This is a genomic window from Actinomyces sp. zg296, from assembly GCF_009829695.1.
In the GTDB taxonomy this organism is placed as follows: Bacteria; Actinomycetota; Actinomycetes; order Actinomycetales; family Actinomycetaceae; genus Actinomyces; species Actinomyces marmotae.
On sequence record NZ_VWPG01000004.1, the window covers coordinates 173015 to 288357 of the forward strand.

89 protein-coding genes and 6 tRNA genes (2 of these 95 running past the window's edge) are annotated in these 115343 nt (G+C 72.2%); 21 read left to right on the forward strand and 74 right to left on the reverse strand.

The window, feature by feature from the left end:
* The 23 genes from pgi to GVV76_RS04755 form a co-directional block, all read right to left on the reverse strand.
* On the reverse strand, positions 1–1489 hold the 5' portion of the coding sequence (pgi, locus tag GVV76_RS04645; RefSeq protein ID WP_159625339.1) for a glucose-6-phosphate isomerase. The gene continues 167 nt to the left of window position 1, outside the view; the window shows 1489 of its 1656 coding nt (coding positions 1–1489); it begins with the start codon at positions 1487–1489; its stop codon lies off the left edge, out of view.
* Positions 1490–1584: 95 nt separating this feature from the next.
* On the reverse strand, positions 1585–1983 hold the full coding sequence (locus tag GVV76_RS04650; RefSeq protein WP_159625341.1) for a VOC family protein: 399 nt from the start codon (positions 1981–1983) through the stop codon (positions 1585–1587).
* Positions 1984–2071: 88 nt separating this feature from the next.
* On the reverse strand, positions 2072–4258 hold the full coding sequence (gene der, locus GVV76_RS04655) for a bifunctional cytidylate kinase/GTPase Der (RefSeq protein WP_159625343.1): 2187 nt from the start codon (positions 4256–4258) through the stop codon (positions 2072–2074).
* A 473-nt stretch (positions 4259–4731) separates the two neighbouring features.
* A complete protein-coding gene (locus GVV76_RS04660; protein ID WP_235925146.1) occupies positions 4732–5967 on the reverse strand; it encodes a prephenate dehydrogenase in 1236 nt (411 codons plus the stop codon).
* Positions 5964–6989 carry a pseudouridine synthase gene (locus GVV76_RS04665; RefSeq protein ID WP_159522974.1) on the reverse strand — a complete coding sequence of 342 codons (1026 nt, stop codon included), beginning with the start codon at positions 6987–6989 and terminating at the stop codon, positions 5964–5966. Before GVV76_RS04665 ends, GVV76_RS04660 begins: the two co-directional genes overlap by 4 nt.
* Positions 6986–7564 (reverse strand): SMC-Scp complex subunit ScpB, encoded by a 579-nt coding sequence (gene scpB / locus GVV76_RS04670; RefSeq protein ID WP_236263229.1) that lies wholly within the window; start codon positions 7562–7564, stop codon positions 6986–6988. The genes GVV76_RS04665 and scpB overlap by 4 nt, the downstream gene beginning before the upstream one ends.
* Positions 7565–7635: 71 nt before the next feature.
* Positions 7636–8460 carry a segregation and condensation protein A gene (locus GVV76_RS04675; protein WP_159625564.1) on the reverse strand — a complete coding sequence of 275 codons (825 nt, stop codon included), beginning with the start codon at positions 8458–8460 and terminating at the stop codon, positions 7636–7638.
* A gap of 91 nt (positions 8461–8551) precedes the next feature.
* A complete protein-coding gene (locus tag GVV76_RS04680; protein WP_159625347.1) occupies positions 8552–9415 on the reverse strand; it encodes a ParA family protein in 864 nt (287 codons plus the stop codon).
* 44 nt (positions 9416–9459) lie between these two features.
* Positions 9460–10431 carry a site-specific tyrosine recombinase XerD gene (locus GVV76_RS04685; protein ID WP_159625566.1) on the reverse strand — a complete coding sequence of 324 codons (972 nt, stop codon included), beginning with the start codon at positions 10429–10431 and terminating at the stop codon, positions 9460–9462.
* Between the two features lie 53 nt (positions 10432–10484).
* Positions 10485–10727: a preprotein translocase subunit SecG gene (gene secG, locus GVV76_RS04690; protein ID WP_159522980.1), complete on the reverse strand. Its 243-nt coding sequence runs from the start codon at positions 10725–10727 to the stop codon at positions 10485–10487.
* A gap of 224 nt (positions 10728–10951) precedes the next feature.
* Entirely contained in the window at positions 10952–11734 is a 783-nt protein-coding gene (gene tpiA, locus GVV76_RS04695; RefSeq protein ID WP_159625349.1) for a triose-phosphate isomerase, read from the reverse strand.
* Positions 11735–11783: 49 nt separating this feature from the next.
* The gene (locus GVV76_RS04700) at positions 11784–12977 is read right to left on the reverse strand and encodes a phosphoglycerate kinase (RefSeq protein ID WP_159522984.1); all 1194 of its coding nucleotides are present in this window, start codon (positions 12975–12977) and stop codon (positions 11784–11786) included.
* Positions 12978–13138: 161 nt separating this feature from the next.
* On the reverse strand, positions 13139–14146 hold the full coding sequence (gene gap / locus GVV76_RS04705; RefSeq protein WP_159522986.1) for a type I glyceraldehyde-3-phosphate dehydrogenase: 1008 nt from the start codon (positions 14144–14146) through the stop codon (positions 13139–13141).
* Positions 14147–14415: 269 nt separating this feature from the next.
* Positions 14416–15396, reverse strand: a complete 981-nt coding sequence (gene whiA / locus GVV76_RS04710) for a DNA-binding protein WhiA (protein WP_159522988.1) — start codon at positions 15394–15396, stop codon at positions 14416–14418.
* 53 nt (positions 15397–15449) lie between these two features.
* Positions 15450–16457 (reverse strand): gluconeogenesis factor YvcK family protein, encoded by a 1008-nt coding sequence (locus GVV76_RS04715; protein ID WP_159522990.1) that lies wholly within the window; start codon positions 16455–16457, stop codon positions 15450–15452.
* 3 nt (positions 16458–16460) lie between these two features.
* Positions 16461–17465 (reverse strand): RNase adapter RapZ, encoded by a 1005-nt coding sequence (rapZ, locus tag GVV76_RS04720; protein ID WP_236263213.1) that lies wholly within the window; start codon positions 17463–17465, stop codon positions 16461–16463.
* A gap of 180 nt (positions 17466–17645) precedes the next feature.
* Positions 17646–18494, reverse strand: a complete 849-nt coding sequence (locus GVV76_RS04725; RefSeq protein ID WP_159625351.1) for a PRD domain-containing protein — start codon at positions 18492–18494, stop codon at positions 17646–17648.
* Positions 18495–18659: 165 nt separating this feature from the next.
* Positions 18660–20099 carry a glycoside hydrolase family 1 protein gene (locus GVV76_RS04730; RefSeq protein WP_159625353.1) on the reverse strand — a complete coding sequence of 480 codons (1440 nt, stop codon included), beginning with the start codon at positions 20097–20099 and terminating at the stop codon, positions 18660–18662.
* Between the two features lie 50 nt (positions 20100–20149).
* A complete protein-coding gene (locus tag GVV76_RS04735) occupies positions 20150–22051 on the reverse strand; it encodes a beta-glucoside-specific PTS transporter subunit IIABC (RefSeq protein WP_159625356.1) in 1902 nt (633 codons plus the stop codon).
* Between the two features lie 266 nt (positions 22052–22317).
* Positions 22318–24504: an excinuclease ABC subunit UvrC gene (gene uvrC, locus GVV76_RS04740; RefSeq protein WP_159625358.1), complete on the reverse strand. Its 2187-nt coding sequence runs from the start codon at positions 24502–24504 to the stop codon at positions 22318–22320.
* A 78-nt stretch (positions 24505–24582) separates the two neighbouring features.
* A tRNA-Val gene (locus GVV76_RS04745) sits at positions 24583–24654 on the reverse strand.
* A 1-nt stretch (position 24655) separates the two neighbouring features.
* Positions 24656–24726, reverse strand: a tRNA-Cys gene (locus GVV76_RS04750).
* A 40-nt stretch (positions 24727–24766) separates the two neighbouring features.
* Positions 24767–24839, reverse strand: a tRNA-Gly gene (locus GVV76_RS04755).
* A 157-nt stretch (positions 24840–24996) separates the two neighbouring features.
* Between GVV76_RS04755 and GVV76_RS04760 the strand changes: the two genes are divergently transcribed.
* Positions 24997–25072 (forward strand) — tRNA-Val (locus GVV76_RS04760).
* Positions 25073–25191: 119 nt separating this feature from the next.
* Here GVV76_RS04760 and GVV76_RS04765 read toward each other — a convergent pair.
* The 3 genes from GVV76_RS04765 to pdxS form a co-directional block, all read right to left on the reverse strand.
* Positions 25192–26568 (reverse strand): UTP--glucose-1-phosphate uridylyltransferase, encoded by a 1377-nt coding sequence (locus tag GVV76_RS04765; protein WP_159625360.1) that lies wholly within the window; start codon positions 26566–26568, stop codon positions 25192–25194.
* 103 nt (positions 26569–26671) lie between these two features.
* The gene (pdxT, locus tag GVV76_RS04770; RefSeq protein ID WP_236263214.1) at positions 26672–27232 is read right to left on the reverse strand and encodes a pyridoxal 5'-phosphate synthase glutaminase subunit PdxT; all 561 of its coding nucleotides are present in this window, start codon (positions 27230–27232) and stop codon (positions 26672–26674) included.
* A complete protein-coding gene (gene pdxS / locus GVV76_RS04775) occupies positions 27229–28161 on the reverse strand; it encodes a pyridoxal 5'-phosphate synthase lyase subunit PdxS (protein WP_159523002.1) in 933 nt (310 codons plus the stop codon). Before pdxS ends, pdxT begins: the two co-directional genes overlap by 4 nt.
* A gap of 82 nt (positions 28162–28243) precedes the next feature.
* Between pdxS and pdxR the strand changes: the two genes are divergently transcribed.
* The gene (pdxR, locus tag GVV76_RS04780; protein ID WP_159625362.1) at positions 28244–29644 is read left to right on the forward strand and encodes a MocR-like pyridoxine biosynthesis transcription factor PdxR; all 1401 of its coding nucleotides are present in this window, start codon (positions 28244–28246) and stop codon (positions 29642–29644) included.
* A gap of 88 nt (positions 29645–29732) precedes the next feature.
* Here the strand turns inward: pdxR and uvrA are convergent, their stop codons facing one another.
* Positions 29733–32579: an excinuclease ABC subunit UvrA gene (gene uvrA / locus GVV76_RS04785; protein ID WP_159625364.1), complete on the reverse strand. Its 2847-nt coding sequence runs from the start codon at positions 32577–32579 to the stop codon at positions 29733–29735.
* Positions 32580–32689: 110 nt separating this feature from the next.
* On the opposite strand from uvrA, the gene GVV76_RS04790 reads away from it, so the two are divergent.
* Complete coding sequence (locus GVV76_RS04790) at positions 32690–32974, forward strand: YciI family protein (protein ID WP_159625366.1); 285 nt, start codon at positions 32690–32692, stop codon at positions 32972–32974.
* Complete coding sequence (locus GVV76_RS04795) at positions 32971–33582, forward strand: class I SAM-dependent methyltransferase (protein WP_159625368.1); 612 nt, start codon at positions 32971–32973, stop codon at positions 33580–33582. The genes GVV76_RS04790 and GVV76_RS04795 overlap by 4 nt, the downstream gene beginning before the upstream one ends.
* Before the next feature lie 9 nt (positions 33583–33591).
* Here the strand turns inward: GVV76_RS04795 and GVV76_RS04800 are convergent, their stop codons facing one another.
* From GVV76_RS04800 to polA, 10 genes are all read right to left on the reverse strand, one after another.
* Positions 33592–36033 carry an HAD-IC family P-type ATPase gene (locus GVV76_RS04800; protein ID WP_159625370.1) on the reverse strand — a complete coding sequence of 814 codons (2442 nt, stop codon included), beginning with the start codon at positions 36031–36033 and terminating at the stop codon, positions 33592–33594.
* Positions 36030–37061 (reverse strand): TerC/Alx family metal homeostasis membrane protein, encoded by a 1032-nt coding sequence (locus tag GVV76_RS04805; protein ID WP_159523014.1) that lies wholly within the window; start codon positions 37059–37061, stop codon positions 36030–36032. The genes GVV76_RS04800 and GVV76_RS04805 overlap by 4 nt, the downstream gene beginning before the upstream one ends.
* Before the next feature lie 287 nt (positions 37062–37348).
* The gene (locus tag GVV76_RS04810; protein WP_159625372.1) at positions 37349–38953 is read right to left on the reverse strand and encodes an ABC transporter; all 1605 of its coding nucleotides are present in this window, start codon (positions 38951–38953) and stop codon (positions 37349–37351) included.
* Complete coding sequence (locus tag GVV76_RS04815; protein WP_159625375.1) at positions 38950–40470, reverse strand: glycosyltransferase family 2 protein; 1521 nt, start codon at positions 40468–40470, stop codon at positions 38950–38952. The genes GVV76_RS04810 and GVV76_RS04815 overlap by 4 nt, the downstream gene beginning before the upstream one ends.
* Complete coding sequence (locus GVV76_RS04820; protein ID WP_235905158.1) at positions 40467–41078, reverse strand: hypothetical protein; 612 nt, start codon at positions 41076–41078, stop codon at positions 40467–40469. The genes GVV76_RS04815 and GVV76_RS04820 overlap by 4 nt, the downstream gene beginning before the upstream one ends.
* A 216-nt stretch (positions 41079–41294) precedes the next feature.
* Positions 41295–43391, reverse strand: coding sequence for an excinuclease ABC subunit UvrB (gene uvrB / locus GVV76_RS04825; protein WP_159625377.1), 2097 nt, complete (start codon positions 43389–43391; stop codon positions 41295–41297).
* A gap of 102 nt (positions 43392–43493) precedes the next feature.
* A complete protein-coding gene (gene coaE / locus GVV76_RS04830) occupies positions 43494–44372 on the reverse strand; it encodes a dephospho-CoA kinase (protein ID WP_236263215.1) in 879 nt (292 codons plus the stop codon).
* Positions 44356–46098, reverse strand: a complete 1743-nt coding sequence (locus GVV76_RS04835; protein WP_159625379.1) for a hypothetical protein — start codon at positions 46096–46098, stop codon at positions 44356–44358. The genes coaE and GVV76_RS04835 overlap by 17 nt, the downstream gene beginning before the upstream one ends.
* 177 nt (positions 46099–46275) lie before the next feature.
* Positions 46276–47727 (reverse strand): 30S ribosomal protein S1, encoded by a 1452-nt coding sequence (rpsA, locus tag GVV76_RS04840; protein WP_159523024.1) that lies wholly within the window; start codon positions 47725–47727, stop codon positions 46276–46278.
* A 241-nt stretch (positions 47728–47968) separates the two neighbouring features.
* On the reverse strand, positions 47969–50755 hold the full coding sequence (polA, locus tag GVV76_RS04845; RefSeq protein WP_159625381.1) for a DNA polymerase I: 2787 nt from the start codon (positions 50753–50755) through the stop codon (positions 47969–47971).
* 204 nt (positions 50756–50959) lie between these two features.
* On the opposite strand from polA, the gene GVV76_RS04850 reads away from it, so the two are divergent.
* Positions 50960–51388 carry a PaaI family thioesterase gene (locus tag GVV76_RS04850; RefSeq protein WP_328703562.1) on the forward strand — a complete coding sequence of 143 codons (429 nt, stop codon included), beginning with the start codon at positions 50960–50962 and terminating at the stop codon, positions 51386–51388.
* Between the two features lie 123 nt (positions 51389–51511).
* Here GVV76_RS04850 and GVV76_RS04855 read toward each other — a convergent pair whose 3' ends face one another.
* A complete protein-coding gene (locus GVV76_RS04855) occupies positions 51512–52156 on the reverse strand; it encodes an ANTAR domain-containing response regulator (RefSeq protein ID WP_159523028.1) in 645 nt (214 codons plus the stop codon).
* A gap of 111 nt (positions 52157–52267) precedes the next feature.
* Between GVV76_RS04855 and GVV76_RS04860 the strand changes: the two genes are divergently transcribed.
* Positions 52268–52344, forward strand: a tRNA-Leu gene (locus GVV76_RS04860).
* Between the two features lie 171 nt (positions 52345–52515).
* Here GVV76_RS04860 and pyk read toward each other — a convergent pair.
* From pyk to fxsT, 17 genes are all read right to left on the reverse strand, one after another.
* Complete coding sequence (gene pyk, locus GVV76_RS04865) at positions 52516–53946, reverse strand: pyruvate kinase (RefSeq protein WP_159625383.1); 1431 nt, start codon at positions 53944–53946, stop codon at positions 52516–52518.
* A 63-nt stretch (positions 53947–54009) separates the two neighbouring features.
* A complete protein-coding gene (lgt, locus tag GVV76_RS04870) occupies positions 54010–54933 on the reverse strand; it encodes a prolipoprotein diacylglyceryl transferase (protein WP_236263216.1) in 924 nt (307 codons plus the stop codon).
* A complete protein-coding gene (locus tag GVV76_RS04875) occupies positions 54934–55758 on the reverse strand; it encodes an indole-3-glycerol phosphate synthase TrpC (RefSeq protein WP_159523032.1) in 825 nt (274 codons plus the stop codon).
* Positions 55759–55910: 152 nt separating this feature from the next.
* On the reverse strand, positions 55911–57902 hold the full coding sequence (locus GVV76_RS04880; RefSeq protein WP_159625385.1) for an OPT family oligopeptide transporter: 1992 nt from the start codon (positions 57900–57902) through the stop codon (positions 55911–55913).
* Positions 57903–58016: 114 nt separating this feature from the next.
* The gene (gene hisI / locus GVV76_RS04885; protein WP_159625387.1) at positions 58017–58412 is read right to left on the reverse strand and encodes a phosphoribosyl-AMP cyclohydrolase; all 396 of its coding nucleotides are present in this window, start codon (positions 58410–58412) and stop codon (positions 58017–58019) included.
* 153 nt (positions 58413–58565) lie between these two features.
* Positions 58566–59042, reverse strand: coding sequence for a DUF2752 domain-containing protein (locus tag GVV76_RS04890; RefSeq protein WP_236263217.1), 477 nt, complete (start codon positions 59040–59042; stop codon positions 58566–58568).
* A complete protein-coding gene (locus GVV76_RS04895; protein ID WP_159625389.1) occupies positions 59017–59457 on the reverse strand; it encodes a DUF4190 domain-containing protein in 441 nt (146 codons plus the stop codon). The genes GVV76_RS04890 and GVV76_RS04895 overlap by 26 nt, the downstream gene beginning before the upstream one ends.
* Before the next feature lie 149 nt (positions 59458–59606).
* Positions 59607–60377 carry an imidazole glycerol phosphate synthase subunit HisF gene (hisF, locus tag GVV76_RS04900; RefSeq protein WP_159625391.1) on the reverse strand — a complete coding sequence of 257 codons (771 nt, stop codon included), beginning with the start codon at positions 60375–60377 and terminating at the stop codon, positions 59607–59609.
* A 40-nt stretch (positions 60378–60417) separates the two neighbouring features.
* Positions 60418–62160, reverse strand: coding sequence for a hypothetical protein (locus tag GVV76_RS04905; RefSeq protein ID WP_159625393.1), 1743 nt, complete (start codon positions 62158–62160; stop codon positions 60418–60420).
* On the reverse strand, positions 62157–63641 hold the full coding sequence (gene pafA, locus GVV76_RS04910; protein WP_159625396.1) for a Pup--protein ligase: 1485 nt from the start codon (positions 63639–63641) through the stop codon (positions 62157–62159). Before pafA ends, GVV76_RS04905 begins: the two co-directional genes overlap by 4 nt.
* Positions 63642–63830 (reverse strand): ubiquitin-like protein Pup, encoded by a 189-nt coding sequence (locus GVV76_RS04915; RefSeq protein ID WP_159625398.1) that lies wholly within the window; start codon positions 63828–63830, stop codon positions 63642–63644. It lies immediately after the preceding gene.
* Between the two features lie 58 nt (positions 63831–63888).
* Positions 63889–65613 carry a proteasome accessory factor PafA2 family protein gene (locus GVV76_RS04920; RefSeq protein ID WP_159625579.1) on the reverse strand — a complete coding sequence of 575 codons (1725 nt, stop codon included), beginning with the start codon at positions 65611–65613 and terminating at the stop codon, positions 63889–63891.
* Positions 65614–65657: 44 nt separating this feature from the next.
* A complete protein-coding gene (arc, locus tag GVV76_RS04925; RefSeq protein ID WP_159625400.1) occupies positions 65658–67385 on the reverse strand; it encodes a proteasome ATPase in 1728 nt (575 codons plus the stop codon).
* Positions 67378–68481 carry a tRNA (adenine-N1)-methyltransferase gene (locus GVV76_RS04930; RefSeq protein WP_159625402.1) on the reverse strand — a complete coding sequence of 368 codons (1104 nt, stop codon included), beginning with the start codon at positions 68479–68481 and terminating at the stop codon, positions 67378–67380. The genes arc and GVV76_RS04930 overlap by 8 nt, the downstream gene beginning before the upstream one ends.
* A gap of 147 nt (positions 68482–68628) precedes the next feature.
* Positions 68629–69882 (reverse strand): multidrug effflux MFS transporter, encoded by a 1254-nt coding sequence (locus GVV76_RS04935; RefSeq protein WP_159523054.1) that lies wholly within the window; start codon positions 69880–69882, stop codon positions 68629–68631.
* 33 nt (positions 69883–69915) lie between these two features.
* Positions 69916–71025 carry a site-2 protease family protein gene (locus GVV76_RS04940; protein ID WP_201292199.1) on the reverse strand — a complete coding sequence of 370 codons (1110 nt, stop codon included), beginning with the start codon at positions 71023–71025 and terminating at the stop codon, positions 69916–69918.
* A 26-nt stretch (positions 71026–71051) separates the two neighbouring features.
* Positions 71052–73988, reverse strand: coding sequence for an FxSxx-COOH system tetratricopeptide repeat protein (gene fxsT / locus GVV76_RS04945; RefSeq protein ID WP_159625404.1), 2937 nt, complete (start codon positions 73986–73988; stop codon positions 71052–71054).
* A 159-nt stretch (positions 73989–74147) separates the two neighbouring features.
* Between fxsT and GVV76_RS04950 the strand changes: the two genes are divergently transcribed.
* From GVV76_RS04950 to GVV76_RS04965, 4 genes are all read left to right on the forward strand, one after another.
* Positions 74148–75104 carry a RecB family exonuclease gene (locus GVV76_RS04950; RefSeq protein WP_159625406.1) on the forward strand — a complete coding sequence of 319 codons (957 nt, stop codon included), beginning with the start codon at positions 74148–74150 and terminating at the stop codon, positions 75102–75104.
* A 464-nt stretch (positions 75105–75568) separates the two neighbouring features.
* The gene (locus GVV76_RS04955; RefSeq protein WP_159625408.1) at positions 75569–76684 is read left to right on the forward strand and encodes a YeeE/YedE family protein; all 1116 of its coding nucleotides are present in this window, start codon (positions 75569–75571) and stop codon (positions 76682–76684) included.
* A 68-nt stretch (positions 76685–76752) separates the two neighbouring features.
* Positions 76753–76974 carry a sulfurtransferase TusA family protein gene (locus tag GVV76_RS04960; RefSeq protein ID WP_159523060.1) on the forward strand — a complete coding sequence of 74 codons (222 nt, stop codon included), beginning with the start codon at positions 76753–76755 and terminating at the stop codon, positions 76972–76974.
* 69 nt (positions 76975–77043) lie between these two features.
* Positions 77044–78024, forward strand: a complete 981-nt coding sequence (locus tag GVV76_RS04965; protein ID WP_159625410.1) for an aldo/keto reductase — start codon at positions 77044–77046, stop codon at positions 78022–78024.
* A 32-nt stretch (positions 78025–78056) separates the two neighbouring features.
* Here GVV76_RS04965 and GVV76_RS04970 read toward each other — a convergent pair whose 3' ends face one another.
* From GVV76_RS04970 to GVV76_RS04980, 3 genes are all read right to left on the reverse strand, one after another.
* A complete protein-coding gene (locus GVV76_RS04970; RefSeq protein WP_159523064.1) occupies positions 78057–78356 on the reverse strand; it encodes a DNA primase in 300 nt (99 codons plus the stop codon).
* Positions 78357–78460: 104 nt separating this feature from the next.
* Complete coding sequence (locus tag GVV76_RS04975; RefSeq protein ID WP_159523066.1) at positions 78461–79555, reverse strand: NAD(P)/FAD-dependent oxidoreductase; 1095 nt, start codon at positions 79553–79555, stop codon at positions 78461–78463.
* A 138-nt stretch (positions 79556–79693) separates the two neighbouring features.
* Positions 79694–80839: a GNAT family N-acetyltransferase gene (locus GVV76_RS04980; RefSeq protein WP_159625412.1), complete on the reverse strand. Its 1146-nt coding sequence runs from the start codon at positions 80837–80839 to the stop codon at positions 79694–79696.
* Between the two features lie 287 nt (positions 80840–81126).
* Here GVV76_RS04980 and GVV76_RS04985 point away from each other — a divergent pair, with 287 nt between their 5' ends.
* Positions 81127–81594 (forward strand): DUF805 domain-containing protein, encoded by a 468-nt coding sequence (locus GVV76_RS04985; RefSeq protein ID WP_159625415.1) that lies wholly within the window; start codon positions 81127–81129, stop codon positions 81592–81594.
* 91 nt (positions 81595–81685) lie between these two features.
* Here the strand turns inward: GVV76_RS04985 and GVV76_RS04990 are convergent.
* Positions 81686–81773 (reverse strand) — tRNA-Leu (locus GVV76_RS04990).
* Positions 81774–81909: 136 nt separating this feature from the next.
* On the reverse strand, positions 81910–82791 hold the full coding sequence (locus GVV76_RS04995) for a D-hexose-6-phosphate mutarotase (RefSeq protein WP_159625417.1): 882 nt from the start codon (positions 82789–82791) through the stop codon (positions 81910–81912).
* A gap of 56 nt (positions 82792–82847) precedes the next feature.
* Here GVV76_RS04995 and GVV76_RS05000 point away from each other — a divergent pair, with 56 nt between their 5' ends.
* Complete coding sequence (locus tag GVV76_RS05000; RefSeq protein ID WP_159625419.1) at positions 82848–84221, forward strand: AI-2E family transporter; 1374 nt, start codon at positions 82848–82850, stop codon at positions 84219–84221.
* 56 nt (positions 84222–84277) lie between these two features.
* Here the strand turns inward: GVV76_RS05000 and GVV76_RS05005 are convergent, their stop codons facing one another.
* Positions 84278–87601 (reverse strand): error-prone DNA polymerase, encoded by a 3324-nt coding sequence (locus GVV76_RS05005; protein WP_159625421.1) that lies wholly within the window; start codon positions 87599–87601, stop codon positions 84278–84280.
* 197 nt (positions 87602–87798) lie between these two features.
* On the opposite strand from GVV76_RS05005, the gene GVV76_RS05010 reads away from it, so the two are divergent.
* Both GVV76_RS05010 and GVV76_RS05015 read left to right on the forward strand, forming a co-directional pair.
* Positions 87799–89280 carry an amino acid permease gene (locus GVV76_RS05010; RefSeq protein ID WP_159523076.1) on the forward strand — a complete coding sequence of 494 codons (1482 nt, stop codon included), beginning with the start codon at positions 87799–87801 and terminating at the stop codon, positions 89278–89280.
* Between the two features lie 101 nt (positions 89281–89381).
* Complete coding sequence (locus GVV76_RS05015; RefSeq protein WP_159625423.1) at positions 89382–90116, forward strand: phosphatase PAP2 family protein; 735 nt, start codon at positions 89382–89384, stop codon at positions 90114–90116.
* 31 nt (positions 90117–90147) lie between these two features.
* Here the strand turns inward: GVV76_RS05015 and GVV76_RS05020 are convergent, their stop codons facing one another.
* Together GVV76_RS05020 and GVV76_RS05025 are read right to left on the reverse strand one after the other, a co-directional pair.
* A complete protein-coding gene (locus GVV76_RS05020; protein ID WP_159625425.1) occupies positions 90148–91836 on the reverse strand; it encodes a DNA polymerase Y family protein in 1689 nt (562 codons plus the stop codon).
* Complete coding sequence (locus GVV76_RS05025; protein WP_159625427.1) at positions 91833–92612, reverse strand: hypothetical protein; 780 nt, start codon at positions 92610–92612, stop codon at positions 91833–91835. The genes GVV76_RS05020 and GVV76_RS05025 overlap by 4 nt, the downstream gene beginning before the upstream one ends.
* Before the next feature lie 161 nt (positions 92613–92773).
* Here GVV76_RS05025 and GVV76_RS05030 point away from each other — a divergent pair, with 161 nt between their 5' ends.
* Together GVV76_RS05030 and GVV76_RS05035 are read left to right on the forward strand one after the other, a co-directional pair.
* Positions 92774–93349, forward strand: a complete 576-nt coding sequence (locus GVV76_RS05030) for a YbhB/YbcL family Raf kinase inhibitor-like protein (protein ID WP_159625429.1) — start codon at positions 92774–92776, stop codon at positions 93347–93349.
* Entirely contained in the window at positions 93346–94233 is an 888-nt protein-coding gene (locus GVV76_RS05035) for an SDR family oxidoreductase (protein ID WP_175994029.1), read from the forward strand. The genes GVV76_RS05030 and GVV76_RS05035 overlap by 4 nt, the downstream gene beginning before the upstream one ends.
* 21 nt (positions 94234–94254) lie before the next feature.
* Here GVV76_RS05035 and GVV76_RS05040 read toward each other — a convergent pair whose 3' ends face one another.
* From GVV76_RS05040 to GVV76_RS05055, 4 genes are all read right to left on the reverse strand, one after another.
* Positions 94255–94713, reverse strand: a complete 459-nt coding sequence (locus GVV76_RS05040) for a tRNA (cytidine(34)-2'-O)-methyltransferase (protein WP_159523086.1) — start codon at positions 94711–94713, stop codon at positions 94255–94257.
* 91 nt (positions 94714–94804) lie between these two features.
* Positions 94805–97489 (reverse strand): aconitate hydratase AcnA, encoded by a 2685-nt coding sequence (acnA, locus tag GVV76_RS05045; protein ID WP_159625431.1) that lies wholly within the window; start codon positions 97487–97489, stop codon positions 94805–94807.
* A gap of 227 nt (positions 97490–97716) precedes the next feature.
* Positions 97717–99144, reverse strand: a complete 1428-nt coding sequence (locus tag GVV76_RS05050) for a class I SAM-dependent RNA methyltransferase (protein WP_236263218.1) — start codon at positions 99142–99144, stop codon at positions 97717–97719.
* Positions 99141–101237: an APC family permease gene (locus tag GVV76_RS05055; RefSeq protein ID WP_159523092.1), complete on the reverse strand. Its 2097-nt coding sequence runs from the start codon at positions 101235–101237 to the stop codon at positions 99141–99143. Before GVV76_RS05055 ends, GVV76_RS05050 begins: the two co-directional genes overlap by 4 nt.
* A gap of 58 nt (positions 101238–101295) precedes the next feature.
* Between GVV76_RS05055 and GVV76_RS05060 the strand changes: the two genes are divergently transcribed.
* Both GVV76_RS05060 and GVV76_RS05065 read left to right on the forward strand, forming a co-directional pair.
* Positions 101296–101961, forward strand: a complete 666-nt coding sequence (locus GVV76_RS05060; protein ID WP_159523094.1) for a potassium channel family protein — start codon at positions 101296–101298, stop codon at positions 101959–101961.
* Positions 101962–101964: 3 nt separating this feature from the next.
* A complete protein-coding gene (locus GVV76_RS05065) occupies positions 101965–102630 on the forward strand; it encodes a potassium channel family protein (RefSeq protein ID WP_159523096.1) in 666 nt (221 codons plus the stop codon).
* Between the two features lie 35 nt (positions 102631–102665).
* Here the strand turns inward: GVV76_RS05065 and GVV76_RS05070 are convergent, their stop codons facing one another.
* From GVV76_RS05070 to GVV76_RS05085, 4 genes are all read right to left on the reverse strand, one after another.
* Complete coding sequence (locus GVV76_RS05070; protein ID WP_159625433.1) at positions 102666–103373, reverse strand: DUF3159 domain-containing protein; 708 nt, start codon at positions 103371–103373, stop codon at positions 102666–102668.
* Entirely contained in the window at positions 103370–103756 is a 387-nt protein-coding gene (locus GVV76_RS05075) for an OB-fold nucleic acid binding domain-containing protein (protein WP_159523100.1), read from the reverse strand. The genes GVV76_RS05070 and GVV76_RS05075 overlap by 4 nt, the downstream gene beginning before the upstream one ends.
* Entirely contained in the window at positions 103753–104490 is a 738-nt protein-coding gene (locus GVV76_RS05080) for a DUF3710 domain-containing protein (protein ID WP_159625436.1), read from the reverse strand. The genes GVV76_RS05075 and GVV76_RS05080 overlap by 4 nt, the downstream gene beginning before the upstream one ends.
* 62 nt (positions 104491–104552) lie before the next feature.
* Positions 104553–104861 carry a DUF4193 domain-containing protein gene (locus GVV76_RS05085; RefSeq protein ID WP_159523104.1) on the reverse strand — a complete coding sequence of 103 codons (309 nt, stop codon included), beginning with the start codon at positions 104859–104861 and terminating at the stop codon, positions 104553–104555.
* Positions 104862–105129: 268 nt separating this feature from the next.
* Between GVV76_RS05085 and sepH the strand changes: the two genes are divergently transcribed.
* Positions 105130–106335: a septation protein SepH gene (gene sepH, locus GVV76_RS05090; protein WP_159625438.1), complete on the forward strand. Its 1206-nt coding sequence runs from the start codon at positions 105130–105132 to the stop codon at positions 106333–106335.
* A gap of 28 nt (positions 106336–106363) precedes the next feature.
* Here the strand turns inward: sepH and GVV76_RS05095 are convergent, their stop codons facing one another.
* Complete coding sequence (locus GVV76_RS05095; protein WP_159625440.1) at positions 106364–107668, reverse strand: alkaline phosphatase family protein; 1305 nt, start codon at positions 107666–107668, stop codon at positions 106364–106366.
* Positions 107669–107738: 70 nt separating this feature from the next.
* Between GVV76_RS05095 and GVV76_RS05100 the strand changes: the two genes are divergently transcribed.
* Positions 107739–110246 carry a DNA gyrase/topoisomerase IV subunit A gene (locus GVV76_RS05100; protein WP_159625442.1) on the forward strand — a complete coding sequence of 836 codons (2508 nt, stop codon included), beginning with the start codon at positions 107739–107741 and terminating at the stop codon, positions 110244–110246.
* A gap of 29 nt (positions 110247–110275) precedes the next feature.
* Positions 110276–111898, forward strand: coding sequence for an amidohydrolase (locus tag GVV76_RS05105; protein WP_159625444.1), 1623 nt, complete (start codon positions 110276–110278; stop codon positions 111896–111898).
* A 15-nt stretch (positions 111899–111913) separates the two neighbouring features.
* Here the strand turns inward: GVV76_RS05105 and GVV76_RS05110 are convergent, their stop codons facing one another.
* Both GVV76_RS05110 and GVV76_RS05115 read right to left on the reverse strand, forming a co-directional pair.
* Positions 111914–112957 carry a GNAT family N-acetyltransferase gene (locus GVV76_RS05110; protein ID WP_159523114.1) on the reverse strand — a complete coding sequence of 348 codons (1044 nt, stop codon included), beginning with the start codon at positions 112955–112957 and terminating at the stop codon, positions 111914–111916.
* Between the two features lie 253 nt (positions 112958–113210).
* Positions 113211–115343, reverse strand: the 3' portion of a protein-coding gene (locus GVV76_RS05115) for a DNA gyrase/topoisomerase IV subunit B (RefSeq protein ID WP_159625446.1). 120 nt of this gene lie beyond the right edge of the window; 2133 of the gene's 2253 nt are visible here — the last part of the coding sequence; its start codon lies off the right edge, out of view; its stop codon occupies positions 113211–113213.

The following is a 115343-nucleotide window of genomic DNA, read 5'->3' on the forward strand; positions in this document are numbered from 1 at the left end:
GGGTGAAGGTGATGTGCTCGTACAGGGCGATGAGCTGGCCCACGACGCTCGGGGTGAGCGCGGGGGCGAGGATCGACGTCGTCGGCTTGTTGCCGGCGAAGACCCGGGCGGGGACGATCGGCTCCGGCGTTCCCTCGGCGCGCACCTCCTCGGCGGTCTTGCCGAAGGCGAGCGCGGCCGTCTGGGCGAGGTAGTTGGACAGGAACAACTCGTGGACGTCGACGCCGCCGTCGGTCACCGGGTGGGCGGGGTTGGCCACGGCGATGAAGTCAGCGGGGATGAGCTGGGTGCCCTGGTGGATGAGCTGGTAGAAGGCGTGCTGCCCGTTGGTGCCGGCCTCGCCCCAGAAGATCTCACCGGTCTCGGTGGTGACCGAGGATCCGTCCCAGCGCACGGACTTGCCGTTGGACTCCATGGTGAGCTGCTGGAGGTAGGCGGGGAAGCGATGCAGGTACTGCGAGTAGGGCAGCACCGCGTGGCTGGCGGCGTGGAAGAAGTTGACGTACCAGACGTTGAGCAGGCCCATGAGCATGGGCGCGTTCTCCGCCGGGTCCTTGGTGGCGAAGTGCTCGTCGACGGCGTGGAAGCCGGCCAGGAAGTCCGCGAAGTTCTCCGGGCCGATGGCGACGGCGAGCACGGTGCCGACGGCGGAGTCCACGGAGTAGCGCCCGCCGACCCAGTTCCAGAAGCCGAAGGCGTTGTCGGGGTCGATGCCGAACTCGGCGACCTTGTCCAGGGCGGTGGAGACGGCCACGAAGTGCTTGGCGATGGCGCCCTCGGCGCTGATGCCGCGCTCAGCCAGCGCGGAGAGGAACCAGTCGCGGGCCATGCGCGCGTTGGTGAGGGTCTCCAGGGTGGTGAAGGTCTTGGAGGCGATGATGAACAAGGTGGTCTCGGGGTTGAGGCCCTTGACCTTCTCCGCGCAGTCGTTGGGGTCGATATTGGAGATGAAGCGGCACTCCAGGCCGTCCTGGACGTAGGGCTTGAGGGCCTCGTAGACCATGACGGGGCCGAGGTCGGACCCGCCGATGCCGATGTTGACGACGGTCTCGATGCGCTTGCCGGTCACGCCGACCCACTGGCCGGAGCGCACGCGGCGCGCGAAGTCGTAGACGCGGTCGAGGACCTTGTGGACGTCGCCGACGACGTCCTGGCCATCGACCATGAGCGCGTCGTCGGCCGGGCGGCGCAGGGCGGTGTGGAGGACGGCGCGGTCCTCGGTGACGTTGATGCGCTCACCGGCGTACATGGCGTCGCGGCGCCCGGGCACGTCCACCTCGATGGCCAGGGAGGCCAGGACGTCGCGGACGTCGTCGGTCAGGAGGTTCTTGGACAGGTCGATGGTCAGGTCCCCGACCTGGTAGGTGAAGCGCTCGGCGCGCTCGGGATCCTGGGCGAACCAGGCGCGCAGGTCAGGGCGCATCCCGATACGCAACTCGGTGAGGCGGGTCCAGGCGGGCGTGGTGGTGGGGTCAACCGGATTCAGCATGGACCCAGCCTAGTCGCTCGCCCTCCCCAGCCGCTTGGGACCCGGACTCCGGTCCCCTGCCTAAGACGAGCGTTGGGCGCCGCCCGTCAGGAGTGTCAGGCCGGCACCGGCTCCACGGGTCCGTTGTGGCAGACGACCTCAAGGTTGTGCCCGTCGGGGTCCAGGACGAAGGCGGCGTAGTAGCCAGGGTGGTAGTGGGCGCGCTCCCCAGGGGCGCCGTTGTCCCGCCCGCCCGCCGCCAGTGCTGCCGCGTGGAAGGCGTCCACCTGCTGCGGACTCGCGGCCGCCAGCGCCAGGTGGATCGTCGTGGGATGCTGCTCAGGCACAAGCCACAGCTCGGGGGCAGCCTTCCTGCCCTCCTCCCCCGCAGCTCCCAGGGCGCGCACGGGCCCCATCTCCATGACGACGGCGTAGCCGAGCGGGGCAAGGGCCTTGGCGTAGAAGTCGGTTGAGACGTCGGGCACTGTGACGGCCAGCGAGATGTGGTCAATCATCCGCCCATCGTAGGGCCTGCCGCCGCGCGAGGTCCGGGATTCCAGCCCTGGGCCCGCCGCTTCCCGCGAGTCTGGGAGCGCCTTCGTCTCAGCGCCTGCGCTCGCGCTTCTCGCGCACCCGCACGCCGATCTGGATGGGCGAGCCGACGAAGCCGAACTCCTCGCGCAGGCGGCGCTCGATGAAGCGCCGGTAGCCGGCGTCAAGGAAACCGGTGGTGAAAATGACGATGCGCGGCGGGCGCACCTGCGCCTGAGTGGCGAAAAGGATACGGGGCTGCTTTCCGCCTCGCAACGGGTGCGGGTTGGCGGCCTGGAGCTCGCCGAAAAAAGAGTTGAGGCGGCCGGTAGGCACGCGGGTGCCCCACCCCTCCAGGGCCGCGTCGAGAGCGCGCACGAGCCTGTTCGTGTGCCAGCCGGTGGCGGCGGCGAGGTTGATGTGCGGAGCCCAGGAGACATGCGCGAGGTCGTGCTCGATCTCCCACCGGAGCATCTTCTGGCGGTCCTCGTCCACGAGGTCCCACTTGTTATTGACCAGCACGAGCGCGCGCCCCGCGTCAACCGCCTGCTGGATGACGCGCACGTCCTGCTCGGTGATCGGCTCGGAGGCGTCCAGGAGGACGACGGCGACCTCCGCCTTCTCAATGGCCCCCTGGGTTCGCAGGACGGCGTAGTAGTCGGCACCCCGCGACTGGCGCACCCGGCGGCGGATGCCCGCGGTGTCGACGAACACCCACTGGCGCCCGTCGAGCTCGATGATCTCATCCACGGGGTCCCGGGTGGTGCCGGCCAGCTCATTGACGACGACGCGGTCCTGCCCGGCGATGGAATTCAGCAGTGAGGACTTGCCGACGTTCGGGCGCCCCACGAGGGCGATGCGGTGCATCCGCCCCTCGGGGGCGGCGGGGGCGACGGCCGAGACCTCTGGTAGCACCTCCATGCAGGCGTCAAGAACCTCACCGCTGCCGCGCCCGTGGAGGGCCGAGACGGGGTAGGGCTCGCCCAGGCCCAGGTTCCACAGGGCCGCGGCGTCACCCTCCTGGGCCGGGGAGTCCACCTTGTTGGCGGCCAGCACAACCGGCTTGCCGCTGCGCCGCAGGAGGCGGACCACCTGGGCGTCGGCCTCGGTGATGCCCACCTGCGCGTCAACGACGAGCAGGACGGCGTCGGCGAGCTCCACGGCCACCTCGGCCTGGGAAGCGACGGAGGCCTCGAGGCCCTCAACATCGACCTCCCAGCCACCTGTGTCCACGATGGTGAAGCGCCGGCCGACCCATTCGGCGGGATAGGAGACGCGGTCGCGAGTGACGCCCGGCCTGTCCTGGACGACGGCCTCGCGACGCCCGAGAACCCGGTTGACGAGGGTGGACTTGCCGACGTTCGGGCGCCCCACCACGGCGAGCACCGGCAGCCCCGCCTCGAAGGCGCCGTCGCCGGAGGGGAGTTCCTCCTCGCCGTTGAGGAGGGCGACGTCCTCCTCAACGAGCTCGTACTCCTCCAGGCCCGCGCGCAGGGCATCGGCCCGACGCTCATCATCCTGGTCGCGCTCGGCGGCCTCGACGCGGGCGGCCTCGATGAGGCCCAGGACGTGCTCGACGGTCTCCTCAAGTGTCATATCGGAGGAGTCCACGACGGTGACGCCCTCGGGAGCGGTGAGGAACTGGGAGACGGTGGCGTCGTCCCGGTCGCGGCGCACCACCTGGTCGCGTAGGGCGGCGGCGTCCACGCTCTTGCCCGCGGCCTCCAGGTCCCCCGCGCGGCGGGCCAGGCGGGCCTCCTCACTGGCAGTAACCAGGAGGCGGACGTCGGCGTCGGGGGCGATGACGGTGGTGATGTCGCGCCCCTCGGCGACGATCCCCTCCCCCGCGCTGAAGGAGCGGTGAGGACCGACGGCGTCGCGGGACTCGCCCGCGATGATCTCGCGCTGGAGGCGGGCGAGTTCGGCGCGCACGTCCAGGTTGGTGGCGACCCTCGAGACGACGGAGGCGATATGCGGGTCGCGGATGGCCTCGGCGATGTCGACGCCGTCGCAGGCCACCCCCGGGGCCGTGGGATCGAGGCCCATGTCGAGGGGCATGGTGAGGACAGCGCGGGTGACGGCTCCCGCGTCCACCTCCTCGGCGGTCAGGTCGATGCCGGTGCGCTCGCACCACCAGGCGGCGGCCCGGTACATGGCGCCGGTGTCGAGGTAGGCCAGGCCCAGCGCGGCGGCGACCCGCTTGGCGACGGTGGACTTTCCCGACCCGCTCGGCCCATCGATGGCGACGACGATTCCCATGTGCTCCCGGCCCTTCCTCGCGATGCGCTCGCGCGCTCAACCGGCCAAGCGTCCCATATTCCCCCGCGCTCGCGCCAAAGCCACCCCGTCCTCCCCCTCCCCCTCACCGAGACCGGTCGAAAACAGGACCGAGACCGGTCCGACGGGGGTGGGCGCTCGATCCGGGGGCTCTGTCACGTCGCAGAGACCAGCGGGCCGGGTAGGGGTCATCCGTAAGGGGCTCGCGCTCGATCCGGGCACTCTGTCACGTCGCAGAAACCGTCTCGGCCCGCAAATACGCCCTCACCCCAGATATACCGCCTCGGCCCGGCGTTGCGCCCTCGAACTGCGAGAATGAGGGCGCAAATCCGGGCTGAGACGGTTCCTGCGGGCTGAGACGGTATTTGCGGGCTGAGACGGTTCCTGCGGGCTGAGACGGTTCCTGCGGGCCGAGACGGTTCCTGCGGGCCGAGACGGGCGAGCCCCGCCCTGTCTCAGGCGACGACTACCCGCCAGCCCCGCTCATCCAGCGCGGCCTCCAGGGGCTGGGCGGCGCTGGGCAGCACGGAGATCATGGCCACGCCGGCGCTCTGTCCGGCGGAGTGCTCCATGGAGAAGTCCTCGATGTTGACCCCCGCCTCGCCGACCTCAGTGAACAGGCGGCCCAGGCGGCCGGGCTTGTCGGGGACGAGGACCTGCACCACCGCGTAGCGCCTGGGCGCCCCGCCGTGCTTGCCGGGGATGCGGGCCTGACCCGCGTTGCCTCGCCTCATGACGTCCGAGATGGCGCTGACGGCGCCGGGCGCGATCTCCTCGGCCCTGCCCGGAGCGGCTCGCTCCTCTCCGGCGACGTCAACGGCCGCCGGCTCGATCCCACTGATGAGCGCGTCGAGATCATCGCGCAGCTCGCGCAGCAGCCCGGCCACGGGGCCGGCGTTACCAACCACGATCGCTGACCACAGCCGGGGATCGGAGGCGGCGATGCGAGTCACATCCCTGATGCCCTGGCCCGCGAGCTCGAGCGCCGCCTCCGGCAGGGCCTCAAGACGGGCGGCGACGAGGGAGGAGACCAGCTGCGGCATGTGCGAGACGGCGGCGACGGCGTCGTCGTGCTCGGTGGCGCCCAGGCGCAGCGGCGCCGCCCCAGCGTCCATCGCCAGGTTGCGCACGGCGATCTCGGCCGCCGGCTCGGCGCCGTCGGCGACGATCACCCAGGGGCGGCCCGCGAAGAGGTCGGAGTCAGCGGCCCCGGCCCCCGAGCGCTCCCGGCCGGCCATGGGGTGCGAGCCCACGTAGCGGGAGGCCGCCGCGCCGGCCCGGGCCCTCACCTCCGCGCCCACGCGCGCCTTGACGGAGGCGACGTCGGTGACCACCGCCCCGGGGTGGGCCTCCAGGGCCCCCACGACCACTTGCGCGGCCACATCGGGTGGGGTCGCGACGACGACGAGCGCCGGCTCGGGGTCCCCCTGCCTCCTGATGGCCCCAGCGCCCATGTCCCGGGCCAGGGCGAGCGAGGTGGGCGAAGTGTCCTGGAGCTGAACGGGAACGTCGGCCGCCCGCAGGACAAGCGCGAGCGAGGTGCCGAGCAGTCCGGTGCCGATGATGAGCACGGGGCCGCGCGTGGCGGCGGGAGGGCGCGCCGCCGGGCCTTCCCCTGCCCCCTCCGCGGCCTCGCCCGTCCCCCGACCGGGCGGGGCCGCCTGGACGACGCTCCCCTCCAACCGGCTCATAGTCCGACCTCTCTCTGGAGGGCCGCGATCTCCTCACCGGTGAGAGCCCTCATGGCGCCGGGCTTGAGGCCGCCGAGCGCCAATGGCCCGAGCCTGGTGCGGGACAGCCGGATCACGGGGTGCCCGACGGCGTCGCACATGCGGCGCACGATCCGGTTGCGCCCGGAGTGCAGGGTGATCTCCAGGATCGAGCCCGCGGGCCCGGAGTCCTTGATGACCACGCGGTCGGCGCTGATGAAGCCGTCTTCGAGCTCGATGCCGCGCTTGAGTTTGCGGGGCACCCAGGGCTCGACCCTCCCCTGGACGATCGCCACGTAGGTCTTGGAGATCTCGTAACTGGGGTGCATGAGCCGGTGGGAGAGCTCGCCGTCGTTGGACAGCAGGAGCAGGCCCTCGGTGTCGGTGTCGAGGCGTCCCACGTGGACGAGCCTGATGCGCCCGCCCGCGCCATCCCCGCGATCCGCGCCCCGCGCGCCGCCCCGCTGGGAGAGCTCTTCGGCGCGCTCGGCCACGTACCGCTCCCCCAACTCGGCGACGGTGGGCCGCCCCTCGGGGTCCTCCATGGTGGTCACGACGCCGGCGGGCTTGTGCAGCATGACGGTGAGCACGTCGGGGTTGGTCAGGATGCGCGAGCCGTCGACCCGGATCTCCTGGCGGGCGGGATCCACGCGCACCCCGACCTCGGTGACGACGACGCCGTCAACGCTCACGCGGCCCTGGGCGATGATCGCCTCGCAGGCCCGGCGGGAGGCCACGCCCGCGTGGGCGAGGACCTTCTGGAGGCGCTGCCCGGAGTCGACGTGCGGGTCATCCTCACCGCCCCGGGAGGCCCTGCGGCGCTCCTCGATGAGCCTGAGCTCCTCTTCCTCGGCCAGGGCGCCGTCGTCGAAGGCGGCGATCTGGCCGGGGGTCAGGCCCGCGTCGCCGAGCTCCTCGATGTCGTCCTCGTCGTAGAACTCCTCGGCCCCGAAGTCGCCCAGGGGGACCTCGTCATTGCCGGTGCTGTGACCACGGGTGCTCATCGCGTCTCCGTCTCGTGCTCGATGTCCTCCAACTGGGAGGCGTCCGGGAGGTGGGGTGCCAGGGGCGGCAGCTCGTCGAGGCTGTCGATCCCCAGGTACTCGAGGAACTCGTCGGTCGTACGGTAGAGGATCGCGCCGGAGGTCTCATTGCCGGCCTCCTCGATAAGCCCGCGGGCGTGGAGGGTGCGCACGACGCCGTCGACGTTGACCCCGCGGATCGCGGCGATGCGCCCGCGGGTGACGGGCTGGCGGTAGGCGACGACGGCGAGGGTTTCCAGCGCCGCCTGGGACAGGCGCGCGGAGGCCCCGCCGACGACGAAGCCCTCGACGATCTCGGCGTGCTCGGGCGCGGAGGCGAGGCGCCACCCCCCGGCCACGCGACGCAGGATGAACCCCCGACGGCGCGTGGCCGCCCCGCCCGCGGACTCGCCCCGGTACTCGGCGGCCAAGGCCTCAAGCAGCGCCTCTGCCTCCTCGGCCTCCAGGCCCAGGGCCCCGCCGAGCGCGGCGGGCGCCACGGGCTCATCGGAGACGACGAGCACCGCCTCAGCCGCGGCCAGCAACTCATCGCTCACGGTGACGCCGGCCGCGGGCGCCCCCTGGCCGTCGACCCCCGCGGCGGCCCGCGCCGCAGCGGCATCCGCGCTCATGAGAACTCCTCCCCCAAGCCGTCCATATCCGGGGCCATGATGCCCGCCGGACCGTCCTGCCCGCCGCACCACGTCACCGTGATCTCGCCCATGGCCTCGCCCTGCTCAAGGTCGACGCTGCCCTGCCGGTGGAGGATGAGCAGGCCCAGGAAGCGGGCCACGACGACGGCGATGCGCTCGGCGTCGCCAGTGAGCTCGGAGAAGGTGAGCGTCCCAGCGGCGCGCAGGCGCTGGGCGAGCAGGGTGATCTGCTCGCCAACCGGGACCGCCTCATGGAGGTGGACGGTCTGCACGCCCGGGGCGTCGGGGCGGTTGAAAGCGGCCAGAGCGATGCGGGCCAGCTCGGCAGGGCCGACAGTGGCCACGAGCCTGGGCAGCAGCGTGGCGAACTCAGGGGCGAGAGCGACGACGCGCGGGTGCGCGGTGGCCGCCTCGGCGGCCATGGCGGACAGGGCGGAGGCGGCCCGCTTGTAGGCGCGGTACTGGAGGAGGCGGGCGAAGAGCAGGTCACGGGCCTCCAGCAACTCCAGGTCCTCGTCGTCCTCCCCGTCGACTTGGGGCAGGAGGCGGTGGGCCTTAAGGGCCAGGAGCGTGGATGCCACCACGACGAACTCGCTGGCGTGCCCGAGGTCCCAGTCGGCGCGCATGTGGGCGATGAACTCGTCGGTAACCTCGGCCAGGGCGAGCTCGGTGACATCGAGCCGGCGCCTGGCGATGAGGCTGAGAAGGAGGTCGAAGGGCCCCTCGAACTGGGGAAGGCTGACGGAGAAGCCCGGGAGCCTGGCGGGCCCCTCCTGCCCGGCGCCCTCGCGCCCGCCGATGCCGGCGCGCGCCCGGGCGTCGAGCGCGGCGGCGCCCGTGGGCTCTCCCGCGTCCTCGGGCGCTCCGGCCCTCTCGGGCGCGGCGGCCGCCTCAGGCGACACAGCCGCGAGCGACGATCTCCCGTGCCAGGCGCCGGTAGGCCTCGGCGCCGACGTGCGTGGGGGCGTAGGTGTTGATGGGCTCGGCGGCCACGGAGGCGTCGGGGAACTTCACCGTGCGGCGGATCCGCGTGTCGAAGAGGCGCTCGCCGAAAGCCTGATCCAGGCGCTCCAAGACCTCGCGGGAGTGCAGGGTGCGGGAGTCCACCATGGTGGCGAGGATGCCGTCGATGTCGAGGCGCGGGTTGAGGCGGTCCTTGATCCGCTCGACGGTCTCCACGAGCAGGGCCACGCCGCGCAGGGCGAAGAACTCGGTCTCCAGCGGGATGATGACGCCGTGGGAGGCGGTCAGCGCGTTGACCGTGAGCAGACCGAGGGAGGGCTGGCAGTCCACGATGATGGCGTCGTAGTCGTCGACGATGGGGCGAAGCACCCGGGCGAGCGCCTGCTCGCGGGCCACCTCGTTGACGAGCTGGACCTCGGCGGCCGACAGGTCGATGTTTGCGGGCACGAGGTCCAGGCCCGGCATGGAGGTCTGCTGGATGACGGGCAGGATGTCGGGGCGGGCGGCCACGAGGAGGTCGTAGATGGTGGTGTCGAGCTCATTGGCGTTGACGCCAAGGCCGGCGGAGGCGGCTCCCTGCGGGTCGAAGTCGACGATGAGCACCTTGCGCCCGTACTCCACGAGGGAGGCCCCCAGGCTGATGGTGGTCGTCGTCTTGCCGACGCCGCCCTTCTGATTGCACATGGAAATGATCCGGGCCGGCCCGTGGGACTCCAGGGGCGCGGGGACGGGGAACTCCTTCTGCTCAGGGGCGGGAAGGTCGATCAGGCCGGGCTGCTTGGAGTCACTCACAGGGCCAGGGTAGCGGACGGCACTGGGATCATCAGCAGGCATCATCAGTGCGCCCGGGGGTGGCTCGTGGCGTAGACCTCCCTGAGGTGGTCGACGGTCACCTTCGTGTAGATCTGGGTGGTGGTGACCGAGGCGTGGCCGAGCATCTCCTGGACGACCCGCACGTCGGCCCCGCCCGCGAGCAGGTGGGTGGCGAAGGAGTGGCGCAGCGTGTGGGGCGAGATATGGCGGTCGGCTCGCGCGCCGCCGTCCCCCCCAATGACGCCGTCGGGAGCGGTCGGGGCCTGCCCGGTGGGCTGGCCGCCGAGGCCGGCGCGGGCGGCGGCCCGCTGGAGGACGCTCCACGCGGTCTGGCGGGACAGGGGCCGCCCGAGCGTGTTGAGGAAGACCTCGGGCACTCCCCTGCCCTTGGAAGCCAGGGCCGGCCGCCCGCGCACGAGGTAGGCGTCGAGGGCCGCCCAGGCGTACTGACCCACGGGGACGATCCTCTCCTTGCGCCCCTTGCCGAAGAGCCGGAGCACGCCCGAGCCGGCGTCGAGGTCGTCGACGACGAGGCCGACCGCCTCGGAAATGCGGGCCCCCGTGGCGTAGAGGATCTCCAGGAGGGCTCGGTCGCGCAGGCTCACGGGCGAGTCGTCGACGGCGGCCGCCTCCAGGAGCGCGCGCACCTCCTCGACGCTGAGGGCCTTGGGCAGGCGGCGCCCAACCTGCGGGGGTCGGACGGCCGCCGAGGGGTCGGTCGGCGTGGTGCCCTCGTCGAGGAGGAACCGGTGCCAGCCGCGCACGGCGGTGACGGCGCGGGCGGCGGAAGAGGCGGCCAGGGGGCGCCCCCCGTCCTCGCCGGTGCGGATGGCCTGGGAGAAGGCGGAGACGTCCTCCTCGGCGACTCCGCCGGGCCCGGTGATGCCGCGTCCCCTAAGGAACCCCGCGTATCGGGACAGGTCCCGCAGATAGGCGGCCAGGGTGTTCTGGCTCAGGCCCCGCTCGACCCGCAGATGCGCGAGATACCCGCGCAGGGAGCGCTCGAGGGCGTCCCCACGCGGGTCTGCTACGTGGCTGTACGGGGTGGTCAGGAGAACTTCGCCAGGAGTCCGAGGCCGATGATCGTCACGCTCCACACGAGGCCCACGCCCACGGTGATCCGGTCGAGGTTGCGCTCGGCGACGCCGGAGGAGCCGGCCGAGGAGGAGATGCCGCCGCCGAACATGTCGGATAGACCGCCGCCCTTCCCCTTGTGCAGGAGGATCGACATGATGAGGAAGAAGCTCGACAGAACGAGGAGCACCTGGAGGATGATGCGGAGGATGTCCACGCCGTCGTCCTTTCATTGAGGGGCCCGCGGGGCCCGGGAGGAACTGATGTGCCGCTGGCGGGTGATCGCGCGGCACGACCGTGGCCGACTCTACCCGAATCGCGCGCCGGGGCCAGGGCCCGCCTCCTGTGAGGCGCCCTGGCCCCGATCGCGGTTGCGTCACGGGCGCCGCCCCGCCCGCGCGCCACTCATGCGGCGGCGGGTGGCGCGGCGCCCGGTCGGGCTCAGGCGGCGTAGAAGCGGCACATGGCCGCGAAGGAGTCCGCCTTGAGGGAGGCGCCGCCGATGAGGGCCCCGTCGATGTCGGGCTGGGCCATGAGCTCGACGATGTTGTCGGGCTTGGCGGAGCCGCCGTAGAGCACGCGGGTGGCCTCGGCGGTGGCCTCGCCGAAGTCCTCGCGCAGGGCCGCGCGGATGGCCCCGCAGACCTCCTGGGCGTCCGCGGCGGTGGCGGTCTCGCCGGTGCCGATGGCCCAGATGGGCTCGTAGGCGATGACGATCCTGGCGACGTCCTCGGCGCTCCAGCCCTTGAGGGCGGCGCGGATCTGGCCGAGCACGAACTCGACATGCGTGCCGGCCTTGCGGATCTCCAGGGCCTCGCCGCAGCACAGGATCGGCGTCATGCCGGCGTCGAGGGCCTTGCGGGCCTTGGCGCCGACGAGTTCGTCGGACTCGTTGTGGTACTCGCGGCGCTCGGAGTGGCCCATGACCACGTAGGAGCAGCCGAGCTTGGTGAGCATGGCGGTGGAGATCTCACCGGTGTAGGCGCCGTTGTCGTGGATGGAGACGTCCTGGGCGCCGTACTTGATCTCCAGGTCGTCGGCGTCGACAACGGTCTGCACGGTGCGCAGGTCGGTGAAGGGCGGGATGACGACAGCCTCGCACTTGGCGAAGTCGTGCCCGGCGTCCTTGAGCTCCATGGCGAGGCCCTGGACGAGGTGGTTGGCCTCGAGGTGGTCCAGGTTCATCTTCCAGTTGCCCGCCATGAGGGGGGTGCGGTTCGACATTTCAGTGGTGTCCTTCGTTGTCTATCGGTGTGTGGGTCGGCTGGCGCGATCAGTCCTCGAGGACGGCGATGCCCGGCAGGGTCTTGCCCTCGAGGAGCTCCAGGGAGGCGCCGCCGCCGGTGGAGATGTGGGAGAACGTCGACTCGTCGAAGCCGAGGGTGCGCACGGCCGCGGCTGAGTCACCGCCGCCGATGACGCTGAAGGCCTCGGAGTCGGAGATGGCCCGCGCCACGGCCTTGGTGCCGCCGGCGAAGGCGTCGAACTCGAACACGCCCATGGGGCCGTTCCACACGACGGTCTTGGACGAGGCGATGGCCTCGCCGAAGATCTCGGCGGTCTTGGGGCCGATGTCCAGGCCCATCTGGTCGGCCGGGATGGCGTCGGCAGCCACGACGGTCGCAGGGGCGTCGGCCTTGAACTCCGGGGCGACGACGGTGTCGACGGGCAGCAGGAGCTCAACGCCGTTGGCCTTGGCGGTCTCCAGGTAGCCCTTGACGGTCTCGACCTGGTCCTTCTCCAGCAGGGAGGCGCCGACCTCGTGGCCCTGGGCGACGAGGAAGGTGTAGGCCATGCCGCCGCCGACGAGGAGCCGGTCCGCCTTGGACAGGAGGTTGGCGATGACGCCGAGCTTGTCGGAGACCTTGGAGCCGCCGAGCACAACGGTGTAGGGGCGCTCGGGGTCGTTGACGGCGCGGCCGAGGGACTCGATCTCCTTGACCACGAGCAGGCCCGCGGCGGCCGGGAGGATCTTGGCAATGTCGTAGACGGAAGCCTGCTTGCGGTGGACCACGCCGAAGCCGTCGGAGACGAAGGCGTCGGCGAGCTCGGCGAGCTGGGCGGCGAAGGCCTCGCGCTCGGCGTCGTCCTTGGAGGTCTCGGCGGCGTTGAAGCGCACGTTCTCCAGCAGGACGATCTCGCCGGCGCTCATGGCGGCGACGGCGGCCTTGGCGGACTCGCCGACGGTGTCCTCGGCGAGGACGACCTTGACGCCGGTGGCCTCAGCCAGGCGCTTGGCGACGGGCGCCAGCGAGAAGTCCGGGTTGGCCTGGCCCTTGGGGCGGCCCAGGTGGGCGGTGATGATGACCTTGGCGCCGGCCTCGAGGAGCGCGCGCAGGGTGGGCAGGGCGGCCTGGATGCGGCCGTCGTCGGTGATGTTCTTGTCGGCGTCGAGCGGGACGTTGAAGTCGGAGCGGACCAGGACGCGCTTGCCGGCCAGGTCGCCGAGGGACTCGATGGTCTTCATGGAACCTCTCAAGGTGTGTTGTGGCGTTCGAGTGAACGGTGGATGGAGGACGGGTGGCCGACGCCCGCGCACGCTGGGCGTGCGCGGGCGTCTTCTCATCGGGGGCTCACGGTGCTCAGCACGCCGCGCCTCCCGATCGCCGGCTCAGCTCGTGCGCTGGTTCAGGCGAGCTTGGAGCCGACCAGGGCGGTCAACTGCACGAGGCGGTTGGAGTAGCCCCACTCGTTGTCGTACCAGGACAGGACCTTGACGAGGTTGCCGATGACCTTGGTCTCGGAGGCGTCGAAGATCGAGGAGTGCGGGTCGCCGACGATGTCGGTGGAGACGATCGGGTCCTCGGTGTAGGCGAGGATGCCCTTGAGCCCGCCCTCGGCGGCGGCCTTGACGGCGGCGTTGACGGACTCGACGGAGACCTCCTTCTCGGCCTGGAAGGTCAGGTCGGTCAGGGAGCCCGTCGGGGTGGGCACGCGGACGGCGAGGCCGTCGAACTTGCCCTTGAGCTCGGGCAGGACGAGGGCCACGGCCTGGGCGGCACCGGTCTTGGTGGGGATCATGTTGAGCGCGGCGGCGCGGGCGCGGCGCAGGTCGCCGTGCGGGGCGTCGAGGACGCGCTGGTCACCCGTGTAGGAGTGGATGGTCGTCATGATGCCCTGGACGATGCCGAAGTTCTCGTGGAGGACCTTGGCCAGCGGCGCGAGGCAGTTGGTGGTGCAGGAGGCGTTGGACACGATGTTCATCGTGGCGTTGTCGTAGTCGGCCTCGTTGACGCCCACGACGAAGGTGCCGTCGACGTTCTTCGCGGGAGCGGAGATGACGACCTTCTTGGCGCCGGCGTCAATGTGGGCCTTGGCCTTCTCGCCATCGGTGAAGAAGCCGGTGGACTCCACGACGACCTCGACGCCGAGCTCGCCCCAGGGGAGCTCGGCAGGGTCGCGCTGCGCCAGGACCTTGATGCGCTTGCCGTTGACGGTGATGCCGTCGTCGTCGAAGGAGACCTCGCCGTCGAAGCGACCGAGGATGGAGTCGTACTTGAGGAGGTGGGCGAGGGTCTTGTTGTCGGTCAGGTCGTTGACCGCAACGATCTCGATGTCGGCGCCCTGCTCAAGCGCGGCGCGGAAGAAGTTGCGGCCGATGCGGCCGAAGCCGTTGATACCAACGCGGGTGGTCACTTTGTGTCCTCCTAATGCGCCGGTGAGGCGCACGGTTACGTAGTTCCAGCGCATCATCGATGCGCCCCGGCCCGCCGGAAGAGTTTTCAAGAGGTTCCGTGAGCCGGCTCGCCGAGTCTACCGTCGTGGCGCGGTGAGGCGCGACTGGGGTCCACGCCCTCGGCGAACGCCCCCGGCGCCACCGGCGTGATCTCATCGTGACGGCCTCGGTGAGGGGGACGGACGTCCCAGGACCCTGCGTGGCGCGGGCTCCGAGCCGGCGCCGACGGCTACAGGTCGAGCATGTCCGGGGTGAGGACGGACTCGGTGTCGGGGATGCCCAGGTCGTGGGCGCGCTTGTCCGCCATGGCGAGCAGGCGGCGGATGCGCCCGGCCACGGCGTCCTTGGTGAGCTGGGGGTCGGAGAGTTGCCCGAGCTCCTCGAGGCTGGCCTGCTTGTTGGCGATGCGCAGCCGGCCGGCCTCGACGAGGTGGGCGGGGACGTCGTCGCCCAGGATCTCGAAGGCCCGCTCCACCCGCGCCCCGGAGGCGACGGCGGCCCGGGCAGAGCGGCGCAGGTTGGCGTCGTCGAAGTTGGCCAGGCGGTTGGCGGTTCCGCGCGACTCGCGGCGGCTGCGCCGCTCGCCCCAGGTCTTGAAGGCCTCCTTGGCGCCCATCCGGTCCAACAGGACGCCGATGGCCTCGCCGTCGCGCACGACGACGCGGTCGGTTCCGCGCACCTCGCGGGCCTTGGCGGTCACGTCGAAGCGGCGGGCGGCGCCCACGAGCGCCAGGGCCGCCTCGGAGCCCGGGCAGGTGACCTCCAGGGAGGAGGAGCGGCCCGGCTCGGTCAGGGAGCCGCGGGCGAGGAAGGCGCCCCTCCAGGCGGCGGCGGCTGAGGTGCGCACGCCGTGGACGACGGCCACGGGCATCCCGCGCACGGGGCGGCCGCGCCCGTCGACCAGTCCGATGAGGCGGGCGAGCTCCTTGCCGCGCTCACTCACGCGCAGGACGTAGCGGGTGCCGCGGTGCAGGGAGCCGCCTTGGACGACCATGACCTCGGGCTCCATTCCGAAGAGCTCCTTGAGGTCGTGATGGAGGCGGCGCACCGCCCCGCCGTGGTCGAGATCGGCCTCGACGACGATGCGCCCGGAGACGATGTGGAGCCCACCGCCGAAGCGCAGCATCGACGCCACCTGGGCGCGGCGCTGCGCGGCGCTCTCCGCGCTCACGCGCGCCAACTCGTCCTTGACGGTGACGGTCAGCGACATACCTTCCGCTCTCCTCGCTCGTGCCTGGCTGAGGGGCTGGGCCCCGCCCGGGCTCAGTCCCCCGGGGCGCCGCCGATGCCGACATCGCCCACGACGCCGTCGAAGGCGTCCCGGAAGGCGGCGGCCAGCCGCAAGGGGTCATGGTTGCACATGGAGTCCCCGGTGCGCACCTGCCGCAGGATCACAGTCGCGCCCATGGCCCCCGCGACCCGCTCAAGATCACCGAGATCCTCGATGGTGGAGGGGTCGGCGAGGACCACGTCGAGGCGCAGCGCGGGCGCGTGCTCGCGCAGGACCCTCAGGAGGTCGGCCGCCGTCATGCCATCGGTCTCCCCGCTCTGCGCCGTGAGGTTGAGGACGACGGCCCGCCTGGCACGGGTGGTGACCAGGGCCTCGCGCAGGGAGGGCAGGATGACGTGGGGCAGGACGGAGGTGTACCAGGAGCCCGGGCCGAGCACCACCCACTCGGCCTCCTCGATGGCGCGGATGGCCTCGGGATGGGCCTGAGCGCCCTCGGGGACGACGGCGACGTTCTCGAGTCGGCCGCGCGTCGTGGCCACCGCGACCTGGCCGCTCACGCGCGAGCGCTCATCGCCGTCGACGACATCGGCCTCGATGACCAGCGGGGAGGCGCTCATCGGGATGACCCGGCCGTGGATCCCCAGCAGGCGGCCCACCCAGTTCAGCCCCTCGACCTCGTCGCCGAGCAACTGCCACAGGGCCAGGATGAGGAGGTTGCCCAGGGCGTGGTTGTCCAGCTCGCCCTCACCGGAGAAGCGGTGCTGGAGAACGTCGCGCCAGGTGAGACCCCATTCGGACTCATCGCACAGGGAGGCCAGGGCCATGCGCAGGTCGCCCGGGGGCAGGCAGTCGAACTCCTGGCGCAGGCGGCCCGAGGAGCCGCCGTCGTCGGCGACGGTGACGACCGCCGTGAGCCGGTTGGTCACGTGCCGCAGAGCCCGCAGGGTGGCCGACAGCCCGTGCCCCCCGCCCAGGGCCACGACGGCGGGGCCCTCCTCCCCGCGCCGGGGCCAGCCCCCGGGGTCGATGGTGGTCGGCATGGCTCACTCCCGTCCGAGGTCGCGGTGCTGGGTGTTGACGCGGAAGCCGCGCGAGCGCAGGCGAGCCGAGACGCGCTCGGCGGAGGCGACGGAGCGGTGCTTGCCGCCGGTGCAGCCCACGGCGATGGTGACGTTGGGCTTGAGCTCGTCGACGTAGCGGGGTAGCGCGTGCGCGAGCAGGTCGGCGTACCCGTCGACGAAGGCCGCGGCGCCGGGCTGGCGGAACACGTACTCGGCCACGGGATCGTCGCGCCCGGTGAGGTGGCGCAGCTCGGAGACCCAGTACGGGTTCGGGATGAAGCGGACGTCGAGGACGTGGTCGGCGTCCACGGGCAGGCCGTACTTGAAGCCAAAGCTCATGATGTTGACGCGCAGCGCGAGGTCGGACTCGGTGGCCACGAGGTCTCGCACGCGGCGGGCGAGGTCGTGGACGGACAGGTCGGAGGTGTCGATGACCATGTCCGCGGCGCCCTTGAGGCCGCCCAGCAGCGTGCGCTCGTGCTCGATGCCGTCGAGGATGGAGGAGGTGCCCTGCAGCGGGTGGGGCCGGCGGGAGGACTCGAAGCGCCGCACCAGGACGGCGTCGGAGGCGTCGAGGAAGAGGACGCGCACATTGGTCCCGCTCTCGCGCAACTCGGAGAGGTAGCGCATGAAGTGGGCGAAGAACTCCCGGCTGCGCACGTCGACGACGGCGGCCAGCCGGTGGACGCCCGCGCCGACGGTGGTCATCATGCCCGCCAGCGCGGGCAGCAACTGGGGCGGGAGGTTGTCGACGACGTACCAGTCGAGGTCCTCCAGGGCGTTGGCGGCCCGGGAGCGGCCGGCCCCCGACATGCCGGTGACGATGATCATCTGGGGGCTGGTGGCGGGGGCCACGGGCGGCGCCTCCTCGTCGATTCGGGGAATCTCGATGGGCACCGTGTCCTGGCGGGGCCCAGCGGCCCGGCCGCCGTCGGCGCCGTCATCGCGCCCGGAGGACCGGGGCCGTGGCGTGCGTTGGTTCTCCATGGGCCAAGCATGGCACGCCAAGCGGGCCCGTGGCCCGCTCCCACTCCCTCCACCGAGACCGGTCGAAATCAGGAGCGAGACCGGTCGAAAACAAGATCGAAACCGGTCGGCCCTCCACAAGCCGGGCCGACAAGGCCCCTGCGCGGGGGCAGTGGTTCCAGGCGGCCCCGGCATCGCCCGCTACTGCCCCGCTGGGGTGGAGGAGCTGAGAAGCCGCGCGATGTGGATGGCCAGGTAACTGATCTCGTCCGGCCGGACCGTGATCCCGATGCACTCGCCGAGGAGGGAGGCCACCTCCTCGGCGAGCCTGAAGGCGTCAGGATGGCGCCCGCGCAGGGGCGCGGAGATGATGTCGGCGGTTCCATCGTCGATCTGGGCGCCGGTGCGGGCGCGCGCGAGGAAGTAGCGCAGGTGGGTGGCGAACCGGGCGGCGTGGATGGAGCCCTGATCGATGCCGCCGGGCGCGGCGCCGTCGATCAGCTCGATGGCCCGGGCCACGATCCGGGACTGCGCCGCGGCCTCCTGGAGGCAGCCGGCCCCGGTGGAGGCGGCGAAGAGGTGGAGCGCGAGGGCGAAGGCCTCGCCGTCGGGCAGGCGCACGGCCTGGGAGGCGTTGAGGTCGGCCACCATCCGCTCGGCCAGGCGCAGTTCCTCGGGGTGGAGGTGGGCGACCTCGGCCCGCAGGGGGTAGTCCATCCGCTCGCCGCGCCGGGCGCGCTCGAGCGCCTGGTGGACGTGGTCGACGACGGCGATGAGGCCCGCCGAGGTGATGGTGGCCCCGAGCTCCTTGACCGCCTGGGTGAAGACCTCTTCGATGAGGGTGATGCGCCCGAGCGGGATCTCGGAGAGCATCTGGCCGACGAGGCCGGCGTCCTGCGCGGTGACGTAGCGGCGGGCGATGAGGGACTCATCGAGGTCCTGGCCCGCCTTGCGCCCGAAGGCGAGTCCCCGGCCCGTGGCGACGACCTCCCGCCCCAGGGCGTCACGGGCCAGAACGACGTTATTGTTGAAGACCCGCAGGATTCTCACTCCCTGAGTGTGCCACACCACGCCCACCCCTCCCATCGAGACCGGTCGAAAACAGGATCGAGACCGGTCCGCTCTCCACAGGCCAGGGGCGGGCTCGCCCCGGGGCCCTCCCCGAGCCCGGCCGTGGTTCCCGGGCCGGCCCCAGCGCCGGCCCGGGCCCGGTCGTCAGCCGCCGGAGACCCGGAGCGTCGCCCCGTTGGACGCAATGAGTTCCTTGTACCAGCCGAAGGACTTCTTGCGGTAGCGCGCCAGGCTGCCCGCGCCGTCGTCGTCGCGATCGACGTAGATGAAGCCGTAGCGCTTGGACATCTGGGCCGTGGAGGCCGAGACGCAGTCGATGCAGCCCCAGGAGGTGTAGCCCATGACCTCGACGCCGTCGGCGATGGCCTCGGCCACCTGCACGAGGTGGTCGTTCATGTAGGCGATGCGGTAGTCATCCTCGACAGTGGGCCCGTCAGGCCCCTCGATGAGCTCGTCCTTCGCCCCCAGCCCGTTCTCGACGACGAACAGCGGCTTGCCCCAGCGGTCCCAGAACTGGTTGAGGATGATGCGCAGGCCGACCGGGTCGATCTGCCAGCCCCACTCCGAGGCGCTGAGGGTCGGGTTGGGCACGCCGCCCATGATGTTGCCCGGCCCCTGGCCCGCCGCCTCGGTGGCGGTGTCGCACACGGACATGTAGTAGGAGAAGGACACGAAGTCCACCGTGTGCTCCTTGAGGGTGGCCAGGTCACCCTCGGCGATGTCGAGCTCAATGCCCTTGTCGGCCAGGGTCCGCAGGAGGTAGCCGGGGTACTCGCCGCGCACGTGGACGTCGGAGAAGGCGAGGTTGGCGTGGTCGGCTTCCAGGCAGGCGAGCACGTCGCGCGGGTCGGGGGTCAGCGGGTAGATCGGCACGCCGATGACCATGCACCCGACCTTGATGCCGGGGTTGATCTCGTGGGCGATCCTCGTGGCGCTGGCCGAGGCCACGAGCTCGTGGTGGATCGCCTGGTAGAGGTCCTTGGGCGCGAGGTGCTCCTTGGGCGTGTTGATGCCCCCTGATAGGAGGGGCGCGTGCAGCACGGAGTTGATCTCGTTGAAGGTCAGCCAGTACTTGACGCGGTGGCCGTAGCGCTCGATCACCGTGCGGGCGTAGCGCTCGTAGAAGCCGATGAGCCGCCGGTCAGTCCAGCCGTTGTAGGTTTCCGCGAGGTGCAGCGGGGTCTCGTAGTGGCTGAGGGTCACAAGCGGCTCGATGCCGTGCTTCTCGAGCTCATCCAGGACGCGGTCGTAGAAGGCCAGGCCTGCCTCGTTGGGCTCGGTCTCATCACCGAGGGGGAAGATGCGGGACCAGGCGATGGAGAAGCGGTAGACCTTGAAGCCCATCTCGGCGAACAGCGCGATGTCCTCGGCGTAGCGGTGGTAGAAGTCGATCGCCTCGAGCTTGAGGTTGTCGGGGGTCGGCCTCTCGGTGCGGGGGGCGATGATGCCCCTGGGCATGACGTCCTGGATGGACAGCCCCTTGCCGTCGGCGTCGTAGGCGCCCTCGACCTGGTTGGCGGCGGTGGCGCCTCCCCAGAGGAATCCCTCGGGGAATCGGGGCGTGAACGTGGTTGATCCTGTCATTGCGGTCTCCTGGGTCGTTCCTGGTCGATGGTGGTCTGCTGCCGGGGGTGTCAGTGGTCGATCTCGATGATGGTCTCACCCACGCGCGCATCGCCGTCGACGATGGGCACGACGGCGCTCAGGCCGGCGGTGGAGGTGACGACGACGATAGTGGTGGTGTCGTAGCCGGCGGCGCGCACCGCCTCGAGGTCGACGTCCACGAGCGGGTCACCGGCGATCACGCGGTCCCCCACGGCCACGCGCGGCGTGAAGCCGGCGCCCTTGAGGTTGACGGTGTCGATGCCCACGTGGATGAGGATCTCGACGCCGTCGTCGGTCCTGATGCCGAAGGCGTGCCCGGTCTCCATGGCGGTGACGACCGTCCCCGCGGCCGGTGCGCAGAGGCGGCCGGAGGCCGGGACGATGCCGACGCCGTTGCCCAGCGCGCCCGAGGAGAACACCGGGTCCTTGACCCTCTCCAGCGGGACGGCGGATCCATCGACGGGGGCGACCAGGGCGCGGGTGGGCTCGGCGTCGGCGACGGCGCTGGAGCCAGTGGTCGCGTCGGGTCCGGCGGGGCCGCCCGCCCGCTCCCCCGGCCCAGCAGCGGCATCGTCCTTGACGCCGAACATGAAGGTGAGGGTAAAGGCGATGGCGACGCCGACGATGACGCCGATGGCCCACAGCAGCAGGCGCGGGGTCTCCAGGTAGGCGGGAATCGCGATGAGCGAGGGGAAGACCCCGGCCTGGGAGACCCGGCCCCCGGCGATCGCCCCGATGGCCCCGCCGACGGCGCCTCCGAGGATTCCGAAGTAGAAGGGGAGCTTCCGGGGCAGGTTGATGCCGTAGATGATCGGCTCGGTCACTCCGGCGAGGAAGCCAGACAGGGAGGCGGGGCCGGCGAGCTCGCGGACCTTGGCGTCGCGGGTCCGGAGCATGACGGCCAGGCCGGCGGCGGCCTGCGCGAGGACGGCAGCCTCGATGGGCCCATAGATGAGGGAGTAGCCGTTGGTGGTGATCTCCTGGGTCATGATGGGCACGAGGCCCCAGTGGAGGCCGAACATGACGAAGACCTGCCAGAACCCTCCGATGACGATGCCGCCGAGCAGCGGGACATGGATGAACAGCCACTGGACGCCCGAGGCGATGCCATCGGCGATGGTCGTGGTGAGCGGGCCGATCGTGAGCAGGGTGAGCGGCACCATGACGAGCACGCTGGCCCAGGGGGTCATGAAGTTGCGCAGGGCGCCGGGGAAGAGCCGGTCGCAGGCCCTCTCCACGTGGCTCTGCACCCACACGGCCACGATGATAGGCAGCACTGAGGACGTGTAGCTCATGATGACCAGCGGGATGCCGAGGAAGGCGTGGGAGCCGCCGTCATTCATCGCGACGATCGAGGGGTAGACCAGCGCCCCTCCGATCGCCATCGCGGTGAACTGGTTCGCCTTGAAGTGCCGGGCCGCGGTCACCGCGAGGACGAGGGGGAGGAAGTACATGAAGGCGTCGGACGCGGCGTTGAGCACCGTGTAGGTGTCCGAAGCCTGGTCGATCCAGTTGAAGGTGGCGAACATGGCGAGGAAGGCCTTGAAGAGGCCGGTCGCCGCCAGGGTCCACACCACCGGGGAGAAGATCGCCGAGACGAGGCCGATGAAGGCGTCCAGCGGGTTGAGCGGCCGCGCGGACCCGCCCTTACCGCCATCGCTCCCCTCCGATCCGAGACCCGGCAGGAGCGCCTGCATCTGGCCGAAGAGCAGCGGGACGTCGTTGCCGACGACCACCTGGTACTGGCCCCCGGCTTGCACCACGGTGACGACGCCGGTCATGTCCTTGATGGCGGCGGTGTCGGCCTTGGAGGCGTCCCTGAGAACGAATCGCATGCGCGTGGCGCAGTGGGAGAGCGCGGAGACATTCGCCTCCCCACCGATCCGCTTGAGCAGGTCCGGCGCCATTGCCGCGTAGTCGACTTTTGCCATGAAGAGCCTCCTTGCCTTCCCATCATCCGCGCCGGGGCAATGAAAAAGACCCGAGGCGCGATTCGCGCGGCATGGCGCGAGGCGTCTCAGGTCTTGCCCCGGGTGGGTCACAATCCTGGTGGGCTATTGCCCACGGGTGACGATAGGCGGAGCGCTCCTGGCCCGACAAGAGCACCCTCATGTGCTGCGCGTCACGCGAAAGCGGGCGGGTCATGGGACTCCCAGCCACCACGAGAATCCTCTTGAACGACGCCGCGCCACGCTCCTCACCCCGCCGTCTCGCCTCCGTCGCCCAGGTGCTCGTGGATGGCGGCGGCGAGCGCCGGGCCGATGCCCTTGACCTCGGCGATCCGCTCCACGCTGGCGGCGCGCAGGCGCTTGACCGAGCCGAAGGCCTTGAGCAGCGCGGCCTGGCGGGCGGGCCCGAGGCCGGGGACGCCGTCGAGCGCGGAGCGGGTCATGCCGGCGGAGCGCTTGGCCCGATGGTGGGTGATGGCGAAGCGGTGGGACTCGTCGCGCAGGTGCTGGAGGAGGTAGAGCGCGGGCGAGGTGCGCGGCAGGATGACGGGGAACTCCTCGCCGGGGATCCAGATCTCCTCCAGGCGCTTGGCCAGGCCGACGATGGGGGTGTCGATGCCGAGCTCGTCGAGAACGGCGCGGGCGGCCCCGACCTGCGGCAGCCCGCCGTCGACGACGACGAGGCCGGGCGCGTAGGAGAAGCGCTTGGCCCGCCCCGTTTCGGGATCGATGGGCCCGGAGACGACGGCGACGCCCTCGGCGTCCTCAACCTGCTCGGCGGCCTCGGCCGCGCTCAGCCCGGCCGCGCCCCGGCCCTGCTCGGCGAGGAGCCGTTTGAAGCGCCGGGTCAGGACCTCGCTCATGGCGGCGGTGTCGTCGGTCGCGCCCCCGCCGTCCTCGCCGCGGATGATGAAGCGGCGGTAGTCGGATTTGCGGGGGGCGCCGTCCTCGAAGACCACCATGGAGCCGACCTGGTGGGTGCCCTGGGTGTGGGAGATGTCGTAGCACTCGATGCGCAGGGGCGCCTCGGGCATGTCGAGGGCCTCGGCGAGCTCGTCGAGGGCGGCGGAGCGCTGGGTGAGATCGCCGGCGCGCCGGGTCTTGTGGAGGCGCAGGGCCTCCTCGGCGTTCTTGCGCACGGTCTCCATGAGGGCCGCTTTGTCCCCTCGCGCGGGCACGCGCAGGTCGACGGCGGCGCCGCGCAGCCCGGCGAGCCAGGCCCGCACGGCGGGGGCGTCATCGGGAAGCACGGGGACGAGGACCTCGCGGGGCACGGCGGTGGTGGAGGCGTGGGCGACGTCGTCGACACTGGTGGCCGCCGCCTCGGCCCGCCTGGGAGTGGGCTCATCCTCGCGTCGGGCGCGCGGGGCCGGGCAGGCGGGCGCGCGCCCGACGCCGACGGAGGTGGTGGGACCGGAGACGGGCCCGCTGGGCGCGGCGGGGGCGGTCGCCGCGCCGGCCGACGACGACTCGGGGGCGCCGGTGTCCCCGGGGTCGAGAAGGTCGGCGTAGACCTGCTGGATGAGGCGCTCAACGAGCTCTGAGTCGGTGGCGTCGTCGGGGGTGTCGATGACCCAGCCGCGCTGGCCGCGGATGCGCCCGCCGCGGACGTGGAAGACCTGGACGGCGGCGGTGAGCTCGTCGCGCACGAGGCCGAAGACGTCGGCGTCGGTGGCGTCGGGCAGGACCACGGCGTTGCGCTCGATGACCTTGCGCAGCGCGGCGGCGTCGTCGCGCAGGCGGGCGGCCTTCTCGAAGTCGAGCGCGCCGGCGGCGGCGCGCATCTGGGACTCGACTTCGCGCAGGTAGGGCCCGGTGCGGCCGGCGAGGAAGGAGCAGAGGTCTTCAGCGAGGGCCCGGTGGTCGGGGGCGGAGACGCGGCCGACGCAGGGGGCGGAGCATTTGTCGATGTACCCCAGCAGGCAGGGGCGGCCAGCGGCCTTGGCACGCTGGAAGACGCCGGCGGAGCAGGAGCGGATGGGGAAGACCCGCAAAAGCTGGTCGAGGGTGTCGCGGATGGACCAGGCCTGGACGTAGGGGCCGAAGTACCGGGCGCCGCGCTTGCGCGCCCCGCGCACCACCTGGGCGCGGGGGAACTCCTCGTTCAGGGAGACCATGAGGTAGGGATAGGACTTGTCGTCCTTGTACATGACGTTGAAGCGCGGGTGGAATTCCTTGATCCAGGAGTACTCCAGGGCAAGGGACTCCACCTCGGTGGCCACGACGGTCCACTCGACGGCGCAGGCAGTGGTGACCATTCTCTGCGTGCGCGGGTGGAGGGCCGCCAGGTCCTGGAAGTAGTTGCTCAGGCGCGCTCGCAGATTCTTGGCCTTGCCGACGTAGATGACGCGGCCCTCGGGGTCGAGGAAGCGGTAGACGCCGGGCGACGTAGGGATCTCGCCCGCGGCGGGCCGGTACGTCGAGGGGTCTGCCATGGCCGGTGCCTCACTCTCGCAGCCCGGGGACGGACAGAAAAACCCGGACCGTGGGGTCCGGGCGGGATGGGCTGCGAGTGGGCGATACTGGGTTCGAACCAGTGACCTCTTCCGTGTCAGGGAAGCGCGCTACCGCTGCGCCAATCGCCCGAGGTGGGTACCGGATTCGAACCGGTGTAAACGGCTTTGCAGGCCGGTGCCTAGCCTCTCGGCCAACCCACCAGTGAGATGCTGGGGGCTGGGTGGCCGCCCGGCTCCTCGGAGCGGATGACGGGACTCGAACCCGCGACCCTCACCTTGGCAAGGTGATGCTCTACCAACTGAGCCACATCCGCATGGCTGCCGCTCTCCCCGGCTCGACGCCGGTTCGCTCGGTGCTGCGCAACCATATCACCCCACCTCCGCGCCTATGCAAATGACATCGCGGTGACTCACCTCACCGGGCTCCCGTTTGCCGGGCGCGCCCGGTTCTGGCTAGTCTGTGCGGGCATCGGGCGATTGGCTCAGGGGTTAGAGCGCCTCGTTCACACCGAGGAGGTCACTGGTTCGATTCCAGTATCGCCCACCAGCGCGTTGGGGCCCGGACTTCACAGTCCGGGCCCCAACGCTTTTCACGCTCTCGGCGGGTGCCGGGCGCGCCGGCGCGCGGCGGCCGGAGGCCCCGCGCGCCGGGATGGTGGACGCTTCTCAGAGCCTCGCCCCATCGGCGATGGAGCCGGGTGAGCCCTCCTCCGTCACGACGGCGTCGCCCGAGGCCACGACGCCCTTGCCGAAGGTCCAGTCGCCGCGCACCGTCAGCGTTAGCGCCCCCCGGATCGAGGGCACCCCGTCGGGGAACCGCGCCTCGAAGTCCTGGATCCTCTTGTAGTAGCGCGGGTCGAGGTCAACGGTGCAGGAGGTCTCGGAGACCATGCGCAGCAGGCCGTCCTCATCGACCTCGTACACGTCCGAGCGCACGAGAAGGAGGTCATTCGTCGTCTTGACCGGCAGGAAGCGGCTGCGCGGCACCTCCACGGCGGTGGCGCCCTCGAAGGCCTCGACCGCCGCGCCCATCGCCGTCTCCAACTGGTAGACGGGCGTTGAGGAGGCGTCCGAGGGGTTGACGGTCTTCTCATTGCGGATGAGCGGCAGCCCCAGGATGCCCTTCCTCTCGGCGAGCGTGGCGCGCAGGACCTCCAGGTCGAACCAGATGTTGTTCGTGTGGAAGAACGGGTGGCGGAACTGGTCGGTGAAGTAGTGCATCTCGTCGGCCGGCGTCTGCGCGGTGTCCCTGAGGATGATGCGCCCATCAGACTTGCGCACCGCCAGGTGCCCGCCCTTGACGTCCGCCGGCGTGCGACGGCACATCTCCGGGGCGTAGGGGGCGCCGGAGGCCGCGAACCATCCGGCGATGCGGGCCGAGGGCGCCGCGCCCAGGTTGTCCGCGTTCGACGTCATCGCGTACTTGTAGCCGCGCTCGATGAGGGCGTCGAGCACGCCGGAGGCCACGAGGGCGGTGTAGATGTCGCCGTGCCCCGGGGGGCACCACTCCAGGGAGGGGTCGGCTTCCCATTCGACCGGCTCGAGGTCGTCCTGCCGGATCTTCGGGATGCGGTTCTGGAGGAAGTCGAGCGGCAGGCCGTCGACGGCGATCCCCGGGTGGCGCCCCAGCGCGACCAGGGTGTCCTCACGGGTGCGGAAGGAATCCATGAAGATGAGCGGCAGGGTGACGCCATGCTTGGCGCGGGCGGCCTCCACCTGCCCCACGAGGAGGTCGAGGAAGGACTTGCCGTCGCGTACCGGCAGCAGGCTCTTGGCGCGGCTCATCCCCATCGAGGTGCCGAGCCCGCCGTTGAGTTTGATCAGGACGGTGCGCGACAGGGCCTCACGAGCGGCCTCGTCACTGATCTCGACGTCGTCGATAGAGTCAATGGAGGTCAGTGGCTCGATCGTGCTCTCGGGGATGAGGCCGGTGGCGCCGGCCTCCAGCTCCTTGTAGTAGTGGGTGAAGACGTCGATGGCCTCCGGGGCCACCTCGCCCCGCCGCATCTTTGCCTGCGCTGCTCGCAATCCGCTCTCGCTCATGGCCAGAGCCTACCCGCGCGACCGCCGGATGCGAACGATGACGCTCAGCGCCCCGGGCCTGATCCGCTCACGCCCGGTTGGGCTCCCCCGACGGCGCGCGCCCTCATGCGAGCAGCTCGCGGTGGATAGTGGTGTCCCCCGTGAGCTCGGGATGGAAGGCGACCCCGATGATCCGCCCGCCCGCGCCGGTCTGCTCGACGCCGACGACGCTGGGCGCCTCATCCGGCCGCCTGGGATCCGTCCACGTGGACAGCGTCTCCACGCCCTCCCCCATGCGGGTGATGCGCGGCGCCCGGATGAGGGCGGCCCGCACCTGCCCGCCGCGCCACGGCAGGACGGCCTCGGCGGAGTCCACCTGAGGACCGAAGGCGTTGCGCTCGACGTCGACGTCCAGCACGCCCAGGCGCGCAAGCAGGATGAGGCCCGCGCAGGTGCCCAGGGTCGGCACTGCCCGAGCGGTGTCAGCGAGGGCCCGCGTGAGGTCGAAGGCGGCGAGCAGGCGCAGGAGGGCGGTGGATTCCCCTCCCGGCAGGATGAGCGCATCCAGACGGTCCAGGTCGCCAGCGCGGCGCACGAGGACCGCCTCGCTCCTGAGCTCCTCCACCATCCGGGCGTGCTCAACCACCCCGCCCTGGAGGGCGAGGACGCCGACGCGCCGGCTCACCAGCCGCGCTCCGCCAGGCGGTGGGGCGCGGGGAGGTCGGCCACGTTGATGCCAACCATCGCCTCACCCAGGCCCCGGGAGACCTCGGCGATGATGGCGGGGTCGTCGTAGGCGGCGGTGGCGCGCACGATGGCGGCGGCGCGGGCGGCCGGGTCCCCGGACTTGAAGATCCCCGAGCCCACGAAGACGCCATCAGCGCCAAGTTGCATCATCATGGCGGCGTCGGCCGGGGTCGCGATGCCCCCGGCGGTGAACATCACCACGGGGAGGGCTCCGGTGCGCGCCACCTCGGCCACGAGCTCGTAGGGGGCGCGCAGCTCCTTGGCGGCGACGTACAACTCGTCGGCGGGCAGGCCCCGCAAGCGGGCGATCTCGGCGTTGATCGTGCGGATGTGCCGGGTGGCCTCGGAGACGTCGCCGGTTCCAGCCTCGCCCTTGGAGCGGATCATGGCCGCGCCCTCGGCGATACGGCGCAGGGCCTCCCCGAGGTTGGTGGCCCCGCAGACGAAGGGGACGGTGAAGGGCTGCTTGTCGATGTGGTTCGCGTAGTCGGCCGGGGAGAGCACCTCGGACTCATCGATGTAGTCCACGCCGAGGTGCTGGAGGACCTGGGCCTCGACGAAGTGCCCGATGCGGGCCTTGGCCATGACCGGGATCGAGACGGCGTCGATGATGCCCGCGATGAGGTCCGGGTCGGACATGCGGGCCACTCCCCCCTGGGCGCGGATGTCCGCAGGCACGCGCTCAAGCGCCATGACGGCCACGGCGCCGGCCTCCTCGGCGATGACGGCCTGCTCGGGGGTGACGACGTCCATGATGACGCCGCCCTTGAGCATGTCGGCCAGGCCGCGCTTGACGAGTGGGGAGCCGGTGGTGGAGGCGGGTACTGAGTGGTCAGCGGGGTGCGAGGTGCTTGTGATGGTGGTCATGGCGTGATCCTCCCCGCTCTTGTGGCCCATTGATGAGTCCACATCTGATCGATTCTCATGGACCACCGCTACCCTTGCGGTCATGACCGCGAATCGACAGGCGCCCCGGGCGCGGCGGGAGGAGCCCACCGGGGCGCTCCCGGGGCTCCCCGGGCGGCCGGGGCGGGAGCGGCCGGCCGCGGGGAGGTCAGTGCCGCAGCGGATCGTCGCCGACATCCACCAGCGGATCACCTCCGGCCTCCTCGCGCCGGGCGATCGGCTCCCGTCCTCCCGCCGGATGGCCGCCGATCTGGGAGTTTCCCGAGGCACCGTCGTGGCCGCCTATGAGCAACTCATCGGCGAGGGTTACCTCATGGCGACGCATGGGGGCACGCGCGTGGACCCCGCGCTCCCCCGCCCCGCCTCGCCCACCGCGTCCAGGGCCCGGTCAACCGCCGCGGCCCCCGGCCCATCCGCGCTGAAGCCCGGCACGCCGGACGCCTCGGATGTGACGTCGGCGCTGTGGCGGGCGGCCTGGCGCGCCGCCGCGGCCGATCCTCGGCCCCATCCGCCGCGAGGATCGGAGGAGCTGCGCGAGCTCCTGGCTGAGCACATGCGCCTGACCAGGCGCGTCACGATCGATCCCCATCGGATCCTCGTCACCGCGGGGGCCCGTGATGGCCTGCGGCTCATCCTCTCCGCCCTGCGCGTCGCGGGGAGGATCGGCGTCGAGGACCCCGGCTACCCCTCCCTTCGCGCCATCCCCGGCCTGCTGGGGTGGCGCGCGCGACCCCTGGCCATGGACGCCGACGGCGCGCTGCCCGAGTCCCTGGAGGGGGTCGAGGCGGCGCTCCTCACCCCGAACCACCAGTTCCCCACCGGTGGGCGCATGCCCGCGGTGCGGCGCCACGCGCTCCTGGCCGCGGCGTCGTCGAGAGGGACGCTGCTCATCGAGGACGACTTCGACGCCGAGCTCCATGAGGCGCCGGCGCCGCTGCTCGCCTCGGGGACCGACGGGCCCGTGGCCCTGCTGGGGTCGTTCTCGCCCAGCCTTACTCCCGCCCTGGGGCTCGGCTGGGCCGTGGTCCCCGAGGGGCTCGTCGACGATGTCGCCCAGCGCTGCGTCCCGGTGTCTGGGATCGTCCAGGACGCGATGACCCGCTACCTCCGCCAGGACGGCCTGCGCCGCCACGCGGCCAGGGCCCGCCGCCTCGACCGGAGGCGGCGCGGGGTGTTCCTCGAGGTCTTCCCCTCCGGCACCCCCATGGAGGGCGGGCTGCACGCCGTCGTGCCGCTAGCCCCGGGCGCCGATGAGGCCGCCGCCGTGGCGAGGGCCCGGGCGGCGGGGCTCGGCGTTGAGGGCTTGGGCTCGTACTGGTCGGTGGAGGGAAGGGGTGGTTGGCCGGGGATCGTCCTGGGCCTGGGCAGTCGCTCGCCCGAGCGGCTGCGCGAACTGCTCGACGCCCTCCGGGAGGCGCTGGGGCCCGGGGACATCGCCGACTGAGCGCCCCGGGCGGGTCCGTGCGGCGCCGCGCGCGGGTGGGCCACCCAGGACTCCCCCCCAGCGGCGGGCGGGGCCCGCCCCCACCGCGTCAGCAGCGGCGCCGCTGAAGCACCTCGGCGAGGAACGCGCCCGTGTGGGACCCCGCCACCCTCGTGAGCTGCTCGGGGGTGCCGGTGGCCACCACGGTGCCACCGCCCTTGCCCCCCTCGGGGCCCATGTCGATGACCCAGTCGGCATTGGCGATGACGTCGAGGTTGTGCTCGATGACCACCACGGTGTTGCCCTTGTCCACAAGTCCCTGGAGCACCTCCAGGAGCTTGCGGATGTCCTCGAAGTGCAGGCCGGTCGTCGGCTCGTCCAGCACGTAGATGGTGCGGCCGGTCGAGCGGCGCTGCAGTTCGGTGGCGAGCTTGACGCGCTGGGCCTCCCCGCCGGACAGCGTGGTGGCGGCCTGCCCCAGGCGCACGTAGCCGAGCCCCACCTCCACGAGGGTGCTCAGGTGCCGGGCGATGATGGGCGTGGAGGAGAAGAACTCGGCGGCGCGCTCGATCGTCATGTCGAGAACGTCGGCGACGGTGTGGTCCTTGTAGCGGATCTCGAGGGTCTCGCGGTTGTAGCGGGCCCCGTGGCAGGCCTCGCAGGGGACGTAGACGTCCGGGAGGAAGTTCATCTCGATCTTGAGGGTGCCGTCGCCCTTGCAAGACTCGCAGCGCCCGCCCTTGACGTTGAAGGAGAAGCGGCCGGGCCCGTAGCCGCGGACCTTCGACTCGGGCACGGCGGCGAAGATCTTGCGGATGTGGTCCCACACGCCGGTGTAGGTGGCGGGGTTCGAGCGCGGCGTGCGGCCGATGGGCGACTGGTCGACGTGGACGACTTTGTCGAGCTGGTCGAGGCCGCGCACCGTCTTGTGGCGCCCGGGCACGCCATGGGCCCGGTTGAGGCGGTTGGCGAGCACCTGGAAGAGGATGGAGTTGACCAGCGAGGACTTGCCGGAGCCTGACACCCCGGTGACGGCGGTGAGCACGCCCAGGGGGAAGGCGACGGTGACGTCCCTCAAGTTGTTCTCCCGGGCGCCGACGACGGTCACCTGACGTTTCTTGTCAACGGGCCGGCGGGCGGGTGGGATCGGGATGCGGCGGCGCCCGGCGAGGTAGTCGCCCGTGCAGGAGTCCTCGGCCTCCAGAAGGCCGGAGAGCTCGCCCGAGTGGATGACCTCGCCGCCCTTCTCCCCTGCCCCGGGCCCGATGTCGACGATCCAGTCGGCCGAGCGAATGGTGTCCTCGTCGTGCTCGACGACGATAAGCGTGTTGCCCAGGTCGCGCAGCCGGGAGAGAGTCTCGATGAGGCGGGCGTTGTCCCTCTGGTGCAACCCGATGCTGGGCTCGTCGAGGACGTAGAGGACGCCGACCAGCCCGGAGCCGATCTGGGTGGCCAGGCGGATGCGCTGGGCTTCGCCGCCGGAGAGGGTGGCGGCGCCGCGAGAGAGGCTGAGGTAGTCCAGTCCGACATCGACGAGGAAGCCCAGGCGGGCGTTGATCTCGGTGAGCACGGAGGAGGCGATCTGCTTGGCCTGGCCGGTGAGCTCCAGGCCGGCGAGGAAGTCCCGGCACTCCCCCACGGGAAGGTCGCAGAGCTCAGCGATGGACTTGCCCCCCACGCGTACGGCGAGGACCTCGGGCTTGAGGCGCGTGCCGGAGCACACCGGACAGGGCACCTCGCGCATGTAGCCCTGGTAGCGCTCCTTCGACCACTCGGACTCGGTCTCCTCATGCTTGCGCATGACGTAGCTGAGGACGCCCTCGAAGCCGGTGGAGTAGACGCGCTCACGCCCCCAACGGTTGCGGTAGCTGACCTTGACCTCGTAGTCCTTGCCGCGCAGGATCGCGTCCTTGGCGCGCTCGGGAAGGGCTCGCCAAGGAGTGTTGATGTCGAAGCCGAGTTCGGCGCCGAGCGCGGACAGGGTCCGGTCGAAGTGCTTCTGGTGGATGGTCCAGGGGGCGACGGCGCCCTGGGCGAGGGTGAGCTCCTCGTCGGGGACGACGAGGTCGGGGTCCACCTCGAGGCGCACGCCGATTCCGGTGCACTCGGGGCAGGCGCCGTAGGGGGCGTTGAAGGAGAAGGTCCGGGGCTCCATCTCGTCCAGGGCGAGCTGGTGCTCGTTGGGACAGGCGCGCTTCTCGGAGTAGCGGTGGAGGCGGGCGGGGTCGTCCTCGTCGCGGTCGACCTCCTCGATGATGACAAGGCCGTCAGCCAGGCCGAGGGCCGTCTCCACGGAGTCCGTGAGGCGCCCCCGGATGCCCTCGCGGACGACGAGCCGGTCGATGACGACCTCGATGTCGTGCTTGAGGCGCTTGGACAACTCGGGCGGGGCATCGAGGCGGTGGATGCCGCCGTCGACCCTCACCCGGTTGAAGCCGCGCGAGCGCAGCTCCTCGAAGAGCTCGGTGTACTCGCCCTTCCGGCCGCGCACCACGGGCGCGAGCACCTGGAAGCGCGTCCCCTCGGGCAGGGAGCGGACGCGGTCGACGATCTGCTGGGGGGTCTGGGAGGAGATGACGGCGTCGCACACGGGGCAGTGCTGGATGCCGGCGCGCGCGTAGAGCAGGCGCAGGTAGTCGTAGACCTCGGTGACGGTGCCGACGGTGGACCGGGGGTTGCGGGAGGTGGACTTCTGGTCGATGGAGACCGCTGGGGACAGTCCCTCGATGAAGTCGACGTCGGGCTTGTCCATCTGGCCGAGGAACTGCCGGGCGTAGGAGGACAGCGACTCCACGTACCTGCGCTGCCCCTCGGCGAAGATCGTGTCGAAGGCAAGGGAGGACTTGCCGGAGCCGGAGAGCCCGGTGAAGACGATCATCTTGTCGCGGGGCAGGTCGAGGCTGACGCCCTTGAGATTGTGCTCGCGGGCTCCACGGATGATGAGGGTGTCGTTCACGGGCGCGAGTCTAGGGGCAGGCCGGCGTCGTACGTGTGTTCGACTCGCCACGTCAGGACTGGTCTGTGCCATGGCTCACGCGCGCGCCCCCGGGACGATAGGCTGCCGTCATGAGCAAGATCTTCGCCGTCGAGTACACCTACGTCACCGGCCGGGATGAGGAGCTGTCCGCCATCCGCCCGAGCCACCGCGCCTTCAACGGGGCCCTCGCCGATCAGGGCCGCCTCATCGCCGCGGGCCCCTACACGGGCACGAACAAGGCCCTCATCATCGTGCGCGCCGAGGACGCCGCCGGCGCCCTGGCCCTCCTCGACGATGATCCCTTCCAGAAGGCCGGGCTTATCGCCGAGCGCGCGCCACGCGAGTGGAACCCCGTCATCGGGACGATCTCATGACGAAGGCCCCCCAGGACTCCCAGTTCGCGCGGCCCAGGTCGCTCACAGGCAGGCTCCTGCTGCGCGGGATGAACAAGGGGCATCGCCCCCTGCACCTGTGGGGCCTGGAGGGGCTCGGCGTCCAGCCCGATGAGCGCGTCATCGACATCGGATGCGGCGGCGGCGCCATCCTCAAGCGGCTCCTGGGTCTGACCCGCCGGGAGGTGGCGGGGATCGACCACTCCGCTGACGCCGTCCGGACGTCCCTGGCGCTCAACCGCGCCGCTGCCGAGACCGGCCGCCTTCGCGTCCTGGAGGCCCCCGTCGATCGGATCCCGATGCGCAGCGGTTACTTCGATGCCGCCACGGCCTTCGAGACGCTCTACTTCTGGCCCGATCAGCTCGCGGGGCTGGCGGAGGTCCATCGCGTCCTGCGCCCCGGCGGGAGGCTGCTCATCATCAATGACTACGCCAGCAGGGACGCGGCGGGCTTCTGGGCGGACCGCTTGGACATGAGCGTTCCCGACGGCGAGGAGCTGTCCGCGCTCGCCTCCCAGGCCGGCTTCGTCAAGGTGGACTGGGACCTGCACCCCCGCCGAGGCTGGCTGCGGGTGCTGGCGATCGCCTGATCGGGCGCCTCAGCCCCGCGGGCGGGCGCGGCGGCGCATCACGTGGACCGCCTCCATGCCCGCGACGACCGCCGCGGCCATCGCGGCGACGATCAGCCATGTCGTGCTGGTCGGCCAGGCCAGGAGGAAGAAGCGGCGCACGGGCGGGATGACGACGCCGAGCACCGCCAGCGCTCCCATGAGGGCCACGAGCCCGAGCCGCCACCCCAGGAGCGGGCGCGCGGTGAGGGTGAGCAGGGCCAGGCCCGCCGCGACGAGAACGAGGGTGGTGCCGGAGGTGATCTGCTCAAGCGGGAGCCCCGCGGCCCGCAGCCAGGTGCGCGCGGCGAGCGTCCCCACCCCCGCGACGACGCCCGCGGGCACGGCCAGGGTGAGCACGCGCCCGAGGAATCCCGCGCGGTAGCGCTGGTTGGTCGGCGCCAGTGCCAGGACGAACGCCGGCACTCCGATGGTCAGTGAGGAGACGATGGTGAGCTGCCGGGGCAGGAACGGGTAGGGGATCGCCGTGATCGCGACGGCGACGGCGATGAGGGAGGCGTAGACGGTCTTGGACAGGAACAGCGAGGCGATGCGCTCGGTGTTCGCCATGACGCGCCGCCCCTCGGCGACGACCCCGGGCAGGGCAGAGAACCGGCCGGTGAGGAGGACGAGGCGCGCCACGGCCTTGGTGGCCGGCGCGCCATTGCCCATGGCGATGCCAAGGTCGGCGCGCTTGAGGGCCAGGGCGTCGTTGACGCCGTCACCGGTCATGGCCACGGTGCGCCCGCGCGCCTGGAGGGCGGCGACGAGGGCCTTCTTCTGCTCGGGGACGACGCGGCCGAGCACTTGGGCGTCAGCGACGGCGTCGGCGAGACGCTCCAGGTCGGCGGGGTCATCAGCGGTGGTGGGCAACTCACGGGCGTCAAGGACGGTGAGCCCCTCGCCGTCGGAGCGGGTGATGCCGGCCGCCCGCGCGACGGCGGCGACGGTGACCGGGTTGTCCCCGCTGATGACCTTGACATCGACGCCCTGGGCCCGGAAGTAGGCGAGGGTCTCGGGGGCGTCGGGGCGGACCTGCTCGGCGAGCATGACGAGGGCGGCCGGGCGCAGGCCGCCGGGGAGCGCGTAATCAGCGCCGCTCTGGCCGCAGGGCTGCTCGGAGCGGGCCAGGGCGACGACGCGGGCGCCGGTGGCGGCCGCCTCGCGGACCCGCTCGAGGGCGAGACACCGGTGCGGGGCGTCGTCGGGGCAGGCGCCGAGGACGATCTCGGGAGCGCCCATGATCCAGGTGATCCCGTCGATCACGACGGCGGACCACTTGCGCCGGGAGGAGAAAGGCACAAGGCCCTCGCTCACGGGGGCGGCAACGCGGGCAGGCTCGATGCCGGGCAGGCCTTCGCGCAGGGCCAGGGCGGTGGCGTTGGCGTCGCCGTCGGCGGCGAGGGCGTCGAGCGCGGCGAGGGCGGGCGGGTCAGCGGGCCCGCCGTCGGGGGCGGTGACGTCGCGCAGGGCGATGCGGCCGGTGGTGATCGTGCCGGTCTTGTCCAGGCAGAGCGTGTCGACCCGGGCCAGGACCTCCACGGCGGGAAGCTCCTGGACGAGGACCTTCTGGCGGGCGAGCTTGAGGGAGGCCGTGGCGAAGTTGACGCTGGTGAGCAGGACGAGCCCCTGGGGGACCATGCCGACGACACCGGCGATGCCGGCGACCATCGCGGGGCGCCAAGCGCCTGACTCGATGGCTGCGAACAGCCCCCCGGCCTGGCGCATCTGCGACCAGATGAGCAGGAGCGCCACGGGCACGATAACCCAGGAGATCCAGGTGAGGACCCGGTTGGTGCCGTCCTGGAGTTCGGAGCGCACGGTGGAGAACTGGCGGGCCTCGCGGGCGAGCCGGTGGGCATAGGCCTGAGCGCCGACGGCGGTGGTGCGCATGAGCGCGGCGCCGGCCGTCACGGTGGTGCCGGATAGGACCCGCCCGCCCTCCTGGGGCCGGACGGGGTCGGACTCCCCGGTGAGGATGGACTCGTCGACCTCGAGGCCGTCGGTGGCCAGGATGGTCCCATCGGCGGGGATCTGCTCTCCCGAGCGCAGGCGGAGCACGTCGTCGAGGACGACATCGGCGACGTCGATCTCGCTCTCGGCGCCGTCTCGGATGGCGTGGGCGCGGGGCGCCTCCAGGACGGCGAGGCGGTCGAGGGCGCGCTTGGCGCGGATCTCGGCGATCGTGCCGGTGGAGGTGTTGAGGATGAGCACGAAGCCGAACAGGGCGTCGGCCCAGTGCCCGATGAGGAGGATGAGGACGAGCGCGGCGCCGAGGATCGCGTTGAAGATCGTCAGGACGTTGGCGCGCAGGATGTCCAGCGCGGAGCGTGAGGTGGTCTCCTCGTAGGCGTTGGTGAGGCCGTCGCGGACGCGGGCGGCGACCTCCTGGCTCGTCAGGCCGCTGGTGCCCTCGGTGGCGGTGGCCCTCATCGCCCCACCACCGCCCGCTCGGCGGGGGCCTCGGCCTGCTCGCGGGCCTGCCGCTTGGAGGCGATAACGGAGGCGATAACGGTGATGAGGATGACGACGACGATGAAGCCGAGCGAGATGGGGATGGACGGCTCGGGGATGGCCTCCCAGTGCTCGCCGCCGTTGATGAGGCCGAGCTCGTTCTCATGCAGGGCGTGGTTGATGAGCTTAAGGCCGATGAAGCCGAGGATGGCGGCCAGGCCGTAGTGCAGGAAGACGAGGCGGTCGAGGAGGCCGTCGATGAGGAAATAGAGCTGCCTCAGGCCCAGCAGGGAGAAGGCGTTCGCGGCGAACACGAGGAAGGGCTCGGCGGTCAGGGAGTAGATCGCGGGGATCGAGTCGATGGCGAACACGACGTCGGCGGTGCCGATGGCGATGATGCACAGCATCATGGGGGTGATCATGGTCCTCCCGCCATGACGGTGGAGGACCTTGCCGCCGACGAAGCCGTCGGTCATGGGGACCACCCGGGCCACGAGCCGCACGAAGCGGGACGGCTCGTAGTCGTCGGCGTCGTGGTCGTCGGGGTCCTCGACGCCCTCGCGCGCCTGGGAGATCGCGGTCCAGATCAGCCAGGCCCCGAAGACGTAGAAGATCGCGGAGAAGCTCTCGATGAGGGCGGCGCCGACGAGGATGAAGATGAGGCGCAGCACGAGCGCGATGACGATGCCCGCCAGCAGCACCTCCTGCTGGTACTTCCTGGGCACCCGGAAGGCGGCGATCATGATGACGAAGACGAAGAGGTTGTCGGCGCTCAGGGACTTCTCGACGATGTAGCCGGCGAAGTACTCGCCCCCGTAGCGGCCGCCCCAGATGGCCCAGACGATGCCGCCGAAGACGACGGCCACGGCGATGTAGGCGAGTGACCACCAGGCGGCTTCCCTCATCGTGGGCTCATGCGGGGTGCGCACGTGCCCGACGACGTCGATGGTGATCATGGTGAGGATGACGGCGGCGAGCGCCAACCATCCGAGGGAGTGGACGTCCACGCGGGTACCTCCGGTACGGAGTCGAGTACCGAAGGTCTCCTCCCGCCAGCATCGCTCCCGGCGCGGGGCGACTGGCCTGCGGCGCCGGGGGCCGGCGGCCCGGGGCCACTGGTCTGCCGTGATGACGACGCCGCTGTTGGTGGGAGTACTCCCCTCCGACATGTGCGGTTGTGCCTCGCAGTCTAGCGGCCCGGCCACCATGGGTCGCGAGTCGATTGCTCCTCAGTCGTGTGATCCGCGCCGAGGGCCATCCCGGCGCCGCGCGGGCCCGCGGGCGCCGCCGGCCCTCAGGCGTCGTTGAAGCGGTAGAGGCGCCAGGTGAGGCCCCGGCCGTCCTTCCACTCCCTGGCCAGGGTGGCCACGCCGGCGCCGTTTTCCCACATGCCCGGGTACGCCTTGTCCACCGCGTCCGCGGGGGCGCTGTCCGGGGCGCTGACGAGCGCGTAGAGGACGGAGGCGCCGCCGGGATCCGCCAGGCGATCCTCGAAGTCGCGGTCGGTCGTGATCGTGAAGACCTTAGGCTCCTGGGAGGCGAGGATGATCGGGAAGGAGTAGGCGACATCAGTGATGACCGCCCCCTCGCCCAGCCCCATGCTCTTGATATCCCGGGCGACAGCGGCCTCCATCCCGTACTGGTCGCCGCCGGCGACCTCACGCGCCAAGACCTCTTCGCGCCCGAAGCGGGGGTCGGCCTCTGTGACCCAGGCGAGGGGGAGCACCAGCACCACCGCGGCCACGAGGCCGACCGCGAGGGCCCGCCGGGCCCGCCGCCCGCGCGCGCCACTGCCCACCGCCGCGACGAGGTATCCGGCGGCGAGTATTGCCAGGGGCACGGCCGCGATCTGGAAGCGGATCCATCCGAAGGACATCCCCCGTAGGAAGGCAAGGTTCTGGAACAGCAGGATCGATCCGAAGACGAACACCGGGGCGAGGAGAGCCGGCTCGCGGCGCCGCCAGGCCACGACCAGGGCGATGATCGTCAGGGGGATCGCCAGCGGCGCCGTGCGGAGCAACTGCTCAGAGACATAGGCCAGCTGCGCGCCGCCGCCCGTCCCGACGATGCCATCGATGGAGGCCCGGAAGGCCCCGACCTGCGCCGAGTTGCCGTACTGGGAGGTGAAGGTCTCCAGCCAGGAGCCGACGACGATCTTGCTGGCCAGCGCCCACAGGCCGAACGCCGCGGCGATGGGCGCGATGACCAGCGCGACGTCGAGGCAAGCGATGCCGATGGCTCCGTCACCGCCCTTCCGCCCGCGGGAGCGCCACCACGAGGCTCCTGCCACGAGCACGGCGATGGCCGCGCCCGCCGCCAGCGCCTCGTAGCGCACGAGGTAGGCGACCCCGGCGCCCACCCCCACCTGGACCAGCAGCCAGGGCTTGGGGTCTCCCAACCACAGCGCGAGCCGCACGGCCATGAACGCGCAGGTCAGAAGGAGCATAGCCTCGCTGGCTCCCGTCGTGGCGCCGAGCAGCACCAGGGGATGGAGGGCGAAGGCGGCGGTGAGCAGGATGCGCGCCGGGCCATGGGAGCCCAGAAGCGCCAGTAGGCGGTGCATGAGTCCCGCCGTCACCGCCCCGCAGGCCACGGACACGAGGCACCCCGCCACGGCCTTGGAGGCCAGGGTCGGCCAGATCGGCGTGAGCAGGAGGAGGGGGATGACGGCCAACGAGGGCAGCGGGTTCCACACGAAGCCGATGGCGGCCAGGTGCGGATCCCGGCTGCGCATCGTGTAGTAGCCGTTGGCGACGCGGCTCATCGCATCGGGGAAGATGAGGTCGTGGGCGCTGAGCCACCAGCCCACCCCGAGGTAGAGGACGAGCGCCGTGGCGACGACCCCCCACCCGATCCTCCGCTGCCTCCTTCGAGCGGGATCAAGGCGATGCCTGGTCATGCCGCCACCCCCGCGGTCTGCGCGGCCTGGGGCGCCTCAGCCTTGTGGAGGCCGTGCGCGGTCTTCTCCCAGTAGGAGGGCGCCGTGATGAGTTGCAGCACCGCCTTGACCGCCGCCAGCCACATGAGGATCCAGTACAGCGGCATGAGGAGCGCGGGGATGAGGAGCCCCAGGCGCTCCATCTGCCGGGCGGTGAACAGCCCCATGTACAGCACCGCGAGGTTGCCGAGGATGAGGCTGACCATGCCCAGGTAGTAGATGGCTGGTGGGAACAGGGCCGCCACCGCCGGGTCGTGGGAGGTGAACCAGACGACCGTCAGGGCCCAGAAGAACCCGTTGAGCGCTGAGAGCAGCGGCGTGCCCGCGATGAAGATGACGAGGCCGACCATGCCCCTCGCGCCAAGCTGGCGGTTGACGAGCCCAGGCCTGCGCATGTGGACGAGGAAGGTCTGCAAGTAGCCCTTGTACCAGCGGGAGCGCTGGCGCACCCAGTTGATGGCGTCGGGGTTAGCCTCCTCCCCCGTGTCCGAGTCGAGGACTCCCACCTGGTAGCCGGCGCGGGCCAGGCGCAGCCCCAGGTCGGCGTCCTCGGTGACGTTCCAGGGATCCCAGGCCCCGACCCGCCGCAGCACGTCGGAGCGGAAGTGGTTGGAGGTGCCGCCCAGCGGGATCGGCGCGCCGAGGGCCACGAGCCCGGGCAGGAGGTTGCCGAACCATGATCCGTAGTCGAGCGCGAACCAGCGGGTGAGGAGGTTCTGGTCGGCGTTGTAGAAGCCGAGTCGGGCCTGCACGCAGGCGTAGCGGGGCCCGAGCCTCCTCATCGCGACGACGGCGCGCAGCAACTGGAGGGGATCGGGCGAGTCCTCGGCGTCGTAGATCGTGCACATGCCGCTCTCGGAGATGAGGAAGCCGTAGTTGCAGGCCTTCGGCTTCGTGCGCGGCTCGTGGGCGGGCACTCGCACAACGGTGACGTGCCGGCCGAGGGCGAGCCCGGAGGCGGCCGCGTTGGTCTCCTCGTCGTCGGCCTCCAGGAGGAGGCGGATGTCGAGGAGGTGGCGGGGGTACTCCAGGCGCTCCAGCCTCGCCACGAGCTCGCCGAGCAGGGGCTCGTGGAAGACCGGGACGAGCACGGTGTATCGGGGCAGTTCGGCATGGGGCACGGCGCGCGCCTCCTCATCGCTCACCGTGACGACATGCCCGCCCTTGGCTCCCAGGTGGAACAGGGCGAGCCGGTAGACGAGCGCGATGCCGTAGACGGCGGTGACGATGGCGACGACGGCGATCCCGGTGGCCCTCGGGACGAAGACAAGGCCGAGGATGACCAGCGCGACGGCGGCGATAAGCGCCACTCGCTGCCAGGCCACCAGCACTCCCCGGGCGGAGTACTCGGGCGCCGCCTCGGACAGGCCGTAGCAGGCGAGGTCCAGGGCCCGCTCGCCCTGGTCGACGAGCTCCTCGGGATCGGGCAGGTCGATGACGTGGCGGTCCCGCCTGGGCAGGACGCGGACGTTGCTCACGCGAACCACCCCCTGGCCACCGCGGCCAGCGCAATGGCGGCGAGCGCGGGGACGACGAGGCGCGCGGGGACGATCCGCTGGAACTGCCGCCGTGGGGCGGGGCCATTGGCGACGATGAGGACCAGGGCCGCCAGCGCGCACAGCGCCAGCGCGACCATCCCGAGCATCACCGAGCCGAGAGAGGGGACCAGGCTCAGGCCCAGGGGCGCGATCGCGGGGGCGAGCCAGGAGGTCTCGCGGGTCCCCACGACCCACAGCGCCAGGCCCAGGCCCGCCGAGGCGGCGGCGAGCACCGCGGCGGCCTGATGCGTCGCGGTGTCCCAGTGCGTGATGATCCACGCGGCGGTCACGAAGCCGCCGACGGCGAGGATCCGGTCGAGATCCCGGTCGTCGATGCGGGGCTGCTTGCGGCGCGTCATCACGAGGGCGAGCGCGAGGATCACGGCGCCGATCCTCCACATCCGGGCGCCCGCCGTGATGGCCGGCCCGGGAACGAGGAGGATCGCGATCAACGCGATCATGGTGAGGATGAGGAGGTGCGGCACGAGCCGCGGGATCTTGAAGGCGCGTGAGGGCGGGCGCGCTGCCGCCAGGCCGGGACTGCTCATGGGAGGGGCGGGCTCTTCTGTTGGAGGGGGATGCCGTCAGGGAGCAGCAGAACGATATGGGGAAGCGGGCAGGGTCCCGCCTCTCGGGATGATAGCGGACAACCCCGCACATGGCGAGCGATTCGTTACTGCCCCGTGAATCCTCTGTGATACACGTGTTTCCGCGCCCTCCGCTCATGGTCTGAGGACCGCGGCGGCGCCATGGGCGGCAGCGGGTCAGCTCGTCTCCCGCATGGCGCGCAACTCCTTCTTCAGGTCCTGGATCTCATCTCGCAATCGCGCGGCGAGCTCGAACTGGAGGTCAACCGCCGCCGCGCGCATCTGCTCAGTGAGCTCGGTGATGAGAGCGGCGAGATCGCCCTGCGCCGCCCCGGCGAGGCGCTCGCGGACCGTGGCCTCGGCGGCCTTCTTACGGCCTTTGCGCGCCGAGGCCTCCTCGTGTCCCCGATACCCGCCGGCGAGAAGCTCGGCGGTGTCGACGTCCTCCCGGGCGAGCATGTCGGTGACATCCGCGATCCTCTTGCGCAGGGGCTGGGGGTCGATGCCGTTGGCCTCGTTGTAGGCGAGTTGGAGGGCGCGGCGGCGCTCGGTCTCCTCGATGGCCTCCGCCATGGCGGGGGTGGTGGTATCGGCGTACATGTGGACCTCGCCGGAGACGTTGCGCGCCGCGCGGCCGATGGTCTGGATGAGGGATCTCGTGGAGCGCAGGAAGCCCTCCTTGTCGGCATCGAGGATGGACACCAGCGAGACCTCGGGCAGGTCCAGGCCCTCGCGCAGGAGGTTGATGCCGACGAGGACGTCGAAGCGGCCCTGCCGGAGCTCGCGCAAGAGCTCGACACGCCGCAGGGTGTCGACGTCGGAGTGCAGGTACTCCACGCGCACGCCGCGCTCGGCCATATAGGTGGTCAGGTCCTCCGCCATGCGCTTGGTGAGCGTGGTGACCAGGACGCGCTCGTCCTTGTCCACCCGCTGGCGCACCTCCTCAAGGAGGTCGTCGATCTGCCCCTGGGTCGGCTTGACGACGATCCTGGGGTCCACGAGCCCGGTGGGGCGGATGATCTGCTCGACCACGCCGTCGGAGCGCCGTGTCTCGTAGTCACCGGGGGTGGCGGACAGGTAGACGGTCTGGCCGATGCGGTTCTCAAACTCCGTGAAGGTCAGCGGTCGGTTGTCCAGGGCGCTGGGCAGGCGGAAGCCGTGGTCGACGAGGGTGCGCTTGCGGGACGCGTCGCCCTCGTGCATGGCGCCGATCTGGGGGACGGTCACGTGCGACTCGTCGATGACGAGGAGGAAGTCCTCGGGGAAGTAGTCGAGCAGCGTGTTGGGCGGGGTGCCGGGGCTGCGCCCGTCGATGTGCATCGAGTAGTTCTCGATGCCCGAGCACATGCCGATCTGGCGCATCATCTCCAGGTCGTACGTGGTGCGCATGCGCAGGCGCTGGGCCTCGAGGAGCTTGCCGTCGCGCTCGAGGACGGCCAGGCGCTCGGCGAGCTCGGCCTCGATGCCCTCGATGGCGCGGCTCATGCGCTCGGGCCCGGCCACGTAGTGGGAGGCGGGGAAGACGAACACCTGCTCGGCGGGGGCAATGACATCACCGGTGACGGGGTGGAGGGTGGCCAGGGACTCGATCTCATCGCCGAAGAACTCGATGCGGATGGCGAGCTCCTCATACATGGGGATGATCTCGACGGTGTCCCCGCGCACGCGGAAGGTCCCGCGGGTGAAGTCGATGTCGTTGCGGGTGTACTGCATGCCGACGAAGCGGCGCAAGAGCTCGTCGCGGTCGATCCGGTCGCCCACCGCCAGGGGAGTCATGCGGTCGACGTACTCCTGGGGCGTGCCCAGGCCGTAGATGCAGGACACCGAGGAGACCACGACGACGTCGCGGCGCGTGAGCAGAGAGTTCGTGGCGCTGTGGCGCAGTCGCTCGACCTCGTCGTTGATGGAGGAGTCCTTCTCGATGAAGGTGTCCGTCTGGGGGACGTAGGCCTCGGGCTGGTAGTAGTCGTAGTAGGAGACGAAGTACTCCACCGCGTTGTTCGGCAGAAGCTCGCGGAACTCCGCGGCCATCTGCGCGGCCAGCGTCTTATTCGGCTCCAGGATGAGGGTGGGGCGCTGCGTCCTCTCCACAAGCCAGGCGGTGGTGGCGGACTTCCCGGTGCCGGTGGCACCGAGCAGGACGATGTCCTTCTCCCCCGCGCTCAAGCGCTCGGCGAGCTCATTGATGGCGGTGGGCTGGTCGCCGCTGGGCGTGTACTGGCTGACCACCTCGAAGGGCTTGTCGGTTCGACGCAGGTCGGTGACGGGGCGCATAGGCTTTAGGCTACTGCTGCGCGCTTCCCCTGCTCGACGACGGTCAGTCTTCCGCGCGGTCGGCGCGATCGGCGGGCCGCCGCCCCCGCAGCCCAGTGGGGGTCAGGACAGGGCTGGCTCCACCCGGTCCTCCCACATCCGGGTGACGGCGTCGGCAAGGTCCTGCTCGCCTCGATCATTGGGCAGCACGATGTCTGCCAGGCAGCGGCGCCGCGCGTCACTGGCCTGGGCGGCGATCCGCCGCAGCGCGTCCGCCTCGTCCATCCCGCGCCGGGCGAGCCGGGCGAGCCGCGCCTCCAGGGGCGCTTCGACGACGATGACGCAGTCGAACAGGTCGGCTATGCCGCTCTCGGCCAGGAGCGGCACGTCGTAGACGGCGACCCTGCCCAGGGGCACGGCCTCCAGCCGGTAGGCGGCCAACTCGGCGATGCGAGGCAGGGTGATGGCGTCCAGGCGGGCCCGGGCGGCGGGGTCCGCGAAGACGCGGCCCGCCAGCACGGCCCTGTTGAGGGAGCCGTCCGCGGCGAGGATGCCGCCCCCGAAGGCCGTGGTCGCTTCCGCCAGGGCCTCGCCACCGGGTGCGAGGACCTCCCGGGCGATCGCGTCGGCGTCGACGACGCCCGCCCCATGCTCGGCGAGGAGGCGGGCGACGGTGGACTTGCCGGTGCCGATGCCGCCGGTCAGGCCCACGCGCAGGGCGCGCTGACCGCGGGGGGCGGCCGGTCGGCCCATCCCGGCCGCGAAGGCGCGCCCACGGGCGAGGAGCTCCGCCAGCTCCCTGATGAGGGCGAGCAGGGCTCGCTCGCCCGTGCCGGGGGGAAGGGATCCGGGGGCGGGCAGGCCGAGGATGGCGCCCGGTTGGGAGGGCACCGCGGGATCAGCGAGGGCGAAGGGGTGCCCATGAGCCCTCAGGCGCCCCACTAAAGAGGCCGCGATCTGCCCCTCCCACAGCCTGATCGCCGTGTCAGGCCGGCGCGTCATCGGTGGCCGCTGATCCGGCGGCGCGGTGCCGGCCTCCCCGGCCGCGGCCGTAGGGGGCGATCCTCTCCTCAACGGCGCTCAGGCGGGCCTCGACGCCCTCGGGGGCGCGGCCCACCTTGCCGAGCTCGGAGCGAGCCTTCCGGCAGGTCTCGCGGGTGGGGGCGGCCAGGGTGTTGTCCTCCTCGACGTCCTGGGAGGTGCGCTCGGCAAGATCGGTGAGGAGCAGGGCCGAGCTGGCGTGGTCCCCGATGGCCTCGACGAGCACCGTCAGGCGCTCGCTCATGCGGCTGGTGCCCCAGTCATTGAGGATCGCGCCGACCCGGCCGGCGTGCTCGCGGGCGGCGGAGGCCTCGTGGCGCTCGGAGGCCGCTCGTCCGGCCGTCACATAGGAGGCGCAGGCGATCTCCTGCCATCCCTGGGACAGGCACAGCTCCGCCGTGCGCAGCGCCTCGCCCTCCGCGCGCTCGTAGGCTCCCAGGGCGAGCAGAAGGCGGGCGAAGACGACACGCAGCTCAATGACGACCTCGAGCTGGGTCTCATCGATGCCCGCGGCAAGGGAGTCGCTGACCATCTCCGCGGTGCGCATGGCCCGCTCGCGCACCGCGCCGAGGCCGTAGCCGCGGGCGAGGACGAGCAACTCCTGGGTCTCCTGGATGAGGGCCGCGCGGTTCGCGGCGGTCTCGGCCCGCCCGCCGAAGCCACCGGTCATAGTGCCGTAGGAGCGGTTGCGCAGGCTGGAGGCCTCGGCGGCCATGCGCGTCTCGATGCGCTCCGAGACGCCATTGCCGCCATTGCGCTCGTCGAAGATTCGGGCCAGGACTCGGGCGAAGGTGGTGGCCATGTCGTAGGCGTGGGCGACGGTGTCCCAGCCTGTCAGCACGAGCTCGGGCCCGGGCTCGGAGCGCAACTGCACGGCGGCACCCAGCGCGTTCTGGCCGTAGCCGGCGCGCCCGGCCTCGCGCAGGACCAGCGCCATGCAGGCGGCGGTGTTCATCAGGGTCCAGGCGGTGGACTGCGAGCCGTCCTTGAGGTCGGTGTGCCGCATGACGGCCATGGCCCGCTCCCACTGGCCGGCCAGGGCCATGTACTCCAGGCGCCGGCCGAGCACGCGCAACCGCTGCCAGCCCGGGATCTGGAAGCCATCGAGGGTGGCGAGCGCGTCCTCGCCCTCAACCCGGCGGTCCTGCGCGAGATACGGCAGAAGGCTGGAGGACAGTCCCTCGGCCGCTGCGGACGGGTCGGCGATCTTGCGCAGCGTGGCGGAGGAGGCGGTGCGGATGACGCCGGAGAAGTCATCGTTGAAGGTGGCCGCCGCCAGGGTGACTCGCGGGTCGATGTCCCCCATGGAGAAGAGCCTGGCCTCGCGGAGCTCGCTAAGCGCCTCGGCGCGCTGGCCGAGCGCCGCGCACATCTCGATGCGGGCGTAGCGCGTGGGTGCCTCGGAGGCGCCCGCCACGCGCCGGATGCCGATGCAATGGCTGATCGCGGTCTCGATCTCATCCCTGCTGAGCCGGGGGTCCTCGGCGAGCGCCACGAGCGCCGCGCGGTCGACGGCGGCGAGGGCGTCCCCCAGCCCGGAGTGGCGCAACTCCTCCCGGCTGCCAGGATCCGTGGGATCGGAGCCGTCGAATGCCGAGGTCACAGCGGCGAGGAACGCTGCCGCCCCGGAGGGGGACCTCGGTTCCCCGATACCGCGCAGGGCCTCGGCGTCGTCGGACCAGCTCATCATCCTGCCTCTCAGGGGTTGACTGCGGCGGCAGGTCACCGCCCTGGTTCAGCCTCGCATAGAGACTAGATCATTCGCGATGGGGAGCGCTGCCGGACATGACGCGCTCGTGACGCGGGCGCGCCCCCGGCCGCTGGGCCGGGGGCGCGCCGTCGCAGTGCTACGCGCGTTGACCGCTCAGTTGCCGGTCAACTTCTCGCGCAGGGCGGCCAGAGCCTCGTCGGAGGCGAGGGTGCCCGTGGCCTCCGCGGGGGCCGAGGAGTAGGAGGTGGAGCCGGCGGGGACGGCCTCGCCGGAGTCCTGGTCCTCCTCCTGGGCCTTGGCGACCTGGGCCTTGTGGGCCTCCCAACGGGCGTGGGCGGCCGCGTACTCGGCCTCCCAGGCCTCGCGCTGGGCCTCGAAGCCCTCGAGCCACTCGTTGGTCTCCGGGTCGAAGCCCTCGGGGTACTTGTAGTTGCCGTTCTCGTCGTACTCGGCGGCCATGCCGTAGAGCGAGGGGTCGAAGTCCTCGCTGGCGGGGTCGACACCCTCATTGGCCTGCTTGAGGGACAGCGAGATCCGGCGGCGCTCGAGGTCGATGTCGATGACCTTGACGAAGACGTCCTCACCGACCTTGACGACCTGCTCGGGCACCTCGACGTGGCGCTGGGCGAGCTCGGAGATGTGGACGAGGCCCTCGATGCCGTCCTCGACGCGGACGAACGCGCCGAAGGGAACGAGCTTGGTGACCTTGCCGGGGACGACCTGGCCGATGGCGTGGGTGCGGGCGAAGGCCTGCCACGGGTCCTCCTGCGTGGACTTCAGCGACAGGGAGACGCGCTCGCGGTCGAAGTCGACGTCGAGGACCTCGACGGTGACCTCCTGGCCCACCTCGACGACCTCCGAGGGGTGGTCGATGTGCTTCCAGGACAGCTCGGAGACGTGGACGAGGCCGTCGACGCCGCCCAGGTCCACGAAGGCACCGAAGTTGACGATGGAGGAGACCACGCCGGTGCGGACCTGGCTCTTGCCGAGGGTCTGCAGGAAGTTGGTGCGGACCTCGGACTGGGTCTGCTCGAGGAAGGCGCGGCGGGAAAGGACCACGTTGTTTCGGTTCTTGTCCAGCTCGATGATCTTGGCCTCAAGCTCGCGGCCCACGTAGGGCTGGAGGTCGCGGACGCGGCGCATCTCGACCAGGGAGGCGGGCAGGAAGCCGCGCAGGCCGATGTCGAGGATCAGGCCGCCCTTGACGACCTCGATGACGGAGCCGGTGACGACGCCGTCCTCCTCCTTGACGCGCTCGATGGTGCCCCAGGCCCGCTCGTACTGGGCGCGCTTCTTGCTCAGGAGCAGGCGCCCCTCCTTGTCCTCCTTCTGGAGCACGAGGGCCTCGATCTCGTCGCCGACGGAGACGATCTCGTCGGGGTCGACGTCGTGCTTGATGGACAGCTCACGAGCGAGGATCACGCCCTCGGTCTTGTAGCCGATGTCGAGGAGGACCTCGTCGTGGTCGACCTTGACGACGGTGCCCTCGACGATGTCGCCGTCATCGAAGTACTTGATGGTCTCGTCGACGGCGGCGAGGATGTCCTCGGTCGAACCGATGTCGTTGACGGCGACCGGGGCGGGGCTGGGCGTGTTGTTGGTCATGTAGGGGTTGCTCCGAAACGGACTTGAGGGTCGGGACGATAGATGCCATGCGTCCCCCGCGCGATGAGACAGCCCGGACTGACATCACCACACGGCCGGGCTGATCATCAGACCTCATGAGAGGGCGATCTGCCCGAGGGGCGCACGCGCAGAACTCTACCAGGCCGTCGGCGTTTCGGAACCCTGAGGTTCCCACAGCCCTGGCGCGCGCCCGATCATGGGATCCCTCACACGACGGGGCTCAGTGGGCGGCGTCGCGCCAGGTGCCGCCGCGCCCCACGGACACGTCCAGGGGCACGGACAGCGAGACCGCCCCGCCCATGCGCTCCTTCACGAGGGCCTCGACGTCGTCGGCCTCCCCCGGCGCGATCTCCAGGAGGAGCTCGTCATGGATCTGCAGGAGGACGCGGCTGCCCAGGCCCCGACCCGTCAGTGCCTCCGCGACGTCCACCATGGCGCGCTTGACGATGTCGGCGGCCGAGCCCTGGATAGGGGCGTTGAGGGCGGCGCGCTCGGCCATCTCACGGCGCTGACGGTTGTCGCTGCTCAGGTCCGGCAGGTAGCGGCGCCGCCCCAGCATGGTCTGGGTGAAGCCGTCGCGGCGCGCCTGGTCGACGACGGCCTCGAGGTAGTCGTGGACGCGCCCGAAGCGGGAGAAGTAGGCGTCGCGCAGCGCCATGGCCTCGGCGGTCTCGATGCCCAGCTGCTTGGCCAAGCCGTAGGTGGACAGCCCGTAGGCCAGCCCGTAGCTCATGGCCTTGACATGGCCGCGCTGCTCGGGGGTGACGTCGTCGACGTCGATGCGGTGCACGAGGGCGGCCACGTAGCGGTGCAGGTCCTCCCCGGAGCGGAAGGCCTCGATAAGGGCTTCGTCCCCGGACAGGTGCGCCATGATGCGCATCTCGATCTGGGAGTAGTCCGCCGTCATGAGGCACTCGTAGCCCTCGCCGACGGTGAAGGCCTCGCGGATGCGACGCCCCTCCTCGGTGCGGGCGGGGATGTTCTGCAGGTTGGGGTCGATGGAGGACAGGCGCCCGGTGGCGGCGATGGTCTGCTGGAAGGTGGTGCGGATGCGGCCATCGGGCTGGATCGCCTTGCGAAGCCCCTCGACGGTCTGGCGCAGCTTGATGGCGTCGCGGTGCTCCAGGAGCTGGGCGAGGAAGGGGTGCCCGGTTTTGGCGTAGAGCTCGGCCAGGGCGCTGGCGTCCGTGGTGTGGCCGGTCTTGGTCTTGCGGGTCTTGGGCATGCCGAGCTCGTCGAAGAGGACGGCTTGGAGCTGCTTGGGGCTGGAGAGGTTGAGCTCGTGCCCGGCGGCCTCGAAGGCGGCCGCCTGGGCGTGGTTGACGCGCCCGTCGAGCTCGGCCTCGCGGGCGGCCAGGACGTCGTCGTCGACGGCGATGCCCAGGGCCTCCATCCTGCCCAGGCACTCCGAGACGGGCATCTCAAGACCGGTGAAGAGCGCCAGCGCGCCGCGCTCCCCCATCTGGGCGTCGAGGGCCTCCTGGAGCGGCAGGAGGGCGGCGGCGCGGCGCGCGCAGCGCAGGGCGTCGGCGGGGATGGCGCCCGCGGTGAGGGCGTCGAGGTCGAAGCCCTGCTGGCCGCCGTCGGCGCCGGCGTCGTCCTCCATGGAGGCTAGGTCGATGCCGAGCCATCGCTGGACGAGGCTGTCGACATCGTAGCCGCGCTGCTCGGGGCGGCACAGGTACCCGGCGAGGGAGGGGTCCGCGACCACGCCACGCAGCTCGAATCCCCGGGCTGCCAAGGCGTGGGCGGCGCCTTTGGCGTCGGCGACGACGAGGCGCCGGGCGGGATCGGCCAGGAGCGCTCCGAGGGCCCGCTCGTCATCGGGCAGGAGCAGGGATGGGTCGGCGACGACGGCCCTCTCGCCGTCGGAGAGGGCCACGAGGCGCGGGTCGCCCAGGCCCGGGCGCGGATCACCGATGACATGGAGGCCGAGAGGGCCCTCGGCCAGGTCCTGGAGGGCCTCGGCGAAGCGGCCGGGCTCGACGCCTTGGCCCAGGACCCGCGGCGCGAGGGCCTCGAGGGCGGAAGCGGGGCCGTGAGGGGCGGCCGCGCCCTGGGGGCCGTGGTCGGAGGCGTCGGCGAAGGGCAGGACGCGCTGGGCGCGCTGGAGAATGGTGCGGAACTCCAGGGCCTCCATGACGCGGGTGAGCGCGGCGCGGTCGGCGCCCCGGTACTCCAGGTCGCGGGCGGGGTCGACGCCAAGGTCGAGGTCGGTCAGCAGCCGGTTGAGGCGGCGGTTGCGCAGCACGTCGTCGAGGTGGTCGCGCAGGGACTGGCCCGCCTTGCCCTTGATCAGGTCGGCGCTGGCGATGATGCCGTCGAGGCCGTCGTACTGGGCGATCCACTTGGCGGCGGTCTTGGGGCCCACCCCGGGCACGCCGGGCAGGTTGTCGCTCGTCTCGCCCACGAGGGCGGCCAGGTGCGGGTAGCGCTCGGGGGTGACGCCGTAGCGCTCCTCCACCTCGGCGGGGGTCATGCGGCGCAGGGTGGACACGCCTTTGATCGGGTAGAGCACGGTGCATCGCTCGGTGACGGTCTGGAAGGAGTCGCGGTCCCCTGAGCACAGGAGGACCTCCATGCCCTCCCCCTGGCCGGCGGCGGCCAGCGTGGCGAGGATGTCGTCGGCCTCATAGCGGTCCTTGGTGAGCCAGCGCACGCCCATCGCGTCGAGGACCTCCTGGATGAGCTCGACCTGCCCGATGAAGGGCTCGGGCGTGGCATCCCGGGTGCCCTTGTACTCGGAGTACTCCTCGGTGCGGAAGGTGCCGCCGGCCAGGTCGAAGGCGACGGCCACATGCGTGGGCGCCTCCTGCTCGATGAGGGAGAGCAGCATGGAGGCGAAGCCGTGGACGGCGTTGGTGGCCTGGCCGGTGGAGGTCGTGAAATTCTCCACGGGCAGGGCGTAGTAGGCCCTGAAGGCCATGGAGTGGCCGTCGATGAGGAGCAGACGGCGGGCCGCTCCAGCCTGCGATGAGGATGCGGGTCTGGTCGTGGAGGTGCTCACCGTGCCAGCCTACGGTGTATGAGCGACATGAGCCCCAGCGCCCTCCCGACCGACCGCCCGGCGCCCTCAGACGCGGAGACGGCGCCGAGCCCGGTCAGCCCTGATGCGGCCGCCTGGCCCGCCGGGGCGGGCGCCAGCGGGGAATCGGCGGAGTCGCCCGAGGTGACGGCGGCGTTTCCCCCTCGGCGCACGAGGCAGTTCCCCGTGCCACTGCCCCCCGGCTCGGCCGTGTCGGCCGCCTCCGCCATGGGAACCGCGATGGAGGACCGTGAGGCGGGAACCCTCATGGCGACCCTGGGGATGCAGATCATCATGCTCGGCGCCCAGCGCACGGTCATGCGGATGCCCGTCGAGGGCGCCCGGCAGGCCTCCGGGGTCCTGCACGGGGGCGCGAGCGCCGCGCTCATCGAGACGGCGGCGTCCTTAGCGGCCCGGCGGGCAGCGCCGGAGGGCATGCTCCCGATGGGCGCGGAACTTCAGGTCAGCCACCTCCGCCCGGTGCGGCAGGGATGGGTGACGGCGGTGGCGCAGCCCGTTCACGTGGGCAGGAAGACCTGCGTCTACGAAGTGGTTCTCAGCGACGACGAGGGCAGGACCACCGCTCGGGGCACGCTGCGGAGCATGTTCGTCTAACGCGGCGCCCCAAAAGACCGCTTAGGCGAGGCCAGCGCCCCCGCGCCGCATGAGCGCTGAGGCGCATGAACTCCGAGGCACGTGACGCTGAGGCTCGGGGCACTGGTGCGGCCCGATCCGGGCTCAGGCGTCCGCGCTCCTGGGGGCCTTGGCGCTCTTCCCGCCGCTCTTGGCGGCGGAGCCGACCTGCTCGATGACGGCGTCGGCGACCTCGCGCATGGTCAGGCGCCGGTTCATGGAGGTCTTCTGCATCCAGCGGAATGCCTCGGGCTCGGACAGGCCCATGCGCTCCATGAGCAGGCCCTTGGCGCGATCCACCCGCTTGCGGGTCTCGAAGCGCTCATTGAGGTCGGCGATCTCGGATTCGAGGGAGGCGATCTCCTCGTGGCGGGAGAACGCGATCTCGAGGGCTGGCAGGAGGTCCGCCGGGGTGAAGGGCTTAACGACGTACGCCATGGCGCCAGCGGCACTGGCGCGCTCGACGAGCTCGGCCTGGGAGAAGGCGGTGAGCATGACGACGGCACAGCCGTGCTTCTCGATGATCTGCTCCGCGGCGGTGATGCCGTCCATGACGGGCATCTTGACGTCCATGACGCAGAGGTCGGGCTCATGCTCGCCCGCGAGGCGGACGGCCTCCTCGCCATCCGCGGCCTCGGCGACGACCTCGTAGCCGGCCTCGGTGAGGGTCTCGACGATGTCGAGACGGATGAGGGTCTCGTCCTCTGCGACGAGAACCCGGCGGGCGCTAGTGCGGGACTCGGTACTCACGGGCATAAGTCTAGTATGATCGCCGTACGTGGTGGGCCAATCACAGTGACACAGGTAGACACGAGCCGGTCACTGCCCGGTTCCACCGCGTGGCGGCCCCGGTCGTCACGCGCCTCCGTAGCCCAACTGGCAGAGGCATCCGACTCAAAATCGGAGTGTTGTGGGTTCGAGTCCCACCGGAGGTACCACTGAGGAGCGCTTCTCGCGCCGAGCGGAGCGAAATCCACCCACAGGCGCGTCCTGCCCGCGCCTGTGGGTGGATTTCGTTCCGGTGGGTGCGGATGGCACCGGTCGGCGCGCTGCGGCACCGCCGCCGCGGCCCGCGGCCACCGCAGCGGAGCGCTGCGCCGTGGAGCGGCTCAGCCGCGGTAGTCGGCTGTCTCCCCCACCGTGTGGACGCGGATGGAGTTCGTGGAGCCCGGGGTGCCCGGGGGCATGCCAGCGACGATCACCACCGAATCACCGACCCGCGCGAGGTGCTTGTCCTGGAGGATCTTGTCCACCTGCGCCACCATCTCATCGGTGTGCTGGACCTCAGGGACCTCGAAGGTCTGCACGCCCCAGGAGACCGAGAGCTGGTTGCGCGTCGTCGTGAGCGGCGTGAAGGCCAGCAGCGGGATGGGTGAGCGCAGGCGGGACAGGCGGCGGGCCGTGTCACCGGACTGGGTGAACGTGACGAGGTAGTCAGCGCCGAGCTGATCGCCCATCTCAGCGGCGGCGCGCGTCAGGGCGCCACCGCGCGTCTGCGGGAAGGAGCCCAGCGGGGCGATGCGCTCGCCGCCGTGCTCCTCAACGTTCTCGATGATGTTGGCCATCGTGCGCACGGCCTCGATCGGGTAGGCGCCCACCGAGGTCTCACCGGAGAGCATGACCGCGTCGGCGCCGTCGAGAATGGCGTTGGCGCAGTCCGAGGCCTCGGCGCGCGTCGGGCGCGGGTTCTGGATCATCGACTCCAGCACCTGGGTGGCCACGATGACCGGCTTGGCGTTGCGCCGAGCCAGCTCGATGGCGCGCTTCTGCACCAGCGGCACGGCCTCCAGGGGCATCTCCACGCCAAGGTCCCCGCGGGCCACCATGATGCCGTCGAAGGCGTCGACGATCTCCAGGAGGTGCTCGACCGCCTGGGGCTTCTCGATCTTGGCGATGACGGGGATGCGCGCGCCAGCCTCGTCCATGATCTCGTGGACATCCTTGACATCGTTCGCGTCGCGCACGAAGGACAGGGCGATGACATCCGCGCCGACCCGCAGGGCCCAACGCAGGTCCTCGCGATCCTTCTCGCTGAGCGCCGGCACGGAGACGGCCACGCCGGGCAGGTTGATGCCCTTGTTGTTCGAGACATACCCGGGGACCTCAACCCTCGTCACCACATCGGTGTCCGTGACGGCGGTCACGCGCACGGCCACGTTTCCGTCATCGATGAGGAGGCGGTCGCCGGGGCGGCAGTCCCCCGGCAGGCCCTTGAAGGTGGTGGAGGAGCGCTTGACAGTGCCGAGCACGTCATCCGTGGTGATGGTGAACTCGTCGCCCTTATTGAGCATGACCTTCTGGTCGCCCACGAAGCGGCCGAGGCGGATCTTGGGGCCCTGGAGGTCCACGAGGATGGCGATGGAGCGGCCGGAGGCCTCGGCGGCCTGGCGAACGCGCGCGATGACCTTCTCGTGGTCCTCGGCGCTGCCGTGGGAGCGGTTGATGCGGGCGACGTTCATGCCCGCGTCCACGAGCGCCTGTACCTGCTCGGGGGAATCTGTGGCGGGACCGAGGGTGCAGACGATCTTGGCTCTACGCATGGCCCCAATGCTAGCCGAGCTCGGTGAGCACCACGGCGAGGGCCGCGCGGATCGTCGGCCTTCTCACGGGGTCTGCGCGTCAGATCCCTCGGCGGTCTCCCCGCCCTCGGCCCCACCGGCCTCATCGCCGTCGGCGGTGATCGCGTCACCGGGACCGCGGCGGGTCACGACGACGAACCCGATGAGCCCGATGACGAAGACCACCAGCGAGGTCCACTCGTTGAGGCGCAGGCCGAGCACGCGCTGGGCGTCATCGATCCTCAGGTGCTCCACCCAGGCGCGGCCGGCGGTGTAGACCATGAGGTAGGCCCACAGGAGGCGGCCGCCGCACGCTCCCGCGCCGCGCAGGCGGCGCTCCAGCCAGAGCAGAGCGCACACACCCAAGGCGGACCACAGGGCCTCGTAGAGGAAGGTCGGGTGGAAGAGGGTCCCGGTCGGGTAGCCGGCGGGCAGGTGGGCCCGATCGATCTCAAGACCCCAGGGCAGGGTCGTGGGCCCGCCGAAGAGCTCCTGGTTGAACCAGTTACCGAAGCGGCCGATGGCCTGCGCCGCCAGCAGGGCGGGGGCGACGGCGTCGGCGAAGGGCGCCAGGCGCACGCCCCGGTAGCGCAGGAAGAGGGCGCCGCTGATCAGGCCGCCCGCCACGCCGCCCCAGATCCCGATGCCGCCCTCCCAGATGCGCCAGACCCGCGTGAGGTCGCCGTCCGGCCCGAAGTAGGCGTCCGGCGAGGTGACGACGTGGTAGAGGCGGGCGCAAACGATGCCGATGGGCACGGTGAGCATCGCCGTATCGAGGGCGAGGTCGGCCCGGCCGCCGCGGGCCCGGTAGCGCCGATCCGTCCACCACACGGCCAGGGCGACCCCGGCGAGGATGCAGATCGCGTAGGCGCGGATCGGGATCGGGCCGAGGTGCCAGACGGACTGCGGGGGGCTGGGGATCGACGCGGGGACGAGCGAGGCCCCGACGGCTGCGATGGGGAGCGGCACTCAGCTGACCTCTCGGTTGGTGGCGTTCTGGAGGGCGGGGTGGTTTCCCGCCGCGACGAGCTCGGCGACGAACTGCTGGGGGTCCTGGGAACGGATGATGGCCTCCCCCACGAGCACCACGTCCGCGCCCCGGCGGGCGTAGGACATGACGTCCCTCGGACCGGCGACGCCGCCCGTGGCCACGCGCAGCACGGAGGAGGGCAGGACCTCGGCGACTTGCTCGAAGCGGCGATGGTCCACCAGGCCGGTGAAGGGGTCGCGGGCATCGGCGGCCACGCACAGCGCCCCGGTCTCCACGGCGGTGATCGCCTCCCTGCGGGAGTGGGCCTCGACGACGGCGAGCATGCCCAGGGAGTGCGTGCGCTCGATGAGGGCCTCCAGGACGAGCGGCTCAAGCCGGGCGTCGAGGAGGAGGAGGTCGGCCCCGTGGACCCTCGCCTCGTGGACCTGGTAGGGGGTGACGACGAGGTCGTTGACGAGGATGGGCGCGTCGATGCTGGCGCGCACGGCGTCGAGGTCCGCCAGGCGGCCGTGGGAGCGCACGGGCTCGGTGACCACGGAGACGCCCGCGGCGCCCCCGGCGGCGTAGAAGCGGGCCAGGACGGCCACGTCCCCGACCCCGCTGAGATCCGCGAACGTGGCGGTGGCGCGCTTGACCTCGGCGATGACAGAGATCGAGCCGTCGCGGGGGCGCAGGGCGTCGAGGGCGTTGGTGGGGCTGTCCGCCTCACGAACCCGGTCCCGCATCTCTTCCAGGGGCACGCGTGACTCGCGCCCCGCGACGGCGGCGCGGGCGGAGACGACCATCTCCTCGAAGGATGTCACGGCGCACCTCCTCGCGTCTGAATGGGGCCCGTTGTGCCGGTTCCCATATCGTTACCCGCTCCCATCGTCCCCAAGGCAACGCCCGGCGCGCAAATCCTCGGCACGGATTCGGACGCCGGGCGGGGCCGCGAGCCAGGAGGGCGAAGGGCCGCTCAGGCCCGGCGGGCCGCCTTGCGGGAGTACCAGTACATGCCGGCGGTCACGAGGGCGAAGACCACCGGGCCCAGCCAGTAGGCGACGGTCTCGAAGCCGTCGGGGACGAGGGCCAGAGGCGCCTCCTCCCCCGAGAAGCCGACGATGCCGGCGTAGACGACGCCCCACAGGGACTCACCGACGATGAGGCCCGTCGCGGCCAGGGTGCCCATGCGCTTGGCGCGCTCGGGATCCGCCTGCTTCGCGGCCCAGCGGTCGTGGAGGAGGCCGAGAAGCGCGCCGAGGGGGATCATGATGGTGATCGCCATGGGCAGGTACATGCCCATGCCGACGGCCAGGCCGGGCAGGGACAGGTTCTTGGTCGTGCGGGTCAGGGTCTCGTTGATGATGATGACGACCACGCCGATGATGGCCCCCAGGCCCAGGAGGCCCCAGTTCAGGTCCCCGCCGAAGACGCCCTTGATGAGATCGGAAATGAGGGAGGCCTGCGGGGCCGCGAGGGCGTTGTCCCCCGCGCCGGGGGCGCCCTGGAACCCGAAGGCGGTCTGCATGAGGTTGAGGACCGGCGGGATGATGATGGAGCCGAATCCCACGCCGATGATGAGGGCGACCTGCTGCTTCCAGGGGGTGGCGCCCACGAGCTGACCCGTCTTGAGGTCCTGGAGGTTGTCGTTGGAGATCGTCGCGATGCCGAAGACGACGGCCGCGGTAAACAGCGTGTAGGCGACGAGCGCGGGGAGCTGGTCGCCCTGGACGCCGCCGTGGACGGCCTTGACGAGGAGCGCGGCGGCGATGGCCACGATGATGCCGACGCCGGAGATCGGGGAGTTGGAGGCGCCGATGAGGCCGGCCATGTACCCGCACACCGAGGCCACGGCCAGGCCGGTGAGCAGGATGAAGATGATCGAGACGATGACGAGCCCGATGGCGGAGTGCGCGATGGCGGTGCCCCGGACGAAGAGCCACAGGAGCGCGCCGATGGGCAGCATGGAGGCCAGGGTGACGGCGATGACAACCTTGGCCGACAGGTCGCGCTCGGTCAGATCGACCTCCTGCCCGGAGCCGCGCAGCGACGTGGAGCGGATCGAGTCGCGGATGCCGGTGACGATCGGGCCCATGAGCTTGATGAGCGTCCACACGGCGGCCACGGCGATGGTGCCGGCGCCGATGAGGCGCACGTCGCTCTTGAACACGGCGCCGACGGCGCCCGCGAGGTCCTCGACGCCGTCGAGCTCGCCCGAGGTCTGGATGGGCAGGAGCACGCCGTAGGAGATGACCAGGCCGACGATCATGGCGATGCCGACGCCGATGCCGACCAGGTGGCCGACGCCGATGAGGGCCAGGGAGAGGGAGCCGGCCACCGTCGTCCCACCCGCGCCGATCCTGAAGGCGCCGGTGACCTCGGTGGACACGGCCTTGAGAGAGCCGAGGATCGCGAACCCGGCGGAGGACAGCCCGCCCCAGATGATGGCCATGAGCCCCAGGCGCGAGTCATCGGCACCCTCGCGGGTGTCACCGACCTTGAGGACCTCGGCCGCGGCCACGCCCTCGGGGTAGGGCAGGCTGGAGTGGGTGACGAGCGCGCGGCGCAGCGGGATGGAGTACATGACGCCGAGGATCCCGCCCAGAGCGATGACGAACACGGACTGCCAGTACGGGAATCCCTGCCACCAACCGACCATGACGAGGCCCGGGAGGACGAAGATGATCGCGGACAGCGTTCCCGCCGCGGAGGCGATGGTCTGGACGATGTTGTTCTCCTGGACCGTGTGGTCCTTGAAGTAGCGCAAGATCGCCATGGAGATGACGGCAGCCGGGATCGAGGTGGCGAAGGTCAGTCCCGCCTTGAGCCCGAGGTAGACGTTTGCGGCGGTGAAGATGATCGTGATGATCCCGCCGATCAGGATGCCGCGGAGCGTGAGCTCCTTGAGGGGATGGGATGCGGGGGGCCGGGTACCCGCCGCCGCGCCCGTGGTGGACGAGGAGGACATGCGAAACTCTCGTTGCTCGGTGGACGATGGGGCATCCCGGTGCCACGCGGGCGCGCGGGATCGGAGGATGCCATCGCACCGTAGCACTGGTGCCTGGAGTAGCGCGTTGCCGGCTCAGGGGGCCGGACGGGCGCCGACGATGGCGCCCAGGTCGCCGCCGGCATTGAAGCAGGTGCGCTCGCCGGTGTGGCAGGCGGCGACGACCTGGTCCACCTCGACCAGGAGGGCGTCGCCGTCGCAGTCCAGGCTGACGGCCTTGACGTACTGGGCGTGCCCGGAGGAGTCCCCCTTCCGCCAGTACTCCTGGCGGGAGCGGGACCAGAAGGTGACGCGCCCCTCGGTGAGGGTGCGCCGCAGGGCCTCATCATCCATCCAGCCGACCATGAGCACCTCACGGGTGTCCCACTGCTGGATGACGGCGCACACGAGGCCCCGCTCGTCCCGCTTGAGACGGGAGGCGATGCCCTCATCGAGAAGAGGCTGGAGGGCGGTGGGCGCGTCATGGCTCATGGGCGCATCTTCGCACGGCCGGGGCTGCCGTCGCCCGTGGGAGCCCGCGGCCAGGAGGGCGGGGACAGGGCCCGGGCCCCGGGGAGGGTGCGTCGGGGCGGCTCGTAGCCGGCCGCAGCCCTTGCGACGACTCGCTGATCCGTCGGCTCCGATTCAGCCGGGGGGCCCGAGGAGGGGGCTCACCCGCGCCCACATGCCCGGGAGGTTCCGCAGGATGAGGAACCCGACGCAGGCGACGCCGTAGCCGATGGCCTCGGCGGAGGTGACGAGGGGGCCGGGGCGCCCGGCCAGCCTCCGGGCCATCCATCGCGCCGCGAGGAGGACCGCGACGACCTCGGTGGCCAGGGCGAAGGGGTTGTAGGCCAGGGCGGTGGCCAGGTCCCCGTCGATCACCGAGGCCGTGGCCCGGGTCCCCCCGCACAGCGGGCACCAGAAGCCGGTGAGGCGGTGCAGGGGGCACAAGTCGGGCATCCCCGCGAAACGGCCGGGCGCGAGCGCGTTGCCGCCGATGGCGAGGACCCCCGGCAATGCCCAGGAGGCGGCCGCCGCGGCAATGGCGATTCCCCGGCCGGAGGAGCCCCGGCAGCCCCGGGGCCCCGGGGGGTCACTTCGCGTTGTTGACAGAGTCAAAGACACCATCAAAGCCGCCGAGAGCGATCCAGATGATGGTCATCACCACGGAGATCACGCCCAGGACCAGACCCGCGATGGCCATTCCCCTGTTCGTGGCCTCGCCCCTGCCGGCGGCGTTCATACCCATCGCGCCGAAGATGATCGCCGGGATCCCCGTGAACAATCCGCACAGGAGGACGAGGCAGCCGCAGACGAGCGCGGTGATGCCCATCCAGTTCTTCTCAGTCGGGTTGGGGCCGAAGCCATTCGGCATCCCATAGGGGTTGAGTCCCTGGTCGGGGAACTGCGGCACCCCGTTTCCCGGGTACTGAGGCGTGCCGTTAGCGGGGTACTGGGGCATGCCGTTGCCGGGGTACTGGGGCATGCCGTTACCGGGGACCTGAGGGTTGGAGGGGTCGGGGTAGTTGCTCATCGTCAGCTTCCTTGTCGGTCGATGGCAGCGCTCCTGCCGGGGCGAGGTAGTACCGCGCCATGCGCCGCGGACTCCGTGTCCGCCCCCGACCGTACAGGCTGGGACGACGCGGCGCCAAGCCGCGCCCGGGGCGCGTCCGCGCCCCGGACTCAGCGAACAGGGTGGCCCTGGGCGCGCAGGGCGGCCTTGGCCTGGCCGATCGTCATCGTGCCGTAGTGGAAGACACTGGCGGCCAGCACGGCGTCGGCTCCGTGGTCGGCGGCGGCGGCGAAGTGCTCGGGCTCGCCCGCGCCCCCCGAGGCGATGAGGGGGACGCGCACCGCCCGGCGGACGTCGTCGAGCATGGCCAGGTCGAAGCCCCCGGTGACGCCGTCGGCGTCCATGGAGTTGAGCAGGATCTCCCCCGCGCCGAGCTCGGCTGCCCGAACCGCCCACTCGACAGCATCGATGCCGGTGGAGCGGGCGCCGCCGTGGGTGGTGACCTCGTAGCCCGAAGGGGTGCTCACGCCGTCCGGGCAGCGGCGGGCGTCCACGGACAGGACGATCACCTGGTTGCCGAAGCGCTCGGCGACCTCGGTCAGGAGCTCGGGGCGGGCGATGGCGGCGGTGTTGATGCCGACCTTGTCCGCGCCGGCGCGCAGGAGCCGGGCCACGTCGTCGGCGCTGCGCACTCCCCCGCCGACGGTCAGGGGCACGAAGACCTGCTCGGCGGTGGCCGAGACGACCTCCAGCATGGTGGCGCGGCCCTCGGAGGAGGCGGAGACATCCAGGAACGTGATCTCGTCGGCCCCCTGGGCGTCATAGCGGCGGGCGAGCTCGACGGGGTCCCCGGCGTCGCGCAGGCCCTGGAAGTTGACGCCCTTGACGACGCGCCCGTCCTTGACGTCGAGGCAGGGGATGACGCGGACGGCGACGCTCATGGATTCACTGCTCCTGGGTTCGGGTGGTGGATGGGCCGGATCAGTTCCCAGCGGTCGCGGCGGGCGCCGGGCTCGAAATCTCGGGATCAGAGCCGATGGTGGGAGTGGCGCCCGGGCCGGCCCCGGAGGCATCCGTCTTGGGATCCTCAATGGCGAGGATGTCGACGACGACGGCGACGGGCCTGTCTCCCCGGGCCTGATCGGCGGGCAGGGCCAGGACGACCCTGCTGCCCACGGGCACATCCACGAGGTGATTCCTCAGGCCGGCATAGGTCTTGGCGTTGCTCAAGTCGACGGCGACGGGCAGGACCTTGGCGCCGTAGTCATTGGTGATGACGCTCCCATCGGTCCAGGAGATGGCCTGGACGCGGGCGATGATGCGGCTGTCGGAGTGGACCTGCTCGCCCGCGCCCTGGATGAGCACGGCGGCGGTGGAGCGGGTGGGGGCGGGGAGCCCCGCCAAGGAGAGCGTGACCCCCCCGGAGTCGCCGGGGATGACGGCCGGCATGCCCGCGACGGGCGCGACGGCCGTTCCCGAGGCGAGGGTCGGCAGGACGTCAATGACGGTGATCTCCGTGGAGGTCGCGCCGTCGACGACGACCGGGCCGCGCAGGACGAGCCGCGTGCCCTCAGTGGTGCCCTTGACAATGTCGGTGAGTTCGTTGAGGGAGGCCTGGTCGACGCTCACGCTCACGAGGCGCCGGCCGGTGTGCTCATTGCCCTCCGAGTCCGCCCCGGGAGTGGTCGTGTTCTTCCCGTCCGTGCCCGAGAAGGTCGCGATGGACAGCAGCGCGGCGTCCCCGGGCTGGAGGGCGCGGCCCTCACCGGTGATGAGGGTGTCTTTGATCAGGGAGGATGGCGCGCTGAGCGGCGCCTTCAGCTTGACCACCGGTCTGGCGCCCACGCGCCCCGAGACGCTCATCGCCTGGTCCAGTGGGGTGTCCGCGGGGAGCATGGTGGCGGCGGGACTCGCCATGGCCGTGCTGGCCGGGGACTTGCCGTTCACGATGGACAGGGCCAGCGGGAGGATGATGATCGCCGCCACCGCGAGGCAGACGAGGATGAGTGCCGCATGGCCTCTGGGGCGGGAGCGGTTGAGCGCGGCGCCGAGCGCCCGCTGCCCGCCCACCGCGGGGGGCGCCTCCGGCGCCACGCGGTCAGAGGATCCACCGGGGAACCCGCGCAATTTGCCGGGACCAGCCTCGGATGATCGCGTCTCGGGAAGCCGGTGCGCGGCGGCGGGGGATCCGGGGAGCCGGTGCGCGGCGCGAGGCGCCCGCGCGCGCAGAGCCTCCGCGCGCGCCTCATCAGCGCGCGCCGCCTCCAGGCGCCGGGCCTCCTGGGCGGCCCGGCGCTGCGCGGCGAGGCGCTCAGCCGCCAGCCTCTCGGCCTCACGGCGCTCGGCTTCGAGGTGAGCCGCCTCGGCGCGGGCCGCCTCCAGGCGCCGGGCCTCCTCGACGCGCTCCGCCTCCGCGCGCTGGGCCCTCAGGCGGGCCTCCTCGGCGGCGCGATGCTCCGCGGCTTGCCGCTGATGCTCAGCGCGCAACTCCGCGACCCGGCGCTCGGCGGCGCGCCTCTCAGCCGCCCGCCGCCGCGCCTCTGCCCTCTGCTCGGCCGCACGGGCCTCAGCCGCGCGCTTCTCGGCCGCAAGGGCCTCGGCCGCGCGCTTCTGGGCCGCCTGGCGCTGGGCCTGCGCCTCACCCAGCCGTTCCAGGCCCCTGCGCTCACGCCGGGTCAGTGGACGGGTGCTCTCAAGCCCGTTGTCGTCATGATGATTCGTCATAGGGAAGCCTCTCGGGCATCGGCGCGGAGATCGTCCGCTGGCCGGTGCCTCATCGCGTTCAGGGAGGACATGAGCGTATCGACTCTCTCGTCCCGCGTGGCGAAGGGGTCGCGAAGCGCTATGGCCGGCACCTCCTGCCCGCCTGAGCCGGCGTCGAGGCGCAGGTTGACCCAGTCGGCGGCCAGATCGGCGCGCAAGTCCTGGGCCAGGCCGATCGCCGCGCCCCGCAGGGCGGCCCTCGTCGTCGCTGGCGGGGCGCTCATCGCGGCCCGGCAGGCGTCATCGTCGACGTAGCGGCGCAGCATCCCTGCGGCCTCGAGGCGGGCCCGCAGCCCATCCTCCGGGGACACGTCGTGGTAAGCCAGCGCAAGGCGGGTGACGCGCGGGTCGTCGAGCCCGGTGCCGGCGCGCTCGGCGTAGCGAGTGAGGAGCTGGTGCTTGGCGGCCCAGTCGAGCTCGGTGGCCACGGCTCCGGGGTCCTGCGCCCGCAGGGCCTCCAGGCCGCGCTCCCACAGGTCGAGGACTGCGGACTGGAGGGGGCTGAGGTCGAGCTCGGCGTCGGCGTGGGCCCGCACGCGCGCCAAGTGCTCCCCCTGCAGGTCCAGGGCAGTGATGCCGCGCCCGTCCTTGCGCTCCAGGAGCACCTTCCCACTGAGGTCGTGGCAGGTGTCCCGAATGGCGCGCATGGGCTCGGCGAGCTCGAGGTCCGCCAGGTCGCCCCCGGACTCGAGGTAGTCCAGGAGGAGGTCCATGGCCCCAGCCTTGAGGAGCGTAGAGCCCTGGGCGATATTGGAGTCCCCGACGATGACATGCATGCGCCGGTAGAGCTCAGCGTCAGCGTGGGGCTCGTCGCGGGTGTTGATCAGGGGGCGCGTGCGGGTGGTGGCCGAGGAGACGGCGTCGTGCATCTGGTCGGCGCGCTGGGAGAAGGCATAGCGGGCGGGGGCGCCGGTGACCGGGTCGGCGGGCAGCACGTGCCCGGCGCCCACGAGGATCTGCCGGGTGACCAGGTGCGGGATGAGGGCACGGGCGTCGTTCCAGAAGTCCCCCCGGCGGTGGACGAGGTAGTTCTCATGGCAGCCGAAGCCGCTGCCCTCGGCGTCGAGGTTGTTCTTGAGCAGGTGGATCCGCCCGGGCACGCCGGCCGACTCCAGCCGGGCATTGGCCTGGGCGGCGAGGTCGGCCATGGTGAGCTCGCCGGCGCGGTCCTGGGCGAGGAGGTCGGCGAGGCGGTCGCACTCGGCGGTGGCGAACTCAGGGTGGGAGCCGACGTCGAGATAGAGGCGGGCGCCGCCCCGGGTGAAGACGTTGGAGGAGCGGTGGGCGGCGATGACGGGGGCGAAGAGCTCGCGGGCGGCGTGATCGGCGTCGAGCGGAGCCGCGCCGCCAGTGGTGGAGGCGCAGGTGATGCCGTACTCGGTCTCGATGCCGATGATCCGCCGGGAGGGCGGGCGGCGCCCGCCGTCAGCCGTGGCGCCCACTCACTGACCGCCCTTCTGGACGAATCCCTGGACGAAGGCCGCCGCGTTGGTCTCCAGGACGGAGTCGATCTCGTCGAGGATGGCGTCGACGCCGGTGGCCTGGACCTGGCCGGCCGCGCTGGTGGCCTCGGAGTCGGTGTCGCCCTCCCCGCCGGAGGGCCGGATCTGCTGCGCGTCCTGGCTGGTCATGGTCGTTCCTTCGCGTCGGCCCGACGGGTGGGGCGGGTGGGTCGGGAATAAGGGGCGGTCACTGGGCCCAGTCTCCCCCACCTTGGGCCGCGCGCCCAATCGCCGTGAGAAGTCCCTCAGTCTCGGCGTCGGTGACGGCGACGGCGCCCGGCAGGGCGACTCGGATGAGTTGGGGACGCTGGGGGGCGTCGATGACGAGGCTGGTCCAGGAGGCGGAGACGACCTCGGGGATCGTGGCGATCGCGCGGCCCCGCACGGCGGCGCGGGTGCCCGCCGGCGGGGTGTCGGCGGCGGCCTCGATCCGCGAGGGGTCGAGGAGGCGGCGGACGCGGCCCGCGGCGTCGAGGCGATCGACGATGGACCCCGCGCGCAGGTCGCCCCAGGTGATGTCGAGAGCGGCCAGGCGCGGATCGCTCCAGTCGGAGCCCGAGCGCGCGCGCAGGCCCTCGCAGAGCTGCATCTTGGCGGCCCACTCGATCGTGGGCGCGGCGGCCGCCACCGCCTGGGGGTCGCCCGGCGCGGCGGCGATCGCGTCGAGCAGGTCCAGCGCCTCCTCCCACAGGGCCAGGGCGCGGGCGGTCTCCTCGCCGAGGCGCCGCGCGCCGGTGCCCCCGTAGTCGGCGTCCAGCGCGGCGGCGATGGCCTCCAGGAGCGAGCGCTGGATGGCGACGGCGCTCATGGGCCCGCCCTCGGTGGTGAGCGCGTGGGCGAGGGCCGTGTCGTGGGAGAGGGCCCACTGCTGCTCGACGGGGTCTCCGAGGATCCGCAGGGGCGCCAGGGCTCCGATTTCCTCGCCGCGCTCGTGGGAGCGCTCCAGGAACCACAGGAGCAGGTCGGTGGTGGCGATCTTGAGGTAGCCGGGGACGTCGAAGCGGTTGGCGTCGCCATTGATGACGTGGAAGCGGCGCCACCGGGACGCGTCGGCGTGGGGCTCGTCGCGGGTGTTGACGATGGGCCGGTTGAAGGTGGTCTGAAGGCCGATGGGGCAGCCGATGAAGTCGGCGCGCTGGCTGAGCTGGAAGCCGGGGCGCTCGCTGCGCTCCCCCAGGCCCACGCGCCCGGCGCCGACGACGACTGGCCGGGTCATGAGGAAGGGCGTCAGGGCCGTGGCGAGGGCGTCAAGGGGCAGGTCGCGGCGCACGAGGTAGTTCTCGTGGCTGCCGTAGGCGGCGCCCTTGCCGTCAGTGTTGTTCTTGTACAGGACGATCTCGGGGCCGCCGGAGCGGGCCTGGGCCTCCATGGCGCGCCGGGCGATGACCTCTCCCGCGCGGTCCCAGGCCAGGGCGTCCATCGGGGTGAGGGCCTCCGGGGCCGAGTACTCGGGGTGGGCGTGGTCGACATACAGGCGCGCGCCGTTGGCGAGCACGGCCGTGGTGGCCCGGGGAAGCGCGGCCTCCTCGGCGCTCGGCCTGGGGCGGGGCCCCCAGTCGAGGCCCGCGGGGGCGCCGTCGGCGGGCGCGCCGTCGGCGGGCGCGTCGCCGGAGGGGGCGGGGGCGGTGGGGTCGTCGGTGAGTTGGCTGGGGTGGGCGGCGGCGCGGTCGATGCGCCCGCCGCGTAGGTCCGCCAGGGGGTCCTCCCCCTCGTAGTCCCAGGTCACCGGGGCGGCACCGGGCAGGCCCGGGCGGGAGCGGGCGGCGTAGGCGTCGACGATGAGGCTGGAGAGCACGACGGGGTTGGCGCGGGGGTTGCCGGGCTCGGTGACGCCGAACTCCGTCTCAAGGCCGACCGGCCTCGTCGTGGGACCGAACTCGGCGGTGGCGGAGGCCTGGGCGGTAGCGGGCATGGGCGTAACTGACATGGTTGAGGTGGCTGAGATGGTTGAGGTGGTCATGCGCTTTCCCGCGTCTCATGGGGCAGTGCGGCGCTGATGGCGGCGCTAGAGGTCGGTGCGGCACCGGCGGCACCGGCGGCGCCCAGGCGCCGCGCGCCGCGGATCGGCTCGGACTGGGCGCCGATGAGCCTGGCCCATCCCTCAGGGCTGGTGGCGCCGGTGATCTCCTCGTTCTGCCGGGCCTCCTCGGCCACGGCCGCCAGGAGACGGGCGGTGGACAGGCCTCCCGCCCCACCGGAGAGCTCGTCCTTGATGGCGGCGGTCTTGGCGCGGGCGACGATCTGGGCGAGCATCGCCCCGCTGACGAGGTCGCCGAGGTGGAGGGTCCGGGTGGCGCCGGAGGCGTAGGCGACCTCGAGGACCGCGGTGCCTGGCGCGCGGGCGTAGAGGGCGTCGACGGCGGCGGCGCGCATGGCCACGGCGGTGGCCTCGCGGTCGCCGCCATGGGCGGCGAGTTCGGCCGGGTCGAGGGGGAGATCGGCGGTGAGGTGGCGGGCGAGGATGTCGAGGGCCTGGGCGGCATCGGGTCGGGCGACGCGGATCTTCACGTCGAGGCGGCCGGGGCGCAGGATCGCGGGGTCGATCATGTCCTCGCGGTTGGAGGCGCCGATGATGACGACGTTGCGCAGGGACTCCACGCCGTCGATCTCGGCCAGGACCTGCGGGACGATCATGGTCTCGACGTCACTGGAGACCCCGGTGCCGCGGGTGCGGAAGAGGGCCTCCATCTCATCGAAGAAGATGACGACGGGCCGATCCTCGGCGGCGGCCTTGCGGGCCTGCTCGAAGATGGCGCGGATCTGCCGCTCCGTCTCCCCGACGAACTTGCTGAGCAGCTCGGGGCCCTTGATGTTGAGGAAGGCGGCGGCGCGGCCCGTGGCGCGCTCGGGGCCGGCCCCGTCGCCGCCGAGGGAGGTGGCGACGGCCTTGGCGATGAGGGTCTTACCGCATCCCGGCGGTCCGTAGAGGAGGAGGCCCTTGGGGGCGCGCAGCCCATAGGCGCGGTAGAGGCCGGGATGGGTGAAGGGCAGTTCGATCGCGTCTCGGATCGCCTGGATCTGGGGGCCGAGGCCGCCGATGTCCTCCCAGGTGACGTCCGGCGTCTCGGCGACGACGAGCTGCTCAACGCCCGTGCGCTCGATGACCGCGGTGGCCACGTCCGCGCGCAGGTCGGCGGCCAGCGTGACGCCCGGGGCGAGGGCGCTGGCGTCCAGGGCGCCGCCGAGCCGCAGGACACGGGACGCGCCAGAACCGGTGGTGACGAGGGCGCGGGTGTCATCGAGAACCTCGTCGAGGACGACGGCCTCGCCGGTGTCGGGCTCGGGCAGGGCGTCGACGACGAGCATGGCGTCGTTGACGGCGACGAGCTGGCCGACGCGCAGGGCCTCGGGGTCGAGGCCCGGGCGCAGGCCGAGGCTCATGGTGCGCCCGCCGAGGAGGACGAGGGCCTCGGGGGCGGGGCCGGCAGGGGCCTCGGCGCGGTCAGCGCTGTCCGGGCGGTCCAAACGGGTGTGGAAGCCGGTGAGGAGGGCGAGGGTGACGGGTGGGTGGGTGACGGCGTCGAGTTGGGCGCCGAGCTCGGCGATCCGCTCCCGGGCGGAGGTGAGGGCCCTGGTGAGGCGCTCGTTCTTCTCGGCCAGGGAGATGGCCTCGGCGCGGGCCTCGCGCAGTTGGTGGCTGGTGAAAGAGGGGGCGGGCATGCCCAGGTCGGCGGTGTCAGTCATCGAGGGGCTCCTGCGGGGCGTCGTCGCCCCCGGCGGTGGGGACGCCGGGGAGGACCGGGGTGGCGTCCTCGGGCTGCTTGGCGCGGCAGTCGCGCAGGACGCGGCGGACCTTCCGGTCGGTGCTCGTGCGCTCGCGCACGTCCTCGGGGATCCAGTGGCCAGCGTCGTCATAGGCGCCGCGGGCGGGTGGGCGCTTGCGCGTCAGCGGGGCGCTGCCGGGGGCTAGGCGCCGGGCGGCGAGGAGGAATCCGGTGTGGGCGACCATGCGGTGGTCGGGGCGCACGGACAGGCCGTCGACGTTCCAGGTGCGCACCATGGACTCCCAGGCCTCGGGCTCCGTGAAGAGCCGGCTGTGGCGCAGGGCCTCGACGGTGCGCGACATCTGGGTGGTGGTGGCGACGTAGGCGAGGAAGAGGCCGCCGGGGGCCAGGACGCGGGCGGAGGCCTCGATGTTCTCCCAGGGGGCGAGCATGTCCAGGACGACGCGGTCAATGGAGGCGTCCTCGACGCGGGCGGCGACCACGTCGTTGAAGTCTCCGGTGCGCAACTCCCAGGCGGGGTGATGGCCCCCGAACCAGGAATCGACGTTGGAGGCGGCGATGGCGGCGAAATCCTCGCGCCGCTCGATGGACATGAGGCTCCCGGCCTCCCCGATGGCGGACAGGAGGTTCATCGTCAGCGCCCCGGAGCCGACACCGGCCTCAAGAACGCGGGCGCCGGGGAAGATGTCACCCAGGGCGATGATCTGGCCGGAGTCCTTGGCGTAGACCACTTGGGCGCCGCGGGGCATCGACAGGACGTAGTCGGCGAGTAGCGGGCGCAGTAGGAGGAGCTCGTGGCCGGAGTCGGTGGTCAGGACGGTCCCCTCCTGCCTGCCGACGACCTCGCGGTGGTGGAAGGAGCCGCGCCCGGACTGGAAGTGGCCCTGGGGGTGGAGGTGGAAGGTGCTCTTGGAGCCCTTGACGTCGGTGACCTGGATGCGCTCGCCGTAGCGGAAGGGGCCGCGGCGCCCGGCCTGGCCCAGGACCTCCTGGGTGACGTGGCGCGGGGGGAGCCTCGGGGTGGCCTGCGGGTTCTGAGTGTCCTGCTCGCTCATCGGCCCCAGTCTATGCGCCGCCCCCCTGCCAGCGAGGTTGGCGCGGTTTGAGGATTGCTTCTCCCCCAACCCCTCCCAGCGGCGGCCGGATCCGCGGAATCGCGCGCTCCTTGAATGATCAATCACCGCGATTCAGCCGAGCAATCCTCAAACCTCGCCATTTCGCCCCGCGCGCCCTGTCATCCCGGGCAGGCGGCGCTGCGAGGGCGCGCGGCCCACGAGGAGGTAGGCGGCCCAGGCGCCGATGATCCCGGTGAGCATGACGGCGACCATGGGCACGGCGCTGGCGCCGCCCCCGGAGCTGGCCAGCGGCGCGGAGACCCCCATGGCGATCGCCTGCACCACGCCCATGAGGGCGCTGGCCGCCCCTGCCACGTGCCGCACTTCGCCGAGGGCGAGCGCGCCGGCGTTACCGAAGATGAGGCCCTGCGCCGCCATGGTAAGCACGAAGCCCGCGCATAGGGGCACGAGCGCCGTGCCCCAGACCAGCACGGCCAGGGTCACCAGCGCGATCCCGGCCCCGGAGATCCCGAGCCCGACGGCGATGAGCCGCCGGGGCCGGTAGCGCCCCACGAGCCGGGAGTTCGTTAGCGCCATGAGCATGTTGGCCCCGGCGGTGCAGCCGAAGAAGACGGAGTACTGCATGGCGGTGAGCCCCTTGATCTCCTGCAGCACGAAGGAGGAGGCCGAGATGTAGGCGAACATGGCGAAGCCGGAGAACGCGGAGGTGAGCATGTAGCCCATGAACCGCTCGTGGCGCACGAGCTCGGCGAATCCGGCGGCGAATCGGCGCGGCCCCCCGCTGCGGCGGTCAGACGCCGGAAGGGTCTCGGGGATGACGATCGCGGCCATGGTCACCATGAGCAGCCCGAATCCGGCCAGGCACCAGAAGATCATCCGCCAGGTCGCCACGGACAGGACGGCGCTGCCCGTCACGGGCGCGAGCATGGGGGCCAGGCCGCCCACGGCCATGAGGATGGACATGATGCGGGCGAGGCGGTCGCCGTGGGCGATGTCGACGAGGACGGCGCGCCCGACGACGGAGGCGATTCCCCCGCCGAGGCCCTGGAGGATCCGCCCGACCAGGAGGGTGCCGATGCCGGGCGCGAGGGCGCAGACGATGCCGCCGAGGGCGCAGATGAGCCCGCCGGTGATGATGGGGCGGCGCCGGCCGTAGCGGTCGGAGGCCGTGCCGCCCACGAGCTGACCCGTGCCCATGCCGGCGAAGAAGGCGGTCAGGGTCAGCCCGACGGCGGTGGCTGAGGCGTGGAGGTCGGCGGCGACGTGCGGGAAGGCGGGCGAGTACATGTCCGTGGCGAAGGGCGGCACGGCGTTCTGGATGGCGAGGGCGATGATGAGGCCGGCAGTGATGGGGGCCTCGGGGCTGAGGGGTCGGTTCATGGGATTAGTCGGCTGTGGTCAGGGCTCTTCCGGTCAACGGGCGCCGGTGGGGACGGCGCCGATCATGCGTCCGCCGTCGATGACGATAAGCCAGCGGGAGACGGCGCGCGCCGCCTTGAGGGCGTCGGCGGCCTCCTGGCCGGTCAGGGAGGTGGTGATGGCCGCGGCGGGCAGGACGGTGCAGGCCTGCTCGGCGGTGGCGCCCTCCCCCATGGCCCCCAGATCGGCCAGGCCGGCGGTGTCGATGGTGCCGAGGATGGTGGGGCCGTCGGTGATGAGGGCGAGGGCGGCGCCGTCGTCGAGCGCGGCGCCGACCCGGGCGAGCGGGGCGGCGGCGGGGAGCGTGGCGATGGGGCGGGCGAGGGAGCGCAGGTCGAGGCGGGCGGCGGCGCGCTGGGCGCCTCCGAGGCCGAGCACGCGCCAACTGGTGGAGCCGATGGTCCAGCCGACCATGGCGGCGAGGATGAGGCTGGTGGCGCTGGGGCGGCGGTGGTCGATGAGGAGGGGCTGGAGGAGGTAGAGCCAGGCGATCCCGGCAACGACGGCGTGCCCTCCCCAGGCGGCCGCCTTGAGCCCGGCGGCGCGGTTGCCGGTGGCCTGGGCGATGAGGGAGGCGAGGGCCTGGCCCCCGTCGAGGGGCAGGCCGGGCAGGGCGTTGAAGATGGCGAGGGCGAGGTTGAGCCAGGCGATGGCCCACAGGGCGACGTGGATGGCGGGGGTGGTGAGGGCGCCGGAGTCGAGGGCGCTGCGGCAGGCGATCCATAGGAGGGCGTTGGCGGCGGGGCCGGCGAGGGAGCAGGCCGCGTCGCGCCAGGGAGACCAGGCGCGCTGGGGCGGGCCGAAGCTGGTGCGCCCGCCCCACAGGAGGAGCTCGTAGCGGATGGGCGGGCGGCCCAGGGCGGCGCCGACCAGGCCGTGGGCGAGCTCGTGGAGGAGGATCGAGATGGCGGCGCCGATGACGGTGGCAGCCACGGTTCCCAGGACGACGACGGCGCCGAGATCCCCGAGGGCGCCGCTGACCAGGGGGTACCAGGAGGCGGCGATGACGAGTCCGAGGAGCAGCGAGGTGGGGGACACGACGACGGGCGCGCCGCCGACTCGTCCCAGGGTCATCTCCCCGTTGCGCGTGGCTGCGAGTGGCATGCGCCCGAGCCTACCGGGGCGGCCGGTCAGGTAGCGGCGCCCGGGGTCGGAGGGTGGCGCTCATCGCGGAGGCGACGCACCATCGCGAGATTCTCGGCGATTTGCTTGGTGAGCGGGTAGTCAGGGCCCAGCACCCTGAGGCTCTCCTCCAGGGTCTGCTCGAATATCGCGATGGCGTCCTCCAACCGCCCAGCGGACTGATAGGCGTAGGCGAGGTTATTGCGCGAGACCAGGGTGCCCGGGTGGTCAGCCCCCAGCACCCTGAAACTCTCCTTCAGGGTCTGCTCATAGATGTCGATAGCCTCACCCAGCCGTCCAGCGGACCGATAGGCGCCCGCGAGGTTATTGCGCGAGACCAGGGTGTCCGGGTGATCAGCCCCCAGCACCCTGAGACGATCCTCCAGGGTCTGCTTGAATATCGTGATGGCGTCCTCCAACCGCCCAGCGGACTGATAGGCGCCCGCGAGGTTATTGCGCAAGGTCAGGGTGTCCGGGTGGTCAGCCCCCAGCACCCTGAGACGATCCTTCAGGGTCTGCTCATAGATGTCGATAGCCTCACCCAGCCGTCCAGCGGACCGATAGGCGCCCGCGAGGTTATTGCGCGAGACCAGGGTGTCCGGGTGATCAGCCCCCAGCACCCTGAGGTTCTCCTTCAGGGTCTGCTCATAGATGTCGATGGCGTCCTCCAACCGCCCAGCGGACTGATAGGCGTAGGCGAGGTTGTTGCGCGAGGCCAGGGTGCCCGGGTGGTCAGCCCCCAGCACCCTGAAACTCTCCTTCAGGGTCTGCTCATAGATGTCGATAGCCTCACCCAGCCGTCCAGCGGACTGATAGGCGCCCGCGAGGTTATTGCGCGAAGCCAGGGTGTCCGGGTGGTCAGCCCCCAGCACCCTGAGACGATCCTCCAGGGTCTGCTCATAGATGTCGATAGCCTCACCCAGCCGTCCAGCGGACCGATAGGCGCCCGCGAGGTTATTGCGCGAGGCCAGGGTGTCCGGGCGGTCAGGGCCCAGCGCCGATGCGAGACCATCAACGATGTCCGCCAACGACACCGCGAAGGAATCAAGCCCTGCCTCATTCGCGCGCCGTTGAACCGAGAGGAGAACACTGGACAGCCCCTCAGCATTGACTCCAACGCGGTCCAGCCCAAGGGTCCCCAAAAATAAGAGACTCTCAATCACCACGATAATCGAATCACGCTCCACTTCATGAGGATTATTGGGATCGGACTCGTTAAGCGCCTCCGAGAGGGCGGAGATGACCGCTTCAGCGATCACCTCTGATTCACCATCACGGCGCGCATCCTCTCGAACCAGTCTCGACTGGAGGCGGTGCAGGGAAACGATACCCGCGCGGGCGCCATCATTCTCCGTCTCCGAGACAATGCCGCGCTTGCTGAGGAAGGCCAATGACTTCCTCGCCGCCAGAGAATGACCAGCATCAGCACGGTAGAGCCAGTCACGAGGAACACCGCCCTCCGGCATGATCGACAGCATCCCCAGCTGAAGACGCGCCAGACGGGCCTGCTCCTCATCCCGCTCACCCAGCGCCTTCAGGGCGGTCTGATGACTCAGGCGCAAAGCCTGCCACACGGCGTGCGGGTAGTCCTCGTCATCCGAGCGATCCATCGCCTCCTCAAGTGGCGCCTCTTCAAGAAGCTCCATGTACTCCAGCGGAGCGAACCTCTGATCCCTCATCGTTGACGCCGCTTGGGACAACGCCAGAGGAAGATCACCAAGGAGCTCGGCGAGCCCGTCGGCATGGGCATCAGCGATCCCGGGGATCCGCTCCCGCAAAAAGGCCAGGGACTGGCGCCGGCCGAAGACCTCCACAGGGATCGTCTCACCTAATCCCCCGCCTCGGAGGTTCGTCGTCACGATGACCCGCATTCCGGGACCCGTCAGCTTCAACTCCCGAAGGTCATCGGCACGCTCCAGGTTGTCGAACACGATGAGCCGATCCGCCGCCCCGCCCGAGTTGAGGCAGTCCACCATGAACCGAGCGCTCTTCCTGGGCGGATCCGATGGATCAACGAGTCCGAGTTGGTTCGCCAGTTCGGCGAGCCCCGTCTCCACGCCGCTGGGCAGCCCTCTGTCTGGGGCGCCGGCGGGAGCCGCGTTGACCCAGGCCACGAGACTCCAACCCGCCTCCCGGCATTCGCACGCGTACTGCGCCGCGATCTGGGACTTACCAACCCCTTTCATGCCGCGCAGCACCAAGCGAGCCTCCCCCTCACCATGAGCGAGCGCCTCACGCAGACGATGATCCTCATCGCGCACAATATAACCCGGGGCCGGATCAGGAATAGCCCCGAAACGCGTGGGCCCATCACTGAAAGGATTCGGCCGGCCCCTCCCGCTTCCAAGCCGATCGATCTTCCCGGACATCTCCTGCTGACTCAGCAGCACAGCCTCAACCTTATGCTCGGTGCGCGACGCCGTCGCGTTGATCTTATCGAGCACATCCATGACATACCGAGCGCGCGCCTTATCGAATGACGGCGACAACGGCGCGATCGTCGCGAGCTCCCGGGCCACGATCCCGATGAGGGAATCGAATGCGGGCTCAGCAGCGGCAGGAAGATCAGCCCTCTGAGCCCGCCCCTGCCTCTTCAGGAACTCGGCGAGCCCTTCCGGGCGCCGCACCGCCTCCAGCAGCGCCTCATCCGATTCCAGCGCCTTCGTGAGGACCGCCTCCACGGCGACCGCCACGCCATCGAGCTCAGCACGCCTCTCCCACGGAAGCCGTTCCGCCTCTTCTTCCAGGCGCTTCTCAATCCTTTTGGCGATCCGCCCCTCTGCGCCCTCGTCATGAGCGGCATCGCCGAGCCGGTCAGCGGCCTGCCGACCATCATTGCTCAGCGCGGCCGCGCCGGCCAACGTGGGGTTGAGGCACAGCTCCACGGTGCGCAGGAGCACCGAGACAACACTGGAGGCCACGCCACCCAGAGATAACGCATCCATGGCCGCATCCTAGTTCTCACCAGGCCACGGACTCTTACGGACATACGGGCCAGGGGCGCCCTCCGCACCGCTGCCCAGAGGCCCTCACCGTCTTCCCACGCGCGCCCTCCCCCTCCCGTCACCCGGATTCATGTCGGAGCCCCGGGGTACGGTGCCACCATGACAGCAGATGCGGCACCCGCAGTGCCCTCATCCCCCGGGCGGCCCGCCGCCCCGGCTACCACCCGGCCGCGGGCCACGGGCCCAGGCGCCGGCCGCTCCGCGCGCAGGGGGCCGCGCCGGGCGGCGCTCTCCCCATCGCGCGCCAAGGACTTCCTCCAGTGCCCCCTGCTGTTCCGCCTGCGCGCCGTGGACGGCCTGGCCGAGCCCGGCTCCCTCGCCACCCACAAGGGCACGCTCGTCCACGCGATCCTTGAGCGCCTCTACGACCTGCCCGCGCGCGAGCGCGCCCCGGAGGCCGCCCTCGCCATGCTGCCCGAGCAGTGGGAGGCTCACCGCGCCAAGAGCCCTGAGGTCATGGGGCTCTTCGAGGAGCCCGCGCAGATCGAGGCCTGGCTCGGCCAGGCGCGAGACCTCATCACCTCCTACTTCCGCATGGAGAACCCTCAGCGCCTCGCCCCCGCCGAGCGCGAGCTCTTCGTGGAGACCGAGGTCGCCGACGGCCTGCTCATCCGCGGATTCGTCGACCGCCTCGACATCGCCCCCGACGGCGCCATGCGCGTCGTCGATTACAAGACCGGCAAGTCCCCCTCCCCCAGATTCCAGGAGGAGGCGCTGTTCCAGATGCGCTTCTACGGGCTCGTCCTGTGGCGCCTGCGCGGGCGGGCCCCCGCCCGCCTCCAACTCCTCTACCTTAAGGACGGCCGCACCCTCACCCATGACCCGCGCCTGCCCGAGCTCGAGGCCACCGAGACGCGCCTGGCCCGCATCTGGGACGACATCGAGGACTGCGCCCACGCCGGCGCCTTCACCCCCAAGCGCGGCCCCCTGTGCGGCTGGTGCGCCTTCCAGTCCCGCTGCCCCCTCTTCGGCGGGGAGACTCCCCCACTGCCGGACGACGGCGTCGCCCGCCTTCTCACCGCCCGCGCCAGCGTCGCCTCGGCAGGCGCCCGCTGACGCGCCCGGCCCGCTCGGCGCGAGTCGCCATGCGGACACCGCTTGCCACAGCGGGACTCGCCCCGATAACGTCCGGCCACGTCGCCGCACCTCGCGGCGCCACGACTGAACGGACGATCGCATGAGCACGGACCACGCACGCCGCAACCGCACCGCCCTCGGCGGGGTTGCCATGTGTATGCGCTGCCTGGTCCAGGCGATCTGAGGGCAGCGCTCCGCGACCAGCACCCAGCGAGCCCCCTCACCGGCCACGGCGCGATAACCGCGCCGGCCTCCCCGGACCAGGCGCACCACTCACCCGACACCCCGGGTGACGGCACCGCGCCCCCTCGCGGCCGCCGAACGCGCGACGCGTCACCACCGCCGCTCCCAGCGCCTCCGCGCCACGGCGCCGCACGCCCCGTCACCCGGGCCCTCCCAACAACCGGGCGCCGCACCCGCGCCCCACCCCAGGAAGGACCCCCATGATCATCACCGGACTGATCACCGGAGCCACCCTCGGCTTCATCCTCCAACGCGGCCGCTTCTGCATCACCGGCGCGTTCCGGGACCTCTGGGTCTCACGATCCTCCTTCTGGCTCACCGCCTTCCTCATCGCCATCGCCGTCCAGGCCGTCGGCGTCCTCGCACTCACCCTCACCGGCACCATCGCCCCGGAGGCGCCCCAGCTCTCCGTGGTCGCCACCGCCGTCGGCTCCCTCCTCTTCGGAGTCGGCATCGTGCTGGCGGGAGGCTGCGCCACCGGCACCTACTACCGCGCCGGCGAGGGCCTCGTCGGATCCTGGTTCGCCCTCATCGCCTACGCGCTATCCGCCGCCGCGGCCAAGACCGGCATCCTCGCCGGCCCCACCCGCTGGGTGAAGGGCCTGTGGACCACCGAGCTCACCACCATCCCGGCCGCGCTGCACCTGCCCCAGTGGGTGGGAGTGGCGGCCCTCGCCGTCGGAGTCGCCCTCCTGGCCCGCAGGCAGCTGCGCCTCACCGCTGCGCGCGGCCCCCAGCCCACCCTGCCCGCCCGCCGCACCGGCCTGGCCCACCTGCTCCTGGAGAAGCGCTGGAACCCCCTGGCCACCGGGGCGATCGTCGGGATCGTCGCGGCCGCCGCCTGGCCCCTGTCCTGGGCGGCCGGCCGCGAGGACGGCCTGGGCATCACGACGCCGTCGGCCAACCTCATCGGCGTCATCGTCACCGGGGACACCGGCCGCTTCGACTGGGGCGTCCTGCTCGTGCTGGGCATCCTCCTGGGCTCCTTCATCGCCGCGAAGGCCTCCGGCGAGTTCCGCGTGCGCGTCCCCGACGCCACCATCATCATCCGCTCCATCCTGGGCGGCCTCCTCATGGGCGTGGGCGCCGCCTGGGCCGGCGGCTGCTCCATCGGCAACGCCCTCGTGCAGACCTCCCTGCTGTCCTGGCAGGGCTGGATCGCGCTGGTCTTCCAGGTCCTCGGGGTCGGAGCCGCCGCCTGGGCGCTGCTCATCCGCCCCCGCCAGAAGCGGCGCGCCGCCCGCGCCGCCCGCGCCAAGGCGGCTGGCGCCGCTGAGCCCTCCCCCGCCCGCGAGGCCGCGCCCGCCCACGCCTAACCCGCGGGGGCGACGGCGCGCCCCCATCCCCCTTCACACCGATACCTTCACGCTGAAAGGACGCCATCATGCGCACGATCCTCGAGACCAACGGCCAGGTCTGCCCCTTCCCCGTCATGGAGGCGGAGGAGGCCATGGAGGACCTCGACGCCGGCGACGAGCTCGTCATCGCCTTCGACTGCACCCAGGGAACAGAAACCCTGCCCGCCTGGGCCGCGAAGAACGGCTACACCGTCACCGAGTTCGAGACCGTCGGCCCCGCCTCCTGGACCATGACGGTTCGCAAGTAGCGGGGCCGCCACCCCGCCCCGGTGCGCGCGGCACGAGGATTCGGGGTCGGGGCGGGTACCTTTGGCAGCATGGAGTACAGGAGACTGGGCCGCACCGGCCTGCGCGTGTCCGCCGTCGGCCTCGGCACGATGACCTGGGGCCGGGACACCGACGAGGTCGAGGCCAAGGACCAGCTCGGGATCTTCCTCGACGCCGGCGGCACCCTCCTGGACACCGCCGCCACCTACACCGAGGGCCTGGCCGAGCGCACCATCGGCACCCTCCTGCGCGACTACGTCAACCGCCAGGACCTCATCATCGTGTCCAAGGCGGGGGTCCGCACCTGGCGCACGGGCGATGGCCCGGCCACCGCCGATGCCTCGCGCGGCACGCTCCTGGACAGCCTCGACGCGACCCTGGAGACCCTGGGCACGGACCATCTCGACCTGTGGCTCGTCCAGGTCCCCGACCCCGCCACCCCCCTGGAGGAGACGGCCGACGCCCTGCGTCGCGCCGTCGCCTCCGGTCGGGCCCGCTACGTGGGGGTCTCCAACCATCCCGCGTGGGCGAGCGCGCGCGTCGCCAGCCTGCTCGCCGAGGGCCCTGACGCACCCGGGATGGCCGCCGTCGAGGTGGAGCACTCCCTGCTCAACCGGGGCATCGAGCGGGAGGTCATCCCCGCCGCCGCGGCCATGGGCTTCGGCGTCATCGGCTACGCGCCACTGGGTCGGGGGGTCCTCAGCGGCAAGTACCGGGCCACGATCCCCGCGGACTCGCGGGCCGCCTCCCCGCACCTGCGCTCCTACGCCTCGGCGTACCTGGGCAGCGAGCACCGGGGCATCGTGGAGTCGGTGGCCACGGCCGCCGCGGGCCTGGACCGCAAGCCCGTCGAGGTGGCGCTCGCCTGGGCCCGCGATGCCGAGGGCATCGCCTCCACGATCGTGGGAGCCCGCACCCCGGCGCAACTCCAAGGAGCGCTCTCAGCGCAGGACCTCGATCTGCCCGCGCAGATCCGCCACGCCCTCGGCGAGGTCAGCGCCCCGAGGATCGGCTACCCCGAGAGGTTCTGACCGATCAGGCCGCCCCGACGGGGCCTGGCAGATCAGTCCTCATCGTCGTAGTCGACGTCATCGTCCTCATCATCGTCATAGTCGACGTCGTCATCCTCATCATCGTCGTCATCGATGTCGATGATGTCGTCGTCATCGTCGTAGGTGTCGAAGGGGAGCTCGATGCCGTAGGCGGTGAACAGGACGTCGTCGTAGGTGATGAAGGCGTCCTGGAGGGCGTTCTCAGCGGCGACCACTGCCGGCGAGTTCTCATCACCCGTCGCGGCGGCGTCGAGGTGGGCCTCGAAGGCGGCGATGAGTCGGTTGAGCGCGGACCGCGGGTCGTTCGTCATGGCGCCAGCCTACCGGCATCCCCCGGCGGCGCGCACCACATCAGCGTCCTGGCCCCGCGTGAGGGGGCCAGGACGCCCGCGGCCGCGCCCGGGCGGGGACGAGGTCAACCGGCCAGGCCGAGTTGCTCGCGCAGATTCTCCGTGAACAGGTCCTCGCCCTTGATGCGATTGGTGAACTCGGGGCCCTCAACCACGCTCACCCCGTCCTTGAGCACTTGGGAGGCGCCGCCGACCGGCCCCAGCGGGAGCACGACGAGATCGGACTGGGGCGCGTAGGAGGCCGACGGCTCGCGGCCCGCCATGATGTCCTGGATGTTCTGGGCGACGACGGCAGCGTGGTCACGAGCGTGCTGGGCGCGGTTGGACTCGCGGACGTCGGCGATGTCCCCGATGGCCCACACGCCCGGGTGATCGATGACCCGGAGCTTGTCATCCACGCGGATCGTGCCGTCATAGCGGCGGATCTCGTCATAGTCCTCGCCGAGGAAGCCCGTGGCGGCGGAGGCCCCGTAGGCGCGGAACCAGATGTCGGCCTCGATGGTGCGCCCACCGGTGGTGGTCACGCGGAAGGGGGCGAGGCCGCCGATGTCGATCGGGGGCAGGTAGGCCAGGGTGTCCCCGGTGATGATCTCAACGCCGCGCTCGGCAAGCTGGGCGGCGATCGAGTCGCGCAGCTCGGCCTTGTAGTCACCCTGCGGCAGGATGGTGGGACCGGCCTCGACGATGGTCACGCGCAGGTCCGGGAAGGCGGAGGTGATCTCGCCGGCGAACTCCAGGCCGACGGCGCCCGCGCCCAGGATGAGGGCGCGCTTGGCGGAGCCCAGGGAGGCTCGCACGCGCTCGATGCGGGCCTTGGCGATCGCCGCCGTGGACTCCAGGTGCTTGGCGGGGAACGGGTAGTTGGTGCCCGTGGCGAGCACGAGGTGGTCGGCCTGGATATCGCCCTCGCCGGAGACCTGGACGGTGGTGCCCTTAACCGCCATGGCGGTGCCGCGCACCACGCGGCCGTTGGTCAGGAGCCTGTCGTAGGGCAGGAAGATCTTCTCCGACCACTCCGCATCCACCGCCGCGCGCAGGGAGGCGGCGTGGTGGACGAAGGCGTCCTTCTGCTCGACCAGGGTGACCTCGGCGATGCCGTCGAGCGCCTTGGCCAGGGTGATGCCGCCGTAGCCTCCGCCGACGATGGTGACACGTGCCATGGGGGTCCTCTCACGGGGGCCGGGCGCGGGTCCGTCCTCGGACCGGGCCGACCGATTCTGCTGTGGGCCGGGCCAGGCTATCCCGATCCCGGCGCGCTTCCCAATACCGGCCGCCCCCGCACGGCGAGTCCCGGGCCCTTACCGCTGCCCGCGGGCCCGGTCGGCCCCGCGCGGCTCGCGCAGCACTCGGGCCACATCCGGCGGGAAGTAGCCCGGGCCCTTGAGGACCTTGCCGTCCTCACGGTAGATCGGGCGCCCGTCCTCGCCCAGCTTGGACATGTTGGAGCGCTGCACCTCGGCCAGCACGGCGGCCAGGTCGATGCCGGTCTCCAGGGCCATCCCATAGATGACGTAGACGAGGTCCGCCAGAGCGTCCGCCGTCTCGACGAGGTCCCGGGAGCCGTCGTCGGCCGCGCGCGCCCGGGCACAGGCGGCCTCGATCTCAGCCCTGGCGGCCCGGCCGTAAACGGCGCCGGTCAGCTCGGCGAACTCCTCGGCGATCAGGCTCATCCGCATGTCCAGGCTCTCGCGGTCCAGGCTCGGCCCATCGTCGCGGATGGGCAGCCCGTAGACGCGGTGGAACCGCCGCACGAGCGCCTCAGGGTCGTCGCCCTCGCGCTCGCCGACGCCGTCATGAGCGACGAGCGGGGCCTGAGCGGGCACCGCCGGCCCGTCCCAGGGGGCCACGGGGCGCCGGGGCTCCCCGGCCAGGAGCGTGGCCGTCCACTCGTCGAGGCGGCGCCCATCGCGCACGAGAGCCGCGCGCCGCAGCCCCTCGCGGGTGAAGCCGAGGGACCAGGCGATCCGCCACGACGGCCAGTTGGGCACGCCGTCCTCGATCCAGCAGCTCCAGGACACGGCGGGAAGGGCCAGGGCGCCGGGATCGAGGGCGGCATCGACGACGGCGCCCGCCGCCCGAGTGGCCACCCCCCTGCCGCGGGCCTCGGGCGCCACCCAGAAGCCGAGATCGCCCCTGCCGGAGGAGTCGAGGCGCAGCCCGATCATCCCCACGAGCCTCCCGTCCGCGCCATCCCCACCCGCGCCGCGCCGCTCGCGAATGGCCCAGGTGAGCTCGCTCCCCGTCTCCCAGCCGGGGGCGACAACGTCGGCGAGGTAGCGCCTGGCGTCGTCGAGGGAATAGGGCGAGGGGGCGAGCGTCCAGCGGTGGATCTCGGGGTCCTGGCAGATCTCGTGGACCCGCTCGGCGTCGTCCATCGTAGGCGCGGACAGGAGGAGGCCCGGGCGGCCCGCCTCGGCTGGGACGGTGATCTCGAAGGGCTGCATGCCCCGATCCTAATCAGGCGGCCCGCCGCCCCCTGGCCGGAACGGCAGCCGCGGAGCCCGGCACGGGGGCGACCGCCCTGCGCGGCGCGGATCGAGGTCTACGTCAAGGGCGATACGAATCCGTTACGATGTGCGGCGGTTCTGGCGATGAGCCAACATCATCGCAGGCCGTAAGTCCTTGTCTTTCACCAACAGGAGTCATCTTGTCCGTTTCCCATGGGAGCATCCAGCCTCCTCAGGTTCCCTATGCCCAGCCCGGCGACCCCATGGGCGCCCCCGCTCCTGGGGTGCCCCAGACGCCCATGCTCCCCGCTGAGCTCGCCGCCCTCCCCGGGGCCTCCTTCGGCGAGGCCCTGCGCCGCTTCTTCCGCCGCTACGCCCAGTTCCGGGGAACCGCCTCGGTCTCCGAGCTGGTGTGGCCCTTGCTGTTCCGCCTCCTGGTCTCCGTCGGCCTGCTGACGATCGCCGTCGTCTCGCTCAGGGTCGGCGAGATCCCCGCCAAGACGGTCTATGACAAGCCCGATGTGGCCGATTGGGCGGTCGCCATCGCGACCCCCTGCCTCATCGCCATTGCGATCTTCAACCTGGCTCTCATCATCCCCTCCATCGCGGTCCAGGTCCGCCGCCTCCACGACGTCGGCAAGTCCGGCGGATGGTGGTTCATCAGCTTCGTGCCCCTCGCCGGGCCGATCTGGCTGCTCGTCCTGCTGCTGTCGTCATCGAGGCCGGAGTTGTTCCGGCCCAAGTGGGCCTGAGCCCCGTCCGGGAGCAACCGGAAGCAAAACAACCGGGAGCAGAAAAAATGAGGGCGGGCCCCAGGATCACTCCTGGGGCCCGCCCTCGCCGTGTCCGAGGGGGGACTTGAACCCCCACGCCCGTTTAATAAGGCACTAGCACCTCAAGCTAGCGCGTCTACCAATTCCGCCACTCGGACCTATTCAGTTGCGCCGCCCGCTCGGGCATCCCGCGCCGGCAACGCAGAGAAAGTTACCCAGGAGGAGCGCTCGCGCGCAAATCACCCCGCGGTGCTTCATCTCACAGCGCCGCGGCGCCCGGGCTCACCCCGCTCCTCACAGGCTCTCGACGGCGATCCTGGCCCCCATGGCCATGGTCTCCCCCGGCCCGAGCAGGGCCGCGGAACGGCCCAGCCGGGCGGTCTCGACGCACACCATCGTCGGGAACTCCTCCTCGGCCATATCCGCCAGCGCGGCGGCGCCACTGCTCCACGGGTTCCAGATGACGGTCTGTTCCGACCCCGTGGGCGAGACCCGCGCGCGGCGGCCGAGCGCCGGGTCGAAGACCATCGTCGGCGCGCCGGACTCGTAGATCCTGTCCACGGGGCCGCGCACGCCCAGGGGGCCGGCCTGCACCGAGGCGGCGCCCCCGGCCACCTTGTCCACGTACTCGCGCCCCTCCAGCCCGACGATCCGCACGGCGGTCACGTCGCCGACCCGCAGGTAGGTGTGCAGCGCCGCCTCCACGCTCCGGGGCGCCGGCCCCCGGTTGCTGATCGACAGGGACAGCCCCAGCTCCTCCCCCACGCTGATCTCGTAGAGGAGGCTCAGCCCGTCATGCTTCAGGGCCATGAGGACCCGCACGGCGCCGTCGGGCCGGCTCTCGACGCAGCGCGGCTCCCATTCCATGATCCGGGCCCATCCGTGGGAGGGCCTCCGCGCGCCGTCGGGCCCGGAGGCGAACCAGGGGAGGCACAGGGGCACGCCGCCCCGGATGGCGGTCCGCCCGTCGAAGACGGCCTGGCGGGAGGTGAACAGGACCTCACCGCCGCCCCGGGGGATCCAGGAGGTCAGGTGCGCTCCATGGAGGTAGATCTCGGCGGCCCCCGAGGGCGCGTCGATGAGCAGGCGGGGCTGGCCGCCCCTGCCCGGGGTCAGGGCCGCGACGCGCGGCAGGCGGAATGGCGGTCGGGAACCGGCACGGCGTGAGGGACTCATGGTTCCACGCTAGTAGGCTGGCCGGGAACCGTCAGTGAGAGCGAGACGCGAGGATCATGACGAGTCCCCGAGACCCAGCGCCCCACGGCGCGCCAGACGCCCCCGACGACGCCGCGGACACCCCCGGCGCCACCGCCGTCCCCGGCGCGGCGGGCACCACGGCGCCGATGACCGCACAGCCCCACGATCCCGTCGATCACGGGCGCGCGCCGGCCAGCGGGGCCGCGCGGGAGGAGGGGGCCCAGGGGTCGGTGGGCGCCGAGAGGACCGCCGCCGCGGATCCGGCCACCCCGCCCACCGTCGTCGTGGCCTCCAGGCCCACCGTCCTGGACGCCCTGCCCCATTGGCTCGTGCGCGGTGGGATCGCGGCCTGGCTGGGGCTGGGGCTCCTCATCATCATCAGCCTCGTCTTCTTCGCGACCTTCAAACTCGTCCCGGTGGTCGTCGGGCTATTCATCGCCCTCGTGTTCACCACCCTCCTACAGCCCCTCGTGACCTTCTTCGCCCGCGTCATGCCCCGCTACGCGGCGACCTTCCTCGCGCTCGGGGTGGCCATCGGCGTCGTCGCCGGCCTCATGTTCTACGTCATCACCTCGGTGACGGATCAGTGGGGCAGCCTCGCCGACCAGTTCAACACCGGCATCGACACGATCGTCAACTTCCTCGAGCACGGCCCCCTGCCCCTGCACCTGACCGAGGACCAGATCTTCGCCCAGGTGCACAGCCTCGTCGTCAAGGGCCAGGAGTACCTGCGCACCAACGCGCCGACCCTCGTCTCCGAGGCCCTGGCCAACGCGGGCGCCGTCGTCGACGTTTTCGCCGTGCTCGCCCTGGCCCTGTTCTGCACGATCTTCTTCCTGGCCTCCGGGGGCCGCATGTGGCGCTGGTTCCTCAACGAGTTGCCCGCCCACCTGCGCGAGCCCGTCCACCGCGCGGCCGGCGCCGGCTGGTACACCTTCGCCGGCTACGCCCGGGGCACCGTGCTCGTGGCCGCCACCGACGGCATCATGGCGGGGATCTTCCTGCAGCTCATCGGGATCCCCCTGGCCGCCCCCCTGGGCGTGCTCGTGTTCATCGGTGCTTTCATCCCGCTGCTCGGCGCGCCGGTGGCCATGGTCGTGGCCATGATCGTGGCCCTGGCCTCCAAGGGCTTCCTCACGATGATCATCGTGTGCCTCGGCGTGGCGGGCATCGGCCAGATCGAGGGGCACATCCTCCAGCCCCTCATCATGGGCAAGCAGGTCTCACTGCACCCGGTGGTCGTCATCATCGGCGTGGCGGTGGGCACCTACTCCGCAGGCCTGCTCGGCGCGGTCATCGCCGTCCCCCTCATCAGCGTCGCCTGGTCGGTCTACTCCGAGCTCCACGTCAAGGACGCGCCGGTCATTGGGGAACTGCCCGCCTACTCAGAGATCCGCGCGAAGCCCTGAGGACGCCCGAGCCCCGCCCATCCCGATCGCCCTCGGGCCCTGGATGCAGGCCCGGTTCAGGCCCAGTCGCGGCTCGACGGCGCCACGATCCCGCCCAAGGCCTCCAGTCGCTCGGCGATGAGGGCCACCGCCCCGTCGTCGGCCTCCACCATCCCGCGCGCCACGAGAGCGCCGGCCCGCCGGCCGATCCCCCGGTAGCGGCGCCACATGCCCGCGGAGCACACGACGTTGAGCAAACCGGTCTCATCCTCCAGGTTGAGGAAGACCATCCCCGACGCCGTGTGGGGGCGCTGCCGGTGGGTGACGACCCCCGCCACCCGCGCCCGCTGGCCCGCCCGGCGCGCCACCTCGGCGATCGTGAGGATGCCGTCGGCCGCCAGCGCGGGGCGCGCGAGGGCCATCGGGGAGCGCGAGGAGGACACCCCCGTGAGCCGGATATCGGCGACGGCCTCCTCCGCGGGGGTCATCGGGGTCAGCTCCGGCGCGCTCGCGCCGACGGCGGTGCCCGGCAGCGGCGGCTGGGACCAGGCCCCGCCCGGGGAGGAGGCGCGGCTCCGCCCCATCTCCCCGGAGACCGCCCCCGCCGCCCAGAGGGCCTCGCGCCGATCCGCTCCGAGTGAGCGCAGCGCCCCGGCAGCGGCCAGGGACTCCAGCCTCGCCGTCGTCAGCCGCACGCGTCGGGCCAGGTCCGCCAGGTCCGTGAAGGGCCCGTTCTCGGCGCGCTCGGCGACGATCCGCTCAGCGGCTCCGCCCAGGCCTTTGACGCCGCCCAGCCCGAGGCGCACGGCCAGGTCCGGGTGGACGTCAAGGGGCGCCAGGGCGTGCGGGGAGGGCGTGAGGAGCTCCCAGTCGGGGCCCGGCGTCGCGGGGCGCTGCTCCACCCCGGCCTCGACCGCCGAGGCATTGACGTCGGCGGGCAGGACGCGCACCCCGTGGCGGCGGGCGTCGGCCACGAGCGTGGCGGGCGACCAGAAGCCCATGGGCTGGGCGCCCAGGACGCCAGCGTAGAAGTCCTCGGGCCGGCGGGCCTTGAGCCAGGCGGAGGCGTAGACGAGGTAGGCGAAGGAGAAGGCGTGGGACTCGGGGAAGCCGAAGTCCGCGAAGCCCCTGAGCTGGGCGAAGACCGATTCGGCGTCGGCCCGGCCCACCCCGCGCCGCGTCATGCCGTCCACGAGCCGGGCGCGCAGGGCCTCCATACGCTCGGCCGAGCGCTTGGCGCCCATGGCCTGGCGCAGGGCGTCGGCCTCGGCGGGGGTGAAGCCGGCGGCGTCGATGGCGATCCGCATGAGCTGCTCCTGGAACAGGGGCACGCCCAGGGTCTTGGCCAGGGCAGGCTTGAGGGAGTCGTGAAGGTAGGTGATGGGCTCTCGGCCGAGCCGGCGCCGGAGGTAGGGGCTCACGGCGTTGCCCTGGATGGGGCCGGGGCGGATGAGGGCGACCTCGACGACGATGTCGTAGAAGGTCTCGGGGCGCAGCCTCGGCAGGGTGGCCATCTGAGCGCGCGACTCGACCTGGAAGACGCCCACGGTGTCCGCGGCCCGCAGGAGCCGGTAGACCGCCGGGTCCTCCTCGGGCAGGGTGTGCAGGTCCCAGGGGCGGCCGACCTTCGCCGCGCGCAGCTCTCCCCCGGGCGCGAGCTCGGGCACGGTCTCCCCACGGGCGGCCAGGCTGGTGAAGGCCAGGCGCAGCGCGGTGAGCATCCCCAAGCCAAGCAGGTCGAACTTGACCAGCCCGGCGTCGGCGCAGTCGTCCTTGTCCCACTGCAGGACGGTGCGCCCCTCCATGGCGGCCCAGCGCACGGGGCAGACCTCGGTGATGGGGCGGTCGGCCAGGACCATGCCGCCGGAATGGACGCCCAGGTGGCGGGGCAGGCGCAGGAGGGACTCGGCGACGTCGAGGACCTGGTCGGGAATGCCGTCACCGCCTCCCGGGGCGCCGTCGCCCGCACCTCCCCCACCGCCCGGCGCGCCCTCGGCCAGGTCCGCGCGCACGGTGGACCAGCGGTCCATGAGGCCCGCCCACCGGTCCTGGAGCCCACTGGGGTGGCCCAGGGCCCGGGCAGCGTCGCGCACGGCCGAGCGCGGCCGGTAGGAGATGACGTTGGCGACCTGGGCGGCGCGCTCGCGCCCGTAGCGGGCGTAGACGTGCTGGATGACCTCCTCGCGCCGGCAGGCCTCGATATCCAGGTCGATATCCGGGTACCCCCTGCGCCCCGGGGACAGGAAGCGCTCGAAGAGCATCCGGTGGCGCACGGCGTCCACGGCCGTAATGCCCAGGGCGTAGCAGACAGCCGAGTTGGCGGCGCTGCCGCGCCCCTGGCACAGGATGCCGGCCTCAGCGCAGAAGTCGACGATGGAGCGCACGATGAGGAAGTAGCCGGGGAAGCCGAGGGACTCGATGACGTCGAGCTCGTGGACCAGGGTCCTCCAAGCCTCGGGCTCCTCGCGGGGGGAGCCGTAGCGCTCCAGGGCGCCGCGCCGGGTGAGCTCGCGCAGCCAGGTAGCTGGGGTGTGCCCCTCGGGGACGGGTGGGATGGGCAGGTCGGGGACGACGAGGGCGAGGTCGAAGGCCAGGTCCGCCCCGATATCCGCCGCGGCGTCGACGGCGGCCGGATCACGGCGGTGCAGGCGCGCCATCTGATCGGGGCCGCGCAGGTGGCGGCCGACGGCGGGCAGGTGTCCGCGCGCGGAGTCCAGGTCGGTGCCCAGGCGGGTGGCGATGAGCACATCGGCCAGGTGGGAATCGGCCGGGCGGGCGCAGCGCGCGGCGCCGGTGGCCACGAGCGGCAGGCGGTGGGCGCGGGCCAGGGAGCCCAGGGCCTCGGTCAGCGGCGCGTCGGTGAAGGACCCGTCGAGCGCGAGCTCCACGGCGACGCCGTCAGGCCCGAGGAGATCGACGAGCCGCCCCAGGGCCGCGTCAGCCGCCGCCAGGCTCCACTCGGCGGGGCGGCGCGGGTCCCCCAGGGCCCGGCGCAGGGGGCCGTTGGCGGTGCCGGTCAGGGCCAGGATCCCCCCGCCCTCCAGGGCCGCGGCGAGGTCCTGGAGGCGATGGGCCGGCTCCTCGCGCCGCCCGGCGGCGAGGTTGTGATGGGAGATGGCGGCGGCCAGGCGCCGGTACCCGCGGGGGTCGCGGGCGAGGATCGGCAGGCGGGAGGCGTCATCGAGGGTGAGCTCGGCGCCGTGGATGGTGGGGACTCCGTGGGCCCGCCCGGCCTGGGCGTGCTTGACGATGCCGGGCATGCCGTCGTGATCGGTCAGGGCCAGGGCCTCCAGGCCGAGCTCGGCGGCCGCGGCGTGGAGCTCGGCGGGCTCGTTTGCGCCGTCGAGGAAGGAGTAGGCCGAGTGGGCGTGGAGCTCGGCGTAGCGGTGCGCGGACGGCATGGGCGGCCCCCTCCCGAGCAGCGGATTCGAACACGTGTACAGAATAGCGCGCCCGAGTCGGGACGGCGCTCGGGCGCCCCTGAGGCAGCCACGTGAGACAATCCCCGTCGTTCACCCGCGGGGTAGTTACTGTGCCCGCATTCCTCATGTCGGCGACTCATCCCTGAGCGCCGCGCCACCTCGATCCAGGATCCAGCATGACCGATTCCCAGCCCGCGGGCGCCGCAGCCCCTGACGGAGAGCGGGGCGAGCCCCAGGAGCTGCGCCGCAGCCTGCTCAGCCGCCACCTCACCATGATCTCGATCGGTGGTGCGATCGGCACCGGCCTGTTCGTCGCCTCCGGCGCCACCATCTCCCAGGCGGGCCCCGGCGGCGCGCTCGTGGCCTACGCCGCCGTCGGCATCATGGTGTGGCTCATCATGCAGTCCCTGGGCGAGATGGCCGCCTACCTACCGGTGGCCGGCTCCTTCGGCGAGTACGGGACGCGCTTCGTCTCCCGCTCCTTCGGCTTCGCGATCGGCTGGAACTACTGGTTCAACTGGGCGATCACCGTGGCCGCCGAGCTCGTGGCGGCGGCGCTGGTGATGAAGTACTGGCTGCCCGACGTCCCCTCCCTGGTCTGGTCAGCCCTCTTCCTCGCCATCCTGTTCACTATTAACGCCCTAAGCGCCCGCGCCTACGGGGAGTCCGAGTTCCTCTTCGCCTCGATCAAGGTGGTCGCCGTCGTCGCCTTCCTCATCCTCGGCACGGCGATGATCGCCGGGATCCTGGGCGGCCCCAGCCCGGGCACGGCGAACTGGACCACGGGCGAGGCGCCCTTCGTGGGCGGCGGCAAGGGGATCCTCCTCGTCCTCCTCGTGGCCGGCTACTCCTTCCAGGGCACCGAGCTCATCGGGACGGCCGCGGGCGAGGCGGAGAACCCCGAGCGCACCATCCCCCGCGCCATCCGCACGATCTTCTGGCGCATCCTGCTGTTCTACATCGGGGCGATCGCCGTCATCGGCTTCCTCATCCCCTACACCGACCCCAATCTGCTCGACTCCTCGGAGTCCAATATCTCGGTGTCCCCCTTCACGCTCGTCTTCGAGCGGGCGGGCATCCTGGGGGCCGCCTCGGTCATCAACGCGATCATCCTCACCTCCGTGCTCTCAGCGGGCACCTCCGGCCTGTACTCCTCCACCCGGATGCTCTTCGCGCTGGCCGAGCGCGGGCACGCCCCGCGCTTCCTCACGCGCCTGTCCTCCCACCAGGTGCCGATGAACGCACTCGTGGCCACGACCCTCGTGGGCCTGGCGGGCTTCATCACCTCCCTCGTCGGCGACGGCGCCGCCTACGAGTTCCTGCTCACCCTGTCCGCCCTGGCGGGCTTCATCACCTGGGCGGGCATCTCCTGGTGCCACTGGCGCTTCCGCATGGCCCTCAAGGCGCAGGGCCGCCCGCTGACCGACCTGCCCTACCGGGCCCGGTTCTTCCCCGCGGGCGCCATCGTGGCCCTGCTGGCCTGCATCGCCATCATCATCGGGCAGGCCTACGGGCCGATCACCAGTGGGGACTCCCTGGGAAAGATCCTCATGCCCTACATCGGCATCCCGGTATTCCTGGCCCTGTGGTGGGGCCACAAGATCGTCACCCACGCCCCCACCGTGGACCCCGCGCAGGCGGACCTGGGCCGGGAGTAACGGGGCAGCGGCGCCCCGCGCGACGCCGAGCAGCCCGCCGGGACGGCGAGCGCCCCGTGGGCTCCCACGGCGCCCGCGCAGCGCGCCCCTAGGATGACCTCGTGCGATTCTCATCACCGGTGCTCCCCGGGCCAACGTCGCGGTCCCTGCCGTCCAGTCGGGCCCTCGCCTGGACGATGGCGGTGGCGCTCGCCGTCTTCACCGTCATGGCGGTCGCCACGCTCGCTGTCGACGCAGGCGGGCGCGCCGGCACGGGCGCCCCCGGCCGGAGCCTGGCCATCGACCTGTGGGCGGCCAGGCGGACGGCCTCGCTGCGCGCCCCCGCGCTCACGCCCCTCGCCTGGTCCCTCACCCACGTGGGAGGGACGATCGGCCTGACACTCCTCACCGCGGCGATCGCTTCCGGGCTGGCCCTGCGGGGGCTTCGGGCGCAGGCGGTCACCCTGGTGGCCTCCATGAGCGGCGCGTCCATCCTCACCCTCGCGCTCAAGGGAGTCTTCAACCGCCCGCGCCTGGGCGCCGAGTTCCGCCTGGGCCCGCCCCCGCGCACCACGGCCTTCCCCTCGGGGCACTCCCTCAACACCGCGGCTCTCATGGCTCTTCTGGCGGGGTTCGTCCTCATCTCAACGGCTTCGCGGACAGCGCGGGCGGGCGCCGTAGCGGCGGCCCTGGTGGTCACGGCCGCCGTGGGCGCCTCCCGCGCCTACCTCGGCTACCACCGCCTCACGGAGATCCTGGCGGGCTGGGCCCTGGGACTGGCATGGGCGTGCGCCACGGCGCTCGTGGTCATCGCGCTCAGCCGTCGGCGGTCGCGCCGCGCCAGCGCCCGCTCGTAGGCCCGCCCCGGCCGGTCACGGCCCCTCACAGTCAGTCGTAGACGGCGTCGAGCCACCACCTCCCGGAGCGCTCCAGGAGCAGGGGAGGGCCGCAGCGGCGGGTCACCTGAAGGTAGGCGCGCCGGTGGGCGCCGGCCCCCCACCAGCCCTCGTCGATGGCCCAGGGCCCGGCCCAGGCCAGGACCTCATCGCTCCCGTCCCACTCCGAGGCCGGGCCCCCCGGCTCCCCGATGCGGATGGTGGCGGGAGCGCCGTCGAGGATCCCCTGGGCGTCGACGCCGATCTCCTCCCCCGTGGCATCGGCGAGGATCGCGGGCACTCGGTGGCAGGGGACGGTGGCGGGGCTCGGCTCCGGGAGCATCCCGGCCCAGGGCGGCGCCCCCTCGCGCGCGGCGCCGCCCGCGCGCCCCAGCGAGGAGGGCCCGGCGGACGGCTCATCCCAGCCGATGAGGCGGGCGCGGGAGCGCGGATCCCGCCCGGGGACGAGGCGGGGGGTCAGCACCCCACCGGCCCCGAGGAGGGACTCGACGCGCTCGGCGGCCCTGCGGGCGAGGCGCCGCCCCCGCTCGCCCGGGGCTCCCCACAGCCCCTCCGGGTAGGCGCCGGCGACGACGGGCTCAAGAGCGGTCAGGCGCAGGAGGGTCAGGGGCGCGGCCGGCGGGCGGCCGGAGCGGCCAGCCAGCCAGCCCTCGATCTGCCAGCGGACTCGGTCCGTGGTCCAGGAGGGGTCGGGGAAGGAGTCGAGCATCCAGGAGCGGGCGAGCTCGGAGCCGTCCTCGCAGGCGGCCTCGATGAGGAGCCGCCCCGCGCCGAGGCCCGCGCCCGCCAGGCGGGCGGCCAGGCGCTCGGCAAGGGCGCGGGCCGCGAAGGCGGCGGCATCGGCCCGCTCGATGGGCGGATCGGGGCGCTCCTCGACGCCGAGGCCCGCCCGGGGGCGCGGGGCCCGGGGGGCGTCGCGCGCCTCGGCGCTGGCCAGGAGGTGGAGGCGCTCCCCGGTGAGCCCGAATCGCGCGGCTATATCCCGGCGCGGGAGCCGGGCCAGATCCCCCAGGCGGTGGACGCCCAGGCGCGAGAGCGTCTCGATGACGGCCCTGGCCTCCTGCCCCGCCGCGCGGGAGGCCAGGGCAGTCAGGGCGGAGGACATCGGCCAGGGGGACAGGAATTCGGCGGTGGCGCCGGGGGAGACGATGATGCCGCGCCTGGCGGCGAGGACGGCCCCGAGGAGGGAGTCGGCGATGCCGACCTGGCACTCGACGCCGGCCCCCTGGGCGACTGCCTCGACGACGGCCTCGGCGAGGGGCTCCTCTCCCCCGGCCCAGGCGGCGGGGCCGCGAGCGCCGGACAGGGCCAGGCCGGGCCGCATGACCGAGGGGTCGGCGAGGACGGCGGTCAGGGCCTCCATGACGTCCTCGAAGGCGCGGGCCTCCTGCTCGGGGCGCGGGGGAATGACGGCCAGGCCGGGGCACAGGGATCGGGCCAGGCGCAGACGCATCCCGACGCCCACGCCGGCGGCCCTGGCCGCTGGGGAGGCGGCGATGACGCCCCGAGCGCCGATGACGGCGACGGGCCCGGTGGCCGGATCGGGCGGGGTCCGCCCGGATCCCCGGCGGGCCCGGGCCTGATCGCGACCCTGGAGGGTGAGGGCGACGACGGGCCAGTCGGGGACCCATACGGCGAGGAGTCGCGGGACGGCGGGAGTCGGGGGCGGCGGAGGGCTCATGCGCTCCCCCTGCGGGCAGTAGGGGCGCCGGGCGTGGCGGGGGCGGCGGAGCCCTCGCACTCCATGCCGCGGCCTCCTAGGCGCAGCTCGAGGCGGGATCCTCGGGCCTCGTCGCGCAGGCGCCAGGACAGGGCGTCGAGGTATCCGGAGGGCATCTCCTGCGCGCCCTGAGCGCTGGCGCGCAGGGGAACGAGGGTGCCGCGGGGCTCGGCGCGCAGGACGCGAGCGCCCTCCCAGGGGATGGGGCTGAGGATGAGGGCGCCGCGGTCCCGGGCGCGGGCGGTCAGGGTGGCGCGGTCCCGGGCGCGGAGGCGCGAGGCGGGGCGAGCGGTGATGAGGAGGGCGTCGACGCCGTCGAGCAGGGCGGCGGTGACGGCGAGGATGTTGGCGGGGGCGAGCTCCCCCCGCGCCGCGCGGGCCCCTGCGCCGCCCCCCGCGCCGATGGGGACGGCGAGCACGCGGTCGAGGGCGAGGCCGAGGTGGGCGGCGGCGCACCAGCCGAGGTCATCCCCGCCGACCACCGCGCACCACCCCTGGGCCCCCTGGCGGTGGGCGAGGAGGGCGAGGAGGGCACTGGTCGAGCCGGTGAGGACCACGGCCCCACTGGTGGCGGCGCCCACGCCGAGCCAGGGGCCGGGAGGGGGATCGCCGATGCGGCCTTCCCGGGCCCGGGGGGCGAGGGGCTGGCGCGCTGAGCGCAGGCCGGCGCGCTCCTCGGCGCTGGCCAGGGCGCTCCTGGCCGCCCGGAGGCGCGAGAGCCTCTCATCCCCGCCCATGGCGGCTCCTCCCCGCAGTGCATTCGAACATGTGTTCGAGTTCGGCATGAGCGTAGCGCGCGGGGGCGACAGGAATGAAGCCCGCTCGTCAGGCGCCTTCAGGACGGCGGGGCCGACGTCTAGAGTGGGCCCCATAGGCTCGACCGAGAACGGAGGCATCCATGACCGACCTGCGACGCCCGCGCCCCCCTTTCCCTTATGACCTGCTTCCCGCCGTCCCCACGTTCACCCTGGAGTCGACGGACATCGCCGCTGGCGCGCGCATCTCGGACCGTTTCACCGCCGCCGCGGGTGAGAGCATCTCGCCCGCCCTGTCGTGGTCGGGATTCCCTGAGGGCACCGCCTCCTTCACGGTGTCCTGCTTCGATCCCGATGCCCCGACGCCATCGGGCTGGTGGCACTGGACCATCGTGGATCTCGACGCCTCCACGACCTCCTTGCCGCAGGGGGCGGGGGCCTCGGACCTGACCCTCGACGGCGCCGCCTTCCACCTGCGGGGCGACTCGGGCGATCACGCCTACTTCGGCCCCTACCCCCCGGCGGGCGACGGCGACCACCGCTACGTCTTCACCGTGCACGCCTTGGACGTGGAGACCCTGGGCCTCGACGATGAGGCGACGCCGGCCATGGCGGCCTTCCAAATGGCGCAGCACGCCCTGGCCCGCGCGACGCTGACCGCCGTCTACTCGCTCCCCGGCGAGGCCGGCGCCGCGCCCTTCCTCCAGGGGCCGGCATGAGCCGACGGGCGGCGGGGCCGCCCATCACCGCGCCTCCGACCAGCCCGTCCTCCCCCACGGGCGCGGCCAGCCCTTCGCAGGGGGCGGGCACGCGCCGCAGCCGCCGGGACGCGGCGCGCGGCGAACTCGTGGAAGCGGTCACCGGCGCGTTCCCGGCGGCGCCGATCGGGCGCCACCAGCGTCGGCCGATCGCCGTGGTCACGGGGGCGACGTCGGGGATCGGACTGGCGATCGCCCGGGACCTGTCCCGGGATCATGACCTCATCCTCATGGCCCGCACGGGGTCGGACCTCGACGACCTGGCCGTCGCCCTGCGCCAGCACTCGGGCACCCGGGTGCGCGCCGTGGCGGTGGATCTGACCGATGACGACGCGCTGGCCCGCGCGGTGGCGGGCCTGGGGCTGCCCCGACTCGATGTGCTCGTCCACTCGGCGGGGGTGGAGGCCCCGGGCCGCGTGGAGGACCTGGAGCCATCCCAGTGGCGCTCGGCGCTCGACCTGGACCTGGTGGCGGTCGCACATCTGACCAAGTTACTGCTGCCGGCCCTGCGGGTGCGCAAGGGCCTGGTGGTCATGATCAACTCCGGCGCGGGGCACCGCTCCTTCGTGGGCCAGGCCCTGTACTGCGCGGCCAAGCACGGGTTGCGTGCCCTGGCCGACTGCCTGCGGGAGGAGGAGCGCGGGGACCTGCGGGTGACCACCATCTACCCGGGCCGCGTGGACACCCCGCTGCTGAAGCGCCTTCAGGACGGAGCCGGCGAGGAGTACCGGCCGGCGGAGTACATGACGCCGGACTCGGTGGCCTCCGCCGTGCGCGTGGCCGTGGACATGCCTCAGGGCGCGGCCGTGGAGGACCTCATGGTGCGTCCCTCCCAGCTCACCTGAGCCGCGCGGCGCCCCGCCCGCTCAGCGCCCGCCGGGGAAGCCGAGGACCCGCCACGCCTCGTAGAGCCCGATGGCCGCGGAGTTGGCGAGGTTGAGGGAGCGGTTGCCCTCGACCATGGGGATGCGAACGCGGTCGGTCACGCGGGGGTGGGCCATGACCTCCTCGGGCAGGCCGGTCGGCTCGGGCCCGAAGAGGAGGGCGTCGTCGGCCCGCCAGTCCACCTGGGCGTGCAGGCGCTCGGCCTGGGCGGTGAAGGCGTAGATCCTCCCGGGGACGTGGACGAGGCAGGACTCCAGGTCCTCGTGGACGCGCGTGCGGGCCAGGTCGTGGTAGTCCAGGCCGGCGCGGCGCAGTTTGGCGTCATCCATGTCGAACAGGGGGTCGATGAGGTGGAGCATGGCGCCGGTGTTGGCGCTCAGCCGGATGGCGGCCCCGGTGTTCCCGGGGATCCGCGGCTCGAAGAAGATGACGTGCAGCACGCGGACCATCCTGCCACCCGCGGCGCCCGTGGGCCCCAACGACGGCGATGCCGCCGCGCCGCGCGGGCGCCCCGGGCGGGATCAGGGCCTGTCAGCCGCGGGCGAGCGAGCGCAGGACGTACTGGAGGATGCCGCCGTTGCGGAAGTAGTCGGCTTCGCCGGGGGTGTCGATGCGCACGAGAGCCTCGAAGGTCGTCGCTCTCCCGTCGGCCCGCTCGGCGCGCACCTCCACGGTCCGCGGCGTCACGCCGTCGTTGAGGGCGGTCAGGCCCGTGATCGAGAAGGACTCCGCGCCATCCAGCCCCAACGAGGCGGCCGACTGCCCCGCGGGGAACTGAAGGGGCACCACGCCCATGCCGATGAGGTTGGAGCGGTGGATGCGCTCGAAGGACTCGGCGATGACGGCCTTGACGCCCAGCAGCGCCGTGCCCTTGGCCGCCCAGTCGCGCGAGGAGCCCGAGCCGTACTCCTTGCCACCCAGCACCACCAGCGGCACACCGGCCGCCTGGTAGGCCTGGGAGGCGTCGAAGATCGACTCGGTCTGACCGGTGAGGAAGTTGCGGGTGTACCCGCCCTCGACGCCGTCAAGGAGCTGGTTGCGCAGGCGGATGTTGGCGAAGGTGCCGCGGATCATCACCTCGTGGTTGCCGCGGCGCGAGCCGTAGGAGTTGAAGTCAGCCCTGGCCACACCATGCTCGGACAGGTAACGGCCCGCCGGGGAGTCGGCCTTGATGGCCCCGGCCGGGGAGATGTGGTCGGTCGTCACCGAGTCCCCCAGGAGCGCGAGCACCCGGGCTCCCTCGATATCCGCCACCGGGGTCAGCTCCATGGTCAGCCCCTCGAAGAAGGGGGCCTTGCGCACATAGGTGGAGCCTGGGTCCCAGGCAAAGGTCTGGCCCCCAGGGGTGTCCAGGCCCCGCCAGCGCTCGTCGCCCGCGAAGACGTCGGCGTAGTCGCGCTCGTACATCTCGCGGTCGATGGTGGCATCGATGGTGGCCTGCACCTCAGCCGGGTCCGGCCAGATGTCGGCGAGGAAGACGTCCTCGCCCTGGGGATCCTGACCCAGCGGCTCGGTGGCGAAGTCGAAGTCCATCGTCCCGGCCAGGGCGTAGGCGATGACCAGCGGCGGGGAGGCCAGGTAGTTCATCTTCACGTCGGGGTTGATGCGGCCCTCGAAGTTGCGGTTGCCCGACAGCACCGAGACGACCGCCAGGTCGGCCTCGTTCACCGCGGCCGAGACCTCCTCGGGCAGGGGGCCGGAGTTGCCGATGCAGGTGGCGCAGCCGTAGCCCACCACGTTGAAGCCCAGCGCGTCCAGCGCCGACCACAGCCCGGCCTTGGCGTAGTAGTCCGTGACGACCTGGCTCCCCGGCGCGGTGGAGGTCTTCACCCAGGGCTTGGAGCGCAGCCCGCGCGCCACCGCGTTGCGTGCCAGCAGGCCTGCGGCCACCATGACCGAGGGGTTGGAGGTGTTGGTGCACGAGGTGATGGAGGCGATGACGACGCGCCCGTGGTCGAGCTCGGCGGTGGTGCCGTCGGCCAGGGCCGCCTCGGTGGGCTTGTGGCCCTCGGGCGCGTAGGCGGGCAGGGCCTCGCGGAAGGCCTCCTTGGCGCGGGAGAGCTCGATGCGGTCCTGGGGGCGCTTGGGACCGGCGATCGAGGGGACGACGGTGGCCAGGTCGAGCTCCAGGTACTCGGAGTACACGGGCTCGCGGGAGGGGTCGTGCCACATGCCCTGGGCCTTGGCGTAGGCCTCCACCAGGGCGATGGACTCCTCGGGGCGGCCGGTCAGGCGCAGGTAGTCCAGGGTGACGCCGTCGATGGGGAACATGGCGGCGGTGGAGCCGAACTCCGGGCTCATGTTGCCGATGGTGGCGCGGTTGGCCAGCGGCACCGCGCCCACGCCCTCGCCGTAGAACTCCACGATCTTGCCGACCACGCCGTGCGCGCGCAGCATCTGGGTGATGGTGAGGACCACGTCCGTGGCGGTGGCCGCGGCGGGGATCTGACCGGTCAGCCTAAAGCCGACGACGCGCGGGATGAGCATGGACACGGGCTGGCCGAGCATGGCGGCCTCGGCCTCGATGCCCCCCACGCCCCAGCCGAGCACGCCCAGGCCGTTGACCATGGTGGTGTGGGAGTCCGTGCCCACGCAGGTGTCCGGGTAGGCCACGGTCACCCGGGCGCCGTCGCGCTCCTCGGCGCGGGTGAAGACGGTGCGTGCGAGGAACTCGATATTGACCTGGTGGACGATGCCCGTGCCCGGGGGCACGACGCGGAAGTTGTCGAGGGCCCCCTGGCCCCAGCGCAGGAACTGGTAGCGCTCGGCGTTGCGCTCGTACTCGCGCTCCTTGTTGCGCTCCAGCGAGCTCGGCAGGCCGAAGGAGTCGATCTGGACGGAATGGTCGATGACCATCTCCGCGGGGGCGAGCGGGTTGATGACGGCCGGGTCCCCCCCGAGCTCGGCGACGGCCTCGCGCATGGTGGCCAGGTCCACGATGCAGGGAACACCAGTGAAGTCCTGCATGACGACGCGCGCCGGGGTGAACTGGATCTCCGTGTCCGGCTCGGCGGTGGGATCCCATGAGGCCAGGGCCCGCACGTGCTCGGCGGTGACGTTGGCGCCGTCCTCGGTGCGCAGCAGGTTCTCCGCCAGCACCTTGAGGGAGTAGGGCAGGCGCTCCAGGCCTGGGACGGCGCTGAGGCGGTAGTACTCGTAGGCGGCGCCGTCGACGTCGAGGGTGGCGCGGGATCCGAAGGTGTCGATGCTGGTCAACGTCGCTCCTGTTGGTCGAGGATCACCGGGGGCGGCGCGGCCCGGGTCGTCCGGCGCGGGCCCGCCCGATGTGGCGCCCACGCTATCCGACGGCGTGTCATCGCCCGTCAACATGCCGATCCAGCGCCGTGCTCCCGCCCTCGGAGCAAGGGGGGTGAGCGCCGAATATCGCGAGCCGCTCCGCACCTAACCGGCACCAGGCCGGCCCGCGAGGGCCGGCGCCGGGCTCAGGGGCGCTGGAGCACCGCGATCGTCTCGAAGTGGTGGGTGTGGGGGAACATGTCGAGGGCCCGCAGGCCCTCCAGGCGGTAGCCGCCGCGCAGGAGCGAGCCCACGTCCCTGGCCAGGGCCGCGGGGTCGCAGGCCACCAGCACGACCCGAGCGGGGCCCACCCCCACGATCGCCTCGATAACGTCCCTGCCCGCGCCCTGGCGAGGAGGGTCGAGGACGACGACGTCGGCGCGCCCATCCCCGCCGGGGCTGAAGGATCGCCCAAGCTCGGTGACCGAGGCTCCCGTCACCCGGCCCGCCATCAGGCGGGCCCGGGGAGCCGGGCGCAGATTGCGGTCGGCGTCGCGCACCGCGCGCTCAGAGCCCTCCAGGGAGATGACCTCGCCGCCCAGCAGGGCCAGCGGGAGGGTGAGCAGGCCCGAGCCGGAGTAGAGCTCCAGGACGCGGGGCCCTCCCGGCCGACCGGCGCCGGAAGCGCCCGCCCCTCCCGCCTCATCGCCCAGGGCGGCGCGGGTCACGGCCTCCACGAGGGCCCGGGGGGCGTCCCGGTGGACCTGCCAGAAGGCGTCGGCGCGCACCGTGTAGCGCAGCTCCCCCAGGCCGAGGCCCGAGGCGTCGACGGACTCGTCCACCCGCTGCCTGCTCAGGGGGCGCCCGCTGGCCGACAGGACGGTGCCGTCGACGATGACGACGGGAGCGCCCGCGCTGGGGGCGACGGCCTGGACGCGCCGCGCCCTAGCCAGGCGCCGGCGCCAGGACCCGCGTGTGGTCAGGCCCAGATCCCGGATGGCGGGGACCGCCAGTGGGAGGTCGCGCACGGGCAGGATCGTCGCCGAGCGGAAGGCGTGCATGCCGGGGGCGCCGTCGTCGCCGATGGCGAGCTCGACGCGGGTGCGGGTGCCGGTCCCCGCCAGGGCGCGGACCCGGGGGTCCTCGGCGGTCTCGGCGGCCGTCTCACAGGGCATGGGCTCGACGGGCACGCCGCCGGGGGGCGTCGAGAAGGGCAGGGCCAGGACGGCCTCGGCGACCTCCGGCCCACCGATGCGGCGCAGGCAGTCGGCCAGGACCCATCGTTTCCAGGTGCGCTGGGCCGGCAGGGCCACATGGGACAGCTCTCCCCCGCCGACCCCGCCGGGGCCGGCCTCGGGCCACACCGGCTCCACCCGGTCCGGCGAGGCGGTGAGCGCCTCGACGGCGTCAGCGCGCCACATCTTGGAGGTCCTGGCGGTGATGCGCGCCCGCACGGTCTCCCCGGGCAGCGCGTGGCGCACGAAGACCACGCGGCCTTCCGGCTCCCCCTGGGGCCGGGCCACGCAATGCCCGCCGTGGGCGGGGGGCCCGACGACGAGGATCATCTCCTCCGGCTCATGGGCGCCGCCCCAGGCCTTCTCCTGGCGGGCCGGGCCGCGCCCCCGCCCGCTCATGGCCTCCTCCCAGTGCCGGGGGCGGAGGCGCCGACGGGCGACCCGGCGCCACGACGGCGGGCCCGCGAGCCTCGGCGCACCGCCTCATCGGCGTCGACTATGCCGGCCGCTGAGGCCAGGCGCCGCTCCTGGCGGGCCTGCCGCATCCCCGGGGCCCCCAGCTGCCACGGCACCGAGGCCACCACCACCCCGGGGGTGAACAGGAGCGCCGTCTTGATGCGCAGCGCCATCTGGTTGTGCAGCACCTGCTCCCACCAGTGCCGCACCAGGTACTCGGGGATGAAGACGACGACGAGGTCGCGCGGGGACTCCCGGCGCACCGAGCGCACGTAGGCGATGACCGAGCGGGTGATGTCGCGGTAGGGCGAGTCGAGGACGGTCAGGGGGACCTGGAGATCCGCCTCGTCCCAGTCGTCCAGGAGCCGGTCGGCCCGGTGGTCGCCGATGTCCACGGTGAGCGCCTCGATCGAGGTCGGGTTCGTGGACAGCGCGTAAGTCAGCGCCCGCAGGGTGGGCTTGTGCAGGCTGGAGGCCAGCACGATGGCGTGGATGTGGGCGGGGAGGACCCGGGAGTCATGCAGGTCGGTGATGGCCAGCTCCTCGTGGACCCTGTCGTAGTGGCGGTGGATCCGGTTCATGACCAGGAAGATGATCGCCATGATCGTCAGCGTGATCCACGCGCCGCGGGTGAGTTTGGTGATGAGGACGACGATGAGCACGAGCCCGGTCGCCGCCAGGCCGATGCTGTTGACGATCCGGGAGCGCCTCATCCGGGAGCGCTGCCGGGGCCCGGTGGCGGTGGCCAGCTCGCGGGTCCAATGGCGCACCATGCCGATCTGAGACAGGGTGAAGGAGATGAACACGCCCACGATGTAGAGCTGGATGAGGCGGTTGGTGTCGGCCTCGAAGCCGACGATGAAGGCGATAGCCCCGAGCCACAGGGCGAGGATCCCATTGGAGTAGGCCAGGCGGTCGCCGCGCTGGGTGAGCTGGCGCGGCAGGAAGCCATCGGCGGCCAAGACGCTCGCGAGCACCGGGAAGCCGTTGAAGGCGGTGTTGGCGGCAAGCACCAGGATGAGGCCCGTCACCGCCGTCACCAGGTAGAACATGGGGCTGAAGCCGGCGAACACGGTGGCGGCGAGCTGGCCGATGACCGGGTCCTGGTGGTAGCCCTCCCCCACGGGCAGTCCGTGGGAGGTGAGCTGGGTGGCGGGGTTCTCCACCATATGGACGCCGGTGGCCCCGGCCAGGTGGATGATGGACATGAGCATCGCCGCGGCGATGCCGCCGAGCATGAGCAGCGTCGTCGCCGCGTTCTTCGACTTGGGCCGCTGGAAGATGGGCACGCCGTTGGAGATCGCCTCCACACCGGTGAGGACCGCGCAGCCGGAGGAGAAGGCCCTCAGGACGAGAAAGGCGCCCGCCAGGCCCGTCAGCCCGGCGTCCCATCCGGGCCCGGCGGCGACGTCGAAGGCCGAGGACTCCGCCCTGCCCAGCGTCCCCATGGCCTCCTGGACGAAGCCGGTGACGGCCAGGGCGCCGATGGCGATCATGTAGATGTAGGTGGGGATGGCGAGGGCGCCGCCCGCCTCGCGCGTGCCGCGCAGGTTGAGCAGCGCCAGGATGGTGGACACGCCGACGGCGATCTCCACCTTGTAGGGGGCGGCCGCGGGTACGGCGGTCACCAGGTAGGACGATCCCGAGGAGATCGACACGGCGACCGTCAGGACGTAGTCGACCAGCAGCGCGGAGGCCACGGCGAGGCCGGCGTGGGAGCCCAGGTTAGTGGAGACGACCTCGTAGTCGCCGCCGCCGGAGGGGTAGGCGTGGACGGTCTGGCGGTAGGAGGCCACCACGATGAGCAGCACGCCGACGACGGCCACCGCCACCCAGGGCGACAGGGCGGTGGCGGCCACGCCCGCCACGGCGAGGGTCACGATCACCTCGTCCGGGGCGTATCCGACGGATGACAGGGCGTCCGAGGCGAAGACCGGCAGGGCGATCCGCTTGGGCAGGAGGGTCTCGCCGAGCGCCCCACTGGGAACGGGGCGGCCGACGAGGAGCCGCTTGACGCGGTCGGCGAAGTCACGCACGACCCCGAATGCTATGCCCCCGCTCGGCCTCGGCCAAGATTGAGGGTACGGTTCAGTCGTGCACTTCGTCATCATGGGCTGCGGCCGGGTTGGCGCCACCATGGCTGCCCAGCTGGACCGCATGGGCCATTCAGTGGCCGTCATCGACAGGAACTCCGAGGCCTTCCGGCGCCTCCCCAAGGATTTCAACGGCCGCAAGGTCAAGGGCGTGGGTTTCGACCGGGACGCCCTTGAGCAGGCGGGGATCGACGAGGCCTACGCTTTCGCCGCCGTGTCCAACGGGGACAACTCCAATATCGTCTCGGCTCGCGTGGCCCGCGAGACCTTCGGCGTGGAGCACGTGGTCGCCAGGATCTATGACGCCAACCGCGCCGATGTCTACGAGCGGCTGGGCATTCCCACGGTCGCCACCGTGCGCCGCACGGCGGACCAGATGATGCGCTGGATCCTGCCCGGGGGCTCAGCCCGGGAGGCTGAGGACCCCTCCGGCGCGGTCAGCCTCGTCCAGCCCGATGCGTCCTCGGGCTGGGTGGGCGTGCCCGTGGCGACGATCGAGGACCGCGTGGGCGGGCGCGTCGCCTGGATCTCGCGCGGCTCGGGGGCGCTCGTGCCCGAGCCCACCACCCTGCTGCAAGAGCATGACCGCCTCCACCTGGCGGTCGCCACCGAGCGCATCACCGCCGCGCAGCGCGTCCTGTCCCGCCCGCCCGTCCTGGAGGCCTGAGCCATGAAGATCCTCATCGCCGGAGCCGGCAGCGTGGGGCGCTCCATCGCCCGCGAGCTCATCAGCCACGGCCACGAGGTCACGCTCGTGGACCGCTCGGCGGAGGCCATGCGACTGTCAACCGTCCCCGACGCCGACTGGCAGCTCGCCGACGCCTGCGACGTCGAGGCCCTGGACGACGCGGGGGCCGGGGAGTGCGACGTCGTCGTGGCCTGCACGGGCGATGACAAGGCGAACCTGGTCATCTCCCTGCTGTGCAAGACCGAGTACGGGGTCCCCCGCACGGTGGCGCGCGTCAACAACCCGAAGAACGAGTGGCTCTTCGACGAGACCTGGGGCGTGGACGTGGCCGTCTCAACGCCGCGGATCATGACGGCGCTGGTGGAGGAGGCCGTGAGCGTGGGCTCCCTGGTCGCCCTGTTCACCTTCCACCAGTCCGGGGCCTTGATGCACGAGCTGACCCTGCCGGACGACTCCCCCATGATCGGCGAGCTCGTGTCCTCCGTGGTCCTGCCCCCTCACACGGTGCTCACCGCGATCCTGCGCGAGTACCGGCCGATCACCCCCGACGAGGATGAGCGCTTCGAGCGCGGGGACGAGCTCATCTTCCTGACCGCCAAGGAGGGCGAGGCCGCGCTGGGGGAGATCCCGGAGATCTTCAACGCCTGACCCCTCATCGCGCGCCCCAGTTCGGCGCGACCCGGCTAGTCCCGGGGCCGCACCAGGAGCCAGACGAGCCACAGGGTCAGCGCGTACAGCGGCAGCCCCAGGATGATCCTGGCCGCCCCGAGCGGCCCGACGGCGCCCGCCAGGTACAGGGGCAACTCGATGACCAGTCGCAGGGCGAACATTCCCGCCAGCACGGCGGTGCCCCAGGTGTAGCGGCGTCGATCGGCCCGCAGCGCGGGGTCCTTGCGCCAGGCGGCCCAGCCCGCGCCGTCCTGGCCGTCGGTGGTGGCGCGCCACAGGCCCATCAGGACTCCCACGAGGGGCCAGCGCAGCGCCAGGGAGCCCGCGGTGACCGCGAGCCACCCGGCGTTGATGAGCAGGCCCGTGATGTAGAAGTCCTCGGCCTTGCCCGTGCGCCAGGCCCAGGCGGCCGAGATGGCGGCCAGGGCCGCCCCGCCGATGACCTGGGTGAGGCCCTGGCGGGCGGCCAGGCGCGCCACGAGGCCGACGGCGCTGATGGCCAGGGAGGCCACGAGCGCTGGGATGAGGGCGGAGGGGCGCAGCGCGACGATGGTGACGAAGACGAGCGTGGGGGCGACGGATTCGATGATGCCGCGCCAGCCGCCCACGGCGGTCGAGACGTCGAAGGCCTGGGCGCCGATGGCGCCCAGCCCGCCCGCGGGCCTCGCCTGGCCCTCCTCCCGGGGGCCGGCCCCCTGCTCCGATGTGCGCTCGTGGCTCATCGTCGGGCGCTCAGCAGTTCGTAGGCGGGGTTGAAGATCGTGGGCCTCGCGCGGCCGGCGACGACCATGCCCTCCACGGACAGGCGCGCGCCGGGCTCGATGCCCACGATGCGGCGCCGCCCCATCCACACCAGGTCCACGCTGCCGGTCCCGTCGAACAGCTGGCCGACGAGCACGGGGCGGGCCTCGGAGGGGCGGTAGGTGACGGCGCGCAGCGCGCCGGTGACGCGCACGCGGTGGCGGGGGACGATGCTGGCGATCTCCACGGCGCCGAGCTCGGCCAGGCGCTCCCCCGCGGCGCGGGCCTCGTCGTCGGCGTCGAGGTCCTCCCGGCTGCGGCCCAGGGAGCGCAGGCGGGCGAGCAGGCCCGAGGCCGGCCTCATCGGACCTCGGCGATGGTGGGGCCCGGGGCGAGCGGGTCCAGGCCGGGCAGGTCCTCGACCTGGGGAGCCGCCGCGGCGCCCGGGACGTGGAGGGGGAGGATCTCGCGCGGGGGCCGGGCCGCGCCGTCGCGCACGACGACGACGCCGCGGAAGACGTCGCGCAGTTCGCGGGCGGCGGCGTCGTCGACGGCGGCCGGGCCCTGGAGCACACCTCGCAGGAACCAGCGGGGGCCGTCGACGCCGAGGAAGCGGACCGGCACGGTGCCGGTGGCGCCCTCGGCGTTGCGCACGGGGACCTCGGCGATGATCTCGACGCCGTTCTCGCCGTCGACCTCCTCGGTGCGGGCCTGGGCGCGGCCGAGCTCGTCGAGGATGTCGGCGCGCAACTCGTCCCAGATCCCAGAGGTGCGGGGGGCGGCGAAGGCGCGCAGTTCCAGCGTAGAGCCGCCCAGGGCGAGAGAGACGGCCTGGATGCCGCCGCCGGGGCCGGGGGACTCCATGCGCAACTGCATGCCGTCGATGGCGGGGACCCTCAGGGACCCGAGGTCGATGCGGGTGTCATCGTCGTCCTCGGCGACCTCCCCGGAGTCCCAGGGGCCGTCGGCCGGGCGGGCGGCGGCCTCCGAGGACTCGTCGTCGAAGGCCTCCTCGCCTTCCTCGGGGGAGCCGGCCGAGCCCCCGGCAAGGGCGTCATCATTGCCGCGCTCGCTCTTGCGGCGGGAGAACAGTGCCATAGGGGGCTCCTTAGGTGATTGGGGGGATCCTCGGCCGTGGTCAGCCGGCGGTGGGGCGGCGGTCAGCCGGCGCAGTCGGTGCACACCGGCAAGCCGGTGGCGTCGTCGATGTGGGCGAGCTGGCTTCGGTGGTGGACGAGGAAGCACTCCGAGCAGGTGAACTCGTCCTCGAGCTGGGGCACCACGTGGACGCTCAGCTCCTCGCGGGACAGATCGGCGCCTGGGAGCTCGAAGCCCTCGGCGACCTCGTTCTCATCCTCCTCGATCGCCTCGGAGGACTGATCCTTCTGCCGGGCGGCGGTCAGTTCCTCGATAGAATCGGCTTCGGGCTCGTCATCGTGCTTACGCGGGGCGTCGTAGTCAGTCGCCATGGGCCACGTCACTCTCTCTCGTCGACGGCTCGTCACGCGGGGTCCGGCAGCAGGGGCACTACCGGGCAGGCTCGCCTCCACGCAGAGGCGGTCCCGTTCAGAGCAGGGCACGCGCACCATAGCACCGCTGAGGATCAGCGCAAGCCCCCGTGAGACGGGGCGTCCTGCCCGGTCCGGGAGCGGCTCACCGGCGGGTCTCCCCGGCTTGGCCGCCCTGTGATGGCAGGCTGTGCCCTGGAACGAGAGATCCTTGAGGAGGCGCATTGCCATGATCGAGCTCGAGCTCCTGGGCGCGAACGGCGACACGGTCGTTCTAACGGATGCCGACGGCGAGCGCTACAGCGTTGTGATCGACGATGCCCTGCGCGCCGCGGTGCGCCGTGACCGAATCGCCGCCCTGGCGCAACCCGCGGACGCCGCGCCGACGGACTCCCCCGTGCGCCCCAAGGACCTCCAGTCCCTCATGCGGGCCGGGGCCTCGGCGGAGGAGGTGTCCGCCGCCACCGGCATGAGCCTGGAGCACGTGCGCAAGTACGAGGGCCCGGTCATCGCCGAGCGCCGGTGGGCCGTCCAGCAGGCTCAGGCCTGCCGCATCGGCTGGGGGAAGGACTCCCCCGTCCTGGGCGACCTCGTCGTCGACCGCCTGGCCACCCGTGCCGTCACGCCCGCCAGCCTGGAGTGGGATGCGATGCGCGAAGGGCGCGACCCCTGGCGCATCTGCCTCACCTTCGTCCAGGGCGCCCAGGAGAAGCAAGCGCGCTGGCTCCTCGACCTCTCCGCTCGCACCGTGACCGCCCTCGATGACGAGGCCCGCTGGCTCACCGAGGCGGCCTCGCCCTCAGCGCGGCGCCCCGACGTCTTCGACCAGGATGACGCCCCGGCGCCGGGCGCGCTCCTCTCCACATCGCGCACCAGTCGCACGGTCCCCACGGGGCTGCCTGTCATGGACAGGCCCCTGGAGGGCGCTCGGGACGGGGCCGCCCCCGCGCTGGACCCCACCGACGCGCTCCTGGCGGACCTGGCCTCCAGCCGCGGGCGGCGCGTGGAGGTCGGCGTCCCCGACGACGACCCGGCCGGCGCCGACGCCGCCTGGGACCCCACCGCCCAGGACCCGTCCCAGGGCGAGGCCCAGGTGCTGTCCATGGAGGGTCGCCGCCGCCGCGCCAAGGGCTCCTCCAACCACCCCGCCGGCAAGCGCAGGGGCGGCGCGGGAGAGAGCCAGGAGCGCGGCTCCGACACCGCTAAGGGCTCGAAGGGGCCCGGTGAGAAGGGCTCCCGCTCCCGGCGCGGCAAGGCCGTCGAGCCCGCGGACGTCTCCGACCCCACCACGGAGGTCGCCGCGGTGGCCCGCATCAGCGGCATCCATCAGGAGGCGCTGCCCGAGATGCCGCAGGCCTCCACCAAGCCCAAGCGGCGGGCGCGCCGCTCCGTGCCCTCCTGGGACGAGATCGTCTTCGGCGCCAAACCCGAGTAGGCGGGCGCGCGGGCGGCGGCTCCCAGCGTCAGGCGCTCGTGATGAGCAGGGGGATGCGCGTCTCGGCGCCGGTGAAGGAGCCGTGGACGCCGGGCATCCCCAGGACGGCGTCGGCGTGGACGCGCGGGTCGAGCACCACCCAGGCGCCGGCGGCCGCCACGAGCACGTCACCGGTGACGCCGCGCGCCCTCTCGCTGAGCGGGCCGAGATGCTCTCCGGCCTCGTCGCGGGTGCCGACCCACAGCGCCCTCTCCCCCAGCTCCTCCCGCCAGCGCTCGGCGACCGCCGCTGCTCGCTCGGAGCGCTCGGCGTCGTCGCGGCCGCCGACGTAGAGGTGGGTGAATCGCGGCTCCCCCGCCACGCAGGCAACGTCCCGCATGAGGCGGGGCGAGTCGGTGACGAGGAGGCGGTGCTCGTCGTCGGTGTCGACCATGCCGTGGTCGGCGGTGAGCATGATCCGCGTGCCGCCCGGGACGCGGCGGACGAGCTCGGCCATGAGGGCGTCCAGTCGCTCCAACTGGGCCAGCCACTTCTGCGAGCGCCAGCCGTGGGCGTGCCCGGCGTGGTCGAGCTCGCCCACGTACAGGTAGACGAGAGGGACGCCCCGCCTCAACGCCTCGGCGGCGTGGCCGGCGCGCGATTCCATGGCGTCGGCCCCGATATGCGGGGCGCCGCGCAGTCCCGCCTCGGTCAGGCCCGAGCCGGCGAAGCGGGCAGGGCCGATCGTCACGGCCAGGGGCCGGTCCGCGGCGGGGCGATCGGCAGGACGAAGGCGCTCGAAGATCGTGGGCACGTCCTGCCAGGCGCGCGGGTCCGGGCAGTGCCCCTCCCAGGAGATGAGGCTGAGCAGATCGGAGCCGGCGGGGGCGCCCTCGGCGGAGGCCGGTGGCAGCAGGGGGTTGCGCACCGAGTAGCCGACCATGCCGGTCGTGCCGGGCAGGGCGCCCGTGCCGAGCGCGGTGAGGGCGGCCGCCGTCGTCGAGGGCCGGCAAGTGACGGCGTCGGGGCCCGGCCCCTGGCCCGCGCGGGCGGCGGCCTCGGAGTCGGCCAGCAGGCCCCGCAGGACCGGGGCGTGGCCCCGCCGCTCGCGCAACTGGTCCAAGCCGAGCCCGTCCACGAGCACGACGACGGTCGGTGGGGCCGATGCGGCCCCGCCCACCGGCATCAGCCCCCAGCGCACGGCGGCGTCCTCAGCCTGGGCGCGCGTGAGAGCGCCGTCGGGGCCATCGGCCAGGGAGAGCCCAGAGGCGAGGGCGGCGGCGCCCAGGACCTCGCGCAGGTGCGGGACAGGGGCGGCCGTGGGCCGATCCCCCGGGTTGTTCGGCGTCGTCATGCGGTCATTGTGCCACCGGGCACGGGTGTCGCTGCCCGGGCGGGGGCCGCCCGAACAGGACAATGCCCCCATGCCGAAGTCCGCCACCCGCACGCCCCCTCCGACCGACGGCGCGATCGTCGAGCAGGATCTCTCTAGCGAGATGCGCTCAAGCTTCCTGGAGTACGCCTACTCCGTCATCTACTCCCGGGCCCTGCCCGACGCCCGTGACGGCCTCAAGCCCGTCCAGCGCCGCATCCTGTTCCAGATGGACCGCATGGGACTGCGGCCGGACCGCCCGCATGTGAAGTCCTCGCGCGTCGTCGGCGATGTCATGGGCAAGCTGCACCCCCACGGGGACGTGGCGATCTACGAGGCGCTCGTGCGCCTGGCCCAGCCCTTTACCATGCGCCTGCCGCTCATCGACGGGCACGGCAACTTCGGCTCCCTCGACGACGGCCCCGCCGCCCCCCGCTACACCGAGGCCCGACTGGCCGCCCCCACCCTGGCGCTGACGGCGGACATCGACGAGGACACCGTCGACTTCGCCCCGAATTACGACTACACGCTCACCGAGCCGGGGGTACTGCCCGCGGCCTTCCCGAACCTGCTGGTCAACGGCGCCTCGGGCATCGCCGTGGGCATGGCGACAAATATGCCGCCACACAACCTGGGCGAGGTCGTCAGCGCCGCCCGCCACCTCATCGAGCACCCGGATGCCACGCTGGAGGACCTCATGGCCTTCGTGCCGGGCCCGGATCTTCCCGCGGGCGGCATGATCGTCGGCCTGGACGGCATCCGGGAGGCCTACCGCACGGGCCGCGGCAAGTTCCTCACCCGCGCCACCGCCCGCGTCGAGAACGTGACGGCCCGCAAGAAGGGCATCGTCGTCACCGAGCTCCCCTACTTGGTGGGTCCGGAGAAGATCATCGCGGCCATCAAGGACAGGGTCGCCTCCAAGAAGCTCCAGGGCATCACCGACGTCGCCGATCTGACCGACAGGAAGAACGGGACCCGCCTGGTCATCGGGGTCAAGAACGGCTACAACCCCGAGGCGGTCCTGGCCCAGCTCTACCGGCACACGCCGCTGGAGGACTCCTTCGGCATCAATAACGTGTGCCTCGTGGACGGCCAGCCCCGCACCCTGGGCCTGCGCGAGCTCCTCGAGGTCTTCGTGGGCCACCGCCTCAGGGTGGTGGAGCGGCGCACCCGCTTCCGCCTGGGCAAGCGGCGCGAGCGCGCGCACCTGGTGGACGGCCTGCTCATCGCCATCCTCGACATCGATGAGGTCATCGCGCTCATCCGCTCCTCGGAGGACGCGGCCACGGCGCGGGAGCGCTTGCAGCAAGTCTTTGACCTGTCCGAGGCGCAGGCCTCCTACATCCTGGAGTTGCAGCTGCGGCGCCTGACCAAGTTCTCCGTCATCGAGCTGGAGAAGGAGCGTGACGAGCTGGCCCGGGAGATCGAGGCCCTGGAGGCGATCCTCGCCGATGACGTCCTCCTGCGCCGAGTGGTCTCCCGCGAGCTCGCCGCTGTCTGCGAGGACTTCGCCACGCCGCGCCGCACCGTGCTGCTGGAGGCCCCCGGCGCCGCCGGCCCGCGCTCCGCCAACGGCGCGGGCGGCTCGGATGGGGCGGCGGGGCCGGCCACGGTGGGCCTCATGGCGGGCGTCAAGGACGTGCCCTTGACAATCCCGGACGACCCGTGCCGGATCCTGCTGTCCGCCACGGGCCTCGTGGCGCGCGCGGCGGGGGCCGAGCCGGTGCCCCGCTCGGGCGCGAGACAGCCCCATGACGCCCTGGTCTCCCAGGTGGCGACGACGGCGCGCGGCCGCGTGGGCGCGGTAACCGACACCGGCCGCCTCGTGCGCCTTGACGTGGTCTCCGCCCCCGAGGTCCCGCGCCTGGAGGGGGCGCCCTCCCTGGCGGGGGGCACCCCGGCGCGGCTCCTGGTGGAGATCGAGCCCGAGGAGCGCGTGGTGGGGCTCGTGCCGGTGGGCGACGCGGGCGCGAACCCGATCGTCCTGGCCACGGCCGCCGGCGTCATCAAGCGCGTCAAGGTGGGCGATGAGCCCGCCAGGGGCGATTCCTGGGACGTTATCTCCCTGGCCGAGGGCGATTCCGTGGTCTTCGCGGGCACCGCCGCCGACACCGATGTGCTCACCCTCGTGGCCTCGGACGCCCAGCTGCTGCGCTTCGAGGCCTCGAAGGTGCGCCCGCAGGGCCGCGCGGCCGGGGGCATGGCGGGGATCAGCCTGCACGACGGCGCCCGCGTGGTCGCGGCGTCGGCGGTGAGCGCCGATCTGCTGGCCGAGGCAGTGGTGGTGACCGTGGCCGCCAGCGCGGGCGCCCTGCCCGGAACGGGCGGCAGCGTCAAGGTGACGCCCCTGGACCGTTACCCGGCCAAGGGCCGGGCCACCGGGGGCGTGCGCGCTCAGAGGTTCCTGCGCGGCGAGCACGAGCTGGTCCTGGCATGGGTGGGCGTGGGCCCGGCGCGCGCCGTCGGCTCGGGGGGCCAGAGCATCACCCTGCCGGGCCCCGACGAGCGCCGCGACGCCTCCGGAATCCCGACCATCTCGCCCATCACCGCCATCGGCTGATCGCCGCCCGGGGCGCGTACAGTCCTGCCATGAGCGGTCTTCTCATCCGTGGCGCGCGCCCTGTCCGCTTCCGCGGTCGCAGAGAGCTGGGGCGCCTGCGCGCCGCCGCGCGCGCTGGGCTGAACGAGCCCCCGGCCCCGGGCGGCCCCACGGATCTGAGGATCGAGGCGGGCGCCGTCGTCGAGATGGGGCCGGCCCTAGCGCGCCACGACGGCGAGGAGGTCCTTGACGCGGGGGGCGCTTGGCTCATCCCCGGGCTGTGGGACGCCCATGCCCACCTGGACCTGGAGGCCGCCCGCGTGGCGCGCCTCGACTTGGGGCGCGCCACGCGGGCCGAGGAGGCCCTGGCGATCGTCGCGGCGCGGGCCCGGGCTCTGCGCTCGGGCGCGGCGGATGGTCCCGCGCTCATCCAGGGATTCGGGCACCGCCTGTCCAACTGGCCGCGCGTGCCCAGCGTGGCCGAGCTCGACGCCGTCACCGGCCCGATCCCCACCGTCCTCGTCTCGGGCGACGCCCATTCCGGGTGGGTGAACTCGGCGGCGCTCGCGCTGCTCGGCCTGTCTCCCGCGACCAGCGCCGACCCCGGCGCGCCGTTGATGGAGGGCGAGTGGTTCGCCGCCTTGAACCGCCTCGACGACATCCCCGGCTCGCGCGAGCTCGTCGAGTCGGGCTACCGCGGGGTCTTGGAGGACATGGCCGCCCGCGGCATCACCGGCGTCACCGACATGACCTGGGGGCAGGACGCCCCCGCCTGGGCCGCGCGCCTGGATCGCATGAGCGCGACCGGCCCCCTGCCGGGCCTACCGCGCATCCGGGTGTCGACCTACCGCGAGGGCCTGGAGGAGCGGATCGACGCCCATCTGCGCACCGGCGACCCCCTGCCGGGCTCCCCCGTGGGCGGCGACGGCGCGGCGCTGCTGACGCAGGGGCCTCTCAAGATCATCTCGGATGGCTCCATGGGCACGGGCACGGCCCGCCTGCGCAGCCCCTACCCTGCCGATCTGGGCTTGGCCCACCCCCATGGGGTGATGAGCGTGGGGCTCGACGAACTCACCGGCCTGCTGGGCCGGGCCCACGAGCATGGGATGACGGCGGCCGTCCACGCCATCGGGGACGCCGCGCTCATCGACGTCGCCCGGGCCTTCGCCCGCACGGGCGCGCGGGGACGCGTGGAGCACGCGCAACTGCTGCCGGCCGATGCCGCCGGGCCGGAGGGCGCGCTGACGGTGCTCGTGCGGCTCGGCGTCGAGCTGAGCGTCCAACCGGCGCACCTCATCGACGACTGGGCCGCCGTGGGGCGGGTGTGGCCGGGGCTGGAGTCGCGCTCATACGCCTTCGCGGACATGGCCGCGGCCGGAGCCATGCTCGCCCTCGGCTCGGATGCCCCGGTGGCGCCGCTCGATCCGTGGCTGGCGATGAGCGCCGCCGTCGGCCGACGCGCTCCGGACGGCTCGGTGTGGTCCCCCGAGCAACGCCTGAGCGCCGAGGAGGCCCTGGCGGCCAGTGTCGACGGCGCCGGGCCCGTTGACGTGGGGTCGCGGGGCGACCTCGTCCTGCTGCCGGATAATCCCCTCAGGCTCGGCCCGGAGGAACTGCGGGCGGTGCGCCCACTGGCCACGCTGGTCGCCGGCGCCCTGACCGCCCACCGCTGAGCATCACTGCCGGGATCACACATCCAGGCCGTAGAGGATCGTGCCGCGCGTGGGCTGGTAGCCGAGCCGCTCGTAGAGGCTGCCGGCGCCCGTCGGGCTCGCGGAGTCGACGCCGGCGGCGGCGTACTCCATGCCATCGGCCGCGTAGGCGCGCATGGCCGCGGCCAGCAGGGCCGCGCCGAGGCCGCGGTCGGCGTACTCGGCGAGCGAGCCGAGCATGTCGGTGTAGCCCTCCTTCCAGCCCAGCGCCTCCCAGTCCTGCTCGTACCGGCTGGACAGGAGGTACCCGGCGATCCGGGCGCGGTCGCTGGAGCGGTCCAGGGCCACGAAGGACCACTCGGGGGCGAAGAAGGCCCGGCCCGCGGCCCACCGCTCGGGGCTCATCGGCTCCGCGCCGGCGTCGTCTGCCGCCCGGTTGTGGGCCCGCAGGATCGCCTCGTCCAGGTCCTTGGACCACGGCTCGATGCTGAGGAAGCGGTCCACGGGGGCCGTGGGGATCGGCTCGCTCAGCGAGCGGCGCACCTCCCGGTACCAGCGCTGGGGCGAGTATCCGAGGTTCTCCAGATGCGTCTTCATCCGCTCATCGTCCTCGAGCACCGTGGTGATGATGTGGGCGGGGATGAGGGAGCCATCGCCCTGCCTCCCCGCGCGCTCGGCGCCGATGAGGTGGCGGGCGCGCTCGGACTGCCAGTGCAGGATCGCCCCGCCGATGCCCCGGCCCCGCCAGCGCGGGTCGACGACGCCGAGGATGGAGGCGAAGATCTCCGCGGCCGGGCGCACCCGGGCGAGCCCGAAGGCGCGCATGACGCCATCGGAGTCCCTCCCGGCGACGCCGGAGTACGTGGGGTCGAGGAAGTACTCGGCGGTCTCCTGCTCGGTGGTGCGGTAGGGGGGATCATCGACGTCCTCGGCCCGGGCAACGAGCGCGGCCAACTCGGCGTTGTCGGCGGGACCCAGGGGCCTCCAGGACAGGGAGCGGGGCAGGGCGGAGCGCGCGCCCGGGCGCATCATCGACCACGCCGCGGCCGCGGTGGCCTTGGGCCGTCCGTAATATGCCATTACCGCCTCCCTGCTGCCTGATCCGATGCCCCGGAGATGAGCCGCCGACGAAGCACCGATGAGTTGCCGCCGCCGGCTCCACGGCCGGCCCGCTGCCGGCCTCATCCGGGGGCGCTCGTGTCCTCAGCGACACCCGCCCCGGCACCGGGACCCGTTCCCGGCAAGGTTACCGGAGAGGCGGGGCCGGCCCCTCCTCCTGCAGGTGGAACCGGGAGCGGCCCGGGGCGGGCGGTGGCCGGCCGCTCGCCGTCGCTCAGGCGTCGATGCGCTCGCGGTCCACGGCGTCGGCCCCGGCAATGATGAAGTCGCGGCGCGGCTCCACGCTGGAGCCCATGAGGAGCTCGAAGACGTCCTCGGCGTGGGTCAGGGCGGCCTCGTCGGCCAGGGTAATGCGGCGCAAGGTGCGGTGCTCGGGCTCCATGGTGGTCTCGGCGAGCTGATGGGCGTCCATCTCCCCCAGGCCCTTGTAGCGCTGGGGCTCCTTGAAGGAGCGCCCCTGCTTCTCAAGCCGGCGCAGGGTGTGCACGAGCTCGTTGTCGGAGTAGGTGTAGATGATCTCCTTCTTGCGGCGCCCGGAGCCGGAGGCCTCGACGCGGTGCAGGGGCGGAACGGCCGCGTACACCCTGCCGGCCTCGATCATGGGGCGCATGTAGCGGAAGAAGAGGGTGAGCAGGAGGGTGCGGATGTGGGCGCCGTCGACATCGGCGTCGGTCATGAGGATGACCTTGCCGTAGCGGGCCGCGTCAAGGTCGAAGGTGCGCCCCGAGCCTGCGCCCACCACCTGGATGATCGCCGAGCACTCGGCGTTGCGCAGCATGTCCGCCTGGGAGGCCTTCTGGACGTTGAGGATCTTGCCGCGGATGGGCAGCAGCGCCTGGTACTCGGAGTTGCGGGCGTTCTTGGCGGTGCCGAGCGCAGAGTCGCCCTCCACGATGAACAGCTCGGAGTGGGCGACATCGTTGGAGCGGCAGTCGGCGAGCTTGGCCGGCAGGGTGGAGGTCTCCAGGGCGGTCTTGCGACGGGTGATCTCCTTGTGCATGCGCGCGCTCACACGGGCGCGCATCTCCCCGACGACCTTCTCCAGCAGCGATCGGGACTGGGTCTTCAAGTCCCTCTTGGTGGAGGTGAGCAGGGCGGTGAGCTCCTTCTCCACGACGCGCGCGACGATCTGGCGCACGGGGGCGGTGCCCAGGACCTCCTTGGTCTGCCCCTCGAACTGCGGCTCGGGCACCCGCACGGTGACCACGGCGGTCAGGCCCGCCATGATGTCGTCCTTCTCGATGCGGGGGTCCTTGGCCGTCATCCTCAGGGCGCGGGAGTTGGCGTCGATCTGCTTGCGCAGCACCTTGACGAGGGCCTGCTCGAACCCGGTGAGATGGGTGCCCCCCATGGGGGTAGCGATGATGTTGACGAAGGAGCGCTCCAGGGTGTCGTAGCCGATGCCCCAGCGCAGGGCGACGTCGACGGAGCAGGTGCGCTCCACCTCCACGGGTCGCAGGTGGCCGGTGGACTTGTCGAGCTGCTGGACGGTCTCGGTGTAAGCGCCCTCGCCGCTGAGCCGGAAGGTGTCAGTCACTGAGGCGTCAGTGGCGAGGAAGTCGACGAAGTCGGCGGTGCCGCCGCGAGCCTGGAAGACCTCGACGCCGTCCTCCCCACCGGTGTCGAAGAGGTCCCCCGAGCCCTCGACTGGGTTCTTGGCGGCCGCCCGCAGCGAGGCCTCGGCCACGGCGTCGTCGGTGGCCCCGGCGTCGGCGGCGGGCGTGCTGGAGGCGGCGACGGCCTCGGCCTCGGGGCGCTGATCGTCAAGGGACAGGGTCAGGCCAGGCACGAGGAAACTGGTCTGGCGCAGGCGGGCACGCAGGGCCCCGGCGTCGTACTCGGTGGGCTTGGGGAAGATCTGGGGGTCGGCCCAGTAGCGCACGCGGGTGCCGGTGACGCCGCGCTTGACCTTGCCGATGACGCGCAGCTCGGAGGCGTCGGTGAACTCGGTGAAGGGTGAGTCGGGGCCGCGGCCGGCGGAGTCGTCGAAGGAGCCCGGGACGCCGCGGTGGAAGCTCATGGCGTAGGTCTTGCCACCGCGGTCCACCTCGACGTCCATGCGGGAGGCCAGGGCGTTGACGACGGAGGCGCCCACGCCGTGCAGGCCCCCGGCGGCGCCGTAGGAGCCACCGCCGAACTTCCCGCCGGCGTGGAGCTTGGTGTAGACGAGCTCGACACCGGTCAGCCCACTGGAGGGCTCGATGTCGACGGGAACGCCGCGCCCGTTGTCGCGCACCTCGATGGAGCCGTCGTCGTGGACGATCACCGAGATGGCGTCCCCATGCCCCTCGAGGGCCTCGTCGACGGCGTTGTCCACGATCTCCCACACGCAGTGCATGAGGCCGCG

Coding starts and splice junctions, on each gene's coding strand:
- GVV76_RS04650 (WP_159625341.1), bottom strand. CDS start 1,983: ATGATTGACCACATCTCGCTGGCCGTCACAGTGCCCGACGTCTCAACC.
- der (WP_159625343.1), bottom strand. CDS start 4,258: ATGGGAATCGTCGTCGCCATCGATGGGCCGAGCGGGTCGGGAAAGTCC.
- GVV76_RS04660 (WP_235925146.1), bottom strand. CDS start 5,967: ATGAGCCGGTTGGAGGGGAGCGTCGTCCAGGCGGCCCCGCCCGGTCGG.
- GVV76_RS04665 (WP_159522974.1), bottom strand. CDS start 6,989: ATGAGCACCCGTGGTCACAGCACCGGCAATGACGAGGTCCCCCTGGGC.
- tpiA (WP_159625349.1), bottom strand. CDS start 11,734: ATGTCGAACCGCACCCCCCTCATGGCGGGCAACTGGAAGATGAACCTG.
- GVV76_RS04700 (WP_159522984.1), bottom strand. CDS start 12,977: ATGAAGACCATCGAGTCCCTCGGCGACCTGGCCGGCAAGCGCGTCCTG.
- whiA (WP_159522988.1), bottom strand. CDS start 15,396: ATGTCGCTGACCGTCACCGTCAAGGACGAGTTGGCGCGCGTGAGCGCG.
- GVV76_RS04715 (WP_159522990.1), bottom strand. CDS start 16,457: ATGCCGACCACCATCGACCCCGGGGGCTGGCCCCGGCGCGGGGAGGAG.
- rapZ (WP_236263213.1), bottom strand. CDS start 17,465: ATGGAGAACCAACGCACGCCACGGCCCCGGTCCTCCGGGCGCGATGAC.
- GVV76_RS04730 (WP_159625353.1), bottom strand. CDS start 20,099: ATGACAGGATCAACCACGTTCACGCCCCGATTCCCCGAGGGATTCCTC.
- GVV76_RS04735 (WP_159625356.1), bottom strand. CDS start 22,051: ATGGCAAAAGTCGACTACGCGGCAATGGCGCCGGACCTGCTCAAGCGG.
- uvrC (WP_159625358.1), bottom strand. CDS start 24,504: ATGGCAGACCCCTCGACGTACCGGCCCGCCGCGGGCGAGATCCCTACG.
- GVV76_RS04765 (WP_159625360.1), bottom strand. CDS start 26,568: ATGAGCGAGAGCGGATTGCGAGCAGCGCAGGCAAAGATGCGGCGGGGC.
- pdxS (WP_159523002.1), bottom strand. CDS start 28,161: ATGACCACCATCACAAGCACCTCGCACCCCGCTGACCACTCAGTACCC.
- pdxR (WP_159625362.1), top strand. CDS start 28,244: ATGACCGCGAATCGACAGGCGCCCCGGGCGCGGCGGGAGGAGCCCACC.
- GVV76_RS04790 (WP_159625366.1), top strand. CDS start 32,690: ATGAGCAAGATCTTCGCCGTCGAGTACACCTACGTCACCGGCCGGGAT.
- GVV76_RS04795 (WP_159625368.1), top strand. CDS start 32,971: ATGACGAAGGCCCCCCAGGACTCCCAGTTCGCGCGGCCCAGGTCGCTC.
- GVV76_RS04800 (WP_159625370.1), bottom strand. CDS start 36,033: ATGAGGGCCACCGCCACCGAGGGCACCAGCGGCCTGACGAGCCAGGAG.
- GVV76_RS04810 (WP_159625372.1), bottom strand. CDS start 38,953: ATGACCAGGCATCGCCTTGATCCCGCTCGAAGGAGGCAGCGGAGGATC.
- GVV76_RS04820 (WP_235905158.1), bottom strand. CDS start 41,078: ATGAGCAGTCCCGGCCTGGCGGCAGCGCGCCCGCCCTCACGCGCCTTC.
- uvrB (WP_159625377.1), bottom strand. CDS start 43,391: ATGCGCCCCGTCACCGACCTGCGTCGAACCGACAAGCCCTTCGAGGTG.
- coaE (WP_236263215.1), bottom strand. CDS start 44,372: ATGACGCGCCGGCCTGACACGGCGATCAGGCTGTGGGAGGGGCAGATC.
- GVV76_RS04835 (WP_159625379.1), bottom strand. CDS start 46,098: ATGAGCTGGTCCGACGACGCCGAGGCCCTGCGCGGTATCGGGGAACCG.
- rpsA (WP_159523024.1), bottom strand. CDS start 47,727: ATGACCAACAACACGCCCAGCCCCGCCCCGGTCGCCGTCAACGACATC.
- pyk (WP_159625383.1), bottom strand. CDS start 53,946: ATGCGTAGAGCCAAGATCGTCTGCACCCTCGGTCCCGCCACAGATTCC.
- GVV76_RS04880 (WP_159625385.1), bottom strand. CDS start 57,902: ATGTCCTCCTCGTCCACCACGGGCGCGGCGGCGGGTACCCGGCCCCCC.
- hisI (WP_159625387.1), bottom strand. CDS start 58,412: ATGAGCCATGACGCGCCCACCGCCCTCCAGCCTCTTCTCGATGAGGGC.
- GVV76_RS04895 (WP_159625389.1), bottom strand. CDS start 59,457: ATGAGCAACTACCCCGACCCCTCCAACCCTCAGGTCCCCGGTAACGGC.
- hisF (WP_159625391.1), bottom strand. CDS start 60,377: ATGAGCGTCGCCGTCCGCGTCATCCCCTGCCTCGACGTCAAGGACGGG.
- GVV76_RS04905 (WP_159625393.1), bottom strand. CDS start 62,160: ATGACGAATCATCATGACGACAACGGGCTTGAGAGCACCCGTCCACTG.
- GVV76_RS04915 (WP_159625398.1), bottom strand. CDS start 63,830: ATGACCAGCCAGGACGCGCAGCAGATCCGGCCCTCCGGCGGGGAGGGC.
- GVV76_RS04920 (WP_159625579.1), bottom strand. CDS start 65,613: ATGCCCGCTACCGCCCAGGCCTCCGCCACCGCCGAGTTCGGTCCCACG.
- arc (WP_159625400.1), bottom strand. CDS start 67,385: ATGACTGACACCGCCGACCTGGGCATGCCCGCCCCCTCTTTCACCAGC.
- GVV76_RS04930 (WP_159625402.1), bottom strand. CDS start 68,481: ATGAGCGAGCAGGACACTCAGAACCCGCAGGCCACCCCGAGGCTCCCC.
- GVV76_RS04935 (WP_159523054.1), bottom strand. CDS start 69,882: ATGAACCGACCCCTCAGCCCCGAGGCCCCCATCACTGCCGGCCTCATC.
- GVV76_RS04940 (WP_201292199.1), bottom strand. CDS start 71,025: ATGCCACTCGCAGCCACGCGCAACGGGGAGATGACCCTGGGACGAGTC.
- fxsT (WP_159625404.1), bottom strand. CDS start 73,988: ATGGATGCGTTATCTCTGGGTGGCGTGGCCTCCAGTGTTGTCTCGGTG.
- GVV76_RS04950 (WP_159625406.1), top strand. CDS start 74,148: ATGACAGCAGATGCGGCACCCGCAGTGCCCTCATCCCCCGGGCGGCCC.
- GVV76_RS04955 (WP_159625408.1), top strand. CDS start 75,569: ATGATCATCACCGGACTGATCACCGGAGCCACCCTCGGCTTCATCCTC.
- GVV76_RS04960 (WP_159523060.1), top strand. CDS start 76,753: ATGCGCACGATCCTCGAGACCAACGGCCAGGTCTGCCCCTTCCCCGTC.
- GVV76_RS04965 (WP_159625410.1), top strand. CDS start 77,044: ATGGAGTACAGGAGACTGGGCCGCACCGGCCTGCGCGTGTCCGCCGTC.
- GVV76_RS04970 (WP_159523064.1), bottom strand. CDS start 78,356: ATGACGAACGACCCGCGGTCCGCGCTCAACCGACTCATCGCCGCCTTC.
- GVV76_RS04975 (WP_159523066.1), bottom strand. CDS start 79,555: ATGGCACGTGTCACCATCGTCGGCGGAGGCTACGGCGGCATCACCCTG.
- GVV76_RS04980 (WP_159625412.1), bottom strand. CDS start 80,839: ATGCAGCCCTTCGAGATCACCGTCCCAGCCGAGGCGGGCCGCCCGGGC.
- GVV76_RS04995 (WP_159625417.1), bottom strand. CDS start 82,791: ATGAGTCCCTCACGCCGTGCCGGTTCCCGACCGCCATTCCGCCTGCCG.
- GVV76_RS05000 (WP_159625419.1), top strand. CDS start 82,848: ATGACGAGTCCCCGAGACCCAGCGCCCCACGGCGCGCCAGACGCCCCC.
- GVV76_RS05005 (WP_159625421.1), bottom strand. CDS start 87,601: ATGCCGTCCGCGCACCGCTACGCCGAGCTCCACGCCCACTCGGCCTAC.
- GVV76_RS05010 (WP_159523076.1), top strand. CDS start 87,799: ATGACCGATTCCCAGCCCGCGGGCGCCGCAGCCCCTGACGGAGAGCGG.
- GVV76_RS05020 (WP_159625425.1), bottom strand. CDS start 91,836: ATGAGCCCTCCGCCGCCCCCGACTCCCGCCGTCCCGCGACTCCTCGCC.
- GVV76_RS05025 (WP_159625427.1), bottom strand. CDS start 92,612: ATGGGCGGGGATGAGAGGCTCTCGCGCCTCCGGGCGGCCAGGAGCGCC.
- GVV76_RS05030 (WP_159625429.1), top strand. CDS start 92,774: ATGACCGACCTGCGACGCCCGCGCCCCCCTTTCCCTTATGACCTGCTT.
- GVV76_RS05035 (WP_175994029.1), top strand. CDS start 93,346: ATGAGCCGACGGGCGGCGGGGCCGCCCATCACCGCGCCTCCGACCAGC.
- GVV76_RS05050 (WP_236263218.1), bottom strand. CDS start 99,144: ATGAGCGGGCGGGGGCGCGGCCCGGCCCGCCAGGAGAAGGCCTGGGGC.
- GVV76_RS05065 (WP_159523096.1), top strand. CDS start 101,965: ATGAAGATCCTCATCGCCGGAGCCGGCAGCGTGGGGCGCTCCATCGCC.
- GVV76_RS05070 (WP_159625433.1), bottom strand. CDS start 103,373: ATGAGCCACGAGCGCACATCGGAGCAGGGGGCCGGCCCCCGGGAGGAG.
- GVV76_RS05075 (WP_159523100.1), bottom strand. CDS start 103,756: ATGAGGCCGGCCTCGGGCCTGCTCGCCCGCCTGCGCTCCCTGGGCCGC.
- GVV76_RS05080 (WP_159625436.1), bottom strand. CDS start 104,490: ATGGCACTGTTCTCCCGCCGCAAGAGCGAGCGCGGCAATGATGACGCC.
- GVV76_RS05085 (WP_159523104.1), bottom strand. CDS start 104,861: ATGGCGACTGACTACGACGCCCCGCGTAAGCACGATGACGAGCCCGAA.
- sepH (WP_159625438.1), top strand. CDS start 105,130: ATGATCGAGCTCGAGCTCCTGGGCGCGAACGGCGACACGGTCGTTCTA.
- GVV76_RS05095 (WP_159625440.1), bottom strand. CDS start 107,668: ATGACGACGCCGAACAACCCGGGGGATCGGCCCACGGCCGCCCCTGTC.
- GVV76_RS05100 (WP_159625442.1), top strand. CDS start 107,739: ATGCCGAAGTCCGCCACCCGCACGCCCCCTCCGACCGACGGCGCGATC.
- GVV76_RS05105 (WP_159625444.1), top strand. CDS start 110,276: ATGAGCGGTCTTCTCATCCGTGGCGCGCGCCCTGTCCGCTTCCGCGGT.
- GVV76_RS05110 (WP_159523114.1), bottom strand. CDS start 112,957: ATGGCATATTACGGACGGCCCAAGGCCACCGCGGCCGCGGCGTGGTCG.